Origin of the sequence: Planomonospora sp. ID67723, from assembly GCF_015711605.1 — a bacterium.
Classification (GTDB): Bacteria; Actinomycetota; Actinomycetes; order Streptosporangiales; family Streptosporangiaceae; genus Planomonospora_A.
The window spans coordinates 568,841-679,185 of the sequence record NZ_JABTEZ010000001.1 but is presented as its reverse complement, the minus strand read 5'-3'; the positions used below and the strand labels follow the sequence as shown (position 1 = coordinate 679,185).

At 71.4% G+C, this 110,345-nt stretch carries 112 protein-coding genes, 2 pseudogenes and 2 riboswitches (2 of these 116 running past the window's edge); of the genes and pseudogenes, 67 read left to right on the top strand and 47 right to left on the bottom strand.

The genetic code is table 11. From position 1 onward, the window contains the following. Positions 1-604, bottom strand: partial view of an aminotransferase class V-fold PLP-dependent enzyme gene (locus HS041_RS03125; RefSeq protein ID WP_196439009.1) — the start only. 833 nt of this gene lie to the left of the window's left edge; only the first 604 of its 1,437 coding nucleotides appear in the window; it begins with the start codon at positions 602-604; the stop codon falls past the left edge of the window. Between the two features lie 52 nt (positions 605-656). After that, positions 657-773: riboswitch (SAM riboswitch) on the bottom strand. 131 nt (positions 774-904) lie between these two features. Between HS041_RS03125 and HS041_RS03120 the strand changes: the two genes are divergently transcribed. Continuing rightward, entirely contained in the window at positions 905-1,669 is a 765-nt protein-coding gene (locus HS041_RS03120; RefSeq protein ID WP_196439008.1) for a TerC family protein, read from the top strand. A gap of 160 nt (positions 1,670-1,829) precedes the next feature. On the opposite strand, the gene HS041_RS03115 is transcribed toward HS041_RS03120, so the two are convergent. Next, entirely contained in the window at positions 1,830-2,633 is an 804-nt protein-coding gene (locus tag HS041_RS03115; protein ID WP_196439007.1) for an SCO6745 family protein, read from the bottom strand. A 79-nt stretch (positions 2,634-2,712) separates the two neighbouring features. Here HS041_RS03115 and HS041_RS03110 point away from each other — a divergent pair, with 79 nt between their 5' ends. Beyond that, complete coding sequence (locus HS041_RS03110) at positions 2,713-3,615, top strand: LysR family transcriptional regulator (RefSeq protein ID WP_196439006.1); 903 nt, start codon at positions 2,713-2,715, stop codon at positions 3,613-3,615. A gap of 160 nt (positions 3,616-3,775) precedes the next feature. Continuing rightward, positions 3,776-4,975: a cytochrome P450 gene (locus tag HS041_RS03105; RefSeq protein ID WP_196439005.1), complete on the top strand. Its 1,200-nt coding sequence runs from the start codon at positions 3,776-3,778 to the stop codon at positions 4,973-4,975. A 16-nt stretch (positions 4,976-4,991) separates the two neighbouring features. On the opposite strand, the gene HS041_RS03100 is transcribed toward HS041_RS03105, so the two are convergent. Further along, positions 4,992-5,957: an SAM-dependent methyltransferase gene (locus tag HS041_RS03100; RefSeq protein ID WP_196439004.1), complete on the bottom strand. Its 966-nt coding sequence runs from the start codon at positions 5,955-5,957 to the stop codon at positions 4,992-4,994. Positions 5,958-6,539: 582 nt separating this feature from the next. On the opposite strand from HS041_RS03100, the gene HS041_RS03095 reads away from it, so the two are divergent. The 7 genes from HS041_RS03095 (at position 6,540) to HS041_RS03065 (ending at position 14,418) form a co-directional block, all read left to right on the top strand. Then, positions 6,540-7,430, top strand: coding sequence for a Rossmann-like and DUF2520 domain-containing protein (locus HS041_RS03095; RefSeq protein WP_196439003.1), 891 nt, complete (start codon positions 6,540-6,542; stop codon positions 7,428-7,430). After that, complete coding sequence (panC, locus tag HS041_RS03090; protein WP_196439002.1) at positions 7,421-8,266, top strand: pantoate--beta-alanine ligase; 846 nt, start codon at positions 7,421-7,423, stop codon at positions 8,264-8,266. The genes HS041_RS03095 and panC overlap by 10 nt, the downstream gene beginning before the upstream one ends. A 104-nt stretch (positions 8,267-8,370) precedes the next feature. Next, complete coding sequence (gene panD, locus HS041_RS03085; RefSeq protein WP_196439001.1) at positions 8,371-8,787, top strand: aspartate 1-decarboxylase; 417 nt, start codon at positions 8,371-8,373, stop codon at positions 8,785-8,787. A 129-nt stretch (positions 8,788-8,916) separates the two neighbouring features. Continuing rightward, positions 8,917-11,469: an L-aspartate oxidase gene (locus tag HS041_RS03080; protein WP_196439000.1), complete on the top strand. Its 2,553-nt coding sequence runs from the start codon at positions 8,917-8,919 to the stop codon at positions 11,467-11,469. Next, entirely contained in the window at positions 11,469-12,251 is a 783-nt protein-coding gene (locus HS041_RS03075; RefSeq protein ID WP_196438999.1) for a type III pantothenate kinase, read from the top strand. The genes HS041_RS03080 and HS041_RS03075 overlap by 1 nt, the downstream gene beginning before the upstream one ends. 77 nt (positions 12,252-12,328) lie before the next feature. Further along, on the top strand, positions 12,329-13,834 hold the full coding sequence (lysX, locus tag HS041_RS03070) for a bifunctional lysylphosphatidylglycerol synthetase/lysine--tRNA ligase LysX (protein ID WP_196438998.1): 1,506 nt from the start codon (positions 12,329-12,331) through the stop codon (positions 13,832-13,834). A gap of 398 nt (positions 13,835-14,232) precedes the next feature. After that, complete coding sequence (locus HS041_RS03065) at positions 14,233-14,418, top strand: helix-turn-helix domain-containing protein (protein ID WP_230878395.1); 186 nt, start codon at positions 14,233-14,235, stop codon at positions 14,416-14,418. Positions 14,419-14,470: 52 nt separating this feature from the next. On the opposite strand, the gene HS041_RS38040 is transcribed toward HS041_RS03065, so the two are convergent. After that, positions 14,471-15,523 (bottom strand): C40 family peptidase, encoded by a 1,053-nt coding sequence (locus HS041_RS38040; RefSeq protein WP_307845150.1) that lies wholly within the window; start codon positions 15,521-15,523, stop codon positions 14,471-14,473. 5 nt (positions 15,524-15,528) lie between these two features. Then, positions 15,529-15,683: riboswitch (cyclic di-AMP (ydaO/yuaA leader) on the bottom strand. Between the two features lie 332 nt (positions 15,684-16,015). On the opposite strand from HS041_RS38040, the gene HS041_RS03055 reads away from it, so the two are divergent. The 6 genes from HS041_RS03055 (at position 16,016) to HS041_RS03030 (ending at position 23,599) form a co-directional block, all read left to right on the top strand. After that, a complete protein-coding gene (locus HS041_RS03055) occupies positions 16,016-16,600 on the top strand; it encodes an amino-acid N-acetyltransferase (RefSeq protein WP_196438997.1) in 585 nt (194 codons plus the stop codon). Between the two features lie 85 nt (positions 16,601-16,685). After that, the gene (locus HS041_RS39905; protein WP_307845149.1) at positions 16,686-17,807 is read left to right on the top strand and encodes an RDD family protein; all 1,122 of its coding nucleotides are present in this window, start codon (positions 16,686-16,688) and stop codon (positions 17,805-17,807) included. A 133-nt stretch (positions 17,808-17,940) separates the two neighbouring features. Then, positions 17,941-18,525: an RDD family protein gene (locus HS041_RS03045; RefSeq protein ID WP_255529538.1), complete on the top strand. Its 585-nt coding sequence runs from the start codon at positions 17,941-17,943 to the stop codon at positions 18,523-18,525. A gap of 547 nt (positions 18,526-19,072) precedes the next feature. Continuing rightward, positions 19,073-19,405, top strand: coding sequence for a histone-like nucleoid-structuring protein Lsr2 (locus tag HS041_RS03040; RefSeq protein ID WP_196438995.1), 333 nt, complete (start codon positions 19,073-19,075; stop codon positions 19,403-19,405). Between the two features lie 289 nt (positions 19,406-19,694). Next, on the top strand, positions 19,695-22,202 hold the full coding sequence (locus HS041_RS03035) for an ATP-dependent Clp protease ATP-binding subunit (RefSeq protein ID WP_196438994.1): 2,508 nt from the start codon (positions 19,695-19,697) through the stop codon (positions 22,200-22,202). 446 nt (positions 22,203-22,648) lie between these two features. Continuing rightward, entirely contained in the window at positions 22,649-23,599 is a 951-nt protein-coding gene (locus tag HS041_RS03030) for a TIM barrel protein (RefSeq protein WP_196438993.1), read from the top strand. A gap of 25 nt (positions 23,600-23,624) precedes the next feature. Here the strand turns inward: HS041_RS03030 and HS041_RS03025 are convergent, their stop codons facing one another. Continuing rightward, complete coding sequence (locus HS041_RS03025; RefSeq protein WP_307845148.1) at positions 23,625-24,500, bottom strand: HhH-GPD family protein; 876 nt, start codon at positions 24,498-24,500, stop codon at positions 23,625-23,627. Positions 24,501-24,603: 103 nt separating this feature from the next. On the opposite strand from HS041_RS03025, the gene HS041_RS03020 reads away from it, so the two are divergent. Beyond that, positions 24,604-25,296, top strand: coding sequence for a hypothetical protein (locus HS041_RS03020; RefSeq protein WP_196438991.1), 693 nt, complete (start codon positions 24,604-24,606; stop codon positions 25,294-25,296). Between the two features lie 48 nt (positions 25,297-25,344). On the opposite strand, the gene HS041_RS03015 is transcribed toward HS041_RS03020, so the two are convergent. The 3 genes from HS041_RS03015 to HS041_RS03005 all read right to left on the bottom strand — a co-directional run bounded on the left by HS041_RS03015 (position 25,345) and on the right by HS041_RS03005 (position 28,557). Next, the gene (locus HS041_RS03015; RefSeq protein ID WP_196438990.1) at positions 25,345-25,989 is read right to left on the bottom strand and encodes a DUF305 domain-containing protein; all 645 of its coding nucleotides are present in this window, start codon (positions 25,987-25,989) and stop codon (positions 25,345-25,347) included. Positions 25,990-26,075: 86 nt separating this feature from the next. After that, positions 26,076-26,834: a lytic polysaccharide monooxygenase gene (locus HS041_RS03010; RefSeq protein ID WP_196438989.1), complete on the bottom strand. Its 759-nt coding sequence runs from the start codon at positions 26,832-26,834 to the stop codon at positions 26,076-26,078. 484 nt (positions 26,835-27,318) lie between these two features. Then, positions 27,319-28,557: an FAD-dependent monooxygenase gene (locus HS041_RS03005; RefSeq protein WP_196438988.1), complete on the bottom strand. Its 1,239-nt coding sequence runs from the start codon at positions 28,555-28,557 to the stop codon at positions 27,319-27,321. Positions 28,558-28,670: 113 nt separating this feature from the next. Here HS041_RS03005 and HS041_RS03000 point away from each other — a divergent pair, with 113 nt between their 5' ends. Further along, a complete protein-coding gene (locus tag HS041_RS03000; protein WP_196438987.1) occupies positions 28,671-29,195 on the top strand; it encodes a TetR/AcrR family transcriptional regulator in 525 nt (174 codons plus the stop codon). Between the two features lie 44 nt (positions 29,196-29,239). Here the strand turns inward: HS041_RS03000 and disA are convergent, their stop codons facing one another. The 4 genes from disA to HS041_RS02980 form a co-directional block, all read right to left on the bottom strand. Continuing rightward, positions 29,240-30,325 (bottom strand): DNA integrity scanning diadenylate cyclase DisA, encoded by a 1,086-nt coding sequence (gene disA, locus HS041_RS02995; protein ID WP_196438986.1) that lies wholly within the window; start codon positions 30,323-30,325, stop codon positions 29,240-29,242. A 139-nt stretch (positions 30,326-30,464) separates the two neighbouring features. Then, positions 30,465-31,862, bottom strand: a complete 1,398-nt coding sequence (radA, locus tag HS041_RS02990; RefSeq protein ID WP_196438985.1) for a DNA repair protein RadA — start codon at positions 31,860-31,862, stop codon at positions 30,465-30,467. Between the two features lie 85 nt (positions 31,863-31,947). Continuing rightward, positions 31,948-32,262: a thioredoxin gene (gene trxA / locus HS041_RS02985; protein ID WP_196438984.1), complete on the bottom strand. Its 315-nt coding sequence runs from the start codon at positions 32,260-32,262 to the stop codon at positions 31,948-31,950. Further along, complete coding sequence (locus tag HS041_RS02980) at positions 32,259-32,639, bottom strand: MerR family transcriptional regulator (protein WP_196438983.1); 381 nt, start codon at positions 32,637-32,639, stop codon at positions 32,259-32,261. The genes trxA and HS041_RS02980 overlap by 4 nt, the downstream gene beginning before the upstream one ends. Positions 32,640-32,884: 245 nt before the next feature. Between HS041_RS02980 and HS041_RS02975 the strand changes: the two genes are divergently transcribed. Beyond that, entirely contained in the window at positions 32,885-33,427 is a 543-nt protein-coding gene (locus HS041_RS02975; protein WP_196438982.1) for a phosphatase PAP2 family protein, read from the top strand. Positions 33,428-33,448: 21 nt separating this feature from the next. Here HS041_RS02975 and HS041_RS02970 read toward each other — a convergent pair whose 3' ends face one another. Then, positions 33,449-34,147, bottom strand: a complete 699-nt coding sequence (locus tag HS041_RS02970; RefSeq protein ID WP_196438981.1) for a class I SAM-dependent methyltransferase — start codon at positions 34,145-34,147, stop codon at positions 33,449-33,451. Between the two features lie 178 nt (positions 34,148-34,325). Here HS041_RS02970 and HS041_RS02965 point away from each other — a divergent pair, with 178 nt between their 5' ends. The 6 genes from HS041_RS02965 (at position 34,326) to HS041_RS02940 (ending at position 40,401) form a co-directional block, all read left to right on the top strand. Continuing rightward, a complete protein-coding gene (locus HS041_RS02965) occupies positions 34,326-35,138 on the top strand; it encodes a sugar phosphate isomerase/epimerase family protein (RefSeq protein WP_196438980.1) in 813 nt (270 codons plus the stop codon). A 62-nt stretch (positions 35,139-35,200) separates the two neighbouring features. Beyond that, positions 35,201-35,725 carry a TetR/AcrR family transcriptional regulator gene (locus HS041_RS02960; protein WP_196438979.1) on the top strand — a complete coding sequence of 175 codons (525 nt, stop codon included), beginning with the start codon at positions 35,201-35,203 and terminating at the stop codon, positions 35,723-35,725. Between the two features lie 201 nt (positions 35,726-35,926). Continuing rightward, positions 35,927-38,044: a (Fe-S)-binding protein gene (locus tag HS041_RS02955; protein ID WP_196438978.1), complete on the top strand. Its 2,118-nt coding sequence runs from the start codon at positions 35,927-35,929 to the stop codon at positions 38,042-38,044. A 177-nt stretch (positions 38,045-38,221) separates the two neighbouring features. Then, positions 38,222-39,028 (top strand): hypothetical protein, encoded by an 807-nt coding sequence (locus HS041_RS02950; protein ID WP_196438977.1) that lies wholly within the window; start codon positions 38,222-38,224, stop codon positions 39,026-39,028. Then, positions 39,025-40,101, top strand: a complete 1,077-nt coding sequence (locus HS041_RS02945) for a glycosyltransferase (RefSeq protein WP_196438976.1) — start codon at positions 39,025-39,027, stop codon at positions 40,099-40,101. Before HS041_RS02950 ends, HS041_RS02945 begins: the two co-directional genes overlap by 4 nt. A gap of 18 nt (positions 40,102-40,119) precedes the next feature. Beyond that, a complete protein-coding gene (locus tag HS041_RS02940) occupies positions 40,120-40,401 on the top strand; it encodes a metal-sensitive transcriptional regulator (RefSeq protein ID WP_089210077.1) in 282 nt (93 codons plus the stop codon). Positions 40,402-40,904: 503 nt separating this feature from the next. Here the strand turns inward: HS041_RS02940 and HS041_RS02935 are convergent. Both HS041_RS02935 and HS041_RS02930 read right to left on the bottom strand, forming a co-directional pair. Further along, positions 40,905-42,314, bottom strand: coding sequence for a hypothetical protein (locus HS041_RS02935; RefSeq protein WP_196440738.1), 1,410 nt, complete (start codon positions 42,312-42,314; stop codon positions 40,905-40,907). A gap of 134 nt (positions 42,315-42,448) precedes the next feature. Continuing rightward, the gene (locus HS041_RS02930) at positions 42,449-42,991 is read right to left on the bottom strand and encodes a gamma carbonic anhydrase family protein (protein ID WP_196438975.1); all 543 of its coding nucleotides are present in this window, start codon (positions 42,989-42,991) and stop codon (positions 42,449-42,451) included. Between the two features lie 140 nt (positions 42,992-43,131). Between HS041_RS02930 and HS041_RS02925 the strand changes: the two genes are divergently transcribed. Further along, positions 43,132-44,223 carry a coiled-coil domain-containing protein gene (locus HS041_RS02925; protein WP_196438974.1) on the top strand — a complete coding sequence of 364 codons (1,092 nt, stop codon included), beginning with the start codon at positions 43,132-43,134 and terminating at the stop codon, positions 44,221-44,223. Positions 44,224-44,375: 152 nt separating this feature from the next. Here the strand turns inward: HS041_RS02925 and HS041_RS02920 are convergent, their stop codons facing one another. The 4 genes from HS041_RS02920 to HS041_RS02905 form a co-directional block, all read right to left on the bottom strand. After that, positions 44,376-44,594 carry a hypothetical protein gene (locus HS041_RS02920; RefSeq protein WP_196438973.1) on the bottom strand — a complete coding sequence of 73 codons (219 nt, stop codon included), beginning with the start codon at positions 44,592-44,594 and terminating at the stop codon, positions 44,376-44,378. A gap of 126 nt (positions 44,595-44,720) precedes the next feature. Beyond that, positions 44,721-45,473, bottom strand: coding sequence for a GntR family transcriptional regulator (locus HS041_RS02915; RefSeq protein WP_196438972.1), 753 nt, complete (start codon positions 45,471-45,473; stop codon positions 44,721-44,723). A gap of 173 nt (positions 45,474-45,646) precedes the next feature. Continuing rightward, positions 45,647-46,165: a VanZ family protein gene (locus tag HS041_RS02910; protein ID WP_196438971.1), complete on the bottom strand. Its 519-nt coding sequence runs from the start codon at positions 46,163-46,165 to the stop codon at positions 45,647-45,649. A gap of 173 nt (positions 46,166-46,338) precedes the next feature. After that, positions 46,339-47,112: an IclR family transcriptional regulator gene (locus tag HS041_RS02905; RefSeq protein WP_196438970.1), complete on the bottom strand. Its 774-nt coding sequence runs from the start codon at positions 47,110-47,112 to the stop codon at positions 46,339-46,341. A 73-nt stretch (positions 47,113-47,185) separates the two neighbouring features. Between HS041_RS02905 and HS041_RS02900 the strand changes: the two genes are divergently transcribed. From HS041_RS02900 to kynU, 9 genes are all read left to right on the top strand, one after another. Further along, the gene (locus HS041_RS02900) at positions 47,186-48,640 is read left to right on the top strand and encodes a 2-hydroxymuconic semialdehyde dehydrogenase (protein ID WP_196438969.1); all 1,455 of its coding nucleotides are present in this window, start codon (positions 47,186-47,188) and stop codon (positions 48,638-48,640) included. After that, positions 48,633-49,430 carry a 2-keto-4-pentenoate hydratase gene (locus HS041_RS02895; protein WP_196438968.1) on the top strand — a complete coding sequence of 266 codons (798 nt, stop codon included), beginning with the start codon at positions 48,633-48,635 and terminating at the stop codon, positions 49,428-49,430. Before HS041_RS02900 ends, HS041_RS02895 begins: the two co-directional genes overlap by 8 nt. Positions 49,431-49,494: 64 nt before the next feature. Next, positions 49,495-50,427: an acetaldehyde dehydrogenase (acetylating) gene (locus tag HS041_RS02890; RefSeq protein ID WP_196438967.1), complete on the top strand. Its 933-nt coding sequence runs from the start codon at positions 49,495-49,497 to the stop codon at positions 50,425-50,427. Next, on the top strand, positions 50,424-51,455 hold the full coding sequence (dmpG, locus tag HS041_RS02885) for a 4-hydroxy-2-oxovalerate aldolase (protein WP_196438966.1): 1,032 nt from the start codon (positions 50,424-50,426) through the stop codon (positions 51,453-51,455). The genes HS041_RS02890 and dmpG overlap by 4 nt, the downstream gene beginning before the upstream one ends. After that, positions 51,452-52,276, top strand: coding sequence for a 2-keto-4-pentenoate hydratase (locus HS041_RS02880; protein WP_196438965.1), 825 nt, complete (start codon positions 51,452-51,454; stop codon positions 52,274-52,276). Before dmpG ends, HS041_RS02880 begins: the two co-directional genes overlap by 4 nt. Then, positions 52,273-52,701: a RidA family protein gene (locus HS041_RS02875; protein WP_196438964.1), complete on the top strand. Its 429-nt coding sequence runs from the start codon at positions 52,273-52,275 to the stop codon at positions 52,699-52,701. The genes HS041_RS02880 and HS041_RS02875 overlap by 4 nt, the downstream gene beginning before the upstream one ends. After that, a complete protein-coding gene (locus HS041_RS02870; RefSeq protein ID WP_196438963.1) occupies positions 52,698-53,213 on the top strand; it encodes a 3-hydroxyanthranilate 3,4-dioxygenase in 516 nt (171 codons plus the stop codon). Before HS041_RS02875 ends, HS041_RS02870 begins: the two co-directional genes overlap by 4 nt. Before the next feature lie 3 nt (positions 53,214-53,216). Further along, on the top strand, positions 53,217-54,224 hold the full coding sequence (locus HS041_RS02865) for an amidohydrolase family protein (protein ID WP_196438962.1): 1,008 nt from the start codon (positions 53,217-53,219) through the stop codon (positions 54,222-54,224). Between the two features lie 37 nt (positions 54,225-54,261). Further along, positions 54,262-55,506, top strand: coding sequence for a kynureninase (gene kynU, locus HS041_RS02860; protein ID WP_196438961.1), 1,245 nt, complete (start codon positions 54,262-54,264; stop codon positions 55,504-55,506). Positions 55,507-55,555: 49 nt separating this feature from the next. Here the strand turns inward: kynU and HS041_RS02855 are convergent, their stop codons facing one another. Both HS041_RS02855 and HS041_RS02850 read right to left on the bottom strand, forming a co-directional pair. After that, positions 55,556-56,152: a hypothetical protein gene (locus HS041_RS02855; RefSeq protein ID WP_196438960.1), complete on the bottom strand. Its 597-nt coding sequence runs from the start codon at positions 56,150-56,152 to the stop codon at positions 55,556-55,558. A 99-nt stretch (positions 56,153-56,251) separates the two neighbouring features. Next, positions 56,252-56,977, bottom strand: coding sequence for a helix-turn-helix transcriptional regulator (locus tag HS041_RS02850; protein WP_230878392.1), 726 nt, complete (start codon positions 56,975-56,977; stop codon positions 56,252-56,254). 134 nt (positions 56,978-57,111) lie between these two features. Between HS041_RS02850 and HS041_RS02845 the strand changes: the two genes are divergently transcribed. Further along, on the top strand, positions 57,112-57,732 hold the full coding sequence (locus tag HS041_RS02845; protein ID WP_196438959.1) for a LysE family translocator: 621 nt from the start codon (positions 57,112-57,114) through the stop codon (positions 57,730-57,732). Between the two features lie 45 nt (positions 57,733-57,777). Here the strand turns inward: HS041_RS02845 and HS041_RS02840 are convergent, their stop codons facing one another. From HS041_RS02840 to HS041_RS02830, 3 genes are all read right to left on the bottom strand, one after another. Next, a complete protein-coding gene (locus HS041_RS02840) occupies positions 57,778-59,385 on the bottom strand; it encodes a CocE/NonD family hydrolase (protein WP_196438958.1) in 1,608 nt (535 codons plus the stop codon). Between the two features lie 74 nt (positions 59,386-59,459). Continuing rightward, entirely contained in the window at positions 59,460-59,909 is a 450-nt protein-coding gene (locus HS041_RS02835; protein WP_307845147.1) for a DUF3237 domain-containing protein, read from the bottom strand. Positions 59,910-59,962: 53 nt separating this feature from the next. Beyond that, on the bottom strand, positions 59,963-61,132 hold the full coding sequence (locus HS041_RS02830; RefSeq protein ID WP_196438956.1) for a flavin-dependent oxidoreductase: 1,170 nt from the start codon (positions 61,130-61,132) through the stop codon (positions 59,963-59,965). 72 nt (positions 61,133-61,204) lie between these two features. On the opposite strand from HS041_RS02830, the gene HS041_RS02825 reads away from it, so the two are divergent. Then, positions 61,205-61,858: a MarR family winged helix-turn-helix transcriptional regulator gene (locus tag HS041_RS02825; RefSeq protein ID WP_307845146.1), complete on the top strand. Its 654-nt coding sequence runs from the start codon at positions 61,205-61,207 to the stop codon at positions 61,856-61,858. Positions 61,859-62,059: 201 nt separating this feature from the next. Here HS041_RS02825 and HS041_RS02820 read toward each other — a convergent pair whose 3' ends face one another. Continuing rightward, positions 62,060-62,476: a VOC family protein gene (locus HS041_RS02820; RefSeq protein WP_196438955.1), complete on the bottom strand. Its 417-nt coding sequence runs from the start codon at positions 62,474-62,476 to the stop codon at positions 62,060-62,062. Between the two features lie 81 nt (positions 62,477-62,557). On the opposite strand from HS041_RS02820, the gene HS041_RS02815 reads away from it, so the two are divergent. Then, positions 62,558-63,154, top strand: a complete 597-nt coding sequence (locus HS041_RS02815) for a TetR/AcrR family transcriptional regulator (protein ID WP_196438954.1) — start codon at positions 62,558-62,560, stop codon at positions 63,152-63,154. A 31-nt stretch (positions 63,155-63,185) separates the two neighbouring features. Here HS041_RS02815 and HS041_RS02810 read toward each other — a convergent pair whose 3' ends face one another. The 6 genes from HS041_RS02810 to HS041_RS02785 all read right to left on the bottom strand — a co-directional run bounded on the left by HS041_RS02810 (position 63,186) and on the right by HS041_RS02785 (position 68,637). Next, the gene (locus tag HS041_RS02810; RefSeq protein WP_196438953.1) at positions 63,186-63,560 is read right to left on the bottom strand and encodes an MmcQ/YjbR family DNA-binding protein; all 375 of its coding nucleotides are present in this window, start codon (positions 63,558-63,560) and stop codon (positions 63,186-63,188) included. A gap of 133 nt (positions 63,561-63,693) precedes the next feature. Continuing rightward, positions 63,694-64,731, bottom strand: a complete 1,038-nt coding sequence (locus tag HS041_RS02805) for a DUF2293 domain-containing protein (RefSeq protein ID WP_307845145.1) — start codon at positions 64,729-64,731, stop codon at positions 63,694-63,696. A gap of 91 nt (positions 64,732-64,822) precedes the next feature. Beyond that, the gene (locus HS041_RS02800) at positions 64,823-65,722 is read right to left on the bottom strand and encodes a 1,4-dihydroxy-2-naphthoyl-CoA synthase (RefSeq protein ID WP_230878645.1); all 900 of its coding nucleotides are present in this window, start codon (positions 65,720-65,722) and stop codon (positions 64,823-64,825) included. Between the two features lie 19 nt (positions 65,723-65,741). Next, a complete protein-coding gene (locus tag HS041_RS02795) occupies positions 65,742-66,803 on the bottom strand; it encodes a polysaccharide deacetylase family protein (RefSeq protein WP_230878391.1) in 1,062 nt (353 codons plus the stop codon). Positions 66,804-66,953: 150 nt separating this feature from the next. Next, positions 66,954-67,349, bottom strand: coding sequence for an isoamylase early set domain-containing protein (locus HS041_RS02790; RefSeq protein ID WP_196438950.1), 396 nt, complete (start codon positions 67,347-67,349; stop codon positions 66,954-66,956). 295 nt (positions 67,350-67,644) lie between these two features. Further along, positions 67,645-68,637 carry a phosphotriesterase family protein gene (locus HS041_RS02785; protein ID WP_196438949.1) on the bottom strand — a complete coding sequence of 331 codons (993 nt, stop codon included), beginning with the start codon at positions 68,635-68,637 and terminating at the stop codon, positions 67,645-67,647. Positions 68,638-68,779: 142 nt separating this feature from the next. Here HS041_RS02785 and HS041_RS02780 point away from each other — a divergent pair, with 142 nt between their 5' ends. The 4 genes from HS041_RS02780 to HS041_RS02765 all read left to right on the top strand — a co-directional run bounded on the left by HS041_RS02780 (position 68,780) and on the right by HS041_RS02765 (position 72,241). After that, on the top strand, positions 68,780-69,865 hold the full coding sequence (locus tag HS041_RS02780; RefSeq protein ID WP_196438948.1) for a phosphotransferase family protein: 1,086 nt from the start codon (positions 68,780-68,782) through the stop codon (positions 69,863-69,865). Between the two features lie 10 nt (positions 69,866-69,875). After that, positions 69,876-71,111 (top strand): acyl-CoA dehydrogenase family protein, encoded by a 1,236-nt coding sequence (locus HS041_RS02775; protein WP_196438947.1) that lies wholly within the window; start codon positions 69,876-69,878, stop codon positions 71,109-71,111. After that, positions 71,108-71,947 (top strand): SDR family oxidoreductase, encoded by an 840-nt coding sequence (locus HS041_RS02770; RefSeq protein WP_307845144.1) that lies wholly within the window; start codon positions 71,108-71,110, stop codon positions 71,945-71,947. The genes HS041_RS02775 and HS041_RS02770 overlap by 4 nt, the downstream gene beginning before the upstream one ends. Positions 71,948-72,049: 102 nt before the next feature. After that, entirely contained in the window at positions 72,050-72,241 is a 192-nt protein-coding gene (locus HS041_RS02765; protein WP_196438946.1) for a zinc finger domain-containing protein, read from the top strand. 79 nt (positions 72,242-72,320) lie between these two features. Here the strand turns inward: HS041_RS02765 and HS041_RS02760 are convergent, their stop codons facing one another. Further along, positions 72,321-72,743 carry a DUF6157 family protein gene (locus tag HS041_RS02760; RefSeq protein ID WP_196438945.1) on the bottom strand — a complete coding sequence of 141 codons (423 nt, stop codon included), beginning with the start codon at positions 72,741-72,743 and terminating at the stop codon, positions 72,321-72,323. A 130-nt stretch (positions 72,744-72,873) separates the two neighbouring features. Between HS041_RS02760 and HS041_RS02755 the strand changes: the two genes are divergently transcribed. Next, entirely contained in the window at positions 72,874-73,089 is a 216-nt protein-coding gene (locus HS041_RS02755; protein WP_196438944.1) for a hypothetical protein, read from the top strand. A 10-nt stretch (positions 73,090-73,099) separates the two neighbouring features. Here HS041_RS02755 and HS041_RS02750 read toward each other — a convergent pair whose 3' ends face one another. Beyond that, a complete protein-coding gene (locus tag HS041_RS02750; RefSeq protein ID WP_196438943.1) occupies positions 73,100-73,396 on the bottom strand; it encodes a DUF6343 family protein in 297 nt (98 codons plus the stop codon). 107 nt (positions 73,397-73,503) lie between these two features. On the opposite strand from HS041_RS02750, the gene HS041_RS02745 reads away from it, so the two are divergent. Next, on the top strand, positions 73,504-74,196 hold the full coding sequence (locus HS041_RS02745; protein ID WP_196438942.1) for a rhodanese-like domain-containing protein: 693 nt from the start codon (positions 73,504-73,506) through the stop codon (positions 74,194-74,196). 294 nt (positions 74,197-74,490) lie between these two features. Here HS041_RS02745 and HS041_RS02740 read toward each other — a convergent pair whose 3' ends face one another. Both HS041_RS02740 and HS041_RS02735 read right to left on the bottom strand, forming a co-directional pair. Further along, complete coding sequence (locus HS041_RS02740) at positions 74,491-74,694, bottom strand: cold-shock protein (protein WP_196438941.1); 204 nt, start codon at positions 74,692-74,694, stop codon at positions 74,491-74,493. A 340-nt stretch (positions 74,695-75,034) separates the two neighbouring features. After that, on the bottom strand, positions 75,035-76,333 hold the full coding sequence (locus HS041_RS02735; RefSeq protein ID WP_196438940.1) for an endonuclease Q family protein: 1,299 nt from the start codon (positions 76,331-76,333) through the stop codon (positions 75,035-75,037). A gap of 157 nt (positions 76,334-76,490) precedes the next feature. On the opposite strand from HS041_RS02735, the gene HS041_RS02730 reads away from it, so the two are divergent. After that, entirely contained in the window at positions 76,491-77,078 is a 588-nt protein-coding gene (locus HS041_RS02730) for a DinB family protein (protein WP_230878390.1), read from the top strand. 96 nt (positions 77,079-77,174) lie between these two features. Beyond that, positions 77,175-77,918 (top strand): hypothetical protein, encoded by a 744-nt coding sequence (locus HS041_RS02725; protein ID WP_196438938.1) that lies wholly within the window; start codon positions 77,175-77,177, stop codon positions 77,916-77,918. A 93-nt stretch (positions 77,919-78,011) separates the two neighbouring features. Here the strand turns inward: HS041_RS02725 and HS041_RS02720 are convergent, their stop codons facing one another. Next, positions 78,012-78,446, bottom strand: coding sequence for a hypothetical protein (locus HS041_RS02720; RefSeq protein WP_196438937.1), 435 nt, complete (start codon positions 78,444-78,446; stop codon positions 78,012-78,014). 97 nt (positions 78,447-78,543) lie between these two features. Between HS041_RS02720 and HS041_RS02715 the strand changes: the two genes are divergently transcribed. Further along, the gene (locus HS041_RS02715; RefSeq protein WP_196438936.1) at positions 78,544-79,506 is read left to right on the top strand and encodes a GlxA family transcriptional regulator; all 963 of its coding nucleotides are present in this window, start codon (positions 78,544-78,546) and stop codon (positions 79,504-79,506) included. Between the two features lie 29 nt (positions 79,507-79,535). Here the strand turns inward: HS041_RS02715 and HS041_RS02710 are convergent, their stop codons facing one another. Together HS041_RS02710 and HS041_RS02705 are read right to left on the bottom strand one after the other, a co-directional pair. Continuing rightward, positions 79,536-80,198, bottom strand: coding sequence for a response regulator (locus tag HS041_RS02710; RefSeq protein WP_196438935.1), 663 nt, complete (start codon positions 80,196-80,198; stop codon positions 79,536-79,538). Next, positions 80,195-81,424, bottom strand: coding sequence for a sensor histidine kinase (locus HS041_RS02705; RefSeq protein WP_196438934.1), 1,230 nt, complete (start codon positions 81,422-81,424; stop codon positions 80,195-80,197). The genes HS041_RS02710 and HS041_RS02705 overlap by 4 nt, the downstream gene beginning before the upstream one ends. Positions 81,425-81,676: 252 nt before the next feature. Between HS041_RS02705 and HS041_RS02700 the strand changes: the two genes are divergently transcribed. From HS041_RS02700 to HS041_RS02670, 7 genes are all read left to right on the top strand, one after another. Then, positions 81,677-82,063 carry a hypothetical protein gene (locus HS041_RS02700; RefSeq protein WP_196438933.1) on the top strand — a complete coding sequence of 129 codons (387 nt, stop codon included), beginning with the start codon at positions 81,677-81,679 and terminating at the stop codon, positions 82,061-82,063. Beyond that, positions 82,060-83,529: a multicopper oxidase family protein gene (locus tag HS041_RS02695; RefSeq protein WP_196438932.1), complete on the top strand. Its 1,470-nt coding sequence runs from the start codon at positions 82,060-82,062 to the stop codon at positions 83,527-83,529. Before HS041_RS02700 ends, HS041_RS02695 begins: the two co-directional genes overlap by 4 nt. 56 nt (positions 83,530-83,585) lie before the next feature. Further along, on the top strand, positions 83,586-83,978 hold the full coding sequence (locus tag HS041_RS02690) for a nuclear transport factor 2 family protein (protein ID WP_196438931.1): 393 nt from the start codon (positions 83,586-83,588) through the stop codon (positions 83,976-83,978). A gap of 531 nt (positions 83,979-84,509) precedes the next feature. Continuing rightward, the gene (locus HS041_RS02685) at positions 84,510-85,835 is read left to right on the top strand and encodes an extracellular solute-binding protein (protein WP_196438930.1); all 1,326 of its coding nucleotides are present in this window, start codon (positions 84,510-84,512) and stop codon (positions 85,833-85,835) included. Between the two features lie 294 nt (positions 85,836-86,129). After that, positions 86,130-87,143: a carbohydrate ABC transporter permease gene (locus HS041_RS02680; protein ID WP_307845143.1), complete on the top strand. Its 1,014-nt coding sequence runs from the start codon at positions 86,130-86,132 to the stop codon at positions 87,141-87,143. After that, a complete protein-coding gene (locus HS041_RS02675; RefSeq protein WP_196438928.1) occupies positions 87,136-87,975 on the top strand; it encodes a carbohydrate ABC transporter permease in 840 nt (279 codons plus the stop codon). The genes HS041_RS02680 and HS041_RS02675 overlap by 8 nt, the downstream gene beginning before the upstream one ends. Before the next feature lie 17 nt (positions 87,976-87,992). Beyond that, entirely contained in the window at positions 87,993-89,336 is a 1,344-nt protein-coding gene (locus HS041_RS02670; protein WP_196438927.1) for a GH1 family beta-glucosidase, read from the top strand. A gap of 45 nt (positions 89,337-89,381) precedes the next feature. On the opposite strand, the gene HS041_RS02665 is transcribed toward HS041_RS02670, so the two are convergent. Next, positions 89,382-90,431 (bottom strand): LacI family DNA-binding transcriptional regulator, encoded by a 1,050-nt coding sequence (locus tag HS041_RS02665; RefSeq protein ID WP_196438926.1) that lies wholly within the window; start codon positions 90,429-90,431, stop codon positions 89,382-89,384. Between the two features lie 135 nt (positions 90,432-90,566). Here HS041_RS02665 and HS041_RS02660 point away from each other — a divergent pair. Then, positions 90,567-90,989, top strand: a pseudogene (locus HS041_RS02660) (pectate lyase-like domain-containing protein); the annotation flags it as partial. Between the two features lie 40 nt (positions 90,990-91,029). Here the strand turns inward: HS041_RS02660 and HS041_RS02655 are convergent. Next, the gene (locus HS041_RS02655) at positions 91,030-92,628 is read right to left on the bottom strand and encodes a histidine kinase N-terminal 7TM domain-containing diguanylate cyclase (RefSeq protein ID WP_230878639.1); all 1,599 of its coding nucleotides are present in this window, start codon (positions 92,626-92,628) and stop codon (positions 91,030-91,032) included. Positions 92,629-92,924: 296 nt separating this feature from the next. Here HS041_RS02655 and HS041_RS02650 point away from each other — a divergent pair, with 296 nt between their 5' ends. After that, positions 92,925-93,761 (top strand): SDR family NAD(P)-dependent oxidoreductase, encoded by an 837-nt coding sequence (locus HS041_RS02650; protein WP_196438923.1) that lies wholly within the window; start codon positions 92,925-92,927, stop codon positions 93,759-93,761. Positions 93,762-93,798: 37 nt separating this feature from the next. On the opposite strand, the gene HS041_RS02645 is transcribed toward HS041_RS02650, so the two are convergent. Further along, complete coding sequence (locus tag HS041_RS02645; protein ID WP_196438922.1) at positions 93,799-94,566, bottom strand: LamG domain-containing protein; 768 nt, start codon at positions 94,564-94,566, stop codon at positions 93,799-93,801. Between the two features lie 52 nt (positions 94,567-94,618). Next, the gene (locus HS041_RS02640) at positions 94,619-95,089 is read right to left on the bottom strand and encodes a VOC family protein (RefSeq protein WP_196438921.1); all 471 of its coding nucleotides are present in this window, start codon (positions 95,087-95,089) and stop codon (positions 94,619-94,621) included. Positions 95,090-95,195: 106 nt separating this feature from the next. On the opposite strand from HS041_RS02640, the gene HS041_RS02635 reads away from it, so the two are divergent. After that, positions 95,196-95,801 carry a response regulator transcription factor gene (locus HS041_RS02635; protein ID WP_196438920.1) on the top strand — a complete coding sequence of 202 codons (606 nt, stop codon included), beginning with the start codon at positions 95,196-95,198 and terminating at the stop codon, positions 95,799-95,801. On the opposite strand, the gene HS041_RS02630 is transcribed toward HS041_RS02635, so the two are convergent. Then, positions 95,727-97,664 (bottom strand): histidine kinase, encoded by a 1,938-nt coding sequence (locus HS041_RS02630; protein ID WP_196438919.1) that lies wholly within the window; start codon positions 97,662-97,664, stop codon positions 95,727-95,729. The two genes, HS041_RS02635 and HS041_RS02630, sit on opposite strands and share 75 nt — an antisense overlap. A 247-nt stretch (positions 97,665-97,911) precedes the next feature. Here HS041_RS02630 and HS041_RS02625 point away from each other — a divergent pair, with 247 nt between their 5' ends. The 4 genes from HS041_RS02625 (at position 97,912) to HS041_RS02610 (ending at position 101,099) form a co-directional block, all read left to right on the top strand. Continuing rightward, complete coding sequence (locus HS041_RS02625) at positions 97,912-98,322, top strand: TOBE domain-containing protein (protein WP_196438918.1); 411 nt, start codon at positions 97,912-97,914, stop codon at positions 98,320-98,322. Continuing rightward, a complete protein-coding gene (modA, locus tag HS041_RS02620; RefSeq protein WP_196438917.1) occupies positions 98,300-99,136 on the top strand; it encodes a molybdate ABC transporter substrate-binding protein in 837 nt (278 codons plus the stop codon). The genes HS041_RS02625 and modA overlap by 23 nt, the downstream gene beginning before the upstream one ends. Before the next feature lie 3 nt (positions 99,137-99,139). Continuing rightward, a complete protein-coding gene (locus HS041_RS02615; protein ID WP_196438916.1) occupies positions 99,140-99,985 on the top strand; it encodes an ABC transporter permease in 846 nt (281 codons plus the stop codon). Between the two features lie 82 nt (positions 99,986-100,067). After that, a complete protein-coding gene (locus HS041_RS02610) occupies positions 100,068-101,099 on the top strand; it encodes an ABC transporter ATP-binding protein (RefSeq protein WP_196438915.1) in 1,032 nt (343 codons plus the stop codon). A gap of 4 nt (positions 101,100-101,103) precedes the next feature. On the opposite strand, the gene HS041_RS02605 is transcribed toward HS041_RS02610, so the two are convergent. After that, on the bottom strand, positions 101,104-102,144 hold the full coding sequence (locus HS041_RS02605; protein WP_196438914.1) for a hypothetical protein: 1,041 nt from the start codon (positions 102,142-102,144) through the stop codon (positions 101,104-101,106). 66 nt (positions 102,145-102,210) lie between these two features. Between HS041_RS02605 and HS041_RS39900 the strand changes: the two genes are divergently transcribed. The 3 genes from HS041_RS39900 (at position 102,211) to HS041_RS02590 (ending at position 105,851) form a co-directional block, all read left to right on the top strand. After that, on the top strand, positions 102,211-102,669 hold the full coding sequence (locus HS041_RS39900; RefSeq protein ID WP_307845141.1) for a MarR family winged helix-turn-helix transcriptional regulator: 459 nt from the start codon (positions 102,211-102,213) through the stop codon (positions 102,667-102,669). 65 nt (positions 102,670-102,734) lie between these two features. Beyond that, positions 102,735-103,511, top strand: coding sequence for an SDR family oxidoreductase (locus tag HS041_RS02595; RefSeq protein ID WP_307845140.1), 777 nt, complete (start codon positions 102,735-102,737; stop codon positions 103,509-103,511). A 354-nt stretch (positions 103,512-103,865) separates the two neighbouring features. Further along, entirely contained in the window at positions 103,866-105,851 is a 1,986-nt protein-coding gene (locus HS041_RS02590; RefSeq protein WP_196438913.1) for a DNA/RNA non-specific endonuclease, read from the top strand. An 82-nt stretch (positions 105,852-105,933) separates the two neighbouring features. On the opposite strand, the gene HS041_RS02585 is transcribed toward HS041_RS02590, so the two are convergent. Further along, entirely contained in the window at positions 105,934-107,184 is a 1,251-nt protein-coding gene (locus tag HS041_RS02585) for an epoxide hydrolase family protein (RefSeq protein WP_196438912.1), read from the bottom strand. A 63-nt stretch (positions 107,185-107,247) separates the two neighbouring features. Here HS041_RS02585 and HS041_RS02580 point away from each other — a divergent pair, with 63 nt between their 5' ends. Continuing rightward, a complete protein-coding gene (locus HS041_RS02580) occupies positions 107,248-108,207 on the top strand; it encodes a helix-turn-helix transcriptional regulator (RefSeq protein ID WP_196438911.1) in 960 nt (319 codons plus the stop codon). 35 nt (positions 108,208-108,242) lie between these two features. Here the strand turns inward: HS041_RS02580 and HS041_RS02575 are convergent. After that, positions 108,243-108,434, bottom strand: a pseudogene (locus HS041_RS02575) (methyl-accepting chemotaxis protein); the annotation flags it as partial. Between the two features lie 216 nt (positions 108,435-108,650). Between HS041_RS02575 and HS041_RS02570 the strand changes: the two are divergent. Further along, a complete protein-coding gene (locus tag HS041_RS02570; RefSeq protein ID WP_196438910.1) occupies positions 108,651-109,043 on the top strand; it encodes a DUF1622 domain-containing protein in 393 nt (130 codons plus the stop codon). Between the two features lie 68 nt (positions 109,044-109,111). On the opposite strand, the gene HS041_RS02565 is transcribed toward HS041_RS02570, so the two are convergent. Next, positions 109,112-109,537, bottom strand: coding sequence for a rhodanese-like domain-containing protein (locus tag HS041_RS02565; protein WP_196438909.1), 426 nt, complete (start codon positions 109,535-109,537; stop codon positions 109,112-109,114). A 393-nt stretch (positions 109,538-109,930) separates the two neighbouring features. Here HS041_RS02565 and selA point away from each other — a divergent pair, with 393 nt between their 5' ends. Continuing rightward, positions 109,931-110,345 carry the 5' end (the start) of an L-seryl-tRNA(Sec) selenium transferase gene (selA, locus tag HS041_RS02560; protein WP_196438908.1) on the top strand. Its footprint extends 929 nt past the window's final position, so the window shows 415 of its 1,344 coding nt (coding positions 1-415); its start codon is at positions 109,931-109,933; its stop codon lies beyond the right edge, outside the window.

Below are 110,345 nucleotides of genomic sequence, written 5' to 3'. Positions count from 1 at the left end.
AGGCGGCGGTCACCACGAGCAGCGCGGGGCCGTCGATCCCGGCCAGGGCCTCGTCGGCCGCGCGGACGGCCTCGCCGGGGAAGGCGGGGGGCGCGAGCCGTACGGCGTCGGTCCAGGGCAGCAGCGAGGCGTGGTGCTCGGTGTCGAAGACCACGACGGTGGTCCCCTCGGGCAGCGCCCGGGCCAGCAGGTTGGTCGCGTCCGTGGTGTTGCGGGTGAAGATCACCACGTCGTCCGGGCGGGAGCCGACGAAGGCTCGGACCGTGTGCCGGGCCTGCTCGTAGCGGGCCGTGGTGAGCTGGGAGGCGTAGCCGGCGCCGCGGTGGACGCTGGAGTAGGCCGGGAGCGCGGCGGCGACGGCGGCGCTCACCGGCTCCAGACACGGCGCGCTGGCCGCGTAGTCGAGGTTGGCGTAGGGGAGGAGCCTGCCGCCCCTGACCGGGACCTCCAGGTCGGAGCCGAGCACCGCGGGGATCCGGCGGTCCGCGGCAGGGCGGGCGGCCGGGACGGCGGGCAGGGGCTCGCCGGAGTCGGAGCAGGCCGCGGCGGGCGGGGCGCCGGCGGCGGAAGAGGGGGAGGCGGTGAAGATGCTGAGTGCGGACACGCCAGGACTCCTTCGAGGTCATCGGACCCCAAGCCGTGGCGTTGGTGCGTGGAGCCCGCGCTTGCCCGGCACGTTTTCGCGCCGGACCAGGTCCTCACCCGGGGCACCCCGCCGCGGACGCGAGGGTTGCCGGCCAGCGAGCCGGGGCTTGTCACTGGCACTCATGACCTACGGCCGAACTATAACCATCTCCCGGTGTGCTTTTGCAAGTCCGGTCGGGGAAAGTCCCGTCGATCACGGGCAGGAACTCACCGCGCCTTCCGATCGTCTACGCGGTGTGAACCCGCGAAGGAGGCAGGGATGGACTGGGTGACCGACCCGGAGATCTGGATAGGGTTCCTCACCCTCGTCGGCCTGGAGATCGTCCTGGGCATCGACAACGTCATCTTCATTTCGATCCTGGCGGGCAAGCTCCCGCCCGAGCAGCGGGACAGGGCACGCAGGCTGGGCCTGCTCGCCGCGCTGCTCAGCCGCCTGGCGCTGCTGCTCGCGCTGGCATGGGTGGTACGGCTCACCGCCCCGCTCTTCGAGGTCGCCGGGCAGCAGATCTCGGGCCGCGACCTGATCCTGATCCTGGGCGGCCTGTTCCTGCTGGGCAAGAGCGTCTTCGAGATGCACGACAGCCTGGAGGGCAAGTCCGGCCACGCCAGCGGCAAGGTCGCCGCCTCCTTCACCGCCGTGATCATCCAGATCATGATCCTGGACATCGTGTTCTCGCTCGACTCGGTGATCACCGCGGTCGGCATGGTGGACGAGATCGGCGTCATGGTCGCGGCCGTCATCGTCTCGGTCATCGTGATGCTGGTCGCCTCCGGGCCGATCAGCCGCTTCGTGGAGCAGCACCCGAGCATCAAGATGCTCGCCCTGGCCTTCCTGGTGCTGATCGGGGTGGTGCTCCTGGCCGAGGGCTTCGAGCAGCACATCCCCAAGGGCTACGTCTACTTCGCGATGGTCTTCTCGCTGGCGGTGGAGCTGCTCAACATCCGCATGCGGACCAAGGCGGGCCATGCGGAGCCGGTGGAGCTGCACCACCGCTACGAGGGGGACGAGCGCTCCGCGTCCTGACGCGCCGACGGCGCGGCCCTCTCCCGGAGCGCGCTGAGGGGCGGGGCCGGGGCGTCGGCAAAGGGGCGTTGGCGATCACGGTGTCCGGTTCAGGGCATGAGCCCGCGTCCGGCGCGGCACGGCGCCCCTCCGGGTGAACGAACGGCCGCGACCTCCGAGATCATGAGGTTCTCGACGCCACATGATCGGGGAAGACCGTGCCTGCCCCCACGTCGTCGCCGATCGGCCACGCCCTGGACCGGGAAGCGGTTATCCCGCCGACGAGCTCTGCGAAAGCGGTGCGCTGACGCGGCGTCAGGGTGGCGTAGAGCGGGGCCTGCATTGCCGTGGTCAGGTCCTCGGCGCGCGTCCACCGCGCGACGAGACCGGCTGTTCTGTCGTGCGGCGGGTCCCAGCCGTAGTGCGCGGCCTGCTCGGCGCCGAGGTTGATGACCATCGCCTGGTGGGCGGTGAGGCCGCACGCGCGCACCGCGGTGAGGTGGCAGGCGCCGCGGTGCTCGCGCAGCACGTGGATGCGCTGCATCGCCGCCGCGACCGGGTCAGCCGGCAGGGGCCGCGCTCGCCAGCCGGCGAACAGGGGCAAGGCGTCGGCGTCGGCGGCGTCGATCAGCCGCTGCGCGAGCTGGTTGAAGTGCTCCACGTCGACGCTGGTGCGCAGGTGGGCGCCGGCCCACCGCTCCATGGCGTGTGAGTAGCAGGCGACGGCATCGTCGACCGGCATCACGCGGCGCCCCGCGGACCAGCCCGTGGCGACCAGCGCCGGCCCGAGGAAGCCCTGCGCCGCCTGCACCACCGCCACCGGCGCCTCGCCCAGCACACCGAAACGGCCACGGCAGTAGAAGCCGCGCCCCGGTTGGAAACCGGCCTCCACGCCGACGGCTGCGGTCTCCGCGTCGGCCATGAACTCGTCGCCGAAGTCGTGAATCGGCCGGGCAACGGCCGCGATGCAATCGAGGATCTCCATGCGCCGACGGTCGCGCACCACCATCCGATAGGTCAAGACGGATATTGCTGCACCGACCTTTTAGATAACCTAACGAGTCATGCTGGATGTCCGCCGTCTCCACCTCCTCGCGACCGTCGCCGCCCGCGGCTCCATCACCGCGGCTGCCCGATCCCTGTCGCTGTCCGCCGGCGCCGTGTCCCAACAACTGGCGGCGCTGCGACGCGAGGTCGGAGCCGACCTGCTTCGCCCCGACGGCCGTACCGTGGCACTGACCGAGCTCGGCGCGCTGCTCGTCGACCACGGTGAGCGCATCTTCACCGCCATCCGCGACGCCGAACACGCCGTCGCCGCCCACAAGGGCACGGTCGGCGCCACCGCCACCCTGGCCGCCCTGCCCTCGACCGTCCAACGCGTCGTGACTCCCGCACTGACCGCCCTGCGCGACCGCCACCCCCAACTCGCCGTCACCTGCCTCATCAGCGACCAGGCGCAATTACGCGAGCTGGTCCTCGGCGCCGTCGACGTGATCGTCGGGCAGCGCTACCACCACCTGCCCCCGATCACCGTCAGCGGCGTCGAGACACATCCGCTGCTCGACGATCCACTGCTCGTCGTCACCGCTGCCCACCGCCGCGGTCCCGCATCCATGTCACTACCCGAGTTGAGCGAGCACAGCCTCGCCCTGCCGCCGCCGGGCACCGAGTGCGGCCAAGCCATCCTGCACGCCTGTCACCAGGCGGGATTCACGCCCACCGCCCGATACGCCACCGCGGACATCACCGCGCAACTCACCCTCGCCCGCGCCGGTCTCGCCACCGCCCTCATCCCGGCGATGGCTATCGACCCCGCCGCGCCGGGCATCCGCACCGCGGCCATCACCGGCAACCCCATCCACCGCCAGCTGTTCGCCGCAGTCCGCCGCACCGACGTCCCGAACCCCACCACCGCCGCCATCACCGCCGCCATCCGCCAGGCCACCCGCTCCAAGCCCACCTGGTGAGCGGCTACGCCGTTTCTCGCCCAGGCCGGCGGGATCCGACTCACATGGTCAAAAGATGCTCGGCCGGCTTTGCCGGGGCCCTGGGGGCGGGGTGTTCCAGGAAAGGGTCACGCCGTGCCGGAACGGCTGTCGGATTACAAAGCCGGATTACCATGAATTCGTGCACTTTGATCCGTGGAATCCGGAATTCGTCGCCCATCCCTACGACGTCTACGCCGAACTGAGGCGGGAGCGGCCGGTCAGCTTCTTCGAGCCGACCGGCCAGTGGCTGGTCGCCCGGCACGCCGACGTCAACACCCTGCTGCGCGACCGCAGGCTCGGCCGCTCCTACCTGCACGTGGCCGGCCACGCGGAGTTCGGCAGACCGGACGACCCGGAGTTCCAGGACCCGTTCTGGCGGGTGATCCGGGCCGGCATGCTCGACGTCGAGCCACCGGTCCACACACGGCTGCGGCGGCTGGTCTCCAAGGCGTTCACCCCCCGGATGGTCGAGGCGCTGCGCCCCAAGGTCGCCCGGCTCGCCGGGGACCTCGTGGACCGGTTCGCCGAGCGCGGCGGAGGCGACCTGATCTCCGAGGTGGCCGAGCCGCTCCCGGTGACCGTGATCGCCGAGATGCTCGGCGTGCCCGAGGCCGACCGTCACCTGCTGCGGCCGTGGTCGGCCGACATCTGCGGGATGTACGAGCTCAACCCGTCGGTCGAGGCCCAGCACACGGCCGTGCGCGCCGCCTCCGAGTTCTCGGACTACCTCGTCGGACTGGCCCGCGCCCGGCGGGCCGACCCGGGCGACGACCTGATCAGCGCGCTCGCGCAGGTCACCGACGACGGCGACACGCTCACCGAGGAGGAACTGGTCGGCACCTGCGTGCTGCTGCTCAACGCCGGGCACGAGGCCACCGTCAACGTCACCGGGAACGGCTGGTGGTCGCTGCTGCGCAACCCCGGCGAACTGGAGCGGCTCCGGGCCGACCACGGCCTGCTGCCGACCGCGATCGAGGAGCTGATGCGCTGGGACACCCCGCTGCAGATGTTCGAGCGCTGGGTGCTGGAGGACATCTCGGTCGGCGGGGTGGACATCCCGCGCGGCAGCGAGGTGGCGCTGCTGTTCGGCTCGGCCAACCGCGATCCCGAGGTGTTCGACGACCCCGACCGCCTCGACGTGGGACGCCGGGACAACCCGCACATCTCCTTCGGCGCCGGAATCCACTTCTGCCTGGGCGCGCCGCTGGCGCGGGTCGAGCTCGCCGAGTCGTTCGGCGCGCTGCTGCGCCGGGCCCCGAAGATGGAGCTCGCCGCCGAGCCGGAGTGGGGCCCGGGCTACGTCATCCGCGGCCTGGAGTCCCTGCAGGTCCGGATCTGACCGGCGCGGACACGGGTCAGGGGCGTGACTGGGCGAGCCAGCCGAAACCGCCGAGGCCCTCGGCGGCGATCAGCTCACCCTCCTCCGAGGCCCTCGCGAGCACCTGGAGGTAGCCGCGCGGATCGGTGCGGGCGAGGTCGGCCGGGGGCCGGGTCCCGGTGATGCCGAGGGAGCGCAGGGCCTCGCGCTGCGTGGTCAGGAGCGTCTCCGCGGCTCCGGCTCGCTCCCCGGCCACCGCGCAGGCGTCCAGGGCGACGTGCGCGGTGATGTCGCAGGAGCCGTCGGGAACGGGCGTGACGATCGCGCCGTCGCGGTAACCGGTCAGCGTGCCGTACGGCGGGCGGCCGTCCGCCGGATGGGAGTAGTCGATCGCGATCGCCCGCCCCCGCGCCAGCCGTACGATCACCGAGGCCCAGACCTCGTCACGGGGCCTGCCGATCTCCGCCCGCTCGCCCGACGCGCGCATCGGCCACCAGCGGGCCAGCCAGCCGAGGTCGGCCGCGTCCGGGCGGTCCCCGAGCCGCTCGTCGCCGGTCACGGGGTCGACCAGCACGAGCCGTGGTCCGTCCGGAGTCTGCTCGGCGACGTCCACGGGGATGTTGTCCAGCCACTCGTTGGCGACCGCCAGGCCGCAGATCTTCTCCGGCAGGGTCTCCGCCCACACGATCTCCTCGGGCAGCCGGGCGGGCCGGGGCGCCAGATCCACGGCCGTCACCCGCAGCCTGGCCCTGAGCTCCGGCGGCGCGACGGCCAGCACCCCGGCCGCGAGCCTGCCCTCACCGGCGCCGATGTCCACCAGGTCGAGGTGGCAGGGGTGGCCGAGCGCGCCGTCCACCGCGAGGAGTTCGCCCAGCACGGCCTCGGCGAAGACGGGGGAGGCGCTGACGGAGGTGCGGAAGTGCCGGGAGGGGCGCTCCCGCAGATAGAAGCCGTTCGTGCCGTAGAGCGCCTGCCGCATCGCGGCGCGCCAGGTGAGCCACACGCCTGCGACGTTACCGGTCCCCGAGTGGGGTGGACATGGGCTTGCGATGACACGCGGAGAGAACGGGTGACTGCATATTGTCATCGCTTTGCGTTAACGTTGCCCTATCGGCGGCGATCATCGTCCCGGCCCGCTCCCCCAGCGGGCACGGTCCGTGTCGTCTCCGGCTCGGTGGGATTCCCCGGCGGGGCCGGGCCCGAGTGAGGGCCCGGTCCCCGCCCCCGCCTCTCCGGCACGCGCCACCGCCTGCCGCAGCACGCCGCGACGGGGCTGCGGCCTTCCGACCCATTACGCTGGTCAACTGGGCACGGGGCCGTTCAGAGAACCTCGGTGATTCTCTTTTCCCGTTCCTGCTTCACTGATCTGCGCCCTCGGTCTCCCGCGGGTCTTACCTGATCTCCACAGGCGTTTTTCGTCTCCGTAGGGGGGAACTTCCGGGCGACGTCACACCGATTCGCTCTCTCACTCCACCGGTTCCCGCCGAGGTGATCGATCGCAACCGATGGTAGGCGATGAACGCTGGTCAACGCTGATGAACTCAAGAACGGTTTTTAATCCCAGGTGGTCGAAGGACGGGACGTCATGCACACAGATGATCGTCCGGCGCGGCTGGCAGTCGGAGTGCTCGGAGCCGGACGGGTCGGTTCGGTGCTCGGCGGCGCGCTGGCGCGGGCGGGGCATCGGATCGTGGCCGCCAGCGGCGTCTCCGACGCCTCCCGCAACCGGGCGGTGGAACGGCTCGGCCTCGCTCCCAGCAGCCCGGAGGACGTGGTGGCCAAGGCGGACCTCGTCCTGCTCACGGTCCCCGACGACGTGCTGCCCGGCCTGGTCACCGGCCTGGCCGAGACCGGCGCCGACCTGCGGGGCAAGCTGGTGGTCCACACCAGCGGCGCGTACGGCCTGGCGGTCCTCAACCCCGCGACGAGGGCGGGGGCGCTCCCGCTGGCCCTGCACCCGGTGATGACCTTCACCGGCGGCGACGACGACCTGAACCGCCTCATCGGCATCTCGTTCGGCGTCACCGCGCCCGACGAGCTCCGCATGGTGGCCGAGGCGCTGGTCATCGAGATGGAGGGCGAGCCGGTCTGGATCGAGGAGAAGGACCGGGCGCTCTACCACGCGGCCCTGGCGGGCGCGGCCAACCACATGGTCACGCTCGTCGCGGAGTCCTCCGACCTGCTGGGGAAGATCGGCGTGGCGGAGCCGGGCCGGATGCTCGGGCCGCTGCTCGGCGCGGCCCTGGACAACGTGCTCAGGCTCGGCATCGCCGGGCTGACCGGTCCCGTGGTCCGCGGCGACGCGGGGACGGTCCGCAGGCATGTGGACGCGCTGATCCTGGCCGCCCCCGAGGCGGCGGACGCCTATGTGGCCCTCGCTAGGCTCACGGCGGACCGGGCGCTCGCGGCGGGGCTGCTCAAGCCCGAGGCCGCCGAACGCCTCCTGGACGCCCTGGGAGGGAACATATGGACGTGATCGTGGCGAACGACCGCGCCGAGCTGGTCGAGGCCCGGCGGGTGCTGGGCGTGGGCGCGGGTGCCACGCTGGCGCTGGTGCCGACGATGGGGGCGCTGCACGAGGGGCACCGCTCGCTCATGCGCCTGGCCCGGGAACGGGCCGACCACGTCGCGGTGAGCATCTTCGTCAACCCCCTGCAGTTCGGTCCGGGCGAGGACTTCTCCCGCTACCCCCGGACGTTCGACGCCGACCTGGAGATCTGCGCCGCCGAGGGGGCGGGCGTCGTCTTCGCTCCCTCGGCCGAGGACATGTACCTGCCGGACCGCCAGGTCGGCGTCTCGGCGGGGGAGATGGGCACGATCGCCGAGGGGGCGTTCCGGCCGGGGCACTTCGACGGCATGCTGACCGTGGTGCTCAAGCTGTTCAACCTGGTCCGGCCGGACGTGGCGGTGTTCGGGCGCAAGGACGCCCAGCAGCTGGCGCTGATCCGCCGGATGGTCACCGACCTCGACCTGCCGATCGACATCGTGGGCGCCCCCACCGTCCGGGAGCCGGACGGTCTGGCCCTGTCCAGCAGGAACCGCTACCTGTCGGCGCAGGACCGGGTCGCGGCCCTGGCGCTCTCCCGGGCGCTGTTCGCGGGGGCGGAGCGGAGCACGCCGGCGGAGATCCGCCGGGCGGCGCGCGCCGTGCTCGACGCCGAGCCCGCGGTGGACGTCGACTATCTGATCCTGGCGGACCCGGCGACCTTCGCCGAGGTGGGCGACGGCCACACCGGGGAGGCGATCCTCGCGGTCGCGGCCAGGGTCGGGACTACCCGGCTGATCGACAACGTTGTTCTCACGCTGGGTTGATCAACGGCGTTGTTCTCGCGCAGGGTTGGTCTATAGCCTGGCATACCTCCCCATCCGGCGTGCACGCCCCGTGGCAGCGCGACCCTGAGAAAGGCGAACAGCGCATGCTCCGCACCATGCTCACCTCCAAGATCCACCGTGCCACCGTGACCCAGGCCGACCTGCACTATGTGGGATCGATCACCATCGACGAGGATCTCCTCGACGCGGCCGGGCTGCTCTCCGGAGAGCAGGTCCACGTGGTGGACATCGACAACGGCGCCCGGCTGGTCACCTACACGATCGCCGGCCCGCGCGGTTCCGGGGTCATCGGCATCAACGGCGCCGCCGCCCGCCTCGTCCACGAGGGCGATCTGGTGATCATCATCGCCTACGGCCAGATGGACGACGCCGAGGCCAGGTCCTTCCGGCCGCGCGTCGTCCACGTCGACCGGGGGAACCGGATCGTCGACCTCGGCGACGACCCGGCCGAGCCCGCACCCGGCTCCGGCGACCTGCGCGGTGACCTCGTCGCGGGGTGACGGCACCGGGCTCGGGGCGACCCGGGGAAGACCCGTCTCCTGCGGGGCGTTATCGTCATATTGACGAAATAGGCGGCCGCCCCGAGCCGCCGTGCGCAGCACGGCCATAGACACAGACAGGAGACGGCGATGAGCATTCCCGCCATCCCCCAGAGGCTGACCGCACCCGAGCCGGGCTGGACGGTCGAGGCGGACGTGGTCGTGGTCGGCTCGGGGATCGCGGGCCTGACCCTGGCGCTGCGCCACGCCGCGCTCGATCCGGGGGCGAAGGTCCTGGTCGTCACCAAGGACGTGCTCTCGGCCGGCTCCACGCGCTGGGCGCAGGGGGGCATCGCCGCCGTGCTCGACCCCGAGGACACGCCGGAGGAGCACCTGTCCGACACGCTCATCGCCGGGGTCGGCCTCTGCGACGCCGAGGCGGTCCGGGTGCTGGTGACCGAGGGGCCGGACGCGCTGCGCCGCCTCATCGCGGCGGGTGCCCGCTTCGACACCGACGCCTCCGGCGAGCTCCAGCTCACCCGGGAGGGCGGTCACCGGCGCGACCGCATCGTGCACGCGGGCGGCGACGCCACCGGGGCCGAGGTGCAGCGGGCCCTGGTCACGGCGGTCCGGTCGTCGCCGGGGATCGAGGTGATCGAGCACGCGCTCGTCCTCGACCTGCTCAAGGACGACGCCGGCCGTACGGCGGGCGTGACCCTCCACGTGATGGGCGAGGGCAGCCGCGACGGCGTGGGCGCGGTCCGCTCCCCGGCGGTGGTACTCGCCACCGGCGGCATGGGCCAGGTCTACGCCGCCACCACCAACCCGCTGGTCTCCACCGGGGACGGCGTCGCGCTCGCGCTGCGGGCCGGGGCCGTGGTGCGGGACCTGGAGTTCGTGCAGTTCCACCCGACCGTGCTCTGGCTCGGGGAGGAGGCCACCGGCCAGCAGCCCTTGATCTCCGAGGCGGTCCGCGGAGAGGGCGCGGTGCTCGTCGACGCCGACGGCGTGCGGTTCATGAAGGACGTGCACGAGCTCGCCGACCTCGCGCCCCGCGACGTCGTGGCCAAGGCGATCATGCGGCGGATGCGCGAGACGGGCGCCGACCACGTGTACCTCGACGCCCGCCACTTCGGCGAGGAGAAGTGGCGCACCCGCTTCCCGACCATCCACGCGGTCTGCCTGGAACACGGCATCGACCCGGTGACCCGGCCCATCCCGGTCGCCCCGGCCGCCCACTACGCCAGCGGCGGCGTCCGCGTCGACCTGTACGGCCGCAGCAGCGTGCCGGGCCTGTACGCCTGCGGCGAGGTGGCCTGCACCGGCGTGCACGGCGCCAACCGGCTGGCCTCCAACTCGCTGCTGGAGGGCCTGGTCTTCGCCGAGCGGATCGCCGCCGACATCCACGCGCGGCGGACGGAGGCGGGCGGGGCCGTACGGCTCTCGCCCGGCGAGCCGGCGGCCGACGGGCGCCCGACCGGCCTGGTCGACCCCCGGGCGCGGGCCAGGATCCAGGGGCACATGAGCCGGGGCGCGAGCGTGCTGCGCAGCGGCGAGAGCCTCGACGAGGTCAGCCGGGCGCTGCTCAACTCCCGCTGGACCCCGGTGGCGGTCGAGCCGTGCACCGAGGCGTGGGAGGCCACCAACCTGCTGACCGTCGCCTCGGCGCTGGTGGAGGCCGCCCGCACCCGGGAGGAGACCCGGGGGTCACACTGGCGGGAGGACTTCCCCGAGCGCGACGACACCCGGTGGCTGAGCCACCTCGACATGACCCTGACCGGAGAGGGACTGACCATGAGCTACCGCCCGCACGCCGCCGGCCCCGCCGGCCTGCCCGCGCACGTGGCCGAGGAACTGGTCGCGACGGGACTCGACCCCGCCGAGGTGACCGCCGTGATCGAGACCGCGCTCCGGGAGGACCTGCAGGAGGCGGGGGACGTGACGAGCCTGGCCACGATCCCGGCAGGGCAGACCGCGACCGCCGACGTGGTGGCGCGGGCGGACGGCGTGGTGGCGGGCCTCGCGGTCGCGGAGGCGGTGTTCGCCCGGCTCGGCGTCAGCCGTACCGAGCGGCACGTCAAGGACGGCGAGCGGGTGGGCAGGGGGGACGTGCTGATGACCGTCACCGGCGCGACCCGGGACCTGCTGACGGCCGAGCGGACCGCGCTGAACCTGCTCACCCACCTGTCCGGCGTCGCCTCGCTCACCGGCCGGTGGGTCCGGGCGGTCGAGGGGACCGGGGCCCGGATCAGGGACAGCCGCAAGACCCTGCCGGGCCTGCGCGCGCTGGAGAAGTACGCCGTCCGCGCGGGCGGCGGGGTCAACCACCGCATGTCCCTTTCGGACGCCGCGCTGATCAAGGACAATCACGTTGTGGCCGCCGGCGGGGTGGCCGAGGCGTTCCGGGCGGTCCGGGACGCCTATCCCGGCCTGCCGATCGAGGTCGAGGTCGACCGGATCGACCAGATCGAGCCGGTGCTTGCGGAGGGGGCGGAGGAGATCCTGCTGGACAACTTCACCGTGGCCGAGCTGGCGGAGGCCGTACGGCTCGTGGCCGGCAGGGCCCGGTTGGAGTCCAGCGGAGGGTTGACCTTGGAATCGGCCCGTGATGTGGCCGAAACTGGCGTTGACTACCTTGCCGTGGGCGCGCTCACACACTCGGCGCCGGCCCTTGACATCGCATTGGACCTTCGGGGGAATTGATGCTGCTCGCCATCGACGTCGGCAACACGCACACCGTTCTCGGCCTGTTCGAGGGCGAGGAGGTCATCGAGCACTGGAGGATCGCGACCGACGCCCGGCGCACCGCCGACGAGATCGCCGTCGTGCTGCAGGGCCTGCTCGCGCAGTCGCCGCTGCTCAAGGGGGCCGACGTCGACGGCATCGCGCTCTGTTCCACGGTGCCGTCGGTGCTCAACGAGATGCGTGAGATGTGCCGGCGTTACTACGGCGACGTCACCGCGGTGATCGTGGAGCCGGGCATCCGCACCGGGGTGCCGGTCCGGATGGACAACCCGAAGGAGGTCGGCAGCGACCGGATCGTCAACGCGCTCGCCGCCATCCAGTTGTACGGCGGGCCGTGCATCATCGTCGACTTCGGCACCGCCACCTCCTTCGACGCCGTCTCCGCCAAGGGGGAGTACGTCGGGGCGGTCACCGCGCCCGGGATCGAGATCTCGGTGGACGCGCTGGCCGCGGCCGGGGCGCAGTTGCACAAGGTGGAGCTGATCCGGCCCCGGTCGGTGATCGCCAAGAACACGGTCGAGGCGCTGCAGTCGGGGATCATCTACGGCTTCGCCGGCCAGGTGGACGGGATCGTGGAGCGGATGGCCGCCGAGCTGGCCGACGACCCCGACGACGTGACCGTGGTCGCGACCGGTAGCGCGGCCCCCCTCGTGACCGGTGAGGCCGCCACGGTCGACGTGCACGAGCCGTGGCTGACGCTGATCGGGCTCCGGCTCATCTACCACCGCAACACCATGTGACCGCGAGGTTCCACCGGGGCGGGAAAACCGTCACGGCGGGACAACGCCGGTTCTGCGGTATCGGTACCCTTGGCTGCGTGACCGACCATGTGACTGCAGCCGAGGATCTGCCCGAGCAGATGCGCGTGCGCCGGGAGAAGCTCGAGCGCCTCCGTTCCGAGGGCGTCGACCCCTATCCGGTGTCCTTTCCGCGCACCGCGACCAACGCCGGGATCCGCGAGAAATACGCTGATCTCGACGCTGACACCGCGACCGGCGACAAAGTGGGCGTCACGGGCCGCGTCATGCTCTCCAGGACCGGCGGCAAGCTCTGCTTCGCCACGATCCGGGACGGCTCCGGCGACCTGCAGATCATGATCTCGCTGGACAAGGTGGGCGAGGAGTCCCTCGCCGCCTGGAAGCGCGACGTCGACCTCGGCGACCACATCGGAGTCGAGGGCGAGGTCATCACCTCCAAGCGCGGTGAGCTGTCCATCCTGGCCGACCGCTGGGCGATCACCTCCAAGTGCCTGCGCCCGCTGCCGGAGAAGCACGCCGGGCTCACCGACCCGGAGGCCCGGGTACGGCTGCGCTACGTGGACCTCATCGTCAACGACGAGGCCCGCAAGATGGCCTACACCCGCAGCGCCGTGGTCCGCGCGATGCGCGACTTCTGGCACGGTGAGGGCTACCTCGAGGTCGAGACGCCGATGTTGCAGCCGATCCACGGCGGCGCGGCGGCCCGGCCCTTCAAGACCCACATCAACGCCTACGATATGGAGCTCTACCTTCGCATCGCGATCGAGCTCTACCTCAAGCGGCTCGTCGTCGGCGGCATCGAGAAGGTCTTCGAGATCAGCCGCAACTTCCGCAACGAGGGAGCGGACGCCACCCACAACCCCGAGTTCACCATGCTCGAGGCCTACGGGACGTATCTCGACTACAACGACATGGCCGACCTGACCCAGCGGATGATCCAGCAGGCGGTCGTGGCCGCGCTCGGCCACTCCGTGGTGACCCACGAGGGCCAGGAGGTCGACCTGGGCATCGCCGAGTGGCCGCGGGTGACGCTGTACGGCTCCGTCTCTGCGGCGATCGGCGAGGAGATCACCACCGAGACCCCGCTGGAGCAGGTCCGCAAGCTGGCCGACGCGCGGGAGATCCACTGGGACCCCAAGTGGGGTCAGGGCAAGCTGGTCCAGGAGCTCTTCGAGGAACTGGTCGAGCACACGCTCGTCCAGCCCACGTTCGTGATGGACTACCCGCTGGAGACCTCCCCGCTGACCCGCCAGCACCGCGACAACCCGCTGCTGACGGAGAAGTGGGACCTGATCGGGTTCGGCACCGAGCTGGGCACCGCCTACTCGGAGCTGGTCGACCCGGTCGAGCAGCGCCGCCGTCTGACCGAGCAGTCACTTCTTGCAGCGGGCGGAGATCTCGAGGCGATGCAACTTGACGAGGACTTCCTCGCAGCCCTGGAATACGCGATGCCTCCCACCGGAGGCGTCGGGGTCGGCGTGGACCGTCTCATCATGGCCTTCACGGGCAGGAACATCCGGGAGACCATCCTGTTCCCGCTGGTCAAGCCGGCCGGCGGGGCCTGAGGATCACCTTCTGCGAGGCGGCCGTCCCCGTGGCGGCCGCCTTTTTCTTTGCCTTGTCCCGGAAGTCGGATTACCGCCCGGACGAGGCCTTTCGGTCGTCGGGGAGCGATCCATCGGCACGCGGGCCCTGGTTCCGGACCGACTTAACCATAAAGGCACTGACATATCGTGAGTAGTTCATGTATTAAGCACTATGTCAATCATGCGAAGCGAGTCTATGGAGGCTGGAACTTGACGAGCTTTGAAGAAGACGTTTACCGTTCCTGACGGGTTACATTGCTTCCGATCACACTCACGGCTGGGTTCCGGTCCGGGGGGAGGACCTCTAGATGGCATATCCAGAAGTTGTAGTGGATTTCCGTCGTGACGACAGTCTTCCGGGCGCGCGCGAGGTTGATTTGAGTGAGGATGACCTTGTTCTCCTGTCGGAGCTGGCCAAAGGGGTCACCGTGGACCGCGTGGGGCGGCGCCTCGACATCAGCGGGCGCACCGTGCGGCGCAGGCTCCGTGGCATCTGCGACCGCATCGGCGTGGCCACCGCGATCGAGGCCGTGGCCTGGGCCGCGCGCCGCCGCCTGATCTAGCGCGCCCGGCCCGCGGGGCCGGTTCGGCGCCTCCCCGGATCCCCGGCCCGGCTCAGTCCGCGATCCGCACGCCGCCGGCGTACGGCCGGCCCTCGATCGAGGCGATGTGGACGACGTCGCCGGTCCGCGGCGCGTGGACCATCATGCCCCCGCCGATGTAGATCCCGACGTGGTGCAGGTCGTTGTAGAAGAAGACCAGGTCGCCGGGGCGAAGCTCGCTCTTGGAGATGTGGGTGCCCGCGGTCCACTGGTTGCCGGTGTAGTGCGGGAGGCTGATGCCGACCTTCTGGTAGGCCCACATGACCAGGCCGGAGCAGTCGAAGCCGTGAGGTCCCTCGGCGCCCCACACATAGGGCTTCAACTGCTGGGTGAGCGCCCAGCGGGCGGCCTCCGCGGCCTTCCCGCTGCCCACGATGGGTGCGTCGATCTTCACTCGGCGGCCGCGGCCGGTCCTCTCCCGCACCCCCCGGAACAGGTCGCTCTCGACCCGGGCGACCAGCCGCTCGATCTTCGTGCGCTTGGTCTCGATCTCGTCGAGAAGCTTGTTGACCTCGGCGGTCCGGGCCTTGGCGCCCGCCTTAGCCCGTTCGGCGGCCTTGATCGCCCGGCTGACCTGGGCGACCTCCTCGCTCTGCTGCTGCTGGATGGTGTAGACCGTGGCGGCCTGGTCGAGGAAGGCGTCGGGGTCGCTGGAGCCGGCGAAGGCCAGCCCGGAGGCCAGGCCGCCGGACATGTAGCTGCTCTGCGCCAGCAGGCTCGCCTTGTAGCGCCGCGCCTCGAGCTCGGCCTCGCTGCCCGAGAGGGTCTTCTTCGCGGCCGCTGCGGCCCGTTCGGCCTGCTTGAGCTTGACCCGCTCGCCGTTGAACTGCTCGGTGAGCCGGCCGATCTCGTTGTGGAGCTTCTCGGCCTGTTTGGCGAGCTCCTGGAGGCTCGGCTCAGGTTCGGCGGTGGCCGCGACCAGAGGGGTGCCGAGGGTGAGGGCGGTGAAGGCGACCGCGATGACGGAGATCCGGCGGGAGATCCCTCGCGGGGCGCGCAGGGTGCGTTCTCGACCGCGGGCGCGCTCGCCCGCGTGTCGTCCTCCGCGATCGCGCGTGCGCTTCACCAACAGGCTCCTCTCCTCTGCCGCCTACCGGGTTAGCTGACGGGTTCGGGCCAGGAGAGCGCCCTACCGGGGCGCGGGGGCGCCACGGATTCACCCCGGGGGACTTCAAGGAGGGTGGGTCCCCGGCTCTCCGTATTCGGAGACTCGGCGGGCCGGCTCTCGGGGTGAGCCGACATCGGGCTGGACACTAGTGCAAAGGGAGGTTCAAGCTCAACCGGAACTGCAAAATCGGTAAGGGTTCACCAACGACACAATCACGGAAAGGTTACGAGAAATCCTATCCAACGGGACATTGCGCTCCGGCTGGCCGTCATGGACCTCCTCGGGGAAGGTCCTTGCAGGTCTGCGGGGGTGTGTCCCGGGGGAGCCGAGTGCGGCCGAGGTGCCGGTGGGTCGCAGCGGGCATCCCCTTGCGTGTCGTCTGATGCTTTTGGGGGCCGAGTTAAGGGCGAGCCGTAACCGCGGACCGAAGAGGACGTACTCTGATCGGTTATGAAGCAGGTTGCCGAGCACTTCCCCCCGCGGGCCGTACAGGGCGCCGAGGTGATCACGGTCCGCCGCGCGCGCACCCCGGACGTGCGCGCCATCCGGCGGCTCGTCGACACCTACGCGGGGGCGGGCCCGCGCCTGCTGGAGAAGGCAACCGTCACGCTGTACGAGGACGTGCAGGAGTTCTGGGTCGCCGAACGGGCGGGCGCGGTGGTCGGCTGTGGAGCCCTCCACGTGCTCTGGGAGGACCTTGCGGAGATCCGCACCGTCGCCGTCGACCCCTCCTGCCGGCGGATGGGGATCGGTCACATGATCGTCTCTGCCCTCATACGCACGGCCCGCGAGCTCGGCCTGCGCCGTGTCTTCTGCCTGACCTTCGAGGTGGGTTTCTTCGCCGGGTACGGGTTCAGGGAGATCCAGGGCGCGCCCGTCTCGCCGGAGGTCTACGCCGAGCTGCTCGCCTCCTACGACGAGGGCGTGGCGGAGTTCCTCGACCTGGAGCGTGTCAAGCCGAATACCTTGGGAAACACCCGAATGCTGCTCCATCTGGGCCAAAATGACCTTGGTGACGACCCATCGGAAAGGTGACTGTCGTTACCTATGTCGATACCTTGTGCAGCAGCAAGCATGTGTCTGACATAAGCCACATGCCCAGTCGAAGTGAGGTGACGCGGTGAGTACCGGACAGCCGCCGTATCCGCAGGATGAGCCCGACCGCGATCGCACACCGTCGGGGCAGCCGGAATACGGACAGCAGAACGCAGGCCGGGGCGGGCTCGACCCGGATGTGACGATCGTGGGATACCGGTCGGAGAACACCGGTCCCGGCCAGGCTCAGCCCGGCTACGGTCAGCAGGGCTACGACCAGCAGCAGGGGTACGGCCAGCAGGGCGGGACGGGCGCCTACGGCCAGCAGGCCTCCCAGCCGGGCTACGGCCAGCAGCCGGGTTACGGGCAGCAGCCCGCACAGCCCGGCTACGGCCAGCAGGCGTCCCAGCCGGGCTACGGCCAGCAGCCGGGCTACGGGCAGCAGCCCGCACAGCCCGGCTACGGCCAGCAGGCGTCCCAGCCGGGCTACGGCCAGCAGCCCGGCTACGGCCAGCAGCCGGGTTACGGGCAGCAGGCGTCCCAGCCGGGCTACGGGCAGCAGCCCGGCTACGGCCAGCAGCCCGCGCAGCCGGGCTACGGGCAGCAGCAGCCGGGCTACGGCCAGCCGTCCGCCTACGGGCAGCAGGCTCCGTCCTACAGCCAGGGGTACGGCCCTCAGGGCGCGACGCCCCCGGGCGTGCCCGCTCCGCTCGCGGAGTGGTGGCAGCGTCTGGTGGCCCGCATCATCGACGGCGTCATCCTGGCCATCCCTCTGGCCATCCTGACCTTCGCGATAACCGCCGCGCTGGTCACCCCGCCGTCGTTCGACGCCACGACCGGTGCGCTCGAGGCGGGCGGCGGGGTCGTCCTCGCCTCCATAATCACCGGCATCATCGCGGGCCTGATCTTCATCGCCTACGAGTTCCTGATGCTCAAGCAGAACGGCCAGACCGTCGGCAAGATGGTCATGGGCATCAAGGTGGTCCCGGTCGGGAGCTCCTCGACCGCCGGCGGCCTGCCCGCCGACTTCGCCGTGAAGCGGGCGGGTGTGCTCTACGGCCCGTACCTGGTGAACGGGGTGCCCTTCCTGGGGCTGATCGTGAGCATCTTCAGCCTGGTGAACGTGCTCTGGCTGCTGTGGGACAAGCCGCTCCAGCAGGCTCTGCACGACAAGGTCGCCGCGACGGTGGTCGTCAAGGTCAAGTAGTCCTCTGATTGTCGGGGCCGGCGGGGAACCGCCGGCCCCGCTTTCATATGCGGGCGGGAAAAGGTGTGGAGTAACACCTGGCGGGCAGGTCGCCGTCATGGCCTGAAGCGATTCACCCCGGAAGGGGGACACCATGGCCGTTCCATCGCGACCTGGTGCGGACAATCGTCCCGGACCGGTGTCTCCGGAGGCCGCCGGTTCCCCCGCGGTTCCCGTAGAAGGGCCTCCGCCTTCCGAGGCTCCGGCGCCGCTGGCCGATTGGTGGGAGCGATTGGCCGCCCGCGCCATCGACGGAGTGGTCTTCGCGGTGCTCTACTGGATTCTCTCGCTCGCGTTCTACCTCATCTTCGTTCAGGCGGGCGGGGAGCGCGTGGCGGACCCCCGGACGCTCCCGGCGTCGTTCGCCGGGCTGATCGCTTTTGGTGCTTATACGCTCTATGACTATGCGTCGCACGCCCGGAGCGGCCGTACGGCGGGCAAGAAAGCGATGGGGATCCGCGTGGTCCCGTACGGCGCCGCCGCGCCGGCGCCTTCCGCGCTGATGAAGCGGGCGGTTCTCTGCCCCGGCGTTCTCCTGGCCTCGGGCATTCCCCTGCTGAACCTGCCGGCGGCGGTCCTCGGCTTCGCGGCGGGCCTGTTCATCCTCCTGGACCGGCCTCTCCAACAGGGCCTTCATGACAAGTTGGCCGGTACCGTCGTGGTCAAGGACCTGCCCTGACATTGGCCTCCGCGACTTGGTGATCAGTAAGTCATCGCTCTGCCCGCCTTTTCCGCACCGCTTTCCGGAGCCGTCTGGTAAGGAGCCTGCCCAGAAGCATTAAGCTGGCCCGGGAAGGGTATGGCGCACCCCGCCAGGCACATCGTGCCTGCGGGCCGCTATGGTCTTCTCCGAGCCGATCCGCTCGTTGCGGACGGATCCCGGCGGCTTCGGGATCCCGCCGCCGGAATTTCAGATCCCGAATGTCGGCCCGTGCGGAGCGAGGACATGTACGAGGTAATAGCCGCGCTGACGCCGCCCCTGGTGGTGGGCGGGGTTTTTGTGTATGCAGTTTTCAAGCTCTTCCGCAGTGAGGCGGCCGGTCGTCGCGCCCCGAAACCAATCGACAAGGCCGAGTCCGGGAAGGGCTGAGAGCCCCTTCCTTCCTTCCGCCTCTCTTGCCCCCGAGTTCGCTGAGAATCGCCCGGCTTCTTGGAATTGCTGCCCGGTCACGGCGGGTATATGTTTAGCTGGCAATGAAACAATGCTCCGCGAAAGGGTTGCATACATGGCCAAGCAGATCCAGGAGATTCTCATCGACGACCTCGATGGGGGCGAGGCCAATGAGACCGTCGCCTTCGCGATTGACGGCACCAGCTATGAGATTGACCTGAGTGACGTAAACGCGAAGAAGCTCCGTGACTCTCTGGAGCCTTTCGTCGCCAGCGCCCGCCGCTCCGGGGCCGCGGCCCCCCGCCGCCGGCGCGCCGGCGGCACGCGGGCACTGACTCGGGAGAAGAGCGCCGACATCCGGGCATGGGCCAAGTCCCACGGTCTCAACGTCAGCGAGCGCGGTCGAATCGCCTCCAAGATCGTCGAGCAGTACGAGGCGGCTCACTGACCGGTGGTCGGCGATGCGGTTCGCCGATCGGAATCATGCGGTTATGGCGGCCACGGTGGGGTCCGGTGGCGGCCATGACCGCATGATGCGTTTCAAGGTCGATAAACGTCGTTCGCTTGCGGCGTATCGGGAACATCGCACCCCCGACAAGTAGTTGGATGGAGCGTGAACGCCCTGCTCTCGGGGAACGTCCTATGGCATAGAGCGGTCTCCGGGTCGGGGCTACCATGCGGGAGGACAGGGCCCGGATATCCCGGACCTGCCTGACCGCTCTGTGAGGAGCGACGAGATGTTCGAGAGGTTCACCGACCGCGCACGGCGGGTTGTCGTCCTGGCCCAAGAAGAGGCCCGGATGCTCAACCACAACTACATCGGTACGGAGCACATTCTTCTTGGTCTGATCCATGAAGGTGAAGGCGTTGCCGCCAAGGCTCTGGAGAGCCTCGGCATCAGTCTTGAGGGTGTGCGGCAGCAGGTCGAGGAGATCATCGGCCAGGGCCAGTCGGCGCCGTCGGGGCACATTCCCTTCACCCCGCGCGCCAAGAAGGTCCTTGAGCTGTCGCTCCGCGAGGCCCTGCAACTGGGGCACAACTACATCGGCACCGAGCACATCCTGCTCGGCCTCATCCGTGAGGGCGAGGGCGTCGCGGCCCAGGTGCTGGTGAAGCTGGGCGCCGACCTCAACAGGGTGCGGCAGCAGGTCATCCAGTTGCTTCACGGCTACCAGGGCAAGGAGCCGGCCGCCTCGGGCGGGCCGCAGGAGGCCGCACCGTCGACCTCGCTCGTGCTCGACCAGTTCGGCCGCAACCTGACCCAGGCCGCCCGTGAGGGCAAGCTGGACCCGGTGATCGGCCGCGACAAGGAGATCGAGCGGGTCATGCAGGTCCTCTCCCGGAGGACCAAGAACAACCCGGTCCTGGTGGGCGAGCCCGGCGTGGGCAAGACCGCCGTCGTGGAGGGGCTGTCCCAGAAGATCGTCAAGGGTGAGGTCCCCGAGACGCTCAAGGACAAGCAGCTCTACACCCTGGACCTGGGCGCCCTGGTGGCGGGTTCGCGTTACCGCGGTGACTTCGAAGAGCGCCTGAAGAAGGTCCTCAAGGAGATCCGCACCCGCGGCGACATCATCCTGTTCATCGACGAGCTCCACACGCTCGTCGGCGCGGGTGCCGCGGAGGGCGCGATCGACGCCGCCAGCATCCTCAAGCCGATGCTGGCCCGTGGCGAGCTGCAGACCATCGGTGCCACCACCCTGGACGAATACCGCAAGCACCTGGAGAAGGACGCCGCCCTGGAGCGGCGCTTCCAGCCGATCCAGGTGGCCGAGCCCAGCCTCAGCCACACGATCGAGATCCTCAAGGGCCTGCGCGACCGCTACGAGGCCCACCACCGGGTCTCCATCACGGACGGCGCCCTCGTGGCCGCCGCGCAGCTGGCCGACCGCTACATCAGCGACCGGTTCCTGCCGGACAAGGCGATCGACCTCATCGACGAGGCCGGCTCGCGCATGCGCATCCGCCGCATGACCGCGCCGCCGGACCTGCGCGAGTACGACGAGAAGATCGCCAATGTGCGGCGCGAGAAGGAGTCCGCGATCGACGCGCAGGACTTCGAGAAGGCCGCAGCCCTGCGCGACCAGGAGAAGCAGCTCCAGCTCAAGCGCGAGCGCCGGGAGAAGGAGTGGAAGGCCGGCGACATGGACGTCGTGGCCGAGGTGACCGAGGAGCTCATCGCCGAGGTCCTCGCCACCGCCACCGGCATCCCGGTCTTCAAGCTGACCGAGGAGGAGTCCCAGCGGCTGCTCCGCATGGAAGACGAGCTGCACAAGCGGATCATCGGCCAGGACGACGCCATCAAGGGTCTGTCCCGCTCGATCCGCCGCACCCGCGCCGGGTTGAAGGACCCGCGTCGCCCGGGCGGCTCGTTCATCTTCGCCGGCCCGTCCGGCGTCGGCAAGACCGAGCTGTCCAAGGCGCTGGCCGAGTTCCTGTTCGGGGACGAGGACGCGCTGATCATGCTGGACATGTCCGAGTTCATGGAGAAGCACACCGTCTCCAGGCTGTTCGGCTCCCCGCCCGGCTACGTCGGGTACGAAGAGGGCGGCCAGCTCACCGAGAAGGTGCGGCGCAAGCCGTTCTCCGTGGTCCTCTTCGACGAGATCGAGAAGGCCCACCCGGACATCTTCAACTCGCTGCTGCAGATCCTGGAGGACGGTCGCCTGACCGACGCCCAGGGTCGCGTGGTGGACTTCAAGAACACCGTCATCATCATGACGACCAACCTCGGCACCCGGGACATCTCCAAGGGCATCGGGGTGGGCTTCGCGAAGTCCAACGACACCGAGTCGAACTACGACCGGATGAAGGGCAAGGTGCAGGAGGAGCTCAAGCAGCACTTCCGGCCCGAGTTCCTCAACCGTGTCGACGACATCGTGGTCTTCCACCAGCTGACGCCGAAGGAGATCATCAAGATCGTGGACCTCATGCTCGCGCAGGTCGCCGAGCGCCTGAAGGACCGCGACATGGGTCTGGAGGTCTCGCAGGAGGCCAAGCAGCTGCTGGCCGACCGCGGCTACGACCCGGTGATGGGCGCCCGCCCGCTCCGCCGTACGATCCAGCGCGAGCTGGAGGACTCCCTCTCGGAGAAGATCCTGTACGGCGAGCTCCGCCCCGGCCAGGTCGTGAAGATCGCGATCGAGGGCGAGGGGGAGAACGCCAAGTTCACCTTCAACGGCGAGAGCATGCCCGGCAACAAGGTCCCGGACTCGGCCGCGTCCATCGTGGAGCCGATCCAGAACTGACCTCCGGCGCGCCGGGCGGACGCGGGTCCCCCGGCGCGAGGGAGGGCGGCCGGCCCCCGGTCCGCCGGACGGCGCCGGCTCCCGGTCCGCCGGGTGGAGGCGAAGCAGGCCCCGTGGTGAGGATGCTCACCACGGGGTCTGCCTTTTTGTTATCCAAGGGAGTCCTTTCGCCACCAAAGGTAGTACTACACTCTGTAGAGCGAACTGGACCACTTCCCGCCGCCGGCTCACCGGCCGACGCACGCGACGGGGCCGGTCCCGAGATCAGCCCAGCGGCGTACTGACGAATCAGCTCCGGGAGTGACGCGGAGACCGGTGCCCGTACGGCAGGCTCTCGGCGGACCGGGTCGAGTTCCCAGCAGACAAGGGACTCCCGGCTCATGAGGCCGGGACCACGGGTGTGGGGCAATCGGGTCTCTTACACGGAGCACGCCTGGAGGCATCGGATGCGTTTGCGGCACGAGGACGGGACGCTCGTTCACCTGGCCTACAACGCGGGTGTGCACCCCGCGGAGGACCTGGAGAACCTGATCGCGCACCTGACCCGCTACGCGGTCCCGGTGCGCAAGCGGCTGGGCGTGGAGCGGATGGGGGTCGGCCTCTGGCTCTCCCCGAGCGTCGCCGACCATCTCACCGCCGACCGGATCGAGCTGGTACGGCTCCGCCGCTCCCTGGAGGAGCGCGGCCTGGAGGTCGTCAGCCTCAACGGCACCGGAGGCCGCAACCAGGACGCCCCCGGTCCCGACTGGGCCAAGCCCGAGCGCTACCGCTACACGATGGCCCTCGCCAAGATCCTGGCCTTCCTCCTCCCGGAGGACGTCCGCTTCGGCAGCATCTCCACCATCCCCATCGGCTGGCGCCGTGACTGGCCCGCCGACCTGCACACCATCGCCTCACGCAGGCTGGAGCGGCTCTCCCGCGAACTGCGCGGCCTGTACAGCGTGACCGGCAAGACCATCAGGGTCGGGTTCGAGCCCTGGCCCGGCTGCGTGCTGGAGACCACCGAGCAGGCCCTGGAGCGGGTCTGCGGCATCGACTCCGAGCACCTGGGGGTCTGCCTGGACGCCTGCCACCTCGCCGGCGGCGCCGAGGAGCCCGGACAGGCCCTGCGCGGCCTGGCGGCGGCCGGGGCCCCGGTGGTCAAGCTCAGCCACGTCCACAACCATGTGGGGGACGCCTGCAGGGAGCTGCCGAGCACCAGGTCGGTCCTGGAGGACACCCTGACGGCGATGCTCTCCGGCGCCGTGAGCGGCACCGCCCACATCGAGGTCGAGGCCCACGACCTGGCCGCGCCCATGCGGGCCAAGGGGCCCGGCGCGCTGGTCAACGCGCTGGCCGAGGAGCTCGACTGGGCCCGCAGCAACCTCACCGCCTTCGGCCTGCGCCTGGCCGCGTAGGCATGCGCCGGGAGCGCCTGGGCCGTCACAGCGGGAGGCGGTAGGTGCCGTCCTCCAGGACCTCGGCCAGCCCGTCGGCGACCAGGCCGTCAAGGGCGCGTTCGCGCTGCGGGGCGTCGCCCCAGACGGCGTCGAGGGCCGCCTTGGGGACCGGGCCGTGCGCCTGGCGTAGGACGGCCAGGAGCCGGCCGCGGCACTGGCGATCGGTGCCGGCGTAGCTCTGGCCCTTGCGCGCGGGTCCGTCGTAGGCGGGCTTGCCCGCCAGCCGCCAGGCGCACAGGTCGCTGATCGGGCATTCGGCGCAGCGGGCGGTGCGGGCCGTGCAGACCAGGGCGCCGAGTTCCATCACCGCGACGGCCCAGACGGGGGCGTCCTCGGGTCCGGGCAGGAGCGAGGCGGCGAGCGCGCGCTCGGCGGCGGTGGTGGCCTTCGGCGGGTACTCCTCGCCGGAGACGGCACGGGCCAGGACCCTGCGCACGTTGGTGTCGAGCACGGCATGGCGGCCCTTGAAGGCGAAGCTGGCCACCGCGGCCGCGGTGTACTCGCCGACGCCGGGGAGGGCCAGCAGGGCGGCGTGGTCGGAGGGCACCTCGCCGCCGTGGCGGTCGACGATCGCCCGGGCGCAGGCGTGCAGGTTGAGCGCGCGGCGCGGGTAGCCGAGCCGGCCCCAGTGGCGTACGGCCTCGCCGGGCGGCTCGGCGGCCAGCGCGGCGGGCGTGGGCCAGCGTTCCATCCACTCGGCCCAGACGGGAAGCACCCGGGCCACCGGCGTCTGCTGCAGCATGATCTCGCTCACCAGGATCGACCAGGCGGTGGCGCCGGAGGCGCGCCACGGGAGGTCGCGGGCGTTTGCGGCATACCAGGTGAGGATGGGGTCGAGGAGAGGATTGGCCTTGGGCACCTCTTGACGATAGTGCGGGATACCCCCAGCTTCGCCCTCCGAAACGGTATAGGGCGCGGCGGGTCGTCCCTTGTGGCGGAACATGAATCTCCATACTGTGCGCATGGATCCGGACACGTTCCGCAGCGATATCGGAGTGGACGTCTACTGGCGGCGACGGCTGACCGCGCTCATCGCCGTTCTCGTCGTGGTCGCCGTCGTGGCGTGGGCCTGCTCGTCGTCGAGCGGGCCGCAGAACTCCTCCACGCCGCAGGCGGCGGGCGAATCGCCTGCACCGGGAGGGTTGCTGGCCGGGCTGCCCACGGTCACCGTCACCCCGGCGGTTCCACCGGCCGCCGCCCCGGCGTCGCACTCCCCGACGCCCACGCCCAAGCCGGCCAAGCCCACTCCCCGGCCCAAACGGCCGGGCGACGCCTGCGACACCGCCGACCTCGTGCTGAGCCTGCAGGGGGAGGGAGAGGTCTACGGTGCCCCCGACCGGCCCCGCTTCGTCCTCACGCTGGTGAACACCGGCAAGGTGATGTGCACGACCGACGTGGGCCCCCGGACGCTCGAGATCCGCATCACCTCCGGTGACGACCGGGTCTGGTCGTCCGCCGACTGCGTGAGCGGCGAGACCGACGACCTGCACAGGCTCGAACGCGGCATCCCGTACGTCCAGGTGACCGAGTGGGACCGTCACCGATCCGGATCCGACTGCCGGGCCAAGCGCGCCGCGGCCCGGCCCGGCACCTACGTGGCCGTGGTCCAGGCGCCGGGCATGAAGAGCAGGAAAGTGGTCTTCCACCTCCGCTGACCGCGCCACCGGGTCGTCCCCGGAACCCGGACCCGCCCGGAACCGGGCTCAGGAGGCCAGCTCCCCGAGCATCTCCCTGATCTGCGCGGAGCGGGACTGGTCGATCATGCGGGCAAGCTGCTTGACCCTGGGGTGCCTGCCCGTGCGGATCTCGGTGCGGGCCATCTCGACGGCGTTGTGCTGGTGGGCGACCAGCACGTTGAGGAACCTGGCGTCGAACTCGGCGCCGGTCAGCTTCGCCAGCTCGGTGATCTCCTCCGGGCGCGTGGCGTGCAGGCCGCCGTGGGCGTCGTGGGCGCCCGCCTCCGCGGTCAGGGGCTGCTTCCAGCCCTCCAGCCAGCGGGTCATGACCGCGGCCTCGTCTCCCTGGGTGGCCCCGACCGCCGCGGCCAGCGTCCGCACCGAGTCCCGCGCGGAGCGGGTCCCGGCGAGGGCGGCCATCTCCATGCCCTGGCGGTGGTGCGGGATCATCATCTGCAGGAACATCACGTCGGCGTCGTTGAAGGCGCCGGACGAGGCGGATGCGGGCGCGGCGGAGCCCTCCGGGACGGGTTCGGAGGCTCGCGCGGCGGAGCCTTCCGCCGTGCGCGCGGTGTGCCCGCCGTGTGAGCCGTGCGAGGTGGCTCCGGCGGCTCCGCAGGCGGGGAGCGCCAGCACGCTCACGGCGGCGAGGGCGAGGGCGAGGCGTTTCATGGAGGTCGCTTTTCTCGGTCGGCGTGCGTGGACCCGGAGGGGGATCGCGGGCGCCGCGCCGCTCGGGCGCGGCGCCCGTCAGCGGGTCAGGCCTTCTGCCAGAGGGCGGGGACCTTCGGCGGCTCCCAGCCCGGGTAGGCGGTGTGCGCCTGGATGCACCGGTAGCGCACGCCGTTGTAGGTGACGGTCGAGCCGATCGCGTACTTGGTGTACAGCTTCCAGGTCCCCGCCGGGGCGGTCGGGGCCGTCGGAGCCGGGGTGGGGGTCTTGGTGGGCGCGGGAGCCGGGGTCTTGGTGGGGGCGGGCGTGGGAGTGGGGGCCGGAGCCCCGCCGCCGGCGCCGACCTGGAGGTCGATGCAGTTGTAGAAGGCCATGGGGGTGTCGGCGATGTTCCAGACGGCCAGGACCTTCTGCCGTCCGCTGTAGCCGGCCAGGTTCACGTTGTGCGTCACCGTCGCGCCGGGCCGGCGGCCCTGGTCGTTGAAGGTCGCGATGAGCTTGTTGCCGATGTAGTACTCCCAGGTGCTGGTGGAGTGGCGCGCGGTCAGCACCCAGTTGAAGTTGACGCTGGTGCCGACGGAGGTGGCGGGCCAGTTCCTGCTCTCGTCGCTGAGCTGGGCGAACTGGGACAGGCCCGCGTGGCAGTTGCGCTGACCCTTGGGGCCTTCCACGCTCTGAGGCTCGTACTGGACGGGGCCGCAGTTGGCGACCTTCCCCTGGGCGCACAGGGCCTGGCGGCTCGGCGGCGACGACACGTAGCCGTGCGCCATGGCGGGGGACGCGGAGAACACCGTGGCACCGAAAGTGACCGACGCCATCGCGGTGAGCGTGACTGTCCTTCTCATGCGCTGTTCCTTGCTGTGGATTATTTGAGGGGAAATGCTCTTCCCGTTTATTCGAATGGCTTCGGATTCTTTTTCCGTGGCCTTTTCGGGTGTGCGGCCCTCCGGGGCGGCGGGCCGGGAGGGCCACAGATCCGTAAGAGGAGCCGCCTGTGCGGGACCCCGCTGGCGTCACCGCAGGACGAGAGGCATTCCTGCGGCTGGGCGGGCGGTCCCGACGAGTCGCCGGCGGCAGGCTGCGAACGGGCTCGGCACGGTCTTCCTCTCGGGGCGGACGGCTGCCGGGGCGTTCGGCGGTACGGCGAGGCGGTGGGGGCGGCTCACGGTCGGGGCGACTCCTTCATGCTGCGGGAAGCTGAAATTTTTATATCAGCGATAAGCGCACGAGAGCCTTATGGGAAACTTAAACCTTGTTTAGAGTCGTCATAACGGAAATGGCGGTGGTGGTGTGTTCCGCCATTGCCGGTCCGGTCCTCCGGCAGGGTTCTCAGGGGGTGTCCGCCGTCACGACGGGTTCCTGCGGGTAGTCCTTCAGGGTGATCTCGTTGTGCAGTCGCAGGCCCCTGCCGCCGAGACCGGCGAGAGCCCGGGCGGCCGGTGCGGGGATACGGGTGATCATCCGGGTCCCCTGGATCAGGCCCCACAGGTTCAGGCGGGTGGCGGGGATGAGCTGCCTGGCGGCACTGACGGCGAAGGCGCGGTTGCGCCGTACGTACTCGCCGATCCGGTGCTCGTAGGCGGGGAACGCGCGGGCGTGGTCACCGCCGGCCTCGGCCAGCTCGCCGGCCAGGACGTAGGCGCCGAAGACGGCCAGACTGGTGCTGCCGCCGACGGCGGGTCCCGGGCAGTAGCCGGCATCGCCGACCAGGCTCACCCGCCCCCGGGACCAGGTGTCCATGCGCAGCTGGGTGATCGAGTCGAAGTAGAACGCCGATGCGCCATCCATCTCCCGGTCCAGCAGGCGGGGCACCTCCCAGCCCAGCCCGGCGAAGTGCCGGCGGAGCAGTTCCTTCTGCCGGTCGACGTCGCGGTGGTGGTAGTCGAGTTCGGCGGCGGGCCGGAACATGAAGACCGCACGGGCGTCGTCCATGTGCGCCCCGCCGTAGACGCCCACCACCCTGTTCACCCCCACGATCCCGTCCATGCGGTCGCGCAGGCCCAGGTAGTTGGGGATCGACATGACCGCCAGGTAGGCGCCGATCCAGGTGGCGTACCGCGACTCGGGACCGAAGGCGAGGCGCCGGACGGTGGAGTGCAGTCCGTCGGCCCCGATCACCAGGTCGAACCTGCGGTCGGGCGACTGCTCGAAGGCGACGTCGACGCCTCCGGCGTCCTCGGCCATGGCGGTGATGGAGTCGCCGAAGAGGTACTCCACGTCGTGGCGGGTGGCGTCGTAGAAGATCTCGCTCAGGTCGTCGCGCATGATCTCGACGTGTCGGTCGGACACGGCGCGCATCAGCCTGCTGACCCGCACCCGGTGGATGCGGTCGCTGTTCTCGGGGCGGATCGTGAGCCACTCGGTGCCGGTCTTCCCGGCCTGGACCGGTTCGATCAGGCCCATCCTGTCGACGACGTCCATGGCCGGGCGGAACAGGTCGACCGCGTGGCCGCCGGCTTTGCGCAGGGCCGGCGCCCGCTCGACCACGGTGACGGTGAAGCCGTACCGGTTGAGCCAGTAGGCCAGGACGGGTCCGGCGACGCTGGCGCCGGAAATGAGGATGCGCACGGGCGGCCTCCTTACTTAACGGAAGGTCGGCTACTTACTGAACGATAGGTAAGCATGATTCGCGACCGGGCGCAACGGCCTACTTAACGATAGGTAAGGGCTACTCTTGTCCCATGGCGAGGCCTTCGGACACCAAGACGCGCATCCAGGCGGTGGCCCGCGAGCTCTTCCTGGAGCAGGGGGTGCACAACACCAGCCTGAAGCACATCGCCGACCGGCTCGGCATCACCAAACCGGCCCTCTACTACCACTTCGAGTCGAGAGACGACCTGCTCAAAAGCATCGTCCAGCCGTTCCTCGACGAGTTGGAGTCGTTCCTGACCGAGTGCGAGTCCACCGACCGGCGGCAACTCCTCGAGGACTACCTCGGCCTCATCTGGCGTCACCGCGAGGTGTTCATGGTCTTCCTGCAGGCCTCCGCCGCGCTGGTCGAGCTCAACCTGATCGGCCGGATGCTGGAGGGGCGCAAGCGGCTGACCGAGCTCCTGCTCGGCCCCGCCCCCTCCGCCGCCGAGCGGATCCGTGCGACCGTGGCGCTCGGCGGCCTGTCGGACTGCGCGATGGAGTATGCAGCCCTCCCGTTCGACGAGGTCAGGGCCGTCGCGGTGGAAGCCGCGCTGAACGCGCTCAACGACTGAGGACGCGTCCGGGAGGCGGTCACGGAGCTCGGCGGGCCCGGTCGTCAGACGTAGCGCTCCAGGATGGACGACTCGGCCATCCGGGAGAGCCCTTCGCGGATGTGGCGGGCCCGGGTCTCACCGACCCCGCCCACCTCCTGGAGGTCGTGGGTGCTGGCGGCCAGGAGCTTCTGGAGCCCGGAGAACTGCTCCACCAGGCGGTCGACGACGGTGGCGGGCAGGCGTGGAACCTTGGCCAGCAGGCGGTAGCCCCGGGGGCTCACCTGGGCGTCCAGCGCGTCGGGACCCGAGTGGCCCAAGACCTGGGCCACCTGGGACAGGTCGAGCAGCCCGGCGGGGGAGAGCTGGTCGAGCTCGTGCAGGGCCTCGGAGAGCCTGCGCACGCGGCGGCCGGCCGTGGGGAGGTAGTCGCGCACGACGAGCTCGCGGTCGGTCTCCGTCCCGGCGACCAGCTCGTCCAGCTGGAGGGAGAGCAGGCGGCCGTCGGTGCCGAGCTCGATGACGTAGCCCGCGATCTCGTCGGCGATGCGGCGGACCATCTCCAGCCGCTGGACGACCACCGCGACGTCGCGGACCGTCACGAGGTCCTCGATCTCCAGCGTCGACAGCGTGCCGGAGACCTCGTCCAGGCGCAGCTTGTAGCGCTCCAGGGTGGCCAGCGCCTGGTTGGCCTTGGACAGGATCGCCGCCGACTCCTCCAGGACGTAGCGGATGCCGTCGAGGTAGAGGGCGATGATCCGCATGGACTTGCTGAGGGAGATGACGGGGAAGGACGTCTGCACCGCGACCCGCTGGGCGGTGCGGTGCCGGGTCCCGGACTCGTCGGTCGGGATGGATGGGTCGGGCATCAGGTGCACGGCCGCCCGCACGATCCTGTGGTCGTCGCAGCTCAGCACGATGGCGCCGTCCATCTTCGCCAGCTCGCGCAGCCGCGTCGCGGAGAACTCGACGTCCAGCTCGAAACCGCCGCTGCAGATCTTCTCGACCGTGCTGTCGTAGCCCAGCACGATCAGGCCGCCGGTGTGCCCGCGAAGGATGCGCTCCAGCCCGTCGCGGAGCGCGGTTCCCGGTGCGACCGAGGCCAGAACGGCTCTTCGACGCTCGTCAAGCCCCTTGTAAATCGTTGCCACATGACCCCCGTGGTCTGCGTCGGAGTCCGTTCGCGAACAGGGGCGCACGACCGGACTCTGGGCCCAGCTTACCGGTGGCGGCCCCGCGGGGCCCGGGACCGAGGGAAGATCGCCCCGAGGCGCACCGCCGTACGGAGCCTCAGGTGACGTGGGTCAGCGCGTCCCAGACGTTCTCCGCCTCGACGACGTCGAAGCCGGGGGCGAAACTCGCCGCGTGGCCGTTGACCCGGACCAGGGAGCCCCCGCCCCGGCCCTTGCCGACGTCGAGGGAGCCCATCGGCACCAGGGCGCGGGTGAAGCCCAGCCGGGCCGCCTCCGAGAGGCGGCGGCGCACGTCGCGCACCGGGCGGAGCTCCCCTGCCAGGCCGACCTCGCCCAGCACGACCAGCCCGGGCGGGAGCGCCCGGTCGCCGGCCGCGCTGGCCACCGCGAGCATCACCGACAGGTCGATCGCCGGGTCGCTGAGCTTGATGCCGCCCACGGTCGCGGTGAACACGTCGCAGCCGCCGAGCTTGGCGTTGAGCCGCCGCTCCAGCACCGCCAGAACCATCGTCACCCGGTAGGGGTCGAGCCCGGAGGAGGAGCGCCGGGGCTGCTGGGCCTCGGTCCGCGCGACCAGCGCCTGGACCTCGGCGGGGAGCGGGCGGGTGCCCTCCATGGTGACCGTGACGCAGGTGCCGGGGACCGGCTCGGTGCGGTGGGAGACGAACAGGCCGCTGGCGTCCGTGATGCCCTCGATGCCGCCCTCGTGCAGGTCGAAGCAGCCGACCTCGTCGACCGGGCCGTACCGGTTCTTGACCGCGCGGACCATGCGGAGCCGGGAGTGGCGGTCACCCTCGAAGTGGAGCACCACGTCGACGAGGTGCTCCAGCGTCCGGGGGCCGGCGATCGAGCCCTCCTTGGTGACGTGGCCGACCAGGACGGTGGACATGCCGCGCTCCTTGGCCATCCGGACGAGGTTGCCGGCGACCTCCCTGACCTGGGTGACCCCGCCTGGCACGCCGGTCGCCTGGGCGGAGCCGATCGTCTGCACCGAGTCGACGACGAGCAGGCCGGGCTGGACCTTCTCCACGTGGGTCACCAGCGCGCTCAGGTCGGTCTCCGCCGCGAGGTAGAGGGCGTCGTGGATCGCGCCAATCCGGTCGGCCCTGACCCGGACCTGGGCGGCCGATTCCTCGCCCGTCACGTAGAGCACGGTCTGCTGGTTGGCGATCTTGGAGGCCGCCTCCAGGAGGAGCGTGGACTTGCCGATGCCGGGCTCCCCGGCCAGCAGCACGACCGCGCCGGGCACCAGGCCGCCGCCGAGCACCCGGTCGAGCTCGGGCACCCCGGTGCTGCGCGCGTGCGCGACCTCGGCCTTGACCTGACCGATCGGGACCGCCGGAGCCGAGACCGCCCCGCCGGTGGCCACGGTCACGCCGGAGCGGGCCGATTCCTCCTCGACCGTTCCCCACGCCTGGCACTCGCCGCAGCGTCCCACCCACTTGGCGGTCTGCCAACCGCACTCACCGCAGCGATAGCCGACCTTCTTCGCCATGGCCGCACGCTACAGGCCCGCACCGACAACTTTCACCCGCCCGCGGCATGCCGCGGGCGGGCGGCCGGTCCCGGCGGGGACGCTCCTAGATGTGGCCTTCGAGGTCGGCCAGGAGCAGGCGCTTGGGCTTGGCGCCCTTGATCTGCTGGACGACCTCGCCGTTCTTGTAGAGGTTGAGCGTCGGCAGGCCGAGGACCCCGTACCGGCTGGAGATCTCCGGGTAGTCGTCGGCGTTCAGCTTGGCGATCGTGAGACGGTCGCCGTACTCGGCCTCGATCTCCTCCAGGACCGGCGCGATCATCCGGCACGGGCCGCACCACTCGGCCCAGAAGTCCACCAGGACGGGCTTGTCGCTGCCGAGCACCTGCTCGGCGAAGTTGTCGGCGGTCAGTGTGATCATTCGTCTTCCTGCTCTCTCGGTAGGCATCCGGGGCAGGCCGTGGTGAGCTGCGCGGCCACCTCGGCCCGGCGGGCCAGCAGGGTGCGGATCTCGTCGTCGATCTCGGTCAGCTTCCGCCGGTAGACCGCGACCGACTCCGGGCACGAGCCGCCCGACGCGTGCCCGGCCCGCAGGCAGGCCACGAACGGCCTGGCGTCCTCCAGGGTGAACCCCACCGTGAGCAGCGAGCGGATCTCGGCGACGAGCCTGAGGTCCTCCTCGCCGTACTCCCGGTAGCCGTTGGCCGCCCGCCGCGCGGTGATCAGCCCCTGCTGCTCGTAGTAGCGCAGCGCCCTGGTGCTGATTCCCGCCCGCCGCGCGAGCTCGCCGATTCGCATCCGGCCCTCCTTACGCGGTCACCGTAATCGTTGACGTCAACGTCAAGGTCAAGCCCGGACCGGATGTTCCGCGCCGGGGCGGGCCGTCCGGAGCCGGAGGACCGGGCCGTGCACCGGGAGGCCGTGCACCGGGAGGCCGTCATCCGCCGGGGACGCCGCCCTGCGGCGGATGCGGGGCGCGGCGCGGCGTGATGATCTAGGATCGTTCGTTCATCTGTTGTTCATCATTGTTCAGGGGGCCGGACGTGTACCGCGACATCGTCGAGTTCGCCCGGGACACGCCCGCGTGGCTGCACGCCTTCGCCGAGACCGGCACCGACGCGGGGCTGCTCGTCTTCGCGGGGCTGTTCGTCCTGGCCTGGTGGCGGGCCCGGCGGCGGTCGCCGCGCGAAACGGCGCTGGCCCTGCTCGGCCCGGTGGCCGTGGTCCTCGTCTACCTGCTCAGCGAGGTCGTCAAGATCCTCGTCCGGGAGGACCGGCCGTGCCGGGGACTGGAGACCATCGCGGCCTGTCCGGAGGTCGGGGACTGGTCCTTCCCGAGCAACCACTCGGTGATCGCCGCGGCGGCGGCCGGCACCCTCGTCCTCGCCTGGCGCGCGCTGGCCCCCTTCGTGCTGCCGCTGGCCGTGCTGATGGCCTTCTCCCGCGTGTTCGTCGGCGTGCACTACCCGCACGACGTCGCGGCCGGTTTCCTGATGGGCGCGACCCTGGCTCCGCTGGTCGTCCTGCTCCTGATCGGAGCGGTCACGCCGTTGGTCCGCCGGTTGGGCCTCTCCCGGGCGTCCTGACCGCGGAGCCGGAGGCGGTCGTCAGAAGAGCCTCCAGCGCAGGAGGTTGGGATAGGCGATCTCCAGGCCGGGGGTCTCGGCGATGGCGCGCTCGGCGACGGCGGGGGCGAACTCGATGCGCAGGACGGCCTCCAGGTCGGCGCGGCGGTCGAAGGACATGCGCAGGTCGAGTCGCTGGGTGCTCCAGCCCTGGCGGGACCAGAAGCTCTCCACGGACCTGGTGGAGTAGGCCGGGAGGGACTGGCTGAACCAGCGGCCGAAGGCGCCGCGGGTGGGGTCGATGTCGATGACGAAGGCCGCGCCGCCGTGCCGCAGGAGCCGGGAGAGCTCGGCCAGGCCGGGCTCGCAGCCGGGGCCGAAGAAGTAGGCCCAGCGGGCGACGGCGACGTCCACCGAGGCGTCGGGGAGCGGTACGGCCTGCGCGGTGGCGGCGTGGACCTCCACGTTGGGCAGGGCGCGGCAGCGGCGCCTGGCGAGCTCGACCAGGTCGTTGTGCGGCTCGACGCCGATCACCCGGGCCGCCGTGGCGGACATCGGGGGGAGGTGGTAGCCGGTGCCGCAGCCGATGTCGAGGACCGTCGCGCCGGTCCACGGGCGGATGGCGGCCATCGCGGCCTCGGCCCGGCCTTCGGGGTCGACCGCCCGGTTCTCCAGTTCGTAGACGTGGGGGGCGTTCCAGATGTTGGGGCTGGGGATGGCCCCTTTCACGAACCGCGGCATCCTTCCACCGTAGCCAGGGAATCCGGGTGGGCGGACGGGTGTGATGTCTGACGCACGGGGGTGGCCGCAAGCCATTCCGTTCCGGACACGCTTAGTCTGACACTGTGAGGGATCGAAGCGAGCGAGCCGGCGGGCACCGAGGCGGTCGCGGTCGCGGAGGCGAATGCGGGGAGTGGCGATGAGCGTCATCCGGGTGCCCAGCGCGAAGATCGCGCTGTCCACTGCGTCGGTCTATCCGGAGCGCACTCCGGACGCCTTCGAGCTGGCGGCGCGCCTGGGCTACGACGGCGTGGAGATCATGGTGGGCGCCGACCCCGTCAGCCAGGACATCGACGTGCTCGAGCGGCTGGTGGACCACTACCAGCTCCCGATTCTGGCCATCCACGCGCCCTGCCTGCTGGTCACGCAGCGGGTGTGGGGCAAGGACCCGTGGGCGAAGCTGAAGCGCGCCCAGGCCGCCGCCGAGCGGGTCGGCGCGAAGACGGTGGTGGTGCATCCGCCGTTCCGCTGGCAGCGCGACTACGCCCGCGACTTCGAGGTCGGTCTGGCCAGGATGCGCGAGGAGACCGATGTGATCTTCGCGGTGGAGAACATGTTCCCGTTGCGGGCCCGGGGCAACAAGGTCGTGCCCTACTCCCCCGACTGGAATCCCGTCGACTACGACTTCCCGCAGGTCACCCTGGACCTGTCGCACACGGCGGTCTCGGGGTCCGACGCCTGGGAGATGTTCACCAAGCTCGGCGACCGCCTCGCCCACCTGCACCTGGCCGACGGGGTGGGCATCCCCAACCGCGACGAGCACCTGGTCCCCGGGCGGGGCAACCAGCCGTGCGCGCCGATCCTGGAGCGGATGGCGGCCAACGGCTTCGGCGGGCTGGTCGTGCTGGAGATCAACACGCGCAAGGCGGCCAGCCGCACCGAGCGGGTCGACGACCTGGCCGAGGCCCTGGCCTTCGCCCGCCTGCACCTCGCGGCCTCGGCCAACGCGTGACCGCGGCGGGGCGGCGGCGGCCGGGGCGCAGGCCGGGGTCGGCTGACACGCGCGGGGAGATCATGGCGGCGGCGCGCAAGACGTTCGCCGAGCGGGGGTTCGACAAGGCGACGATCCGGGGCATCGCCGGGGAGGCGGGAGTGGACCCGGCGCTGGTCCACCACTACTTCGCCAGCAAGGAGGGCCTGTTCGTCGCGGCGATGGAGCTGCCGGTCGACCCGGAGGCGGTCGTCTCCCTGCTCCTGGCGGGACCGCGCGAGGAGGCGGGCGAGCGGCTGGTCCGGTTGATCCTCACGATCACCTCCGACGCCCAGGCCCGGCAGCCGGTGCTGGCGCTGGTGCGCACGGCGATGACCAACGAGCGGGTCGTCGGCATGATGCGGGAGTTCATGACGCACGCGCTGCTGGGGAAGGTGGCCCAGGCGCTGGGGGTCTCACCGCTCCGGATGGAGGCGGCGTTCGCGCAGATGTTCGGCGTGGTCCTGGTGCGCTACGTGATCCGGCTCGAACCGCTCGCCTCGGCCGAGCTGGAGGAGCTGGTCGCGCTGCTCGCCCCCACGATCCAGCGCTACGTGGACGGGTCCTGACGACCGCCTGACCGGGTCTCCGGCGATTCGAAGCGTCTAGAGCATTGTTCCGGAGCATTACTTAACCATATGGTGACCACGGTCACCGCGGGTCCCCTCCCGGGCAGAAGTTACCCATGGGTAGGATTCGGGGCGACCCCTTGTCACCGTGGATGACCGGCGGTCGTACGCTGGCAGCCAACGCCGTCTGTGGGAGGACCCGTGCTCTGGGTAGCCATCATCGGGCTCGTCATGACAGTCGTCGCGCTCGCGCTCGCCGCGCGCCGCGTCCTGTTCCTGTACAAGCTCGCCGTCATCGGCCCGCCAGCCCCCGAGCGGATCGAGTACGCCAGGAACAACATCGGTGCCGAGGTCAAGGCCCAGCTCGTCGAGGTCTTCGGGCAGAAGAAGCTGCTGAAGTGGACGCCCTCCGGCGTCGCGCACTTCTTCGTCATGTGGGCGTTCTTCATCCTCATCACGGTCTACGTGGAGGCGTACGGCGCGCTGATCCAGGGCGCGATCACCGGCAAGCCGGACTTCCACATCCCGATCATCGGCACCTGGCCGGTCCTGGGCTTCCTGCAGGACTTCATCGCCGTCGCCTGCCTCCTGGGCCTGGTCGCCTTCACGGTCATCCGGATCAAGAACTCCCCGAAGAAGCTCGGCCGCGGCTCCCGCTTCTCCGGCTCGCACCTGGGCGGCGCCTGGCTCGTCCTGTTCATGATCTTCAATGTGATCTGGACGCTGTTCCTCGCCCGCGCCGCGGCGGTCAACACCGGCAACTTCCCCTACGAGTCGGGGGCCTTCGCCTCCGAGGCGGTCGCCTCGATCCTGCCGACCAGCACCCTGCTGGAGGAGATCGGCCTGCTCCTGCACATCGGCGTCATGCTGGTGTTCTCGGTCATCGTGGTGAACTCCAAGCACCTGCACATCTTCACCGCGCCGCTGAACGTGCTCTTCTCCCGCCGCCCCGACGCCCTCGGCGCGGCGCAGGAGATGCGGATCGACGGCAAGGTCGTCGACTTCGAGGACGAGGACCTCGACGGCGACAGGCTGGGCCGCGGCAAGATCGAGGAGACCACCTGGAAGGGCTTCCTCGACTTCTACACCTGCACCGAGTGCGGCCGCTGCCAGTCGCAGTGCCCGGCGTGGAACACCGACAAGCCGCTCTCGCCGAAGATGCTCATCCTGGACCAGCGCGACCACGCCTTCGCGGTCGCGCCGTACCTGATGATGAGCGAGGAGCAGCGCGCCCACGCCGGTCAGGACGTGCTGGCCCTGCTGGAGAAGCCGCTGGTCGGCGAGGACGGCGTCATCCACCCGGACGTGCTGTGGTCCTGCACCAACTGCGGCGCCTGCGTCGAGCAGTGCCCGGTGGACATCGAGCACATCGACCACATCCTCGACATGCGCCGCTACCAGGTGATGGTGGAGTCGAACTTCCCGTCCGAGGCCGGCGTCATGGTCAAGAACCTGGAGAACAAGGGCAACCCGTGGGGCATGTCCGAGATGAAGCGGGCCGACTGGATCGAGGAGCTCGACTTCGAGGTCCAGCTCATCGACGAGAAGATGCCCGAGGACACCGAGTACCTGTTCTGGGTGGGCTGCGCCGGCGCGCTGGAGGACCGGGCCAAGAAGACCACCAAGGCCGTCGCCGAGCTGCTGCACATCGCGGACGTGAAGTTCGCGGTGCTCGGCCCGATGGAGGCCTGCACCGGTGACCCGGCCCGCCGCCTGGGCATGGAGTTCCTCTTCAACATGCTGGCCCAGCAGAACATCGAGACGCTGAACGAGGCCGGGGTCAAGAAGATCGTCGCGACCTGCCCGCACTGCTTCAACACCCTCGCCAACGAGTACCCGCAGCTCGGCGGGACCTACGAGGTCGTGCACCACACCCAGCTCCTGGCCAAGCTGGTCGACGAGGGCAGGCTGGTCCCGGTCACGCCGATCGAGGAGAAGATCACCTACCACGACCCGTGCTTCCTCGGCCGCCACAACAAGGTGTACTCCCAGCCCCGCGACATCATGGCCAAGGTGCCCGGCGTCAAGACCCAGGAGATGCACCGCCACAAGGACCGCGGCTTCTGCTGCGGCGCCGGCGGCGCGCGGATGTGGATGGAGGAGCGGCTCGGCAAGCGCATCAACACCGAGCGCGTGGACGAGGCACTGACCACCGACCCGGACACCATCTCCACCGCCTGCCCGTTCTGCCTGGTCATGCTGGGTGACTCGATCAACGAGAAGAAGAACTCGGGCGAGGCCAAGGAGACGCTGGAGGTCGTGGACGTCTCCCAACTCCTGATCAAGTCCATCAAGGGCGAGCCGGTCGAGGCGTCCTGATCCGGCGGCCGGGAGCGCCGGCCGCGCGTCAGGTACGGCCCGCGCTTGCGGGCCGTACCTGACTTTCGTCAGATCTGCTTGAAAAGGACGCCAGGTCCGAAACTCTTCCTTCTGATTACGGAAAAATCACGGTAACCTCAACGTCGCGTAGCTCATTCGACGGGGAGGGGGCTGGCGGTGCGTGTCGTCGTCACTGATGCCGAGGTCACCTTGGCCGACGTCCTGTCCCTTCGGCTGGCAGTCGACGACCCCCTCACCGAGGGCGCGGAGCTGACCCTGCGCCACCGGGCCACCTCCGAGGAGCGCCGGGTGGCGCTGGGAGGCTCGGGCACGCAGGTCCGCGACACGACGCTCGCGATCTCCCTGACCCCGCTGGAACTCGGCCCGGGCCGCTGGGACGCCTACCTGACGCAGGACGGCCGCCGGACCCGGCTGCGCAGCGTCGACCCGGGCTTCTCCCTCGACCGCCTCGACGCCTACGCGCTGAGCCGCCGCGCGCTGGCCTACCGGGCCTACCGGACCCGCAACGGCTTCCTCGCCCTGAAGATCGACGAGGTGGAGCCGGCCGCCGAGGTCCGCGCGGTCTGGTTCAGGGAGGGCCGCTTCGAGGTCACCGGGCTGCTCGCCTTCACCGGACTCGACGACGACGAGTCCCGGCACGAGGCCCGCCTGGCGCTGCGCCGCAGCGGGAACGGGAACGGGAGCCATGCGGAGCTGACCGCCGCGGCCACGGTCCAGGGGGTGCGCTTCCACGCCGCGCTCTCCCTGTGCGACGTGGTGGGCGCCGCCCCCGAGCAGCCGGGCACCTGGGAACCCACGCTGGAGGTGGACGGCCTGGCCGAGCCGCTCCGCCTGGGCTCGCGCCTGGACGACGTGGACGGCAAGCGCCGCCGCCTGCACTACCCGGCCGCCCGGATCGACGGGGTGCCGATCAGGCCCCGCTACACCGCCGACGACGCGCTCATGATCGAGGTGGGTGGGTGAGGATCTGCCTGCTCGTCCCCTCGGCGTACGGCATGCGCGGTGACGTCCGCTCCGCCATCAACCTCGCGGGAGAGCTGGCGCGGCGGCACGAGGTCGAGATCCTCAGCGTCCGCCGGCACAAGGACAGGCCGTTCTTCCCGGTGGACTCGGACGTGCGGCTCTCCTGGGTGGTCGACGCCAGGCCCGGGGTGCGCCACCTGCTGCCCCAGGGGCAGATACGGACCGAGGTCGCCCTGTGGCGGCGGCTGCGCACGCTCCAGGCCGACGCCCTGATCACCACCAGGCCGGGGCTGGGCGTGCAGGCCGCCCGGCACGCCCCGCGCGAGACGGTGCGGATCGCACGCGAATGGGGCCGCCCGCCGGTGCCGGGGCCGATCAGGAGGTTCTACCCGAGGCTGAACGCGGTGGCCGTCGCCACCGAGACCGGCAGGCAGGAGTGGGAGCGCCTGCTCGACGGAGGCGCCCCGGTCCAGTTGATCCCCGACGCCCTGCCCCGGGGGCCGTGGCCGCGCTCCCGGATGGACAACCGCATCGTCGCCGCCGGAGGCCGATGGGTGCCGGTGAAGGCGTACGACCGGCTGATCCGCGCGTTCGCCGTCATCGCCGACAAGCGTCCTGACTGGCGGCTGCGGTTGTACGGCGGCGGCCCCGAGGAGAAGCGCCTGCGGGCCCTGGTGACGGGACTGAATCTGCACAACCACGTCTATTTCATGGGCACGACCCCCGATCTGGCGGGTGAGTTCGCCAAGGCGTCGATCGTGGCGGTGACGTCACGGGCCGAGGTGCTCGGGATGACCGTGATCGAGGCGATGGCCAGCGGGGTGCCGGTGGTCGGATTCGACAGCTCGCGCGGTCCGGGAGAGTTCGTGGCGGACGGCAGCAGCGGGGTTCTCGTCCCCGAGGGGGAGGACGAGATCGAGGCGTACGCCGCGGCGCTGCTCGCGCTCATCGACGACGAGCACCGGCGCCGGAAGCTCGCGGCCGGTGCGCTCGCCGCCGCGGCCGCGTACGAGGCCCCTTCGGTGGCCGAACGATGGGAGAAACTGATCGCGGCCACCTCCGGCCGTCCCTGACGCGGGTACCTTTGGGTCATGCATGGGTACAGCGGAGACAAGCAGGCCTATCTCACCCGTTTGCGGCGGATCGAGGGGCAGATCAGGGGCCTGCAGCGGATGGTCGAAGAGGATGCCTACTGCATCGACGTGCTGACGCAGGTGTCGGCCGCGACGCGGGCGCTCCAGGCGGTGGCGCTCGGCCTGCTGGAGGACCACATCGGGCACTGCGTCGCCGACGCCATCAACACCGGCGGTCCGGAGGCGGAGGAGAAGGTCAAGGAGGCCTCGGCGGCGATCGCCCGGCTCGTCCGTTCGTGATCCTGATCGTCCGTCCGGTCATGACTAGTCACCAACCGGCCTTTTCGAACCACGTCCCGGACCCCTTGGCGGGAGTCCGGGACTAGCTCGTATGGTTTCGCAACCGCTTCAGCAGGTCGCCGAAGCGCTCAATCCGAGCGCGTTGTCGAGCTCCGCCAAGGTCAGAGGCCGTTCGCTGTCGGCGACGGCGGTAAGCACCTCGGCATAGAGCGCGATCTCGTCCAACGCGACACGGTCGTGGACCCTGAGGTCCAACTCATCGTGCCCCACCGCGTCGTCCTTCCTTCCGCAGCCCACACCCACTTCGAGGTTACGGTGGAGGTTCTTTCGTGCCCATGGCCCATCGGGACCATTCGGTACGACCTCGCCGTGCACCCTGAAGGATCATTTCCCGAATGGGAGATCACAATTCAGCTAATTATCCGGCGCTGATGGGGATAGAAGGATATAGGGGTAGTAAGGATGAAATAACTGGATTTGTGGTTTAAGTCTTCTTTGGTGTGTCAGAAGTGGCGCGGATAGGTCTCCGATGAGCCTGGGACGGGGTCGTCCCGCTCGTGGGCCAGGCGGTGCACGAGCGCCGAGGCCGTCGCGAAGCCCCGCTCCGGCACCCCGGTCCCGGTCAGGCGGCACCAGGCGAGCCCGGTGGCGTAGGCGGTGCCCAGCAGCGCGGCCGCCGACGCCCGATCCGGCGGATGCAGGGCCGAGGGCAGCGTGGAGGGCGAGCCGGCGGGCGGCGCGAGGGGTTCCGGGGAAGGCGCCGACGAGGAGGACGCGGAGTCGCGGGAGCGCGGCCAGCAGCGCCGCAACGGGTGCGCGGGATCGGTGAGCACGTCGTGGAAGGCGTGGCGGAGCTCGGGCTCCAGCCACGCGTACAGCCGCTCGGCCGCCCGCGGGGCGTGCGCCGCGACGTCGGCCGCGAGCAGCGAGGCCGCCACCGCCCGGGGATCGGCCCCCTTGGCGGAGAGGAAGCCCAGGGCCTGCACGAAGTCGTAGACGGCGTGCTGGAAGTGCTCTCCGGGAGAGGACTCGGCCAGCGTCACATGAGGCGGGCAGCGCGACAGCCACGCCTGCCGTACCGCCTCGTCGTCCCGGTGGGCGGCGGGGACGTCCTGCCCGGTCCGCTGGAGGACCGGTGCGAGCATCGCGGGCAGCGCGTCGGCCCGTGGCCGGAACCGGGGGTCGTCGCGGACGGCGTGGGCGGTGTCGGCCATCAGCGCGACCAGCCGCCGCCCCGCCTCGGGATGGCCCGCCCTGACCCGCTCGCCGTACAGGGCGGCCAGGTCGTCGAGGGGGACCGGGGGGAGCCAGCGGACCCACTCGTCACCCGGGAGCGGGCGGGCCAGGAACTCCCCGAACATCGACAGCAGCACCTCGTTGCCGTCGAAGGCCGGGGCGTAGGCGCACCACATGAGCGTGCCCCAGATCGCGGCGATCGGGCTGGCGACCTCCCCGGCGAAGACCTCGGCGAACGCGCCGTGCAGCGGGAAGTCCTCCCGGCGCCTGCCGCGCTGGGAGACGACCAGCGCGCGGACCCGTTCGGTGACCTCCTGCGGCACGTCCGGGCCGACGAACCCCTGGACCGACCCGCGGTCCGCGGTGAAGTCGGGGCCGGCCGGCACCAGGTGCGGAAGGACCACGGAGGTGGCGTGTACGACGTGGGCCGCGGCGCGGAGGCCCGTGTCCGCGGGGGGCGGGGAGAGCTGCCAGCGGCCGTCGGCGGGGTCCTGCCGGTACCACCGGGCGTGCGCGCCGAACAGCCACCGCCCGCCGTCCGGCGTGGCCAGCATGCGCAGGGCGACGGCGTGGGCGCGCGCGGACAGCGGAAGAGCCGGCCACCGGGGGTCGGCGACCATGGCGCGCACGTCGCTCTCGATGGCGTCGAAACCGTCCCACTGCCGCACGGCGGTCATGTTACTCACGGCCCCGTCCGCGGGCGGGGAACGACGGACGGCCCCGTCCGGTGCGGACGGGCCCCGCGCCGCCGACGGAGGCGTCCAGGCGGCGCGGGGCCCGGACGACGACGCCTCCCGGCCGGCGGAGGCGCTCAGGCCGGCGGCACGGGCGTCGCGGCGCGGTGGCGGGCGGCCTTGGCCATGTAGTTGTCGGGGGTGCGTGCGAAGGAGGCCCGGTCGTCGTCGGTGAGCTCACGGACGATCTTCCCGGGGACGCCGGCGACGAGCACTCCCGCCGGGATCCGCTTGCCCGGGGCCACCAGGGCGCCGGCGGCGATCAGCGATCCCGCGCCGATGCGCGCCCCGCCCAGCACGATCGCGCCGATGCCCACGAGCGCCCCGGTCTCCACGTGGGCGCCGTGCACCATGGCCTTGTGACCGAGGCTGACCCTGGGCTCCAGGACGGCGGGCTGGCCCGGGTCGGCGTGCAGGCAGCACAGGTCCTGGACGTTGCACTCCTCGCCGACCTCGACGGCCTCGTCGTCGCCGCGCAGGACCGAGCCGTACCAGACGCTGGCCGAGCGGCCCAGCCGTACACGCCCGACGACGACTGCGCCGGGCGCTACGTATGCTTCCGGGTGGATATCTGGAGACGCGCCGTCATCGAGAGCGGCAACGTAGGGGGCGATGCTCATGCGGAGCATGTTACGGGGAGTGAGCCTGCCCGATATTTCCGCAAGCAGGTCGCGCATTCCGGTTGCGGTCTCGGATGGATGGCAGCAAAGTCGTCTCCTGACGTCTCCTTTCCCGCCACACGACCTCACGGGCAGCCGCTATGACGAACCAGCACGAGAGCTTTCCCGACCTGATGCATGAGGACTCGTTCGAGGTCGTCATGCGTGGCTACAGCCGCCGTCAGGTCCACGACTACATGATCCGGACGCGCAACCAGATCCGTGAGCTGGAGGAGCGGGTCGCACGCTCCATCGACCAGGCCGAGCAGGGAAGGCTGGAGCTCGCCGAGGCCCGCCGCAGGCTCTCCGAGGCCCCTCAGGACTACGACGAGCTCGGCCAGCGGCTCAGCCAGATCCTGAAGCTGGGAGAGGAGGAGGCGTCGGCGAAGCGCGAGGTCGCCGAGGCCGAGGCCCACCGGCTCCGGGACGAGGCCGCGGCCGAGGCCGAGCGCCTGGTCACCTCGGCCCGCGAGCGCGCCGAGGGGATCCTGACCGCCGCGCAGCAGGAGGCCGAGCGCAGGGTCGGCGAGGCCACCGCCACCGCCGAGCACATGCTGGCCCAGGCGGGCAACGACGCCGAGGAGAAGCTCAACGCGGCCCGCGCCGAGGCCGAGGAGACCCTGCGGAGCGCCCGCACGGAGGCGGAGCAGACGCTCGCCTCCGCCAGGCACCAGGCCGAGCAGACGATCGAGGGTGCGCGTGCCGAGGCCGAGTCCACGCTGACCTCCGCCCGCGCCGAGGCGGAGTCGACCCTCTCCTCCGCCAACACCGAGGCGCACACCACGCTGACCTCCGCCCAGCAGCGCGCCGCGGTCCTGGACGAGAGCACGGGCCGGCGCGTCGCCTACCTCACCGAGACCCACCGTGAGGTGATGCGCCGCCTCAACGAGATGGGAGCGGTCCTCGGCGACCTGATCCACCGGGAGAACGCCGCCGGAGCCCTGATCGACGAGAACGCGGTCCTGCCCCCCGCGAGCCCCGCCCAGGTTCCCGCCGCGAGCCCCGTCCAGGCGGCCATCGAGCCCGTCCCGCAGAACGGCCCCGACGTCGAGTCCGTCCGGGTGATCGTGGAGGAGGACGAAGACGAGGAGCCGTCCCCCGCCGCCGAGAACCGCGTCGTGGTCTCCGACGGCGCCGAGGCGAACCTCAAGAGGGTCCGCGAGGACGAAGAGGAGCTCGCCGCCCGCAAGTGATCGGTGTCCCGGCGACCGGCGGTGGGTGACGTCACACGAGCGGGCGGTCGCGCGAACGAGCGGAAGCCTCCGCCCCCGATGGGTCGGAGGCCTCCGCGCTTGGAGGCCCGGCGCCGGGGCCGCGTGAACGCGGACCCGGCACCGGGCGGTCCTCAGGAGACCGCTCCGTCGAAACGCTCCCCCTGGTCCCGCAGCTGCTCACGCAGCCCTTCGGGGTCGTCCGCGTCGACGGTCATCGCGCAGCCGGCCTCACGCTGGGTGGAGGTCAGCGGGTGGTGCCGGGTCGCCCACCACCGGCCCGCGTCGCTCCGCCAGATCGTCCAGTCGGGAAACTCCCGGGCTATCTCCGCCAGATGCCGGTCGAAAGACATCCACGCACCTTCCCCGCGCCCAGGGCCGTCGCTGTGACGTTCCACTTCTGAAGGTGAGGCACCTCTCTAGAGAAATCAATGATCTTAAGGGTCAGGTCAACCTATCGGTTGACGAATGCCCTTGATCTATGCGTCGAAGTCGTACTGAAGTACATATGAGGCGGCGTCGAGGATCATCTCGTTGACCTCGACGGGAGCGCCGTTCGCGGTGTAGGCCGTTCGCATGATCGATATGACCGGTGTGCCCGCCGGCAGGTCGAGCAGGACCGTCTCATGGGGATGGGGCATGCGGGCGCGCAGCTCTTCGGTGAAGTGCGCCGGGGCGTGGCCGAGATCGCCCAGGCGTGCGTAGGCGCCGCCCGGGCCGGTGTCCTCCCGTGTGATCGCGGTGCCCTCGACCAGTTCGGCGGGAAAGTGGGAGACTGAGAGCTGAACCGGCCGCCCGTCCACCGAATAGCGCCGCCGCCGCACCCAGACCTCGGCGCTGCCCAGCACCCGGGCGACGTCGTCGTCGGCGGGCTCCCTGCCGATCTGGACCTCGTCCACGGTGTACGGCCGACCGCGGGTGTCGGCGTCCCAGATGGCCTGCCCTCCGCCCCAGTGTCCCTGCGCGAGCCGCCGCGAGCCGTGCCGCCGGATGGGCCGGAACTGCCGGACGTAGACTCCCGAGCCGCGTTTGGGTACGGCCAGCCCTTCGTTGATGAGCACCGAGAGCGCCTGCCTGGCGGTCGCACGGGCCACGCCGTACTGCGCCATGAGGGCGTTCTCGCCCGGAAGCCGATCCCCGTCTCGGAGTTCGCCGGACAGGATCGCTTCGCGGAGCCCGTCGGCGATGCGCCGATAGATCGGGGTCTCGGGAGGTACCGGGGACTGCTGCACGTTTAATCACCCTCTGTCACCAACCGGGTTTGGCGTCTCCAGAGAACTTGCCCCGCCTTGTCCACGATCGCACAGATACAGAGGTTGGTCCCGTGCTTCCTTTGAGAGGATCGTGCCTTTGTGGTGATCTTCGAGAGTTCTCTCGGTCCGTAACTATGGAACGATCCCGGCCGCTATTGACGGGCCCACCAGCGGCGAGTGACGAGTGCCGCGAGGACGGCTCCCGCCGTATTGAGGATCACGTCGTCGACGGAGCTGACCCGGCCCAGGCCGAGGCCGTACTGGAGGACCTCGACGGTGAGCGAGACGGCCGCCGCCGCGCAGGCGACCGCGCCGAGCGAGGCCAGGCGCGGCGAGCGGACCGGAAGCATGGCGCCGAGCGCGGCGAGGACCAGGAGATTGCCTCCGACCTGCACGAACGCTCCCTCGGGTGACATCAGTGCGAGCTGGTCGAACAGGTCGAGCAGGGGGACGAGGTTCACTCCCTGGGTGGTTCCCGGGGTGAGGATCATCCAGATCCAGGGGGCGGTGCCGGCCACGACGGCCACGTCGGCGGCGGCCGTACGGGTCGGGGTGGGGTGGCCGGTGCGGGTGCGGTGGCGGGCCAGGAGGGCGGCGGCCAGTATGGCCGGCGGAACGGCCAGAACAGCCGCTATAACGACATCTCCCCATATGTCCCACGCCTGCTCCATGAGGCAATGATGCCGGTACGGCAGACGGCATGAGAGGCGCGCGGAGCCTTGCGGACCACAAGAACCTAGCTTTCGGGTAAGGTCCCGGCCGGTCGGTGAACACCCGCGCGGGATGCCCGCACCCCGACCGGCGGCGCGCTCCGGGCCCCCGGCGTCCGGCGCGGCCGTCCGGGTCAGACGGGACCGGCCGGGAAGGGGCGGGACAGGGCGCGGGAGATGCCCAGGGCGGCGGCCTTGACGGCGGGGGCCAGGCGGGTGGGGTGGAAGCGGGGCAGGGGGACCGAGACGGACAGGGCCGCCACCGCGGCTCCCTCGTGGAACACCGGGGCCGCGATGCAGGCGCCGCCGATTTGCGCCTCCTCGCGTTCGTAGGCCAGCCCCGCCGCCTGGATCTGGCCGATGGCCTCCTCCAGCCGCCGGGGGTCGACGATCGAGTGCGGGGTCAGGCGGCGCAGCGGCCGGCCGAGGACCTCCTCGATGAGGTCGGGGCCCGCGTAGGCGAGCAGGGCCTTGCCGATCCCGGTGCAGGTGAGGGGAAGCCGGCCGCCGACCCGGGAGGGCAGGGCGAAGGCCTCCTGGCCGCGGATCTTCTCCACGTAGACGACGTCGAGGCCGTCACGCACGCCGAGGTGCACGGTCTCGTGGGTCGCCTCGTACAGGTCGTGCATGAACGGCAGCGCGGCATGGCGGAGATCGCGCTCCAGGGGGACGATGCAACCGAGCTCGAAGAGCCTGCGGCCGAGGTAGTAGCCGTCCTGGCGGCGGGCGACCGCGCCGATCGCGGTGAGCTCGGTGAGCAGGCGGAAGGCGGTGGTCTTGGGAAGATGACAGCGCTCGGCGACGTCGGCCAGGCGGAGCGGTCCTCCCGTGGGGCGGAACGCGTCCAGCACGAGCCAGGACTTCTCCAGCATCGAGAGACGGTCGGGGTTCCGTGGCACGGAACGCATTGTTGCCCATCGGCGGCTTGCGGCTCTATACCCGTATGTAACGAGCCGGAGCGGTTCTTTTCGAGGAGAAGCCTTGCCTGACCAGGTCACCCACTTCATCGGTGGGGTGCCGGTCGCCGAGGGCGCGACGTTCGCCGCCTGCGACCCGGTGACCGGGCGCCAGATCTACCGGGTTCACGAGGCGGACCGGGACGTCGTGGACCGGGCGGTCGCCGCCGCCCGCGCGGCCCTGCCCGGCTGGGCGGCGCTGCCGGCGGCCGAGCGGGCCGCCTGGACGCGCCGGCTCGGCGACGCGATCGAGGAGCGGTTCGAGGACCTGGTCGCCGCGGAAATCGCGGACACCGGGAAGTCGGTCACGCAGACCCGCACCCTGGACATCCCCCGCGGCGCGGCCAACTTCCGCTCCTTCGCCGAGATCGCCGCGCAGCGCCCGGACAGCGCGTTCCACCTGGCGGACGTGCTCAGCTACACCGTGCGCAGGCCGCTCGGCGTGGTCGCGGTCATCGTCCCCTGGAACCTGCCGTTCCTGCTGGCCACCTGGAAGATCGGTCCCGCGCTCGCCGCGGGCAACACCGTCGTGGTCAAGCCCTCCGAGCACACACCGGGCTCGATGGCCGTGCTGGCCGGGATCGCCGCCTCGATCGGACTCCCGCCGGGCGTGCTCAACGTCGTCAACGGCTTCGGCCCCGGCTCCACCGGCCAGTTCCTGGTCGAGCACCCGGGCGTGGACGCGGTCACCTTCACCGGCGAGAGCCGTACCGGGTCGTCGATCATGAAGTCGGTGGCGGACCGGGTCAAGCCGGTCTCGTTCGAGCTGGGCGGGAAGAACGCCGGGCTGGTCTTCGCCGACGCCGACCTGGACGCGGCCGTGGAGGGCTGCGTGCGGTCGGTGTTCACCAACGGCGGCCAGGTCTGCCTGTGCACCGAGCGGCTCTACGTGGAGCGGCCGGTCTTCGCGGAGTTCGTCGCGCGGCTGGCCGGGCGCGCACGCGAGCTGGCCTTCGGCCGCCCCGAGGACGAGGACACCGTGATGATGCCGATGATCTCGGCGGAGCACCGGGACAAGGTGCTGTCCTACTACGCGCTGGCCGGGGACGAGGGCGCCGAGATCCACGCGGGAGGCGGGGCGCCGCGCTTCGGGGACGAGCGCGACGGCGGCTACTACGTCGAACCGACCGTGCTCACCGGCCTGCCGCACGACTCCCGGGTGAACCGGGAGGAGATCTTCGGCCCGGTCTGCCACGTCGCGCCGTTCGACACCGAGGCCGAGGCGGTCGCCCTGGCCAACGACAGCGAGTACGGCCTGGCCGCGACGGTCTGGACGTCCTCGCTCGGCCGCGCCCACCGGGTCGCCCAGTCCCTGGAGACGGGCCTGGTCTGGGTCAACACCTGGTACCTGCGGGACCTGCGCACCCCGTTCGGCGGGGTGAAGCTCTCCGGCATCGGGCGCGAGGGCGGCACCCACTCGCTGGACTTCTACTCCGAGCCGACCACCATCACGATCAAGCTGGAGCCGGGACATGACTGAGTGGAGCGAGGCCGTCGACGTGTTCGCCGAAGCGGCGGACCGGCTACTGGAGGCGGCACGGAGCGGGAAGCCCTGCCCGCCGGTCCGGGAGATGCTCCCGAGCCCGACCGCGGAGGCCGGCTACGCCGTACAGGAGATCAACACGCGCAGGGCGCTGGCCGAGGGGCGGCGGCCGGTCGGCCGGAAGATCGGCCTGACCTCGCAGGCGGTTCGGGACCAGCTCGGCGTGGACCGGCCGGACTTCGGCATGCTGTTCGCGGACATGGCCTACCTCGACGGGCTGCCCGTGCCGACCGGGCGCTTCCTCCAGCCCAGGGCCGAGGCGGAGATCGCGCTGGTGCTCCGGAGCGACCTGACGGACGGGCCGTTCACGGTGGCCGACGTCATCCGGGCGGTGGATTTCGTGCTGCCGGCGATCGAGATCGTGGACAGCCGGATCGCCGGATGGGACATCACGCTCGTGGACACGATCGCGGACAACGCCTCCAGCGGCGCCTTCGTGCTCGGCAACACGCCGGTCCCGCTGACCGGCCTCGACCTCAGGCTGGCCGGGATGACCATGAGCCGGCGCGGTCAGGAGGTCTCCACCGGCGCGGGCGCGGCCTGCCTGGGCCATCCGCTGAACGCCGCCGTCTGGCTGGCGGACACGCTGGCCGGTACGGACTTCCCGCTTCGGGCCGGGGACATCGTGCTCACCGGAGCGCTCGGCCCGGTGGTGGAGGTCGAGCCCGGTGACGTGTTCGAGGCGCACGTGGACGGGGTCGGCTCGGTGCGGGCGGTGTTCGAGTGAGCGGCTCGCGCGGTCCGGGTACCGTCCGACGGCCTGCGGACGAGCGGCGAGCGGTGAGCGGCGAATGAGAATCGCGATCCTCGGGTCCGGGAACATCGGGACCGACCTGATGTTCAAGGCCCTGCTCTCCGGAACGGTCGAGCTCGTCGCCGTGGCGGGCGTCGATCCCGGCTCCGACGGCCTGGCCCGCGCCCGGCGGCGCGGGCTGGCCACGACCTCCGGGGGCGTCGAGGGACTGGTGAGGCTGGCGGAGTTCGCGGGCGTGGACGTCGTGCTCGACGCGACCTCGGCCGCGGCGCACCGGCACAACGACCGGGTGCTGCGGGAGCACGGCAAGCGGGTGATCGATCTGACCCCGGCCGCGCTCGGGCCGTACGTCGTGCCCCCGGTCAACCTGGAGGCCCACCTCGGCGCGCCCAACCTCAACATGGTCACCTGCGGCGGGCAGGCGACGATCCCGATCGTCGCGGCGGTGGCCTCCCGGGTCCCGGTCCGGTACGCCGAGATCGTGGCCTCGATCGCCTCGCGGTCCGCCGGGCCCGGCACCCGGGCCAACATCGACGAGTTCACCGAGACGACCTCCCGGGCGATCGAGCGGGTCGGCGGGGCGGCCCGGGGAAAGGCGATCATCGTCCTGAACCCGGCCGAGCCGCCGCTGATCATGCGGGACACCGTCTACTGCCTGGTGGACGCGTGCGACGAGGCCGCGGTGGCGGAAGCCGTACGGGAGATGGTGGAGAAGGTGCAGGCGTACGTGCCCGGCTACCGGCTCAAGCAGGACGTGCAGTTCGATGCGATCCCTGCGGGGGAGCCGCTGCCCACCGGGGAGCGGACCGGCGGGGTCAAGGTGAGCGTCTTCCTGGAGGTCGAGGGCGCCGCCCACTACCTGCCCTCCTACGCCGGGAACCTGGACATCATGACCTCGGCCGCGCTGCGCACCGCCGAGCGGCTCGCCGAGGCGGCCGCACCGGTCACGGAGGGGAGGACGACCGCGTGAGGATCTACGTCCAGGACGTGACCCTGCGGGACGGCATGCACGCCGTCCGGCACCGCTACACCACCGCCCAGGCCGCCGCGATCGCGACGGCGCTGGACGCGGCCGGGGTCGCGGCCGTCGAGATCGCCCACGGGGACGGGCTCGCCGGGGGCAGCTTCACCTACGGTGCGGGCGAGCACACCGACGACGAGTGGATCGAGGCGGTCGCGGGAGCCGTACGGCGGGCGAGGCTGACGACGCTGCTGCTGCCGGGCATCGGCACCGTCTCGGACCTGCGGCGCGCCCACGCGCTCGGCGTCACCTCGGTCCGCGTCGCCACGCACTGCACCGAGGCCGACATCTCCGCCCAGCACATCGCGACCGCGCGCGAGCTCGGCATGGACGTGGCCGGGTTCCTGATGATGTCGCACATGGCCGAGCCCGCCGAGCTGGCGAAGCAGGCCGGGCTGATGGAGTCGTACGGCGCGCACTGCGTCTACGTGACCGACTCCGGCGGGAGGCTGACCATGGACGGGGTCCGGGACCGGGTCCGGGCCTACCGGGAGGTCCTCGGCGAGGACACGGAGATCGGCATCCACGCCCACCACAACCTGGGGCTGGGCGTGGCCAACTCGGTGGTGGCGGTGGAGGCCGGCGCCTCCCGGGTGGACGCCTCGCTGGCCGGGATGGGCGCGGGTGCGGGCAACTGCCCGCTGGAGGCGTTCGCGGCGGTGGCCGACCTGATGGGCTGGGAGCACGGCTGCGACGTGCACGCCCTGATGGACGCGGCCGACGACCTGGTCAGGCCGTTGCAGGACCGGCCGGTCCGGGTGGACAGGGAGACCCTGACACTGGGCTACGCGGGGGTCTACTCCAGCTTCCTGCGGCACGCCGAGGCCGCCTCGGCGAGGTACGGGGTGGACACCCGGGACATCCTGGGCGAGGCGGGCCGCCGCCGGATGGTGGGCGGCCAGGAGGACATGATCGTGGACATCGCACTGGACCTGGCCCGCGCCGGGGACGGCGCTCGCGCGGAGGGGGGCCGGTGAGCGCCGGCGTCCGGAAGCTCGCCGAGATCCTGGACGAGGCGGCCCGTACGGCCCGCGCCGTGCCGCAGCCGGAGCAGGACTACGACGTGGCCACCGCCTACCGGGTCCAGGAGGAGCTGCTGCGGCTGCGGCTGGGGCGGGGGGACCGGCTTTCCGGGGTGAAGCTGGGCTTCACCAGCGAGGGCAAGCGCCGCCAGATGGGCGTGCACGACCTCATCTTCGGCCGGGTCACCGCCTCCACCGCCGTTCCCGACGGCGCCACGATCCCGGTCACCGGGTACATCCACCCCCGGGTCGAGCCGGAGGTCGTCTACCTGATCGGCCGGCGGATCGCCTCGGTCGCCGACGCGCTCGCGCCGGACGCCGTCGCGGCCGTCGCCCCGGGCATCGAGATTATCGACTCGCGCTACGAGCGTTTCCGGTTCTCGCTCCCGGACGTGGTCGCCGACAACACCTCGGCCGCAGGGTACGCCGTCGGCCCCTGGCGACCGTACGACCCCACCCGGTGGAACCTCGGCGTCGTCTTCGAGATCGACGGGCGTCCCGTGCGGACCGGGTCCACGGCCGCCATCCTGGGCGATCCCCGCAGGGCGGTCGCCGAAGCCGCGCGCCTCGCCGTACGGAACGGCGTGGTCCTCGAACCCGGGTGGGTGCTGCTGGCCGGGGCCGCCACGCCCGCCGAGCCGCTGGCCCCGGGGGCGCACGTCAGCGTCGAGATCCAGCACCTGGGCCGGGTCTCCTTCGGCACGGAGCCGGCAGGCGGGGAGACAGGGCCGGCAGGCGGGGGGACAGGGCCGGCAGGCGGGGAGGCGGCGTCATGACCGACGGGATCGTGGTGGGGGGCAAGGCCGTGCCGCGGGGGAGGTTCCCGCACGCCAAACGGGCCGGGGACCTCGTCTACGTCTCCGGCACCAGCGCCCGCCGTCCGGACAACACGATCGCCGGGGCGGAGGCCGACGCGTTCGGCACCGTCACCCTCGACATCGCCGAGCAGACCCGGGCGGTGATCGAGAACATCGGCGACATCCTCGAGGCCGCCGGGGCCTCCTTGCGCGACCTCGTCCAGGTCACCACCTATCTGGTGAACATGAACGACTTCGGCGGGTACAACAAGGTCTACGCCGAGTACTTCGACGAGACGGGCCCCGCCCGCACCACCGTGGCGGTTCACCAGTTGCCCCACCCGCACCTGCTCATCGAGATCCAGGCCGTGGCCTACCGGCCTCTCCGAGAGGAAAGTCCATGATCGCTCCCATCGACCTGACCGCGTGGATCGACGAGCACGCCCACCTGCTCAAGCCGCCGGTGGCCAACAAGGTCCTCTTCGAGGAGGCCGGCGACTTCATCGTGATGATCGTCGGTGGGCCGAACGCGCGGACCGACTTCCACATCGACCCCTACGAGGAGCTCTTCTACCAGATCCGGGGGAACATGCACGTCGACATCATGACCCCCGACGGGCCGGAGACCGTGCACGTCCGCGAGGGACAGATGTGGCTGCTCCCTGCGAACACGCCGCACTCGCCGCAGCGCCCGGAGGAGGGCTCGATCGGCCTGGTGGTGGAGCGCATCCGGCCGGAGGGGGTGCTGGAGAGGTTCCGCTGGTACTGCCAGGAGTGCGACTCCGTGGTCCACGACGTCGAACTCCAGGTCAGCGACATCGTGACCGACCTGCCCCCGATCTTCCAGGCGTTCTACGACGACGAGAAGGCCCGCACCTGCGAGAAGTGCGGCGCGCTCCACCCGGGCAAGGGATAGCACTTGATCGTCGACGTGCACACCCACCACGTCCCGAAGGGCTGGCCGGAGCTCGGGTGGGCGGGTGCCCCCCGGCTCCGGGTGGAGTCCGAGCGCGAGGCCATGATCCTCCTCGGCGACCGGGAGTTCCGCCGGATCCAGGACGGCTGCTGGAACCCGGCCCGCCGCATCGAGGCCATGGACGCCGACGGGGTGGACGTGCAGGTGGTCTCGCCGACCCCGGTGTTCTTCTCCTACGAGCGCCCGGCGGCGCAGGCCGTACAGGTGTCGAAGATCTTCAACGACCTGGCCCTGGAGATCTGCGCGGACGAGCGGCTGGTCCCGTTCTGCCAGGTGCCGCTCCAGGATCCCGATCTGGCCTGCGCCGAGCTGGACCGCTGCCTGGCCTCCGGGCATGCGGGCGTCGAGATCGGCAACCACGTCGGGGACCGCGACCTCGACGACGCGGGCGTCGTGCAGTTCCTCCAGCACTGCGCCGCCGTGGGCGCGCCCGTCTTCGTCCATCCGTGGGACATGCCGGGCGGTCCCCGCCTGGAGCGCTGGATGGCGCAGTGGCTGGTCGGCATGCCCGCCGAGACCCACCTGTCGGTGCTGGCGATGATCCTCGGCGGCGTCTTCGACCGGGTGCCGGAGTCGCTGCGGATCTGCTTCGCGCACGGCGGCGGCTCGTTCGCCTTCTGGCTGGGCCGGTTCGAGAACGCCTGGCACCGCAGGAGCGACCTGGTCGGCGTCTCCGAGCTGCCGCCGTCGCGCTACGTGGAGCGGTTCGGCGTCGACTCGGTGGTGTTCGACGAGCGGGCGCTGCGGCTGCTGGTGGAGACGATGGGTGAGGACCGGGTCATGCTCGGCTCCGACTTCCCCTACCCGCTGGGCGAGTCACCGGTCGGCGCGCTGGTCAGGGGGGCGGGGTTCCTCTCCGGTACGGCCCGCGCCAAGCTGCTCGGCGGCAACGCCGCGCGGTTCCTCGGCCGCACACCCGGTGAGGCCCCGCCCGTCGCCCATGCCCGATGATTGAGTCATCGGTAAGGACCTACTCCGGAGACGACTCGTGACAATCAGCCGTGCGGACTGCGTCGCGCTCGACGCCGCCGACCCTCTCAAGCACTTCAGGGACGAGTTCGTCCTCCCCGAAGGGACGATCTACCTCGTCGGCAACTCGCTGGGCGCCCCGCCCAAGGCCGCCTCGGCCGCGCTCGCCAGGGTCGTCGAGGAGGAGTGGGCCGGACGCCTGGTCGGCGGATGGAACACCGCGGGCTGGTTCGACCTGCCGGAGACCACGGGCGACCGGGTCGCCCCGCTGATCGGCGCGGGGCCGGGCCAGGTCGTGGTGGGCGAGAGCACCTCCATCGCGATCGTCAAGGCGGTCTCGGCGGCGCTGAACCTGCGCCCCGGCCGCCGGGTGATCATCTCCGACCTGGCGAACTTCCCGACCGACCGCTACATGGTCCAGGGGCTGGTCAAGGCGCTGGGCGACTACGAGATCCGCGACGTGAACGGCACCGACGGCCTCGACGAGGCGCTGGGAGACGGCGCTGACGGCGATGTCGCCTGCGTGCTGCTGTCCGAGGTCGACTACCGCACCGGCGACCGCCATGACACCGCCGGGGTGACCGCGCGGGTGCAGGCGGCCGGGGCCCTGATGATCTGGGACCTCTGCCACAGCGCGGGCGCCTACCAGGTCGACATGTCCCCGGCGGACTTCGCGGTCGGCTGCACCTACAAGTACCTCAACGGCGGCCCCGGCTCCCCGGCGTTCATCTACGTCCATCCGCGCCACCAGAACGCGACCGAGCACCTGCTGACCGGCTGGCACGGTCACGCCGCGCCGTTCGCGTTCGAGCCCGGCTACCGCCCGGCCGACGGCATCCGGCGCTTCACCGTGAGCACCCCGCACGTCCTCTCCTTCGCCGCGCTCAACGCCTCGCTGGACATCTGGGAGCGGGTGGACCTGTCGGTGCTGCGGGCCAAGAGCGTGGCGCTGACCTCTCTCTTCATCGACCTGGCCGAGGAGCTCTGCGCGCCGTACGGCCTCACGCTCGCCTCCTCCCGTGACCCCGAGCGGCGCGGGAGCCAGGTCAGCTTCACCCACCCCGACGGCTACCCGGTGATGCGCGCCCTGATCGACCGGGGCGTGCACGGCGACTTCCGCGCCCCGGACATCCTGCGCTTCGGCTTCGCCCCGCTCTACATCCGCTTCGCCGACGTCTACGACGCGGCGGTCACGCTGGCGGAGGTGCTGGAGAAGGAGCACTGGCGCGAAGAGCGGTACCGGCAGCGCCTCACCGTCACCTGAGGGCGGCTGCGGGTGCTCTCAGGTGACGGTGAGGGCCGGGGCCCCGGGCTCAGGCCGTCTGGGCGGCCTGAGCCCGGGTGGCCGTCATGACGCGCCAGCCGAAGGTGACGCACCCGGCCAGGAGCACCACCCCGGAGAGCACTCCGCTGACGAACGGCACCCAGTCCAGGGCGCCGGTGGACACCATGACGAGCCCGGCGACGCCGAGCAGGGACAGGACCGTGCCGGGCACGGCGATCATCCAGTCCTTCCACACGGGCGCCAGCGCGATGAAGTGCACGCCGACCACGAGGGCGATCCAGGCGACGTTGGCCTGCTCGGGACGTTCCCAGGCGGCCAGCACCTGGAGTCCGCCGTAGAGCAGGATCACCTCGGCGACGAGGATGATCAGGTAGCCGCGGCCGTACATGCCCGGCGTGCCGGGCTGGGCGGTCGTGGCGGGCTGGGCGGTCTCAGTGGGTATCGCGGCGGGCTTTCCGGCGGATCGTTCCCTCCGGACGGCGAGGAACCACATGGCGAGGACGCTCGCGGCCGCCAGGCAGGCGGTCACCCGCAGGAAGTCGGCGGTCAGGGTGTTCAGCGGGCTCTGCGCGTTGATGACGACGAAGACCGCGCCGAAGACCGCGCCGACCAGTAATCCAGTCATGCGTTGCATGGCGTCCATTGAAGTCCGTACCGGATCCCGTCCGCATGGAGGCTGGGGCGAGGATGGGGTAGGCCTACCCCTACCCCTACCCCCGCGCCGCTACTGCACCGAGCCGCGCAGATAGGCCAGTACCGCGAGCACCCGCCGGTTGTCGTCCTCGGTGCTGGGGAGTCCGAGTTTGGTGAACACGCCGGCGACGTGTTTGCCGACGGCCGCCTCCGTGATGGACAGGGCACGGGCGACGGCGCTGTTGGAACGCCCCTCGGCGATCAGGGCGAGGACCTCGCGCTCGCGCGGGGTCAGCCGGTACGCGGTTTCGGTGGCCTCCCTGCTCCTGGCCCAGGTCTTCTCGAACAGGTCGATGAAGGCGGCTATCAGACTCTGCTGCCTGATGACGAGGGCGCCCGGTGTGTGGGCGACGGGGGTGATCTGAGTGAACACCACGGAGCGGTCGAAGACGAGCATCTGCTGGACCGGCTCGTCGGTGACCCGGTACAGGGCGCCAGCGGCCTGCATCTCCCTGATCCGGCCCGCCTTGAGCGGGTCGTCCATCATGCTCGTGTGGACGATCAGTCGCATCCGCATGCCGCGTCGCAGGGCGCCGAGGAGGTCGGGCATGTTTCTCCGGCCCTCCTGGCCCACCTCCGGCGTGCTCACCGGGTACATGGCGCACAGTTCGACGGAGGTGCGGAGGGCGTGGGCGACCTGCCGCAGGATGAGTTCGCCGTCCTCCAGTCGCTCGATGTCGACGGGGATGCCGCGTAGCTCGCCCACCACCTCCTCCAGACGGTGGGTAAGCCGGGCCAGTGACACGTTCTCGTCCATACGCCTCCTTCGTGGCCGGAGAACATTCCCGTTGATTTTCCTAGGCCGGGTGAATTCCTGGGTATTCGGATGAATAGGATGAACGCGCCCACAAGGCACATGTTTCACCACGCGTTCAGGGAGACCCCCGTTCCATGCTGACGACCTTCGCGGTCACGGCGTTTGTAATGATCATGATTCCCGGGCCCGACCAGGCCCTGATCACCCGCAACGCCCTCGCCTTCGGCCGTACCGCCGGCCTGCTGACCATGCTCGGCGGCCTGATCGGCCTCGCCGTGCACGCCACCGCCGCCGCCGTCGGGCTCTCGGCCCTGCTGCTGACCTCCGCGACCGCCTTCACCGCGCTGAAGGTCGCGGGTGTGGTCTACCTCCTCTGGCTCGGCGTGCAGTCGTTGCGGGCCAGCCGCCGTACGGCCGCCGCCGTCGCGGCCCCCGACGTCCCGCCGGAGCGGCGCTCCCCGCTCCAGCACATCCGCAACGGCCTGCTGTCGAACGTGCTCAACCCCAAGGTCGCGCTCTTCTTCGTGACGTTCCTGCCGCAGTTCCTGCCCACCCACGGCAACACCCTGGGCCGGGCACTCCTGCTGTCGGCGATCTTCGCGGGGCTGTACGTCCTCTGGTTCAGCTTCTACAACGTGGTCGTGGCCCGGATCGGCGCGCTGCTCCGCACGCCCCGGATCCGGGCCCGGATCGAGCAGGTCACCGGGCTGCTCCTGGTCGGCTTCGCCGTCCGCCTGGCCTGGCAGCAGCCCTGATCCGCGGGACCTGCCCGCCCCGGCGGGTCCCGCGCGTCCGCCCTCTCAGCGGGGGATGACCGGAAGGGTGATGAAGGAGCCGGGGAAGACGGTCTGGTGCTGCACCACCAGGTCCGCCTCGGTCGCCCCGGCGCAGGGGCCGCCGGTGCCGGGGTTGCGGTCGAAGCGGGGGAAGTTGGAGCTGGAGATCTCGACGCGGATGCGGTGACCGGCCTTGAAGACCTGACTGGTGGCGACGAGGTCGATCTCGTGGACCCCGGACGGCGCCGAGGCCCGGACGATGCCGTCGATCACGCTCATGGCCCGGCCGTCGGGATACACGTCGACCAGCTTCGCGGTCCAGTCGGTGCCCGCCGCCGAGGTGGAGGCGTGCAGTGTCACGGCCACCGGCCCGGTGACCTCGATGTCCTCGGTGAGGACGTCGGTGGTGAAGCAGAGCACGTCCGAGCGGAGCTCGACGTCACGCTGGTCCTGGGGCCCGACGTTGGTGGGGTCGGGCAGCAGGAGCGGGCCGCCGACCGTCGGGACGGGGTCGCGGGGATCGAAGGTGAACGTGCACGGAGCCGTGGCCGCGGGGGCGGCGGGCGACAGCAGGCCGTCGGAGTGGAAGTGGTAGCGGGTCTCCACCGCGCGGGCCGGCGGCCAGGCCTCCTCGTCCCGCCAGACGTTGTCGCCCATCACGAAGATCTTCACGGCGGGGCCGGTGTCCTCACCCTTCAGGAAGGCCAGCTGCCGGTTCTCCAGCCGGATCGCCTGCGCCGAGGCGGAGAACCCGAAGTCCAGCCGCCCGGTGCCCGAGGCGCCCGGTGCCAGGTGGGACCAGGGGCCGATGACCAGCGGGCCGCCCAGGCGGCGGTGGTTCTCCAGCGTCCCGGCCAGGAACAGGTCGAACCAGCCCGCGACGTGCATGACCGGTACCTCGATCCGGTCGTGCCGCAGGGTCTCGGCGAGTTCCTGCCAGTACGCGTCGCGCTCCGGGTGCGAGGTCCAGTCGCGCCACCACGGGATGCCGGGGATGTCGCCCGTCGGGAGGGTGCGGGCCGCGGTGGCCTGGTCGCCCAGCACGGGCAGGAGCGCGCCGAACCCTGCGCCCGTCTTCGCGGCGTCCTCACCGGCCTCCATGCCGTGCAGCAGCCCGAGCAGCGCCTGCGCCGCGCCCCAGCCCAGGGCCGAGCCCAGCGCGAACGCCCCGCCGTGGTACTTCAGGCCGTCGTGGAAGTCGTGCGGGGTCATCGAGGCGACCACCGCCTTCAGCCCCGGCGGGCGCGTCGCCGCCGCCTGGAGCGCGCATCCCGCCAGGTAGGACATGCCGCTCATCACGACCTCGCCGTTCGACCACGGCTGCGCGGTGATCCAGGCGATGGTGTCGTGGCCGTCGGGGCCCTCGTCCAGCCACGGCCGGAACTCGCCGTCACTGCTGCCGCGTCCCCGGCAGTGCTGGAGCACGACCGCGAACCCGGCCTCCAGCGCGGGGATCTTCGGGATCATCCGGAACGTGGGTTCGCCGTACGGCGTGCGGACCAGCAGTGTGGGGAACGGCCCGCCCTCCGCCGGTCGGTAGAGATCACCGCGCAGGACCGTGCCGTCCCGCATGGTCATGGGGGCGTCGTGCTCGGCGGTGAGGGGCAGCGGGGAGCGGTTCAGCTTCGGCATCGCGGGTTCCTCAGGGGGAGGGGGGCGGAACGAGGGCGCTGGGATGCGGGGTCGGTCGGACGGGTGTGGGCTGATCAGGTGAGGGTGTAGGCGTCGTAGCGGACGGCGTCGGCGGTGCGGGCCCCGGAGGCCACGGCGAGGGTCCGGTTGAGCCACAGGTAGCGGTCGTCGCCGGTCTCGAAGCGGCAGAACAGCCGGAAGTAGTACTCCGCCGGGTCCACCGGTTCCCCCCGGGCCAGGCGGTCGAGGACCTCCCGGGAGCCGTGCCGTACCCCGGTGGTGGAGATGTAGAGGTGGGCGCCGTCGTGGGTGCGCAGCGTGTAGCGGGTGTCGATGCTGGCCATGCCGTCGGGGTGCACGACCTGCCAGTCGGCCCCGCCGGGCAGGACGGCGCCGGACAGCCGGGGGCCCTCGAACGAACCGCCCACGATGTTGATCACCCGGCGGCGGCCCCACTGCGAGTCCCCCAGGTCGAGGATCGGGTCGAGTTCCACGTGGAAGGTGGCGAGCGGTTCGAGGTTCACGGGGGCGGCGCTCCGGCCCGATCCGGGGGACGGTTCCGGGGACGGATCGGGTCTCATCGCGTGACGCTCCAGGACGGGTGCTCGTTGAGCGAGGCCGGGTCGAACCCCGCGGTGCGCTTGTAGGAGGCGGCGATCTCGGCGCGCTCCGCGTGGGGGATGACCTGCTCGATGTCGTCGAACCCGTCCGGCGCGCGCTCGTGGGCGAGCTTCATCACGACCTCCGGTCCCATCTGCCGGTTCGCCAGTTGCAGGGCGGTCGTGGCCGGACGCCGCAGCGCCTCGTAGGCCGCCAGGTCGCCGCGGGCGAGCGCGTGGGCCAGCACGCGGGCGTCGATGATCGCCTGGGAGGCGCCGTTGGAGCCGATCGGGTACATCGCGTGGGCCGCGTCGCCCAGCAGCGTGACATCGCCGAAGGTCCAGCGCGGCAGGGGGTCGCGGTCGACCATGGGGTATTCGTAGGCGGTCTCGGCTCCGGCGATGATCCGGGGCACGTCCAGCCAGTCGAAGCGCCAGTCCGCGAAGTGCCGGCCGATTTCGGCCAGATCCGCCGGGCGGTTCCAGTCGCCCCGGTCCGGGGCCTCGCGGTCCAGGGGACGCTCGGCGATCCAGTTGATCAGCGTGCGCCCGCCCGTCTCGATCGGGTAGGCCACGAACTTCTGCGTGCCGTCCCCGGCCATGATCATGGATCGCCCGGTCAGGAAGGGCTCGCCGTAGGTCATGCCGCGCCACAGGACCAGTCCGTTCCACGGCGGCGGCCCCTCTCCGGGGAACAGGCGGGCCCGGACCGCCGAGTGGATCCCGTCCGCGCCGATCAGCAGGTCCTCGTCCCCCGGGCCGGTGATCCTGCTCCCGGTCCGTACGGCCTGCGGGCCGAGCCGCTCGGCCACGGCCTCCAGCAGCAGCATCTGCAGCCGTCCCCGGTGCACGGAGTACTGCGGCCAGGCGTAACCCGCGTCCAAGCCCCGGGGTTCGGACCAGATGGCCGCGCCGTACCGGTTGAAGTAGGCCAGCTCGGCCGTGGCCACGCCGATCCCCGCCAGCCGGTCGGCGAGGCCGAGCTCGGTCAGCTCCCGCACCGCGTGGGGCAGCAGGTTGATGCCCACGCCCAGCGGGCGGATCTCCTGCGCGGCCTCGTGGACGGTCACATCCCCGAACCCGGCGGCGTGCAGGCTGAGCGCGGCGGCCAGTCCGCCGATGCCGCCACCTGCGATGACGATGCGCACGGAGGCCTCCTTCGGATTGTTATGGCCATAACAATATCCACGCGGCGAGGTCCTCTGCGCAAGACTTGCCCGGTGGAATCAGCGGAAGCGGTGGAGCCGCCGGACGGAGGCCCGCACGCACGGGCCGGGGGTGGGCCGTCGGGCCCGGCGGCCGTGGGCGCGGGGGGCACGCGGACGGAGAGGGCGGGGGCAGGGGAGACGCGGACGGGGGAGGCGCGGACGGGGGACAGGCCGGACCTCCGGTACGCCGCGTACGCCCGGGAGCGGCTGGCCGCCATGCCGCCGCCGGCCGACCCGGAGGCCTTCGAGCTGGCCTACAGCCTGCTCCAGCTGGCCTACCTGCTCGTCACGGACCTGGAGACGCGCATCCACCGCCCGCGCGGCTGGACGCTCGCCGGCTTCCGCCTGATGTTCAAGCTCTGGCTGCTCGGCCCGACCCAGCCGGCCAGGCTCGCCGAGATCTCCACCATGTCCCGCTCGGCGATGACCAACGCGGTCAACACCCTGGAACGTGACGGCCTCGTCGAGCGGCGTCCCGTGCCCGACGACAGGCGCGCGGTGGAGATCGCGCTGACCGCCAGGGGCGAGACGGCCGTCCGTGAGGCGTTCGCCGAGCAGACTCGCAGGGAACGGGAGTGGTTCTCACCGCTGGAGGCGGAGGAACGGGCCGGCCTCACGGGCCTGCTCACCCGCATCCTCGCCGCCCGCCCGGACGACGCCCCCTGATGCCGCGGTCCTCATAGCCGTTTGGATTGTCACCGGTCCGCGGTCTCCGACCGGCGCGGTGGTGATGTGCGCCGGCGCGCCGGGGCCCGTCACCTCGCGCGCCTTCCCCCGCGCCCGCACGGTCATGCGACGGCCGCCGGGTCAAAGCACCCTAGGACTGCTGGCGCGGGCCGGACTCCTCACGAAAGGCGGCGATCGGCGTCACCGGCCGACGTACTGCCCGGCGTACTCCTCGGCGGGGGCGATGGGCGTGATGACGTCGATCAGGACTCCGCCGGGGTCGGCCACGATGAAGTGCCGCTGCCCGAAGTCCTCGCTGCGCAGTCCGAGGACGGGGCGCAGCCCTTCGCCGACGACGAGCCGGTCCCATTCCGCGTCCACGTCCTCCACCTCGAAGTTGAGCAGCAGGCCCTGCGCGGGAGTCCCGCGGCCCTCCGGAACCGTCGGGTGGGTGGGGTCGAGGAGGGCGAGCTCGTAGCCGGGATTCCCCTGCCGCCGCAGGCTGACGTACCAGTCGGCCTCGAACGTCGTCTCGAAACCCAGCAGCCGAGTGTAGAAGTCGTGGGACTCCTGCAGCCTCGCCGTGCAGATCACCGGATAGAAGCCGGTCAACTTCATGCCTGAACTCCATTTCACATACCATTGGTATGCGAAGGACGTTATTCACGTACCACTGGTATGTCAATGGGAAGGGACGCGATGCGGGAAGACGGAGTCCGCGCACAGCGGCGGGAGCGGACCCGGCATACTCTGCTGCGGGAGGGCAGGCGCCTGTTCGCGGAGCGCGGTTACGGTGCGGTGGGCCTGGCGGAGATCGTCCGGGCCGCGGGGGTGACCAAGGGCGCGCTGTACCACCACTTCACCGGCAAGGCCGACCTGTTCCGCGCCGTCCTGGAGGAGTCGCAGCAGGAGGTGGGCCGGCGCGTGGCCGCGGCCGCCGACGCCCACGACGATCCTTGGGTCCGGCTGACCGCCGGTTGCCAGGAATTCCTCACCGCGACGGCCGATCCGGAGATCCAGCGGATCATGCTCGTCGAAGGGCCCGCCGTACTGGGATGGAGCCAGTGGCGGGCGATGGACGAGGCCAACTCGACCCGGCACCTCGCCGACGAGCTGGCCGCCCTCGTCGACGCGGGGATCGTAGCCCCGCAGCCGGTCGCACCGCTGGTCCACCTGCTGTCGGGGGCGATGAACGAGGCGGCTCTCTGGCTGGCGTCCTCCGTGACCGGCCCCGAGGACCTGGCCTCCACCAGAGCCGCGCTGGGCCGGATGCTGGAGGCGCTCCGAACCGGCTGACCTGCGCGACTCCGAAGACCGGCCGGGCGGGTCAGCCCTCGGAGAGGTCGAGCTTGGCGACGAGCTTCTTCGGGGCCACCGCCCGGTAACTCTCCTCGACCCAGTCGAGCAGCACCTCGGTCTCCGGCAGCGCGCCCGTCAGCGGGATCGTCACCCACCCCGCCTTGCCGAGGCCGTATCCCGAGGGCGTGACACCTTCCACGGCCAGCGCGTGACCGGACGACTCCGGGAGCTTCACCCCGACCGTGGGACTCCACTTCTCGGTCGGCTCCTCGACTCCGAGGAAGACGAAGATCTTCTTGTTGACCTTGACGACCGTCTCGCCCCAGGGGTGGTCCTCGTAGGCCTCGGGGAACCGCAGGGCGAACTCCCGCAGCGTCTCGCGAATCTCACGCCACTTCTCCATGGGCCCATTGTGGGGACGGGGTCCGACAGTTTCCCGGATCCTCGCAGAACCCCGCGGATCCCGGTGAGCTCCCCGCGTCCTCCACGGATCCGGAGCCCGGCGTCATCGCGGCCGGTCGACCGGGCGGTCTGGGTCAGCCGGAGCGCCGCCAGCCGGCGAGCACCCGGTCGACGGCGGACCGGATCCGGTCCCGGGCCTCGGCCCGGGGCACGCCCGCCATCAGCAGCCGGTCGTAGTCGGTGTCGAGGTGCCGCACCGAGGCGATCACGGCGAGTGTGACGGCGTTCTCGTCGAGGACCCGGGCGGCGGCCGTACGCCCCACCCGGCCGCTGCCCCGCTCCCCGGCATGCCGGGCGATCTCCCCGGCCCGCTCGGGCGGGCAGCCGGGGAACATCCGGAGGATCTCCCCGGCCATCCCGGCCTGGAACCGCACATCCTCATCGGCCCGCCGTTCCCGGTCGCGCTCGCGGCGGCGCAGCCGTACCTCCTCGTCGGCCAGGCACTGCTCCTCGGCCAGCGCCAGCGCGGCCTCCTCCACCAGGATCCCCAGGCGTTCGTACCGCTTGCGCCGGGGGTTGAAGCGGACCACCACGGCGGCCAGCCCGCTCTCCTTCTTCGCCCGGCGGCTGAGCGCCGCGTTGCCCGCGGGGAGGAGGACCAGGTGGTCCAGGTCCGCGCAGGTCAGGCAGCGGGGATCACCGTCCTCCATGATCAGGTAGGGGCCGGTCCCGCGGCAGTCCGCGCACTCCCACGCCGTGAGCGGCTCGACCACCGTCAGGTCGGGCGCCTTGCTCTGCCGTTCGGCGAGCCGCCTGCGCCGCGCCTCGCTCATCTCCGGGGAGATCCAGTGCACCCGGAAGGCGGTGTCGTCTCCCTGCGAGAGGAAGCGGAGCGGGCCCCGGTCGCGGGCAGCCGAGAGGTAGGGGGTCTCGCTGGGCGTGAGCCCCCGCTCCTCGGCCCACCGCCGCAGGATCGCCACCGCGTCGGTCATCTTTGCGCCGTCCACGGCCGCGAGCTGCTCCAGCGCGGCCGCCCGGCCCTGCCGCCAGGTGTCCACGTGCCGGGCGTGCAGCCAGCGCACGCCGGTGAGCACGTCGATCGCGGTCACGAACTTCCGCTGCGCGAGGGCGGCCTCCGCCGCCTCCACGACCCGCCGGTCAAGCTTCGCCACCGCCCCAGCTTGCCGCATCCTCGCGGCGGGCGAGGACGGCATGCGCCGAAGGGACGCTGCCAGGCTGCTGTGGCGGGTCAGCCGCGGCAGGTCAGAAGTACCACGGGAAGGGGCTCCAGTCGGGATCCCGCTTCTCCAGGAACGAGTCGCGGCCCTCGACCGCCTCGTCGGTCATGTAGGCCAGGCGGGTGGTCTCACCCGCGAAGAGCTGCTGGCCGACGAGGCCGTCGTCGACCAGGTTGAAGGAGTACTTCAGCATGCGCTGGGCCATCGGGCTCTTGCCGTTGACCTTCCTGGCCCACTCCAGCGCGGTCTTCTCCAGCTCCGCGTGCGGCACCACGGCGTTGACCATGCCCATCCGGTGGGCGTCCTCGGCGCTGTAGGTGTCGCCGAGGAAGAAGATCTCGCGGGCGAACTTCTGGCCCACCTGGCGGGCGAGGTAGGCGGAGCCGTACCCGCCGTCGAAGCTGGCCACGTCGGCGTCGGTCTGCTTGAACCGGGCGTGCTCGCGGCTGGCGAGCGTCAGGTCGGCCACCACGTGCAGGCTGTGCCCGCCGCCCGCCGCCCAGCCCGGCACCACGCAGATCACGACCTTCGGCATGAACCGGATGAGCCGCTGGACCTCCAGGATGTGCAGGCGGCCCGCGCGCGCCGGGTCGACGCTCTCGGCGGTCTCCCCGGCGGCGTACCTGTAGCCGTCGCGCCCCCGGATGCGCTGGTCGCCGCCGGAGCAGAACGCCCACCCGCCGTCCTTCGGCGAGGGACCGTTGCCGGTGAGGAGCACGCAGCCCACGTCGCTGCTCATCCGGGCGTGGTCGAGCGCGCGGTAGAGCTCGTCCACCGTCGACGGCCGGAACGCGTTGCGGACCTCGGGCCGGTTGAACGCGATGCGCACCGTCCCGTGGTCCACTGCGCGGTGGTAGGTGATGTCGGTGAAGTCGAATCCCTCGACCTCACGCCACGCCGCCGGGTCGAACAGCTCAGAGATCATGCCTGTCATCCGGGACAGATTAGTAGGCGACGGCGTAGCCGGTGAAACGCTTGGCCATGAAGGGGGCCTTGAACTTCGGGTAGGCGACCGTCCTGACGTCGCCGTCCGAGGTGAAGCGCTCGCCGGGGTTCTTCTCCAGCCAGTCGAGCCAGGCGGTGGAGCAGAACTTGACGCAGTCGCCCTTCTTGTCCATCGACCGGATCCGCGGGATGCCGAGCGGGTCGAAGTCCTTGTTGAACGGCGAGGCCCCGGGCGTGTACCCGGCGAGGAACACCCCGCCGTAGTCGTAGGAGACCTTCCCCGACGCGCCCTTGCGGCCCCACTCCTTGGTGCTCGGCTGGTTGCCGTACGGCAGCGCCAGCGTCACCGGCTTGGCGGGGATCAGGTCGGTGATGAGCCGGTGCCCCGCGGCGATCTCGTCGTGCACCTGCTTCTTCGGCTTGCCGAGCAGGTTCTCGTGGTTCTTGGTGTGGTTGCCGATGTCGAAGCCGTTCTCGTGGAGCCACATCAGCATCTGCGTCTGCTCCTCGGGCGTGGCCTTGCCGAACATGTCGCGCGTCACGTAGAAGGTGGCCACCGGGCGGAACCCCGGGTTGTTCTTGGCGACGTCCTGCAGGATGCCGATGGCGGTGTCCGGCGCCGGCATGCCCGACCCGTCCAAGGTGAGCTGCGACGGTGACGAGTCGTCGAAGGTGAGGACGACCGGGTGGCGTCCCTCCGGGATACCGATCTTCCCGGTGACGTACTCGGCCGCCGTGATCGGGACGTAGCCCTCCTTGGCCAGCCGCTCCAGCTCCGTGCGGAACTGCTTGGGGGTGCGGTCATCCGTGTTCGTCGGTTTCTCGATCACCCGGTGGTACATCAGGACGGGAATCTGGCCCAGCTCGTTGGCCTTGGCCTTGGCCGCCCTGGCCTTCCTGGCCTTCAGTGCGGTCGCCTTCTCCGCCGCGGCCGCCGACGCCTTGGCGGCGGCCGTGACCTTTTTGTCCTCAGGTTCGCTCTGCCACGGCATGCATGCGGTCAGGGCGGCCCCTGCCGCCACGACCGCCACGCCGGTCCTGCTGATCCTCAGACGGCTCATCGCGTCTCCCCAGCTCACTGACAATACGCAGCTTCTCCCCGGCGGGCCCGCGGGTTCATCTCGGCGTCGGGCAAAGACTTCGTAGGAAACCGCGGGCCCGGGAAGGACGACGTGGCAGGCGAAGAGCGCCGGGCGGAGCCGTACCGGGTGCTACGGCGTGGCGAGGGCGGGGACGGAGGAGACGAGCGGCTGCTTCCCCGGGACGCGCCGGGCGGGCGCCTTGGCGGGGGCTTTGACGGCCTGGGGCCGCGGCGCCTTCGCCTCGGCGGCGTCGAGGTATCCGCCGTGCTGGTCGTGGCGGTCGGCGTCGTCGTCGTCGAACCACAGGCCGCCGTCGGCGAGATAGCGGAAGCAGATGCCCCGATCGGCGGGGAGGGTGACGGTCACCTGGTAGATGCCGTCGTCCTTCGGCTGCATCGGGTGGGCGTAGGGGTCCCAGCCGTTGAAGTCGCCGACCAGGGAGACTCCGCCGGAGACGCGGTCCGCCGGCACGGTGAAGGTGATCTTGACCTGGCCGTTCTTGGTGGGCTTGGCGCGCTTGATCACTGAGGTCCTCCTGAACTCGTTGCCTGATTGCCTCGTGGCCGCCACCTCGGCGAGGGGCGCCTACGGGGTGTCCCTGACCCCGGCTGCGCGCCTTCCCGCCGGTCAGTGGAGAGGACTCCCGCGCCGATCGCGGAAGGCCGGAATCCATGACATCCGAATGCCGGTGCGGACCATGAGAATCTTCAGTCCTGGTCCCCGGCCGGTGACCGGGACACACTGGCCGTTGGACAGGATTTACGTCAGCGTGCCGCTATCCGGACTTCTCGGCGGATCTCTGCTCGACGCGGACCGGAGTTCAGTACGGGCCGGTGGTGTCGAAGTAGCGGCGGGGGACGTCGACGAGCATGGTGGTGATCTGCTGCTCGGTGACTCCGTGCTCGCGGAGGTAGGGCAGCACATCCTGTTCGATGTGCAGATAGTGCCACTGCGGCAGGAAGGCCATGACGGCCGGGTCGACCCAGTCGATGTAGCAGGAGGCGTCCTGCGAGAGCACCATCTGCCCGGCGAAGCCGCGCCGGCACATCTCGACGACGATGTCGGCGCGGGCCTCGAAGGTGGTGTCGAGGTTGATGCCGAAGCGGTCCATGCCGAGGATGAAACCGGCCTCGGCGAGCTCGGTGAGGTGGTCGGCGTCGGTGGTGTCACCGCTGTGCCCGAGCACGACGCGGCCGGGGTCGACGCCCTCCTCCTCGCAGAGCACCCGCCTGACCTCCAGCCCCGTCCGGCTGCCGGGATGGGTGTGCACGGTGACCGGGGCGCCGGTCCGCCGGTGGGCCCTGGCGACCGCCCGCATCACCCGCTCGACGCCTCCGGTCATGCCGGCCCGGTCGATGGCGCACTTCAGGAAGGCGGCCTTCACTCCGGTGCCGGCGATGCCGTCCACGATGTCCCCGACGAACATGTCGACCATGGGGTCGGGGATTTCCGTGCCGAGCGCGGCGTTGAGCGCCGGTCCCCGGTGGTGGAAGAAGAACGGCACGTCGCCGTAGGTGTAGCAGCCGGTGGCGACGACGATGTTGAGCTCCGGGACCTGCTCGGCGATGCGCCGGATGCGTGGGATGTACCTTCCCAGGCCGATGACCGTGGGGTCGACGATCGTGCGCACGCCCTGGGCGGCCAGGGCCCGGAGCCTGCCCACCGCGTCCGCGACGCGTTCGTCCTCGTCGCCCCACTCGCCGGGATGGTTCTGCTGCACGTCGGCGGTGAGGACGAACACGTGCTCGTGCATGTAGGTGCGGCCGAGTTCGGCGGTGTCGACGGGGCCGAGGGCGGTGTGGATCCGGGGCATCGAGGGGCCTTCCTTCCGTCGAACCGGCCGTCCTATGAACGTACCGACCGTTTGGTATGTTGTCACCGTCCTCGACGAAGGAGTTCCCCGTGCACATCGCGACCAGCATCCGCCACGAGCACCGCCGCCGGAGCGTGCGCCCATGAGCTCCACGGTGCACGAGGCCGGAGAGGTCCGGCAGGAGGACGCGTTCGACGTCGCCGCGCTGCACGCCTGGCTCGCGGCCCGGGTTCCGGACCTGGCCGGTCCGCCGGAGGTGCGGCAGTTCGGCGGGGGCGTGTCGAACCTGACCTACCTGCTCCGGTACGGCGGGCGCGACCTGATCATGCGCCGGCCGCCCCGCGGACACAAGGCCGCCTCCGCCCACGACATGCGGCGCGAGTTCACCGTGCAGCAGCGGCTCCGGCCCCACTTCGGCGCGGTGCCGGAGATGGTCGCCTTCTGCGACGACCCGGCGGTCCTGGGGGGCGACTTCTACGTGATGGAGCGCGTCGAGGGCACGATCCTGCGCCGCGAGCTCCCGCCCGGCGTGGTGCTCGACGAGGCGCAGGCCAGGACCCTGGGCCACACCGTGGTCGACACGCTGGCCGACCTGCACGCGGTGGACCCGGACCGGGCGGGCCTCGGCGACCTGGGCCGGGGGCCGGGATACGTCCGCAGGCAGGTGGAGGGCTGGTCGCGGCGCTACCGGGGCGCGCTGACCGACGACGTGCCCGACGGCGAGGACGTGATGGCCTGGCTGGCCGCGCACCAGCCGCAGGACGCCGCGACCCGCCTGATCCACAACGACTGGAAGCTGGACAACCTGGTCCTGGACCTGGACGGCCCGCCGCGCGTCGTGGGCGTCCTGGACTGGGAGATGGCCACCGTCGGCGACCCGCTGATGGAGCTGGGCTCCGCCATGGCCTACTGGATCACGGCGGACGACGACGAGATGTACGCCCTCCTGCGCGGTCAGCCCACCCACCTGCCCGGGATGCCGACGCGCGAGGAGTTCGTCCGGCGCTACCTGACCCGCACCGGCCTTCGGATGGAGCGGTGGGAGTTCTACGAGGTGTTCGGCCTGTTCCGGCTGGCGGTGATCGCCCAGCAGATCTGGTTCCGCTACCGGGCCGGCCAGACCACCAACCCGGCGTTCGCCTCGTTCGGCGGCGCCGTGCGGATTCTGCTCGACCGCGCCTCATCCCTCGCCCGCAGGCCGCCGGCGAGCGCCCGCGGACCGTACTGAAGGAGATCACATGGCCATCGACTTCACACTCGCCCCCGAGCACGAGGAGATTCGCCGGCGTGTACGGGCCTTCATCCAGGAGACCGTCATCCCGGCCGTCAAGGGCTTCGACGACGAGGAGAGGGTCACCAGCCGGGAGGAGTACATCCGGGTCATCCTGGAGCTGCGCGGCAAGGCGCAGGCCGAGGGGCTCTGGCTGCCGCACATGCCCAAGGAGTGGGGCGGCATGGGCCTGGGCCACGTCGAGCTGGCGATGGTGCAGTCAGAGGCGGCCAAGACCCGGCTCGGGCCGTGGATCCTCAACTGCGCGGCCCCCGACGAGGGCAACATGCACACGCTGCTGCACTGGGGCACCGACGAGCAGAAGGAGAAGTACCTCAGGCCGCTGCTCCAGGGCGTCAAGATGTCCTGCTTCGCGATGACCGAGCCCGAGGTCGCCGGCTCCGACCCCACGCTCATCCGCACGCACGCCGTCAAGGACGGCGACGAGTGGGTCATCAACGGTCACAAGTGGTTCATCTCCAACGCCCGCCGCGCGAGCTTCGCCATCCTCATCGCCAAGACCGAGCTCGACATGCCCGAGGGGGCCCGCGGCGCCAACACCGCCTTCCTCGTCGACCTGCCGCAGGAGGGCTGGAAGGACGTCCGCGAGGTCGAGACGATGCACGGCTCGACCGGCCACAGCGAGATCGTCATCACCGACCTGCGAGTGCCGGACAGCCAGATCCTCGGCGGGCGCGGCAACGGCCACCGCCTGGGCCAGTACCGGCTCGGCCCGGCCCGGCTGGCGCACTGCATGCGCTGGATCTCGCAGGCCGAGACGGCGCTCGACATGATGGTCGGGCGGGCCCTCAGCCGCTACAGCCACGGCTCGCTGCTAGCCGAGAAGCAGGGCATCCAGTGGCTCATCGCCGACTCGGCCATGGAGCTCTACCAGTGCAAGCTCATGGTCCTGCACGCCGCCTCGAAGATCGACAAGGGTGAGGACTTCCGTACCGAGGTCTCGATGGCCAAGCACTTCGTGGCCAACAGCCTCAACCGGATCGTCGACCGGGCGATCCAGGTGCACGGCGCGCTGGGCTACTCGACCGACACCCCGCTGGCCCACATGTTCCAGCACGCCCGCTGGGCGCGGTTCGCCGACGGAGCCGACGAGATCCACCAGATGCGCATCGCCGAACGCACGATCGCGGCCTACCGGGCCACGGGTTCGACCAACGCCGCCACCGGAGGGCTGCCACTGTGAGTGAGACGGGAAACCAGTTCGCCGGAGACGGCGCGGGAATGCTCAGCGGGATCGGGGAGAGCCGGCCCGCGGGCGCGTTCAACGCGGTCCGCGGCGACCGCCTGGAGGGCAAGGTCGCGCTCGTCACGGGCGGCGGGAACGGCATCGGCGCCGCGGTGGCCCGCCGGCTCGCGCAGGGCGGGGCGAAGGTCGTCGTCGCCGACGTCGACGACGCGGCGGGGAAGGGCGTCGCCGACGAGGTCGGCGGGTTGTTCACCCACTGCGACGTGACGCGGCTGGAGGACAACGAGGCCGCGGTCGCCACCGCCGTCGAGCGGTACGGCAGGCTCGACCTGGCCTTCCTCAACGCCGGCATCGCCTCGGGCTGCGGACTGCGCGAGGACTTCGACGTCAAGCGCTACCGGCTGGCGATGGGCGTCAACCTCGACGGCGTGGTGTTCGGCGCGCACGCCGCGATCCCGGCGCTGCTGGCCGCGGGCGGCGGCACGATCGTGGCGACCGCGAGCATGGCGGGCATCGTCGGCATCCCGTCCGACCCCATCTACTCCGCCAACAAGCACGCCGTCGTCGGGCTCGTCCGCTCACTCGCCCAGGATCTCGCGCCGCTGGGAGTCAAGGTGCAGGCGCTGTGCCCGTCGTTCGCCGACACGGCGATCCTGGGTGAGGGCAAAGCCCTGCTCGAGCAGATCGGCTTCCCGATCCTGGAGGTCTCGGAAGTGGTCGACACCTTCTTCCGGCTGCTCGACAGCGACGACACCGGCGAGTGCTGGTTCGTGGTCCCGGGCCGGGAGAGTCAGCCTTTCGCCTTCCGCAGGGCCCCCGGCCCCCGCGCCTGATCGCTCTGAGTGATGTTGCCGTCACTTTAAGCTTCCATTGGGCGATGCTGATGCGTAGGATCGGCTTATCCCGAGGCTGAAAGTCGGGAGAGGAGCCGAGAAATGCGTGGACGGCCCGAAGCCGAACGTCATCATCTGTCCTGCCCGGTGTGCGGGGCGCTTCCCGGCACGAGCTGCCTGCAGGACGGCGCGGAGCTGGAGGAGGTCCATCCCTCCCGGCGGATGCCGATCGCCGAGCGCAACTGGCGGTCGGCGTCGGGCTGGATCCCGCCGGAGCTGCAGCGCACCCCCTGAGACGGCCGAACTCCGGCCGGGTCCACCGCCCGCGGCCCGGCCGGAGTCCGGTTCCCCGTCCGACCGGGAAGGACGGCCGTCAGGCGCGGCGCGAGCGCATCGCCTTGAGAACGGTGACGCCGTCCTCGTCCCCCGCGGCGATCCGCCGGTAGGCGTCCGACTCCATGGGACACAGCGAGATCCTGCCCTCCGCGTCGAAGAGCAGTCCCCAGCCGAACTTCTTCGGCAGCGGTGAGGCGCGAAGGCAGGCCTGGGGCTTGGAGAAGAAGGCGTCCCGCAGCCGGGCGACCTCGTTCGCCGATCTCTCCGCGGGCTCCTGCCGCCGCAGCCACGTATGGAACAGCACATCCTCCTGGGTGAGCGTGCCCGGAGCCTCCGCGATCATCCGGTGCTGCAGGCTCGCGACGGTGGGCTTGTCACCCCGCTCCGGCGGCACGACGCTCGCGGAGACCGGGCAGTCCTCCGCGACCACGATCAGGGTCCGGTAGTAGTTCAGATCCACTGAGTTCCTTCCGATCGAGGACCCGGCGGGCCGAGCCTCGCATCCGGCGGTTCGTCCGCTCTGGTCGGCCGAGGGTGATTCTACGGTGAAATGCACTGATCACCGGGAAGGGCGCTGGCACAATGCGGGCATGCGATGCACCCAGTGCGACGGCGAGGACCTCGAACCCGGCTTCATCGAGGACAGCGGTGAGCACTCCAAGGGGTACGCCCGGTGGATCCAGGGCAGTCTGGAACGCGGGCTGTTCGGCGGAGCCAAACGCCTGGGAAAGACACGTTGGATCATCGACGCCTTCCGGTGCGTCCGGTGTTCCCACCTCGAACTGTTCGTCCGGCCGAAAGACTGACCCCGGCCCGTCACCGCGCCCGGCGGCGGATCACCACGACCAGGTCGACGGCGGCGACGAGCGCGAGCAGGGCCATCGCCGCAGCCAGCGGGGGAATCCCGTTGAGGGCGGCCACGACGGCGAAGGCGCCGCAGGTCACCAGGCCGAAGACGGCCAGCACCAGCCGGAGGGTGAGCGCGCTCCGCGGCGGCTCCTCGGTCGGGGACAGATACGACCAGGGGCGTCGCCGGAGCGCCCGCGAGAAGAAATCCTCACCCGGGCCCGGTCGTGCGGGTCCCTGGCGGGGGACGCTCAGGTGCTTTCTCATGACGGCCTCCTCCCCGTATACGACCCCCTACCCGCGCTGCCGCGGGTAAGCGGCGAGAGGGTCAGGCGTCCCGAGTCGAACGCGCCATTGTGGGTACGGCTCCCGCCATGGTTCAGCACATCGACCGCGACGCCGTACGCGACCTACTGGAGACCCGCGATGCCCAGCTCGTTGAGGTGCTGCCCAGGAAGGAATACGACTGGGCCCACCTGCCCGGCGCCCGGAACCTGCCGCTCAAGGAGCTGGACGCCCAGACCGCCGCGGAGCTCGACCGCTCCCGGCCGGTCGTCGTCTACTGTCACGACTCGATATGCGACATGAGCTCGAGGGCCGCCTCCCGGCTGGAGCGCCTGGGGTTCGGCGAGGTCTACGACTACGATGCGAGCAAGATGGACTGGCTCTCGGCGGACCTGCCGTACGAGGGGGAGGCGCTCCTCGTCTCCAGCGTGATGCGACGCGATCCGGTGGTCGCCTTCCCCGACGACCGGGTGGCGGAGCTCGAACCCCGGGTCGTCACCGATCCGGCGGGGATGGCCGTGGTGGCGCTGCGGGAAGGGAAGGTCGTCCAGGGCGTCGTCGGAGCCCGGGAACTGAAGGGCGCCGCGCCGGACGCCACGGCCGAGGAGATCATGCGCTTCGGCGTCACCACCGTCCGTCCCAGCGAGGAGCTGGGCGGGCTGCTGGAGCGGATGGACCAGGCGAAGATCCACACGATGGTCGTGACACGGACGGACGGGACACTCGCCGGCCTGCTCGCGACCGACGTCGTCCGGCCTCCGCAGAACGACTCGGACCTCTGAGCGGGAGTCTGCGTCGTTCCGGCCGGGACGGGCCCGTTCGTCCTGGTCCTGCGCCGGTGATCCGCGGCCGGAGAACCCGCGGGACAGGGTGGGGGCGTTCGCCGGGAGAGCCGCCGGACGGGAATCCCGCTGCCGGAGGAAGCCCGAGGGGCAGGGATTCCGGTGGTGTTTTATCGGTTCTTTGCGAAAAGAATGTGAGCCGATATCCCGGGGGTGCCGTGAAACCAGTCGAGCTCGCACCGCGATGCGGTGCGAGCTCGATCAGGGAATTATCCGATGCGGATTACCGGGCGATCAGATCGCGGTAACCTGCTCCGCCTGCGGGCCCTTGGGGCCGTTGGTCGTCTCGAAGACAACCCGCTGGTTCTCTTCCAGGCTGCGGTAGCCACCGGTAGTGATCGCCGAGAAGTGCACGAACACGTCGGCACTACCGTCGTCGGGCGCGATGAACCCGAAACCCTTTTCGGCGTTGAACCACTTCACGGTACCTTCGGTCACTGCTTCTCCTTCAAGGGAGCCTCGCCGAGCCGCCAAGTCGACGGCACGGGGCTGCGCTGCGGGCTGGTGTGCATCAGCCGACCTTGGTCGGGAGAAGCGAAAGCCCGCTGTCAAAAACTTCCCGCGGGCGCTTCTAAGAAAGACGTTCGAGGAAAACTGCGACTGCAACTTTCAATACGATACCCGCTGGTGTGTGGGCGTGTCAATTCTGCTGAAATTCCGACGGAAAAATCTGGATTTTTCGCAAACGTGAGGATGCTCTGCGCCGCAGGTGCGGGGCCGGGTGGCAGGCGTGACGGTTTCCGGGCGGCGGCCCCCGTCAGGGCCGGGGCACGGGCTCCTAGAAGAGCGCCGGGACGGTGGCGCTGCCCGCCCGCTCCAGCTCACCGGGGGTGAACAGCCGGATCGTGCCGTACTCGCCGTCGTACCCGGCGTCCCGGATCACCTCGCCACGGCGCAGCCGGCCGACGGCCTCCGCGAGCCGCGGGGAGCAGGTCTCGATCTCGCCGACCGGCACGGCCTCCAGGATCGCCAGCTCGGGCCCGAGGGCGGCGACGAGCCGGTCGATCTCCCTGAGGACCCTCTTGCTCTGCGGCCCCACCCCGAGGACCTCGCCCACGATCTCCGGGAGCGGGACGAGGCTGCGGAAGCCCGCGGCGCCGTCCGGCCGGACGCCCTCCACCCGGTCGGCCAGCTCCTCGACCCGGCTCAGCACGCCCACGGTGAGCGGCTTTCCGCACGCCGGGCAGATCCCGCCGCGCGCACGGGTCTCCCTCGGCTCCATCCGGATGCCGCACTTGCGGTGCCCGTCGACGTGGTACCTGCCCTCCTCGGGGAAGAACTCGACCGTCCCCGCGTGCCCGTCGCCGGTCCGCAGCGCGCGCAGGACCGCGAAGTAGTCCAGGTCGGTCTCGAAGACCGTGGTCTCGCGGCCGACCCTGGGCGGCGAGTGCGCGTCGGAGTGGCTGACCAGCCGGTAGCGGTCCAGCCCGGAGACCCGCCAGTTCATGGCCGGGTCGCTGGAGAGCCCGGTCTCCAGGGCGAAGATGTGCCCGGCGAGGTCGCCGTAGCACTCCTCGACCGTGTCGAACCCGGACTTGGAGCCGAACACCCCGAACCAGGGCGTCCAGACGTGGGCGGGCACCAGGTAGGCGCCGTCGCCGCTGGCGAGAGTGATCTCCAGCAGGTCGCGGGAGTCCAGGCCGAGGACGGGCCGGCCGTCCGAGGCCAGGTCCCCGAAGCGCGTGAGCGCGCGGTTGAACGCCTCGGCCGCCTCGAAGCCCGGCATGTACACCAGGTGGTGGAGCTTGCGGGTGCGCCCGCCGCGCCGGTAGATCGTGGCGACCTCCACCGAGAGCATGAACCGCACCCGGCCGGAGTCCGCGCCGGACGGCAGCGTGCCGGGGGCGTCCCCGTCCGGCGCCGCTCCCGGATCCTCGCGCAGCCGGAACAGCCCCGGCTCCGCGGGCACGAGCCTCTCGCGCAGGTGGCCGAACCAGGCCGGATGGGTGAAGTCGCCGGTGCCCATCAGCGTGACGCCCTTGCGCAGAGCCCACCACGTCAGATGCTCCAGATCGCTGTCCCTGCTGCAGGCTCGGGAGTACTTCGAGTGGATGTGCAGGTCGGCATGGAAACGCATCCGTCGCATCTTCCCCGGAACGGGCCGGTTTAGCCCCGCTCTGCCGGAATCTTCGGCCCTCCGGGGTCGGCCGGCGGGGTCCGGGGCCCCGGTGGGGCCGCGGCGAGGTCCCCCCGGCGCCGCCCCCGATCCGATGTCGGGTGAGAGGATGCCCGGCATGATCGGATCGGAAGCGAAGTCGGATCTTCGCCGCTACCTCCAGACAGCACGTGAAGCCCTGCTGTGGAAGCTCGACGGCCTGTCGGAGTACGACATCCGCCGCCCGCTGACGCCCACCGGAACCAACCTGCTGGGGCTGGTCAAGCACATGGCGGGCGTCGAGCTGGGGTACTTCGGAGACACCTTTGCGAGGCCGTTCGCCGATCCTCCCGCCTGGTACGGCGAGGACGCCGAGCCCAACGCGGACATGTGGGCGACCGCCGACGAGTCCCGCGAGGAGATCGTCGGCCTCTACCGGCGGGTGTGGGCGCACGCGGACGCGACGATCGACGCGCTGGAGCTGGACGCGCCCGGCCGGGTGCCGTGGTGGGGCGAGCGGGGCCAGGTGACGCTGCACCTGATCCTGGTGCACGTGATCGCCGAGATCAACCGGCACGCCGGGCACGCCGACATCGTCAGGGAGCTCGTCGACGGGGCCGCCGGGCTGCGGGAGGGCAACGACAACCTGGCGCCGGGCGACCGGACGTGGTGGGAGGCCTACCGGGACCGGCTGGAGCGTGCGGCGAAGGAGGCCGGCCGGAGGTGAGGCGCGGGCCGGTCCGCGGGTGCCCGCGGGGTGTGAACCTTTGCGTGCTCCGGCGAGTCTCACGGGTGTAGGAGATCACGACCCGGGAGACTCCCCATGCCGCGCCCGCTCACCACCGCCGCCCTCACCGCGGCTCTCGCCCTCTGCGCCGCAGGTCCGGCCGTCGCGTCCGCAGCCGCTCCGTCGGTGCTGTACGGCTTCGCCTGGGCCGACGGGACCGGCACCCTGCGCATCACGCCGGCGAAGGCGACGCTCGTCAAGCAGTACGGCGTCCTGCGCTACACGCTCAAGCCCGTCCCGGGGGCCAAGGAGCGGCGCATCGACTACTCCGGCGCCGAGTTCCGCCGGATCACCGCCGAGTGCGACCTGAAGGAAACCGAGGGCGTCGTCAAGCTCGACAGGAAGGGGCTGGGCAGGACCCGATGCCAGGCGGCCGACCTGGCCGCCGCGCTCGGGAACGGTCCCGTGCCGATCCGGATCTCGCTCCTCGGCCAGGAGAAGCGGATCCACGAGTTCCTCGCCACGCCGACCGCCTCGAAGACCGCCTACGGCACGGTCAAGCGCGTCGACGGCACGACGGTCGTCTTCGCGAAGGGCAGGACCTCGGTCAAACTGGGCTACACCCTGCTGGACTTCAAGCGGGTGACCAGGAAGTGCGGCGACGCCTGGCTGGCCGGCCACGTGAACGCCGACCGCGACGGTCTCGGCACCAAGGCGTGCACCACCTCCGCCTTCACCGAAGCGCTGAAGGGCGCCGAGTACCCCGTCCTGGCCAAGGTGGAGTACGACCCGGTCAGGGGCCAGTTGCTCCAGGTCTGGGAGGTGTTCGGGGACGCGTAGCCCGGCCCGTCCGGCGCACCGGGCCGGTGGAGCCCGGTGCGCGGAGGCGGGCCCGGAGCCGTTACGGCTCCGGGCGGGCGGGGACACGCCGGGTCAGCCCGCGCATCCGGCGTACTCGTCGACGCGCCGGAGCATCGCGGCCAGCATGAGCGGGAACATGGCGACGTGCGCGACGAGCATCAGGCCCCCGCTGTCGATGACGCCCAGCCACAGCAGCGGGAAGAGCGGCACGACGGGGACGAACATGGCGGCGCACATCTCCAGCGTGCTCGCCCAGCCGTGGCCGCGGTAGCGCATCCAGGCGGCCATGCCGACGGACATGTTGAACGCCATGAGCAGGTAGGACAACTCGGGCTGGCGGTCGTGGGAGAAGCCGATGCCGACGGCGTCCAGGAGCATGCCGAGGGCGAACATCCCGACGAACATCGAGATGATCATTTCAACGTAGTGGCGGGCGAACCGGGACCAGCGGCGGCGAGGAGGGTGCGGTGCCGTCCGGGCGGGGGTGTGCGGTGCCGTCTGAGTCATGGCCCCACCCTGCTGCCGCGCCGGAGGCGCGCCAAGCCGGGCGCCCCTACAGGTCCGAAAACTTGGGTTCCCTGTCTTTCCGACATAGGGTCGCCGTATGAGGGAACGCCGTGTCGCCGTCGTCGGGTACGAGGCGGCGGAGCTGCTGGACATCGCCTGCGTGACCACGAGCCTGGTGAGCGCGAACTGGTACGGCGCCAAGCCCCCCTACCAGACGCGGCTGCTCACCCCGGGGGGTCTGCCCGTCACCTGCGGCACCGGGCTGACGCTGCAGGCCCAGGAGACGCTCGAACGGTTCACCGGGCCGCTCGACACGCTCATCGTCTCCGGCGGGATCGGGCACGAGGACGCCGCGGCCAACCGGGTGATCGTCGCCCACGTCCGCCGCCTGGCGCGAGAGAGCCGCCGCATCGCCTCGGTGTGCACGGGCACCACCATCCTGGCCGCAGCGGGCCTGCTGGACGGCCGCCGTGCCACCACCCACTGGGAGTGGGCCAAGAGGCTCGCCTCCCGCCACCCCGAGATCGCCGTCGATCCCGACCCGATCTTCATCCGGGACGGGAACATCTCCACGGCGGCCGGCGTCACCAGCGCCCTGGACCTCACCCTCGCCTTCATCGAGGAGGACAACGGCTCCCAGCTCGCGCGGAAGGTGGCACGGAATCTGGTGACCTACCTCCAGCGCCCCGGCAACCAGGCGCAGATGAGCATGTTCACCGCCCCGCCGTCGCCCGAGAACACCCTGGTCAAGCGGGTCGTCGACCATGTCACGGGCAATCTGGGCGCCGACCTGGCCACGGCGGCGCTGGCGGCCGGCGCGGGCGTGAGCGAGCGGCACCTGACCCGGTTGTTCCTCAAGCACCTCGGGCAGACGCCGGGCAGGTTCGTACGGCGGGCCCGCACCGAGGCCGCCGCGCACCTGCTCGTCTCCACCTCCCTGCCCATGGCCGCCGTGGCGGCCCGCTGCGGGTTCGGGACGGCCGAGACCCTGCGTCAGGCGTTCGTCGACCGGTACGGGATCCCGCCCTCCCGGTACCGGCTGGCGCAGGCCTCCGCGTAGCCCGCGGGGGCTCCTCGCCGGGGCCGGGCTCAGCCCCGGCGGCCGGGAACGACCAGGCCGGACTCGTAGGCCAGCACGACGAGCTGCGCGCGGTCGCGGGCGTGCAGCTTGATCATGGACCGGCTGACGTGGGTCTTGGCGGTGGCCGGGCTGATCATCATGTGCGCGGCGATCTCGTCGTTGGACAGGCCGCGGGCGACCAGCGCCGTCACCTCGCGCTCGCGGTTGGTGAGGACCTCCAGTCCGGCGGGCGAGGTCGCGGGGCGGCGGGCGACGTACTCGCCGATCAGGCGGCGGGTGATGGCGGGGGACAGCAGCGCGTCGCCGCGTGCCGCGACCCGGACCCCCTGGAGCAGGTCCGCCGGTTCGGTGTCCTTGACCAGGAACCCGCCCGCGCCCGCGCGCAGGGCGTCGAAGACGTACTCGTCCAGCCCGTAGTTGGTCAGGATCACCACGTGGACGCCGCCCAGGCGGGGGTCGGCCGCGATCCGCCGGGTCGCCTCGATGCCGTCCATCACCGGCATCTGCACATCGAGGAGCACGACGTCCGGCAGGTGCTCGCGGGCCAGCGCGACGCCCCGTTCGCCGTCGGCGGCCTCGGCGACCACCTCGATGTCCTCCTCGGCCTCCAGCAGGGCGCGGAAGCCCGCGCGGATGAGGGCCTGGTCGTCGACGAGCAGGACGCGGATCACGACGCCCCCTCCGCGGAGAGCCCGGCCCGCTCCGCACGCCCGGTCTCCTCCGGAGGGAGCCCGGTCTCCTCCAGGGGGAGTTCGGCGCGGACGGTGAAGCCGCCCTGCGGGCGGGGCCCGGCGTGCAGCCGCCCGCCGAGGGCGGTGACGCGTTCGCGCATGCCGGTCAGCCCGTTGCCGGGCGCCGGGGACGTCCCGGGGCTCGCCCGGCCGTCGTCGTCGACCTGCACGACCAGCCTGTCCAGGTGGTAGCCGATGCGCACCGAGGCCGACGCGCTCGCCGAGTGCCTGGAGACGTTGGTGAGCGCCTCCTGGACGATCCGGTAGGCGGAGTGGTCGACGGCGGCGGGCAGGGTCCGGCGCTCGCCGGTGACCGCCACCGTGGCGGTCAGGCCGGCCGCGCGGGCCCGGTCCACCAGGTCGTCGAGGCGGCCCAGGCCGCTGCCCCGCGCATCGCCGGCCGGGTCGCCGGCAGGGTCGCGCAGAACCTCCAGGGTGGCGCGCAGTTCGCGCATCGCCTCGCCGCTGGCCTCCTGGATGGCCAGCAGGGCCTCCGGCACCTCCTCACCGCGCTTGCGCGCCAGGTGCACGGCGACCCCGGCCTGCACCTTGATGATCGAGATGCTGTGGGTGAGGGAGTCGTGCAGTTCCCTGGCGATGCGCAGCCGCTCCTCGCCGGCCCGGCGCAGCGCGGCCTCCTCCCGGGTGCGCTCGGCCTCGGCCGCCCGCTGCTCGGCCTGCTCCAGGTAGGCCTGCCGGTGCCTGCTGACCGTCCCCGACACTCCGGCCGCGAGGAACCAGCCGAGCAGCAGGATCGTGCCGCGGACGGTGTCCTGAGCGGATCGCCCGCCCGCGGCGGCCGGGTCGGAGACCACGACGAGGGCGGAAGCCAGGGTGCCGCCCAGGAACGCGGCGCCGGCGGCGGCCGCGGGCAGCCGGTGGCCCGCCCGCGCCGCGGTGTGGACGGCGATCAGGACGGGGAAGGCGGCCGGCGGTCCCGGATCGCTCCCCACCGCGTAGACCAGCATGCAGGCGGTGACCGCCGCCAGCACCGCGACCGGGGCCCGGCGGCGCGCGACGAGCGCGAGCGAACCGGCCAGGACGGCCAGATGGTCGAGGGGCCCCGTACCGGGGACGGACAGCGCTCCGGCCTCCTGCAGGGCGGCGATCACCGCCGCGAGCGCCACGTCCGCCGTCCGCGGGCGCCACCCAGGGTCGAACCTCATTCCAGCACCCTAGAGCCCGCATGCGACGTCGATCATCCGTACGGCGCCGTATCTCTGTGCTACTCCCGGCGCCGTACAGCGGCCGTGCCTGCGCCCGGTGAGGTAGTCCAGGAGCCTCCCCCGGTGCGACGACCGCCGAGGCCCCGGAGGGCGACGATTCCGGTCATGGAGAGAGATGACGCACGGCGTGGCGCACGCCGTACCGGAGATCCCCCCACCGCTGTTCCCCCGACCCCTCACGGAGCCGATCCCATGTCGACACCGCGTTTCCTCCCGCTGCTCCGCACCGCGATCGTCCTGCAGGCGGTCGCGTTCCTGGTCCAGGCGATCACCGCCGGGCTGCTGCTGTCCTCGCCGGACGGGCGGATGCTGCACGGCATCTCGGCCGTCGCGGCGGTCCTCACCGGGCTGCTGCACCTGGTCGCCGCGATCCTGGTGTGGCGCCCCGGCGGCGGCCGGCCGGGCCCCATCGCCTCCGCCTCCGCCCTGCTGGTTCTCACGCTCGTGCAGATGGTCCTCGGCATGGCGCACATGAAGGCCCTTCACGTGCCGGTCGGCGTGGTGATGTTCGGGGTGAGCGTCATGCGGCTCACCCAGGTCTGGCCGGTCCGCCGGTCCGACGTGGCCGTCGCGGCATGACGGTGACGAGACGGCAGGCGCTGCGCCTGTTCGGCCTGGGGGCGGCCGTCGCGGTGTCCGGGGCCTCCGGCTGCTCCCTGCTCGGCGGGACCCCGCAGCCCAGGTTGCTGCCCAGCACCGCGCCGCTGCCCGCGCCGTTCACCGTACCGCTCCCGCTGCCGGAGGTGGCCAGGCCGTACCGGAGCGACGGCACGACGGACCACTACGAGCTGGTCCAGCGTGCGGCCGAGCTGGAGATCCTGCCCGGCCTGCGCACCCCGGTCTGGGGGTACGGCGGGAGCTTCCCCGGCCCGACGATCGAGGCGCGGAGCGGGCGCCGGACCGTCGTGCGGGTCTCCAACGGGCTCGGCGTGCCGACGGTGACGCACCTGCACGGCGGCCGGACCCCGCCGGAGTCCGACGGTTACCCGACCGACCTGGTGCGGCCCGGCTCGCGGCGGGACTACGCCTTCCCGCTCGACCAGCGGGCGGCCACGCTGTGGTACCACGACCACCGCATGGACTACACCGGGCAGCAGGTGTGGCGCGGCCTGGCGGGCTTCTTCCTCGTCGGCGACGACGAGGAGGAGGCACTGCCGCTGCCGAGGGGCGAGCGGGACGTCCCGCTGATGATCTGCGACCGCTCGTTCGCCGAGGACGGCTCGATGCCCTACCCCGGGTTCGCCGACCGGCCCGGCGTGCGCGAGCCGTACATGGGAGGGGTGCTGGGCGATGTCATCCTGGTCAACGGGGCGCCCTGGCCGGAGCTGCGGGTCGAGCGGGCGCGCTACCGCCTGCGGCTGCTCAACGGCTCGAACGCCCGGCCGTACGAGCTCTCGCTCTCGACGGGCGGAGCGGTCGTGCAGATCGGCAGCGACGGCGGCCTGCTCACGGCGCCGCGGGAGCTGCGGCGGATACGGCTGGCGCCGGGGGAGCGGGCGGACGTGGTCGTCGACTTCTCCGCCTACCGGGTCGGCGACCTGGTGGAACTGCGCAATCTCGCCGACGAGGGCCCGCAGGGCAGGGTGATGCGCTTCGCCGTCGACCGCGACGCGCGCGACGACTCGGCCATCCCGAAGACGCTCTCGCGGATCGAGCGGCTCGACCCGGCGAAGGCCGCCGCGACGAGGGACTTCGCGTTCACCAGCGGCAGCCTGCACGGCGGCGTCGGGTGGCTGATCAACGGCCATCCCTTCGACGCCGCGCGGACGGAGGCCAGGCCGAAGCTGGGCGACACCGAGATCTGGCGTCTGACCAGCGACGTCGCCCACCCCGTGCACCTGCACCTGGCGCACTTCCAGGTGCTGACAGTCAACGGCGAGCGCCCGGCGGGTCCGCCGGAGTGGAAGGACACCGTCGAGCTGCGCGAGGCACAGATCGTCGAGATCATCACCCGGTTCACCGGCTACCGCGGCCGGTACGTCATGCACTGCCACAACCTGGAGCACGAGGACATGGCCATGATGGCCAATTTCGAGGTCGTGTGAGCCGGTCCCCGGCGCGGCCCCGTCCGGGGCCGCCGATCGTTGCAGAGGAGAGGGACATGTCCGCAGGCGCCGACACGGAGCGCGAGAAGAGGTTCCACGACTTCCTCACCCGGCTCCCCCACGAGCTGGGTCTCGGCCGGGAGGACCCGGCGGAGATCCTGGACCGGTACTACACCTGCGACATCGAGTACCACAACGACGGCATCCGGCTCGACCGCGACCGGCTCATCGCCCACGTCGGTCCCGCGCGCAGGAACGGGCGCGGGCTCGAGATCGAGGTGCACGACGCGATGGTCCGCGGCGACCGGGCCGCCGCCCGCTACACCCTGCGCGCCGTCATGCGGACGGGAAAGCGCGTGGAGATGGAGATCCATCTGTTCGCGCGGTTCGCTTCCGACGGGCGCATCCGCCGCGTCGACTCGATCACCCGGACGGTGCCGCAGGGGTGAGGACCGGGGTCTCCCCGCGCATCGAGGAACGCTCTTCGGAGGTCGTGCCGGCGTCTCACCGCCGCGCCCGGACCTTTGGAGAGCGTTCTCCAATTCAGGGCGGCGACCCCGGGAACAGGGGCGCCGCGTGAGCGTCTGAGGGCCGGGAGGGCCGTCCCGCGGCCGGAGGGCCGCCGATCACGCGATAGCGGGAGCGCCCGGCCGCTTCGTCTCGCCGGGAAGGGGAGCGCTCTCCCGTGCGGGTCACGTCGCTGAGCTGGGCATACGCATCATCGATGCCAATTCGTGACCGTTCTGGCGGCGATTGTTGCGCCGAGGTCGTTGACAGGAAACCGGGTTTTAATCGACTCTCATTGGAGAGCGCTCTCCAATCCATGGAACGGCAGACCCAGGAGGACCCATGGGCGATCCCCGACCTCGGTTCTCGCCCTGATGCTCTCCGCGGTCACGGCCCTCTCCGGCGGAGACAACGCCGGCGGCACCGGCAGCACGACCGCCGACACCCCGTCACCTACCCCCCGAGGAACCACCATGCGTATGCGCAGTCTCGTCAAGGCGGGAGCGCTCCTGCTCGCCGTCTCGACCTCCATCGCCGCCTGCGGCGCCGGCGAGGGCGGAGGCGCGGCGGCCACGGAGGCCGCCGCGCCCAAGACGCTCACCTACTGGGCTTCGAACCAGGGCCCCAGCCTGGAGGCCGACGCGGAGGTGCTCAAGCCCGAGCTCGCCCGGTTCGAGAAGGAGACCGGGATCAAGGTGAACGTCGAGGTCGTGCCCTGGTCCGACCTGCTCAACCGGATCCTCGCCGCCACCACCTCGGGCAAGGGGCCGGACGTGGTCAACATCGGCAACACCTGGTCGGCCTCGCTGCAGGCCACCGGGGCCTTCGTGCCCTTCGACGACGAGCTGCTGGCCAAGCTGGGCGGCAAGGAGCGCTTCCTCGGCCCGAGCCTCGCCGCGACCGGGGCGCAGGGGCAGCCGCCCGCCGCGGTGCCGATCTACGGCATGACCTACGGCCTGATCTACAACAAGAAGATGTTCGCCGAGGCGGGGATCGAGGCCCCGCCGAAGACCTGGGACGAGCTCATCGCCACGGGCAAGAAGCTCACCAAGGACGGCAAGTGGGGCCTGGCCGTCGAGGGCGCCAGCGTCAGCGAGAACGCCCACCACGCCTTCATCTTCGGCCAGCAGCACGGCTCCGAGCTGTTCGACGCCTCCGGCAGGCCGCAGTTCGACTCCGACAAGCAGGTCGCCGCGACCAAGCAGTTCCTCGACCTGATGGCGGTCCACAAGATCGTCAACCCGAGCAACGCGGAGTACGCCAACGGCACCCAGGCCGTCCAGGACTTCACCTCGGGCAAGGCCGGAATGCTGCTGTGGCAGTCCATCACCTCCTCGGCGAAGGCGGCCGGCATGAGTGAGGACGACTACGGCGTCGCCCCGATCCCGCTCCCGGACCCGAGCCAGGGCGGCAAGCAGGTCAACGGCATGGTGGCCGGCATCAACCTGGCGATCTTCAAGCACAGCGAGAACCAGGACGCGGCCGCGGAGTTCGTCAAGTTCATGACGGGCAAGCAGGCGCAGCAGAACCTCAACAAGGCGTACGGCTCGCTGCCCACCGTCACCGACGCCTACGACGACCCGGCGTTCCAGAGCGAGCACATCAAGGCCTTCCAGCAGATCCTCGCCACCACCGCGGCGCCCCTGCCCCAGGTGCCCGAGGAGAGCCAGTTCGAGACGCTGGTCGGCACCGCGATGAACCAGCTCTTCGCGGACGTGGCCAGCGGCAAGCCGGTCACCGAGGAGCACATCAAGGCGAAGCTGACCGAGGCGAACGAGAAGATGCAGGCGGGGAGCTGACCTGCCCGGTCGCGGGGCCGGGCGGTGCCCCGCCCGGCCCCGCGACGGACCTCCTCCGGCCGGGCCCCGGCCGTTCCGCACGCGGTGACCGGACCGGTGACCGCACACGGAGCCGTTCCCGGCGCGGAAACCATGACGCGGAAACCATGACGGCGAAGCGATTCCCCCTGCCGGTCCCCCTGCCGGTCCCCCTGCCGGTCCCCCTGCCGGTCCCCCTGCCGGTCCCCCTGCCGGTCCCCCTGCCGGTCCCCCTGCCGGCGAACCGGCAGCCCCCTCGATAGGAGAACGATGGTCGTGTCCACCACGCCCCGCCCCGGCGCGCGGCGCGGGGCCCGCTCGCCGGGCGGCGGCCCGCCACGGCCCGGCAGGAGGGGCCTGGACCGCGTCACCGCACTGATCCCGGTACGGCTGCGCCGCCTGGGCCTGCCGTACCTGCTGATCCTCCCGGCGATCCTGCTGGAGCTCCTCATCCACCTGGTGCCGATGGTGGTCGGCATCGCGATGAGCTTCCTGAAGCTCACCCAGTTCTTCATCCGCAACTGGAGCGCGGCTCCGGGCGCGGGTCTGGCCAACTACGAGATCGCGGTGGACTTCGACTCCGCGGTGGGCCGCGGGCTGCTCCACTCCTTCACGGTCACCGTCGCCTTCACCCTGCTGGCGATCGGCCTGGCCTGGCTGCTGGGGACCGCCGGGGCCGTGCTGATGCAGGGGAGCTTCCGCGGGCGCGGACTGCTGCGCACGCTGTTCCTGGTCCCCTACGCGCTGCCCGCCTACGCCGCGGTGATCACCTGGAGCTTCATGTTCCAGCGCGACTCCGGCATGGTCAACCACGTCCTGGTCGACCAGCTCGGCCTGGCGGACGACCGCCCGTTCTGGCTCATCGGCGGCAACAGCTTCGTGGCCCTGCTGGTGACCTACGTCTGGCGGACCTGGCCGTTCGCCTTCCTGATGCTCATGGCCGCGCTGCAGAACATCCCGTCAGACCTCTACGAGGCCTCCGCGATCGACGGGGCCGGCTGGTGGAAGCAGCTGCGCTCGATCACGCTGCCCATGCTGCGCCCGGTCAACCAGGTCCTCGTGCTCGTGCTGTTCCTGTGGACCTTCAACGACTTCAACACGCCCTACGTGCTGTTCGGCAAGTCAGCCCCGGAAGAGGCCGACCTGATCTCCATTCACATCTACCAGAGCTCCTTCGTCACCTGGAACTTCGGCTCCGGCTCGGCGATGTCGGTGCTGCTGCTGCTGTTCCTGCTGCTGGTGACCGCGGTGTACCTGGTGGCGACCTCCCGCAGGAGGAGCGATGCGTGAGCCCCGCTGGCTGCCCTGGGCCCGCTGGATCGGCCTCGGCTCCCTGGGCCTGTTCACACTCGTCCCGCTGTACGTGATGGCGACCTCCGCCATCAAACCGCTCGGGGACGTGCAGGGCGACTTCTCCTGGATCCCCACCACGGTCACCCTGCAGCCGTTCTTCGACATGTGGCGGACCGTGCCGCTGGCCCACTACTTCGTCAACAGCCTGATCGTGGCGTCCGCCGCCTCCGTGGCGTCGGTGGTGGTGGCGATCTTCGCCGCGTACGCGATCAGCCGCTACCGCTTCCCCGGCCGGAAGATCTTCTCCATCACCGTGCTGTCCACCCAGATGTTCCCCGGGATCCTGTTCCTGCTCCCGCTGTTCATGATCTTCGCGAATCTGGGCGACCTCATCGGCCTGGAGCTGTCCGCCAGCCGTACCGGACTGATCATCACTTATCTGACCTTCTCCCTGCCGTTCGCCATCTGGATGCTGGTCGGCTATCTCGACTCCATCCCCACGGCGCTGGACGAGGCCGCCCAGGTCGACGGGAGCGGGCCGCTCGGAGCACTGCTCCGGGTGGTCATCCCCGCCGCGATGCCCGGCATCGTGGCGGTCACCATCTACGCCTTCATGACCTCGTGGGGCGAGGTGCTCTTCGCCTCGGTGATGACCGACGAGAGCACCCGCACCCTGGCCGTGGGGCTGCAGGGCTACGCGACCCAGAACGACGTCTACTGGAACCAGGTGATGGCCGCCTCGCTGGTGGTCAGCGTTCCCGTGGTCGCCGGTTTCCTGCTGCTGCAGCGCTATCTCGTACAAGGACTGACCGCGGGCGCGGTCAAGTGAGCAAGGAGACTCCGTTCATGCGCGACTTCGGCCCGGACTTCACCTGGGGCGTGGCCACCTCGGCCTATCAGATCGAGGGCGCGGCTCTGGATGACGGCCGGCTGCCGTCGATCTGGGACACCTTCAGCCGGGTCCCGGGCGCCATCGACAACGGCGACACCGGTGACGTGGCCTGCGACCACTACCACCGCTGGCGCGAGGACGTGGAGCTGCTGAGCGGCCTCGGCGTGGACGCCTACCGCTTCTCCATCGCCTGGCCCCGGGTGTTCCCCACCGGCTCGGGTCCGGTCAACCCCAAGGGCCTGGACTTCTACGACCGCCTGGTGGACCGGCTCCTGGAGGTGGGCGTCCGCCCGTTCGTCACCCTCTACCACTGGGACCTGCCCCAGGCGCTGCAGGACCTCGGCGGCTGGCCGGAGCGGGACACCGCGCTGCGCTTCGCCGAGTACGCCGCCGCGGTCGCGGGCGCGCTCGGCGACCGGGTCGCCGACTGGACCACCCTCAACGAGCCGCTCTGCTCCTCCTGGCTGGGGCACCTCGACGGTGTGATGGCGCCGGGTGTGAAGGACCTGACGGCGGCCGTACGGACCTCCTACCACCTGCACCTGGGGCACGGCCTGGCCACCCAGGCGGTCCGGGCCGCCGCCCGGCTCACCCCGTCGATCGGGATCGTCAACAACCTGAGCCCGGTGGAGAGCGCCACCGGCAGCGACGAGGACGTCGCCGCCGCGCGGCGGGCCGACGGCCACATCAACCGGTGGTGGCTCGACCCCGTCTGCGGGCGCGGCTACCCGGCGGACATGGTCGAGATCTACGGCGTCGACCTGCCCGTCCACCCGGGCGACCTGGAGACGATCGCCACGCCGCTGGACTACCACGGGGTGAACTACTACTTCCGGCAGATCATCGCCGACGACCCGGACGGCGCGGCGCCGTACTGCCGCCAGCTGGAGGTCCCCGGCGCGCCCACGACCGCGATGGGCTGGGAGGTCCACGCCGACGGGCTCCGGCAGATCCTGCACCGGCTGGCCGACGACTACGCCGTCGAGCGGATCTACGTCACCGAGAACGGCTCCGCGTGGCCGGACCGGGTCGGCCCGGACGGCGCGATCGACGACCGGGAGCGCGCCGCCTACCTGGAGGACCACCTGGCGGCCTGCGCCGAGGCGATCCGCGGCGGCGTCCCGCTGAAGGGCTACTTCGCCTGGTCCCTGCTGGACAACTTCGAGTGGGCCTACGGCTACGACAAGCGCTTCGGCCTGGTCCACGTCGACTACGGCACGCAGGAGCGCACGGTCAAGGCCAGCGGGCGCAGGTACGCGGAGCTGATCCGCGAGAGCAGGGCGGTTCCGGTCGTCTGACCCTCCCGGTACGGCGGCCGGCTCCAGGTACGGCGGGCCGCCGGGTCAGGCCGACTCCCGGACCACCAGGGTGGGCTCGAAGATCTTCGAGGTCACCGGGTGGTCCGGCTGTTCGATGTGGACCATCAGCAGCCGCGCCATCTCGGCGGCCATGTCCTCGACGGGATGGCGGACGGTGGTGAGCGGCGGGCGGCAGGCCAGGGCCGCGCTGCTGTCGTCGAAGCCCACCACGGCCACGTCGCCGGGCACCCGGCGCCCGTGCTGGCCCAGCACCACCATGGCGCCCTGGGCCATCACGTCGTTGGCCGCGAAGACGCCGTCGAGGTCGGGGTGCTCGGCCAGCAGCCGCTCCATCGCCGCCTCGCCGCTGGCGAAGGTGAAGTTGCCCTCGGCGTGGGGGATGTAGGGGTGGCCGTGCACGGCCATCGCCTCCTGGAAGCCTGCCAGGCGGTCCTGGGCGGCGGGCAGGTCGAGAGGGCCGGAGATGGTGGCCAGCCGGCGGCAGCCGCGGGCGACGAGATGGTCGGCGGCGAGCTTGCCTCCGGCCCGGTGCGCGACGTCGACGTAGCTGATCGGGATCGGCCGGACCGGCCTGGCGAAGAGCACGGCGGGCAGCGAGGCGTCGGCGAGCAGTTTGGGCAGGGTGTCCTCGGCGCTGATGGAGACCAGGATGGCCCCGTCGGCATTGCCCTGGCGCAGGTAGCCGATGACCTGGTCGCGGCTCTCCAGGGTGTCGGCGAACATCAGGATGGGATGCACGCCCAGCGGGCGCAGGTGGCCGACGACGCCGCCGGCCACGCGCCCGAAGAACGGGTCGGCGAAGACCTGGCCGGGGAACGGGTTCTCCTCGCCGCTGCCCGCCCCGGAGACGATCAGGGCGATCGCGCCCGTCCGCCGGGTGACCAGCGAGCGCGCGGCCTGGTTGGGGGCGTAGCCGGTGAGGGCGATCGCCTGCCTGACCCGCTCCTGGATCGCGGGATCGACGTTGCGGATCCCGTTGATCACCCGGGAGACCGTGGCGCGGGAGACCCCCGCCGCCCGTGCCACGTCCTCCAAGGTGGGGGGTCCCGACACGTGCGGGAGGCCATCGTTCATGGGATCTTTATAGCATGATGGGAGAGCGCTCTCCGACACCTCGTCCGGGAATGTGATCCGTGGGCCCGGCGGTGAGGGGTCACCGGTCGGCCGGGGTCCCCTGGGACGCCCTTCAGCCTCGCGGCTCCGGGGACAAAGGTGGCCGACGTGGACGGGGTGAAGCTGGCCGGGTTCCTGATCGACGCCGGCGCGGTCAACTCGCCGACGCTGCTGGAGATCGGGCGCCAGGGCGCCCACACCGACCACGCCGCCAACCCGATCTCGGTGCAGGCCGCGTTCATGAACGGCTCCGTCAAGGGCTGGGCCGCCTACAAGGTGGCCGACTCGGTGAACGTCCACGAGGGGTGGGGCATGGGCAGCTACTGCGTCTTCACCAGCGACCCGACCATCGAGGTGGACCGCGGCTTCGAGGCCCCGGTGAAGCCGGGCGTGAAGTTCCACAGCCTCCTGGCCGTCTCCCTCGGCGGCAAGGGCCGGTACAACCACGTCGTCAACGACACCGGCGACCCGGCGTACGGCGTCGAGACGATCCCCTCCACGGTCACCTCCTACCCCTGATCCCGCCGGGCGGCGGCCCCGGGGACGCTTCCCGCACCCGTCAGGCCGCCGCGGTGGACGGACCGGACCCCGCGGCCTGCTCGATCCGGTTCCGCCCGGCCCGCTTGGCGGCGTAAAGCGCCTGGTCGGCGATGTGCAGCAGGTCGTCAGCGCTCCGCCCGGAAGTGAGGGCGGCGACGCCCGCGCTGAAGGTGATCGACAGCAGGTGGCCGTCGGCCCGGATGCAGTCGGCCGCCACCTTCCGGCGCAGCTCCTCCAGCCGTGCGGACGCGTGCTCGCCCGTCACGCCGGGAAGCAGGACGACGAACTCCTCGCCGCCGTAACGCGCCACGACCTCGCCGGAGCGGGCCTCGGCGGTGAGGAGCTCGGCGAAGCGGACCAGGACCCGGTCTCCGGCGCGGTGGCCGTGACGGTCGTTGACCTGCTTGAAGTGGTCGATGTCGAGGACGGCGACGCTGAGCGGCGAGCACTCCTCCTCGGCCCGCTGCACTCCCTTGCACAGGGCGTCCATCAGATGGCGGCGGTTGTGCAGCCCGGTCAGGGTGTCCCGGACGGCCTGCTCGGCCAGGTCGGCGCGGAGCGCCTCGATGGTGCGCAGTTGCTCGGACAGCCGGGCGTTGGCCTGCTCCAGCGCGCGCCGGTGGCGGTTGAGCGCGGTGATGTCGCGGGCGACCACGGCCCAGCCGACACGGTCGCCCCGGTCGTCGCGCAGCGGGCTGACGCGCACGTTCAGGTCCAGCCCGCTGCCCCGGTAGTCCGCGTAGATCCGGTCGGTGTCGGTCCCCTCGGTGAGGGTGACGTCGCAGAGCACCTCGCTCATCGCCCGCCCGGCCAGCCGGGCGGGCAGGTCCGGCATCAGCCGGCGCACCATGCGGTCCGCCGCAGGATTGAGGTCGAGGATCCGGGACGACCGGTCCAGGGTCACGATCATGTCGTCGATCATGTCGACGACGTTCTGCCGGGCCACGGGCACCAGCTCGTGCAGGGACCGGCGGACGAAGAGCCAGTAGGACACGACCATCGTGACGCAGAACCCGACGGGGCTCAGGTCCACCCCCTGCACGGTTCCGGTCACGTTGAGGATGTTGCCGACGGTCGGGGGGACGGCGGCGAGCAGGGTGAGGCCGTACAGCACCCGCTGGCCGCGCGGGCCCCGCACCCACGCGCGGAACACCCGTGCCGTGGCGATCGTCAGCAGGACGTAGCTGTAGGCGATGTGCGCCCACGCGAGCGGGGTGTAGCCGGACGGGTCGAGGACCCCTCCGGCCGGGGGGAAGAACGAGCGGTGCCAGGGGTCGGTGGCGACCAGGGCGGTGACGAGCAGCGGTTCGACGGCCAGGAGCAGGGCGGTACGGCGCGGCAGCCGCCACCCCCGGTCGGTCAGGGCCCGGGACAGGCAGAGGAAACCCGGCGGGACGGCGGTTATGCCGAGGAACAGGAGGATCACCAGGGCGCGGGAGAGCGCGCCGTCCCCGAACGGGATCAGGAGCCCGCTCGCCAGGGACCACACCGCGATGGCCGCCGAGACGGCCGCCAGCGTGCCGACGGCGGAGGTCACGCGGCGGCGGCGCCAGGCGGTGACCGCCACCACGGTGGCCACGAGCGCCGACAGCGCGAAGAGCAGGGCCAGAGATTGCATCCCCACGTGTCCGCAGTCCTTTCGCCGTCCAGGGACCGTCACGGGACTGGTCCAACACGTCGGGGTCCCATCGGCACGGCCTGCCCCCGGCTGAGAGGTTTCCCGGCTCCCGCCCGGCGCCGTCCAGAGCCCGGCGGGGACTCCCTGAGGACGTCCTCGGGAGCAGGTCCCTCCATGCCCCGTCCGGATAGGACGAAAAGGACCGGGAAGGAGACGCGGGAGACGGGGCCCGCTGCCGTCCGCGGCATGCGGACCATCCGGCCGGGGCCCGAACGTGACAGTGAGGAAGGAACGCCATGGAAAACTCCGAGACCCGGCCGCTGGCCGTCGTGACCGGCGCCTCCAGCGGCATCGGCTACGAGCTCGCCAGGCAGTTCGCCGAGCACGGGTTCGATCTCGTCGTCGCGGCGGAGGACGAGGGCATCGTCGAGGCCGCCCGGTCGCTGGAGGAGCTCGGCGCGGCGATCTCCACCGTGCGCGTCGACCTGGCTCACCGGGACGGCGTCGAGGAGCTGTACACCCGGGCCACCGCGTCCGGCCGCCCCGTGGACGCGGTGGCGATCAACGCCGGTGTCGGGGTCAGCGGGGACTTCGCCCGCGAGACCGACCTGGACGACGAGCTGAAGCTCATCAAGCTGAACGTCGTCTCCTCGGTCCACCTGGCCAAGCGGGTGCTGCCGGACATGGTCGGCCGCGGACGGGGCCGGGTGCTGTTCACCTCCTCGATCGCCGGCACGATGCCGGGGCCGTTCCACGCGGTGTACGCCGCCTCCAAGGCATTCCTCTACTCCTTCGCCGAGGCGGTCCGCGAGGAGCTCAAGGACACCGGGGTCACCGTCACCGCCCTGCTGCCCGGTCCCACCGACACCGACTTCTTCCGCCGCGCGGGCATGGAGGACACCAAGGTGGGCGCCGGGAAGAAGGACGACCCCGCCGAGGTGGCGCGTCAGGGCTTCGAGGCGCTGATGTCGGGGGACGACCACGTCGTGGCCGGGTCGAAGAAGAACGTTCTGCAGAGCGTCGCCGGCAAGCTCATGCCCGAGACCGCCCAGGCGCGGATGACCCGGGGGATGACGGAGCCGGGTGGCGCGGACCCGTTCGAGGGGCCGGACGGGGAGCCGGGCAGGGAGTAGGACGGGGAGGAGGGCAGGGAGGAGGCGGTGCCGCCGCTCAGTAGGCGGCCCACGACCAGGCGAAGTACACCTCGTCCAGATCGCCGTGGAACTGGTCGGTCTGCTCGTCGTGGTGGCCGGCGTCCACCCGCTTGCCGCCGACCAGCGCCGATCCCTTCGGCAGTATCGGGCCCAGCCGGGTGATCGCGCGGGTGGGCGGGACGATCGCGGCGCCGGTCACCGGGTCGAGCACCCGGATCTCGAACAGCACCGGCGACAGCCGCGCGCACCGCAGCCGGTGCCAGCGCCCGACGGCGAGCCGGTAGCCGTGCGCGGGCAGCAGCACCGTGCCGGTGCCGTCCGACCACCGGCACGAGGGGCGGCCCTGGTCGACCTGGAGCTTCCACTGGCTGTGCCCGGCGCCGGCCAGGCCGAACTGCCACACGTTCATCCCGGCGGTCGGCGGGGGCTCGGCGGTCAACCGCAGGTCGGCGCCGAAGCTGAAGCGTCCCGTGCCGTCCCGCGGCATCAGCGCCTGGGAGGAGCTCGGCCGGACGACCGCCTGGGGGCAGGGCGCCGCCGGGCAGCTCCCGGCGGGAAAACGCAGGAAGAGGTCGCCGGTCCCGCCCGGCAGGGAGAGCACCCGGCCGCCGTTGGCGGTCAGGACGGCGCCGTGCCGGGCGTGGGACGTACGGTCGGCGACCAACGCGGGCGAGATCATGGAGCCGTCGTAGCGCACCTCGTCGATCCGGCGCGGAACGGCCGTGGCCGGGCCGGCGGCCATCGTCATCGCCAGCCCCGTGGCGACGGAGAGGATTCTCGCCATGACGTTCAGTGCAACAGCGATCCGCTCCCCGGTCAACGCTCCGGCGGGCCCGTCACCCGTCGGCGGCGTCCACCAGCCCCTGGACGTCGATCTTCTTCATGCCGAGCATGGCCTTCATCGCCCGGTCGGCCCTGGCCGGGTCGGGGTCGGCGAGCAGCTCGGGCAGCTTGCGCGGGACGACCTGCCAGGACAGGCCGTACCTGTCCTTGAGCCAGCCGCAGGGGCCCTCCTGTCCGCCCTCGGAGAGCTTCGCCCAGTAGTCGTCGACCTCCTCCTGCGTCTCGCAGTCGACGAGCAGCGAGACCGCCTCGGTGAACGTGAACTGCGGGCCGCCGTTCAGCGCGAGGAAGCGCTGCCCGCTGAGCTCGAACTCCACGAGCATGGCCGTGCCGGCCGGACCGGGCCCCGCCTCTCCGTGCCGCTGGACGTTCACGATGCGGGAGCCGGCGAAGACGGAGACGTAGTGTTCGGCCGCTTCCTCTGCCTGGTTGTCGAACCAGAGGTAAGTCGTGATCTTCTGCATGATCTTCTCCCTATTTCGTGTACTCCGGGCTGATGTGTTCTAGATTCGCAGTCGGCCGGAGCCGGAGGCAGTGCCACGCTCATCAGTTGGTTGTGAAGGATTCACAGTGATCAGAGTCTTGATCGCGGAGGACGTCCGCATCCTGCGTGAGACGCTGGCCGCCGTTCTGGGACTCGAGGACGACCTGGTCGTCGTCGCCGCCGTGGAACGCGGTGACCAGGTCGTTCCCGCCGCGCTGGAGTGCGAACCCGACGTGGCCGTGCTCGACATCGAGCTGCCGGGCCTGGACGGCCTGAGCGTGGCCACCCGGCTCCGCGCGGACGTGCCGGGCTGTCGCACGCTGGTTCTCACCGGCCTGGCCAAACCGGGCTACCTGCGCCGCGCGCTGCTCGCGGGCGTCAGCGGATTCCTGCTCAAGCACTCGCCGCCCGGCGAGCTGATCGAGGCCATCAGGAAGGTGGCGGCGGGCGAGCAGGTGGTGGACCAGCAGTTCGCCGTCGCCGCGCTGCGCACGGCGGACAGCCCGCTGGCCGCCCGTGAGGCCGACGTGCTGAGGATGGCGGCCACGGGCGCGGAGCCCGACGAGATCGCGGTACGGCTCTCGCTCAGCAGGGGAACGGTGCGCAACTACCTGTCGTCAGCGGTCACGAAGCTCGACGCCAGGAACCGGGTCGACGCGATCCGCATCGCCACCGACGAGGGCTGGCTGTAGGGGCGCCTCGGCCACCAGGGCGTAGTCGTCCCCCGTCGCCTCGATCCGCAGCCGCCCGCCCAGTTCGCCGAGCCGGTCCGTGAGGTTGCCGATCCCCGCCCCGGACCGGTGACCGGGCGCACCGTCCCCGGCGGCCCGCGACGGTGCGGCCGTCGCCCCGTCATTGGCGAGGCGGAGCCGTACCCCCCGGTCGTCCGCCGTCACCTCCAGCGTGCAGCGGCGCGCGTCGCTGTGCCGCAGCATGTTGGTCACCCCCTCGCGCAGCACCGCCGCGAGCGCGGTGTCCACCGGGCCGGGCAGCGCGGCGTCCGTGACCGTCCCGGTGACCTCGACGCCGGCGGCCCTCAGCACGGCACGGGCGGAGGCCGTCTCGGTGGCGAGGGAGATCTCGCTGTAGCCGGAGGCGACGGAGCCGATGTCGGCCAGCACCCGGCGGGCCGCGTCGAGCCCCTCGGACAGCTCGCGCCCGGCGGCCTCCGCGTCCCTGCCCAGCAGGCGGAAGGCCAATTCCGCCTTGAGCACCACCACGGACAGGCCGTAGCCCAGCAGGTCATGCAGGTCGCGTGCGAACCGCAGCCGTTCGCGCGCCACCCCGGCCCGGGCCAGCTCCGCGCGGGCCGCGCGCAGTTCGGCGGTCAGCCCGGCCATCCGCCACAGCGCGTAGACGATGATCGCCCGCTCGGCGGTGTACACCACGCCGTAGACCACGTCCAGCAGGTTGCCCGCGTGCCCGCTGACCAACAGGTGGAAGGCCGCGTCCCCGGACGTCACCCCCGCCGCCGCGATCCACCGGAGCGGGCCGCGCAGGAGCACGATGACGGCGCCGGCCAGGAAGGTGGCGACGTACCACAGCTCCGGGCCGAGCACCGCCGCCGGTACGTAGGTGAGGGCCGCCAGCGCGGCCAGCGTCCGGAGCCGGCCCCTGCCGCCGCCCAGGCAGGCGTACAGGAGCAGCAGGACGAACGCGGTCAGCGCCGACGCGAACAGCGCGACCTGTCCGGCGGGGAGCTGCAGGCGCAGGACGTGGCGCACCTCGCGCGGCACGATCATGAGCACCGCGGTCGCGGTCACGAGCACCGCCACCGTCCGCGTGGTGAGGTCACCCGCCACCGCCCGCGCGGCCGAGGCCGTCACCGCGCTCTCGCGGTGGGCATGCGAGACCCATCTGACCTCGGACAGCGCCGTACGCGCCGTGGCCAGGCCCTCCTCAAGCTCCTGCCGCGCCCTGCCGGAGCCGGGAGCCTCCAGTACGGCCTCGCCGTGCCGCACGACCCGCTCCAGGCCGGCGCCGATCCGCTGGTTGAGCTGCTCGGCGAAGGCCAGCCGCTCCCCGGCCACGGCGGCGGCGGCCAGAGCGGCCTGCGTGCCGCGCAGGTCGGTGATCAGGTCGGCCAGCCGCACCACGCCGTACAGGGCGACGCCGACGAACGCGGCCTGGCCGACGACGAGGTAGAGCGCCTCGCCCACCGTCGGCCGCACGGTGAGCGCGGACAGGAACTGCGCGGCCAGAACCAGCGCGAACCCGCCCCACCGCGCCCACGGCCGCCGGATCAGCAGCAGGACGGCGGCCGCCAGGAAACCGGTGTTGCCGTACCAGGTGCCCGCGAACCAGGCCAGTCCCGCGGCGGTGAGCACCACCTGGGCCGCGAGCGTCCACGGCCAGCCGCGCGGCCTGCGGCCGTCGGCCCGCCGCACGCAGTTACGCAGGTGCAGGCCGAACAGGGCCGCCAGCATGGCGAAGGCCAGGACCTCGCGCGCGGGACCGTCCTCGGCGTAGACGATGCCGATGACCCCGCCGAAGGCGAAGCCGGCGCTGACGACCACGGCCACGCGCTGCGCCAGCCGTACGGCCTGTTCGTCCATCCCCCGGGCCTCCGCTCTCCCCTGCTGAGCTCACGATGGACTGCGGAGATCACTTTTCATAGACGTTTCCCGACGCGCGTGGGAGGTCCGCCGCCTCGCCGCCGATGGCGGATCCGGTGCCGGAGGCGTGGACGTCGCCGTCGGAGCAGGGAAACTCGCATGTACGATGATTTGCCGGTAATTCAGCTCGCTGATGCCCATAAAAACTGTATCTGCCCCCAGGATCTGCTGAGGTAGAGTGCGGGTCGTGACGACATTCCGGATCAGCGAGGCCGCCACGCTGCTCGGCGTCAGCGCCGACACCGTCCGGCGCTGGGTGGACACCGGCCGGCTCCCGGCGCGGCGCGACGGCCAGAGCCACCGCCGGATCGACGGCGCGGACCTGGCCGCCTTCGCCCGCGCCCAGATCGAGGCCGAGGACGGCAGGGAGCGTTCCTCGGCGCGCAACCGGCTGCGCGGGATCGTGACCGAGGTGGTCCGGGACGCGGTGATGGCGCAGGTCGAGATCGCCGCCGGGCCGTTCCGGGTGGTGTCGCTGATGAGCCGCCAGGCCGCCGACGAGCTGGGCCTGGAGCCGGGGGTGGTGGCGGTCGCCGTGATCAAGTCCACCAACGTCGTCGTGGAGATCCCCGACCATGCGCGCGCCGCGAGTCATTAGGAGTGCCGTGAGGCCGAAACGCCTGTCCCGCTGGACTGCGGCCGTTCCCCTCGCCTTGGCCCTGGCGGTGGGTGCGGCGGCCTGTGGTGCCGCTCCCACCCCCGCGGGCCCGGGTTCCGGCTCCGCTCCTCCCGCGGCCGGCGCCAGGACGCTGACGGTGTTCGCCGCGGCCTCGCTCACCGGCGCCTTCACCGAGCTGGGCAGGACGTTCGAAGCGGCGCACCCGGGCACCACGGTGCGCTTCAACTTCGGCTCCAGCGCCACCCTGGCCCAGCAGATCGTCCAGGGCGCCCCGGCCGACGTGTTCGCCGCGGCCAGCCCGGCCACCATGAAGACCGTCACCGACGCCTCCCTGGCGGGCGAGCCGGCCGTCTTCGCGCGCAACAAGTTGCAGATCGCCGTCCCGGCCGGCAACCCGGCCGGGATCGACGAGCTGAAGGACCTGGCCGACGCCCGGGTCAAGGTCGCGCTGTGCGCCGCGCAGGTGCCCTGCGGCGCCGCGGCCGTCAAGGCCCTCGACGCGGCCGGGCTGACGGTCACCCCCGTCACGCTGGAACAGGACGTCAAGGCCACCCTCACCAAGGCCGCGCTCGGCGAGGTCGACGCCGCCCTGGTCTACGCCACCGACGTGCTGGCCTCCGGCGGCAAGGTCCGGGGCATCGCCTTCCCCGAGGCCGACGAGGCGATCAACGACTATCCCGTCGCCGCGCTGTCCGGGGCCCCGGCCGGCGACCTGGCCCGGCGGTTCGTCGACCTGGTGCTGTCGCAGCGGGGCGGGGACGTGCTGACCAGGGCCGGCTTCGAGGCGCCCTGAGCCGTGACGACCTCCCCCACGCCCGTCCGGGGCCGCGCCCGCGGCCCCGAACCGGCCGGCGTCCCCGGACGCCCGCCGTGGCCGCTGCTGGTGCCCGCGCTGGCGGGCATCGCCTTCCTGGTGCTGCCGCTGGCCGGACTGCTGGTCCGCGCCCCCTGGTCCACGCTGCCGCAGCGGCTGGCCGAGCCGCAGGTCCTGCAGGCGCTGCGGTTGTCGCTGGTGACCGCGACCGTCGCCACCGGGGTCTGCCTGCTGCTCGGGGTGCCGCTGGCCTGGCTGCTGGCCCGCACCGACTTCCCGGGTCGCCGCCTGCTGCGCGCGCTGATCACCGTTCCGCTGGTGCTGCCCCCGGTGGTGGGCGGTGTCGCGCTGCTGCTCGTGCTGGGCCGGCGCGGCCTGGTCGGCCAGTGGCTGGAGTCCGCCTTCGGGATCTCGCTGCCCTTCACCACCGCCGGGGTCGTCGTCGCCGAGGCGTTCGTGGCGATGCCGTTCCTGGTGATCAGCGTCGAGGGCGCGCTGCGCGCCGCCGACCCGCGCTTCGAGGAGGCCGCCGCCACCCTGGGCGCCTCCCGCTGGACGGTCTTCCGCCGGGTCACCCTGCCGCTGATCGCCCCCGGGGTGCTGGCCGGAGCGGTGCTGTGCTGGGCCCGCGCGCTGGGCGAGTTCGGCGCGACCATCACCTTCGCCGGCAACTTCCCCGGCAGCACCCAGACCATGCCGCTGGCGGTCTACCTCGCCCTGGAGACCGACCCCGAGGCGGCCGTCGTGCTCAGCCTCGTGCTGCTGGCCGTCTCCGTGCTCATCCTGGCCGGCCTGCGGGAGCGGTGGGTGAACAGGGTGGGCGGGTGAGCAGAGGACGCCGCCTGCGAATGGCTCGACGCCCGCCGCAGCGGCACCGAGGAGACGTCCGTTCCACGCCCAAGGAGCACCGATGAGCCTCCGCGCCCGCCTGGTCGTCGAGCGGCCCGCCTTCCGGCTCGACGCCGACCTCGACGTGGCGGCGGGGGAGGTGATCGCGCTGCTCGGCCCCAACGGCGCCGGCAAGACCACCGCGCTGCGCGCCCTGGCCGGGCTCACCCCGCTGACCGCGGGGAGCATCGAGCTCGACGGCCGTCCGGTGCACACCCTGCCCGCCGAACGCCGCCCGGTCGGTGTGGTCTTCCAGGACTACCTGCTGTTCCCGCACCTGTCCGCGCTGGAGAACGTCGCCTTCGGCCCCCGCTGCCACGGCGTCCCCAGAGCCGAGGCCCGCCGTACGGCAGCCGCCCTGCTGGAACGCGTCGGCCTGGCCGGGCACGCCTCCGCCAAACCCCGGCAGCTCTCCGGCGGGCAGGCCCAGCGCGTCGCCCTGGCCCGGGCCCTGGCCGTACGGCCGCGCCTGCTGCTGCTGGACGAGCCGCTGGCCGCCCTCGACGCCCACACCCGCCTGGAGATCCGCTCCGGGCTCCGCCGCCACCTGGCCGACTTCGACGGCGCCACCGTCCTGGTCACCCACGACCCGCTGGACGCCATGGTCCTGGCCGACCGGCTGGTCGTCATCGAGGGCGGCGCCGTCGTGCAGCGGGGCACCTCCGCCGAGGTCGCCCGCCGCCCGCGCACCGACTACGTCGCCCGGCTGGTCGGCCTCAACCTGTACCGCGGCACCGCCGACGGACCGGAGGCCAGGGTGGGAGACGTCGTGTTCAGCGTGACCCAGCGCCTGCACGGGCCGGTGTTCGTCGCCTTCTCGCCCGCGGCCGTCGCCCTGTACCGCTCCCGCCCGGACGGCAGCCCGCGCAACCTGTGGCGGGGCCGCATCGACGGCATCGAGCGGTACGGCGACAACATCCGCGTGCACCTGGAGGGGCCGATCACGGCCTCCGCCGACGTCACCCCCGCCGCCGTGGCCGACCTCGACCTGAGTCCCGGGCAGGAGATCTGGGCGGCGGTCAAGGCCGCCGAGACCCACGCCTACCCCGCGTGAGCGGTCACGGTGTCCGGGCCCGCCGCCCGGCGGAGGCCCTCCTCCGCCGGGTCAGGAGCCGGAAGGCCCTCAGCCCGAGCCAGATCAGTGCGGCCGTCACGCCGACCAGGAGATACTCGACCACGGGGATGCGGACGACCTCGTGGACCGAGCCGAGACCGCGGGCGCCGTACACCACCAGGACGGCACCGGCGTAACAGGCGGCGAACAGCCATCTGGTGGCCGTGGACAGCCCGAGGCCGTGCATCTGCGTGATCAGGAAGATGCCGAGGAAGCCGAACAGGAACATCGGCCAGGCGCCGCCGGGACCGCCGGTCATGACGGCCACGAGGGTGCCGTGCACCGCCACCGTGATCTCCAGGGTGAAGGTCCACCGGCGGTCGGTGTGCGCCCGGGTCAGGAAGAGGCTGCCCTGCAGCAGGAGCAGGAACATGTAGAAGAAGCCGATCAGGTGCCCGCTGGTGGCCTCCATGGGGTGGTACCAGAAGGTGTAGACGGCGGCCCAGCTGAACAGGTAGCCGTGGTACGTGCGGGCGAACCCCGTCACCTCGTCGCGGATGGGCGCCGGCCTGCCCAGGAACAGGCCCCGGCGCCGGTTCTCCATCAGCAGGACCACGACCAGCAGCAGGACGACCGAGCCCTGCGAGCTGAAGATCGACACGTCCTGGGCGAGGCCGTCGTAGAACAGGTGGGTCTGCACGGTGTGCAGGAGGACGAAGCCGAAGTTCACGGCCAGCGCCACGACGTTGACGGCGTGCAGGCCGGAGGCGGGGCGGCGGACCCGGGTCTGGGCGTAGTAGATCAGCCCCCAGATCGACGCCTGGTGGGCGGCGTAGCCGAGCCAGGCCGAGGCGCGGGTCCAGGCGGTCGGTTCGGGCAGCTTCCAGTAGTACCAGGACGCGCCCTGATCCGGCAGGAGGCGGATGCCGTGCAGGCGCTGACCGAGCAGCCACACCAGGCCGGTGAGTACGGCGCTGGCCGCTATCCCGATGACCAGGACGCGGTGGGCGTCTCTTCGCCTCGAATCGTTCAGCACGCTGACCATTGTGCAATCAATCAGCTTGCTGAACAATCGGGGGAGGTGAGGGGACGGTTCTGGGACAATGATCCGGTGGCAGCAGGAGACGAGCGGTATGTCGCGCGGCACCCGGACGCGGTGCGCGCCGACATCCGCTCCTGGCCCACCGGCCGCCTGCTCTCGGTGGCCGCCCGCGTGGTGGAAGGGCGCTTCCACGAGTTCCTGGCGGCCCGCGGTCTCACCCACGCGGGCCTGATCGCCCTGCACCACGCGGCCGAGGGGCGGCTGCCCCAGCGCGAGCTCGCCGCGTTGTGCCGGGTGACCGACCAGACGATGAGCCGGACGGTCGAGCACCTGCGGCGGTCCGGCTACGTGGTCAAGGAGACGGACGCGCGCGACCGGCGCCGGACCCTCATCGAGGTCACCGCCGCCGGGCTGCGGGTGCTGGCGGAGGCGCGCCGGCAGGAACGCGACTCCGACGGCCTGTTCGGCGAGCTGGAAGACTACGCCGTCTTCCGTGAGCAGCTGATCAGGCTGATCAGCGCGATCTGAGCCGCCGCGCGGCGGGCGTCCGGCTCCTTCCGTCGGACTCTTCGGATTGCGGAGGTGCGGACCCTGTGAAGACGGTCCCTGTGAAGACGATCGTGGTGACCGGCGGCTCCCGGGGCATCGGCCTCGGGCTGGTCCGGTCCTTCCTGGCACGCGGCCACCGGGTGGCGCTGTGCGGCAGCCGGGCCGGCTCGGTGCGTGAGGCGGCCGCCGAACTCGACGTCCTGGCGATGGTCGCCGACGTCACCGACCGCGCCCAGGTCCAGTCGTTGTGGGACGCCGCCGTCGAGCGCTACGGCCGGGTCGACATCTGGATCAACAACGCCGGCGTCTCCCACAGCCGCGCCCCGCTGTGGCGGCTCCCCGCCGGACAGGCCCGGTCGGTCGTGGAGGTGAACCTCCTCGGCGCTCTCAACGGCTCCGCGGTCGCCCTGGCGGGCATGGTCGCCCAGGGGAGCGGCCACCTGTGGAACATGGAAGGGCTCGGCAGCGACGGCCGTACGGTGCCGGGGCTCAGCGTGTACGGCGCGAGCAAGCGGGCGCTCACCCACCTGACCCGCTCCCTGGCCGAGGAGGTGCCGCCCGGGGTCTCGGTCGGGCTGCTCAGCCCCGGCATGGTGGTCACCGACCTGCTCACCCGCGGCTACAGCCCCGAGGAGCTGGAGAAGGCCAAGAAGGTCTTCAACATCCTGGCCGACCGGGTCGAGACCGTCGCCCCCTGGCTGGCCGAGCGGGCGATCACCCGCGCCCGCAACGGCGCCCACGTGCGCCGGCTCACCCCGGCCGGAGCCGCGGTCCGCTTCGCCCTCGCCCCGTTCCGCAGGCGCGAGCTGTTCACCGACTGAGGAGACCGGCGTACGGCGCCGACCCTCCGGTCCTGTTTCGCCATTCCATTAGCTTTTGTGCTGATAAGGAAGCTATTGCAGGATTAAGGGATTTTTGTGAATCCAGTGCTGGTATGAGCGATATAGGTGTCGTTCGGGCATTGGAGTGAACAGCCCGTCGTGTCCGAGGAGCTCGGCAAGCTTCCGGACGCGGCCCATCGACCCCGCGCCGTCGGTGCAGACGCCACGGGAGATCTCGCGGGTGGGCGCCGCCGGCATGAGATCCACGATTCCTCGGCAGCCGTGCGCAGGAGGCGTGATGCCCCGGACGGGGCCGTCGGCGGCGTGCGGGGACGAGAAGAGGGGGGCGGCGCGATGAAGTCCATCGAGCTGTTGGAGGAGCGGCAGACCGAGACGGCTGCGCGGCGGGTGGCGGAGCGTGCCGCGAAACGGCACGAGCACGAGTCGATGCTCGCGTTGCCGGGTGGTCTGGCCGCCGCGGACACCCAGGAGCGGATCGGCAAACGCATCGACCGGCTCAGCCGGTTCTACGGCGACAGCGACCTGATCGAACGCGACGCGCCCGGAGCGGACGCGCAGCTCGAGAAGATCATCAACACCGCGGACTTCGTGGGTGTGCGCTACCTCGATGCCGGAGTGGCCGCGGCACGTGCCGTGGGGCGGGTGAACATCCGCGACGGCCATGGACGGCTGGCGGGCTTCGGCACCGGGTCGCTGGTGTCCCCGGTGCTGCTGCTGACCAACCACCACGTGCTGCCCGACGCCGACACGGCCCGCAACAGCCTGATCGAGTTCAACTACCAGGACGGGATCGACGGCAGGCCGCTGAGCACCATGGTGCACCCGCTCGATCCGGACCGGTTCTTCCTGGCCGACGACGAGCTCGACTTCGCCCTGGTCGCCGTCCGCGCACCGGTCGCCGAGCTGGCGGTGCTCGGGTTCAACCGGCTGATCGAGTCCGAGGGCAAGGCGATCGTCGGCGAGTTCGTCACGATCGTGCAGCACCCGCGCGGGGAGAAGAAGCAGGTGGCTCTCCGCGAGAACCGGGTCGTCGACATCCTCGACCGGTTCCTGCACTACGTGGCCGACACCGAACCGGGATCGTCCGGCTCGCCGGTGTTCAACGACCAGTGGGAGATCGTCGCGCTCCATCACGCGGCCGTGCCGGTGGCCGACGACGGCTTCGGGAAGTTCGTCAACGAGGGGATCCGGATCAGCCGGATCTGCCTGTTCGTGCGCGGGGCGTCCCTGCCGCCGGCGCAGCGCGCGCTCGCCGACCAGCTCTTCGTCTCCGGGCGGACCGAGCTCGTGACCCCCGCCCTGCCCCCGTCGGTGTCCCCGGTGACGTCCCCGCTGGTGTCCCCGGTGGCGCCCCCGTCCCCGGACGGCGCGGCGCCGGCGGCCTTCGCCGTGACGGGCTCCCGGCCCGCGCGGGACGGCGAGATCACGATCTCGGTCCCGCTGGAGGTCACGGTCCGGCTCGAAAGCCCGGCCCCGGTGACGACCGAGGCGGCCGCGATCGACCCCGACTACGCCGGGCGCGGAGGCTACGACCCGGCGTTCCTGGCCCATCCGCTTCCGTTGCCCGTCCCGTCACCCGAACTGGCCGCGGTCGCCTCCGCCGAACTGCGCTACCACCACTTCAGCGTCGTCATGCACCGTCAGCGGCGGCTCGCGCTGTTCACCGCCTGCAACATCGACGGGAAGCTCTCCCAGCGCCCGAGGCGGGAGAGCGACCGCTGGATCTTCGACCCGCGGATACCGGCCGAGGAGCAGACCGGCGAGGCCGTCTACCGCGACAACGACCTGGACCGCGGGCACCTGGTGCGCCGCCTCGACCCCGCCTGGGGCACGACCGACGTCCAGGCCAGGGCGGCCAACGACGACACCTTCCACTTCACCAACTCCACGCCCCAGCACCACGCCTTCAACGCGGGCCAGACCTTGTGGCTCGGGCTGGAGGACTACGTGCTGAACAACGCCGACACCCACGACCTGGCCGTCAGCGTGTTCACCGGGCCGGTTCTGGCCGACGACGACGACACCTATCGCGGTGTCCAGCTGCCGCGCCAGTTCTGGAAGATCATCGCGATGGTCAAGGAGTCCGGCGCCCTGTCCGTGACCGGCTACCTCCTCAGCCAGGCCGCCCTGATCGACGAACTGCCCACCGAGGAGTCGTTCTCCTACGGCGCCTACCGGACGTTCCAGGTCCCCGTACGGAGCATCGCCAACCTCACCGGCCTGCGCCTCGATCCGCACATCGAGGCCGACCCGCTCGAACGGCTGGAGATCGCATCCTCGCCCCGCGAGCTCGCCCGTCCCGAAGACCTGCTGCTCTGACCGGGACCGGGACACCGCTCTGCTTCAGGGTCGAGGACGCCGGCGGCTCCGGGGGCCGGCGCGCCGGTCCGCGGGCCCCGTCTCAGCGCAGCTTGCCGAAGAACTCGCGAACGTCGCCGACCAGCAGGTCCGGCGCCTCCATCGAGAGGAAGTGCCCGCCCTCGCCGAGTTCGGTCCAGTGCACGATGTTGTGGTCGCGCTCGGCCCATCGGCGGATGGTCACGTCGTGGGCGGAGACCAGCGCACCGGTCGGCACCGTCCCGCGCTGAGCCACCGCCCAGTCGCCCGTCCAGTCGCCCGCGCCGCCGTCTGTGCCCCCGCCCCAGCCGGCGCCGTCACCGGAGCCGTCGCTCCACTGGTCGGCGGTCCCGCTCCAGGCGCTGGCGGAGATCTCCTCGTAGTACACCTGCGCCGCCGATCCGGCCGTGCCGGTGAGCCAGTAGATCGAGACGTCGGTGAGGATGCGGTCGCGGTCGACGCTGTCCTCGGGGAGACCGTCTTCGGGGTCGGTGAGCTCCTTGAACTTCTCGACGATCCAGGCGAGCTGGCCGACCGGGGAGTCGTGCAGGCCGTACGCCACCGTCTGCGGGCGTTTGGAGTTGCACTGCAGGTAGCCGTCGTTGAAGTTCTGCATCGCCTGCCAGCGCCGCTGCTCGGTCTCGGTGAGGCCGTCCATCTCGCCTTCCGCGCCGACAGGGAAGGTGATCATGCCGTTCATGTGGACGCCGATGACATGGTCGGGGGCCTGCCTGCCGATTTCGGGGGCGACCCATGAGCCGGTGTCATAGCCCTGCACGCCGTACCTGCCGTAGCCGAGCCGGGCCATCAGCCGTGCGAACAGCCCGGCCATGCGGGCGGGGCCCATGCCCGGCCCGGCCAGCGGGGTGGAGAACCCGAATCCCGGCAACGACGGGATCACCAGGTGGAAGGCGGTGGCCGGGTCCCCGCCGTGCGCGCGGGGATCCGACAGCGGCCCGATGACGTCGAGGAAGTCCACGACCCCGCCCGGCCAGCCGTGCAACAGCAGCAGCGCGACGGCGTCGGGCTCGGGTGAGCGCACGTGCAGGAAGTGGATGTCCTGCCCGTCGACGGCGGCGACGTACTGCGGATGCTCGTTGATCGCCGCCTCGTGGGTCCGCCAGTCGTAGCCGGTGCGCCAGTATTCGGCGAGCTCCTTCAGGTATCCCACCGGCACACCCCGGCTCCAGCCGACCCCCGGAAGCTCGTCCGGCCAGCGGGTGTTCGCCAGCCGAGCGCTCAGGTCGTCGAGCTGGGCCTGGGGGATGTCGATGCGGAACGGGCGGATCTCCACGCCCTGCTGCGGGTTCGTCATGTCGGCAACGCTATGGACCGGTTAGGACAGTTGCGGTCCTAAGGATCGGGCAATCTTGACGGCATGGTGGACACCTCCGCACGGCTGCTGAAACTGCTGTCGCTCCTGCAGACGCACCGCGACTGGTCGGGCGCCGAACTCGCCGAGCGGCTGGGCGTCACCTCGCGTACGGTCCGCCGCGACGTGGAACGGCTGCGCGGGCTCGGTTACCCCGTGAACGCCACCCGGGGCTCCGCCGGCTACCGGCTGGGCGCCGGTGCGTCGTTGCCGCCGCTGCTGCTCGACGACGACGAGGCGGTCGCGGTGGCGGTCGGGCTGCGCACTGCGGCGGGTGGCTCGGTCTCCGGGATCGAGGAGACCTCGCTTCGGGCGCTCACGAAACTCGAGCAGGTGCTGCCGTCCCGGCTGCGTCACCGGGTCGGCACCCTGCACGCCGCGACCGTCCGGGTCGGCGGCGTCGGCCCCACGGTGAGCCCGGACACGCTGATGGCGATCGCGGACGCCTGCCGCCGCCACGAGCGGCTGCGTTTCGACTACGCCGGCCCACGGGACGCGGCCACGATCCGGTCGGTCGAACCGCACAGCCTGGTCAGCTTCGGCCGGCACTGGTATCTCGTGGCCTGGGACACCGACCGCGAGGACTGGCGCACCTTCCGGGTGGACCGGCTGACTCCCCGCGCCCCCACCGGCCCGCGGTTCGCCCCCAGGCAACCGCCCGACGGCGACGTCGCGGCCTACCTGGCACGCCGGCTGTCCTCGCGGACCTGGCCCTTCCAGGCGACCGTCACCCTGCACGAGTCCGCCGAGGCCGTCGCCGACCGGGTCTGGCCCGGCATGGGCGTCGTCGAGGCCGTCGACGACCACAGGTGCCTGCTGCACGTCGGCGCCGAAACCCCGTCCGCCCTGGTCTGGATGATCACCTCGGTGGACGTCGGCTTCACCCTCACCAGCGGCCCGCCGGAGCTCGCGGACGCCCTCCGCGCCCAGGCCGCCCGCTGTCTGCACGCCGTACGGGCGAGGTGATCGTTCTCTCGAGGCCGTCGCCGGGCGATGTCCTCAGTCGCCTTGGCCGTCTCCTGCGCCAGGTCCTTGACCTCGCCGGCCACCACTGCGAAGCCCTTGCCCGCCTCCCCGGCACGCGCCGCCTCGATGGTGGCGTTCAGTGCCAGGAGGTTGGTCTGCTCGGCGATCGAAGTGATCGCCTTCACCACGCTGCCGATCTCGGCAGAGGAGTCGCCCAGCTCGGCCATCAGCGCATTGGTGCGCCCGGCCGTCGCGACCGCCTCGCCCGCCACGTCCGCGGCGGCGAGGCCCAGCAGGGCGATGCCGACGACCAGGGTGAGCGAGGATTCGGAGCACGCTCCCGAGCGGACTGCCGCGCGTCCGCCTTATCCGGGATCGACCGCTGGATCTCCGGCGATCGGCGGTGTGACGTTAGACGCCGGATGTGCGGGTAACAGCACCGCATGCCGGACATCCTGCCCGAGGAGGCGCTGCGCCACGCCGTGGACCTGCTGGTCCGCCTGGTCGAAGCGGCTGGGGTGATCATCATCTTCGCCGGTGCGGCGGTGGCCTTCGTCCGGTTCGTCGTGGCCGCGGTGAGGCGCTCCGCCGACGACGGGTTCATCTCCGTCCGCCTGTTCCTGGGGCGCTTCCTGGCACTGGGCCTGGAGTTCCAGCTAGCCGGGGACGTACTCCGCACGGCCATCGCGCCGAGCTTCACGCAGATCGGGCAACTGGCGGCGATCGCGGCGATCCGGACCGCGCTGAACTTCTTCCTGAGCCGGGAGATCGAACAGGAGGGCCGCTCGGTGGAGCAGGCCCGTCGCCGTCGCACGCCCGACGCCGCGGACGGCTGAGATCCTCGGGTGCGCGGGCAGGCGCCCGAGGACGGCGGGATCGCGGATCCCGCCCTGCCGTTCCCGGATCAGATCCTGCGGTCGGCGAGTGCCAGGCGCGGCCGGGCGGGGGACCCCGGCCTGGCCACGGGCAGCCCCGCTTCGCGCCACTGCTGGAAGCCGCCGATGACGTCGGTGGCGGCGGTGAGCCCGATGTCGTGGAGCGCCGCGGCCGCCAGCGACGAGGAGTAGCCCTCGTCGCAGATGATGATCCATCGCAGGTCGGCCGAGACCGCCTCGGCGATGCGGGCCGGGCAGGCCGGGTCGAGCCGCCATTCGAGATGGTTGCGTTCGATGACGATCGCACCGGTGATCTCCCCGTCGGCCGCCCGCTGGTACGCCGGCCGGATGTCCACGATCAGCCCGCGGTCCCGGGCCGCCCACCAGGCCTCCTGCGGGGACAACCGCTTCAGCCTGCCGCGCGCCCTGTCGAGGAAGTCGTCGATTCCGCTCATGACACTCCAGGACGGGCCGGGGGCCGGCTCCCGGCGACGATGGGACGGGGGCCGCGGGGATCGGCTCGCCGATGACGGGGACGCCGGGGGCTCATCCCGCGGACGCGCGCGGTGAAATCGGCAACGCGTCAACCCCTCCATAAAGAGAATCGCGATCCGGCTGATTATCGAATGAAAACGAGAGTCGTGGGGTGTGGAAAAACGGGAATGTTCGGGTCCGCCGGAGAACCTACACGAGAGCCCATGTTCGATCAAGGGTTGGTTCGGCGCCGCTCATTTGCTGTTTTCGCCGGGACTGCTTCCGCCGGCCGCCCGTTGATTTGCGAAGGCGCGTCCGGCCGGTGACGGTCCCCGTGTGAGGCGCCGTGGCGGGGGACGGGTAGGTTCCAGGGCATGACGGATCATCGCCGTTCGATCCCGCGCACGGACGTCCTGCTCGCCGATCCACGGCTGGGCGAGGCGCGGCTGCGGCTGGGGACGGAACGGGTCAAGGGCATGATCATCGCCGCGCAGCGGCGCGCCAGGGAGGGGGAGATCACCCCTGGGGAGATCATGACGGCCGTGCTGGCCGCGTTGCCGGCGAGCGCCGCCGGGCTGCGGCCGGTGATCAATGCCACGGGCGTGCTGCTCCACACCAACCTGGGGCGGGCCCCGCTGTCGGCCGCGGCCCGCCAGGCGATGGAGCTGGCCGCCGGGGTCACCGACATCGAGTTCGACCTCGCCACGGGTTCCCGCGGCAGGCGGGGGCGTACGGCTCTCGCCGCGCTGGCCGCCGCCGTACCCGAGGCCGAGGGCGTGCACGTGGTGA

Excerpts from the sequence above, each read along its gene's own strand:
- HS041_RS02775 (WP_196438947.1), top strand. The coding sequence starts at position 69,876 with ATGGCCATCGACTTCACACTCGCCCCCGAGCACGAGGAGATTCGCCGG.
- HS041_RS02570 (WP_196438910.1), top strand. The coding sequence starts at position 108,651 with ATGCCGGACATCCTGCCCGAGGAGGCGCTGCGCCACGCCGTGGACCTG.
- HS041_RS02870 (WP_196438963.1), top strand. The coding sequence starts at position 52,698 with ATGATCGCTCCCATCGACCTGACCGCGTGGATCGACGAGCACGCCCAC.
- HS041_RS02820 (WP_196438955.1), bottom strand. The coding sequence starts at position 62,476 with ATGAAGTTGACCGGCTTCTATCCGGTGATCTGCACGGCGAGGCTGCAG.
- HS041_RS03030 (WP_196438993.1), top strand. The coding sequence starts at position 22,649 with ATGCGTTTGCGGCACGAGGACGGGACGCTCGTTCACCTGGCCTACAAC.
- HS041_RS02750 (WP_196438943.1), bottom strand. The coding sequence starts at position 73,396 with ATGAGAAAGCACCTGAGCGTCCCCCGCCAGGGACCCGCACGACCGGGC.
- HS041_RS02655 (WP_230878639.1), bottom strand. The coding sequence starts at position 92,628 with ATGCAATCTCTGGCCCTGCTCTTCGCGCTGTCGGCGCTCGTGGCCACC.
- HS041_RS02965 (WP_196438980.1), top strand. The coding sequence starts at position 34,326 with ATGAGCGTCATCCGGGTGCCCAGCGCGAAGATCGCGCTGTCCACTGCG.
- radA (WP_196438985.1), bottom strand. The coding sequence starts at position 31,862 with ATGGCGAAGAAGGTCGGCTATCGCTGCGGTGAGTGCGGTTGGCAGACC.
- HS041_RS03095 (WP_196439003.1), top strand. The coding sequence starts at position 6,540 with ATGCACACAGATGATCGTCCGGCGCGGCTGGCAGTCGGAGTGCTCGGA.
- HS041_RS02875 (WP_196438964.1), top strand. The coding sequence starts at position 52,273 with ATGACCGACGGGATCGTGGTGGGGGGCAAGGCCGTGCCGCGGGGGAGG.
- HS041_RS02720 (WP_196438937.1), bottom strand. The coding sequence starts at position 78,446 with ATGACTCAGACGGCACCGCACACCCCCGCCCGGACGGCACCGCACCCT.
- HS041_RS02735 (WP_196438940.1), bottom strand. The coding sequence starts at position 76,333 with ATGCGTTTCCATGCCGACCTGCACATCCACTCGAAGTACTCCCGAGCC.
- HS041_RS02605 (WP_196438914.1), bottom strand. The coding sequence starts at position 102,144 with ATGGTCAGCGTGCTGAACGATTCGAGGCGAAGAGACGCCCACCGCGTC.
- HS041_RS02845 (WP_196438959.1), top strand. The coding sequence starts at position 57,112 with ATGCTGACGACCTTCGCGGTCACGGCGTTTGTAATGATCATGATTCCC.
- panC (WP_196439002.1), top strand. The coding sequence starts at position 7,421 with ATGGACGTGATCGTGGCGAACGACCGCGCCGAGCTGGTCGAGGCCCGG.
- HS041_RS02695 (WP_196438932.1), top strand. The coding sequence starts at position 82,060 with ATGACGGTGACGAGACGGCAGGCGCTGCGCCTGTTCGGCCTGGGGGCG.
- HS041_RS03075 (WP_196438999.1), top strand. The coding sequence starts at position 11,469 with ATGCTGCTCGCCATCGACGTCGGCAACACGCACACCGTTCTCGGCCTG.
- HS041_RS02645 (WP_196438922.1), bottom strand. The coding sequence starts at position 94,566 with ATGGCGAGAATCCTCTCCGTCGCCACGGGGCTGGCGATGACGATGGCC.
- HS041_RS02800 (WP_230878645.1), bottom strand. The coding sequence starts at position 65,722 with ATGATCTCTGAGCTGTTCGACCCGGCGGCGTGGCGTGAGGTCGAGGGA.
- HS041_RS02920 (WP_196438973.1), bottom strand. The coding sequence starts at position 44,594 with ATGTCTTTCGACCGGCATCTGGCGGAGATAGCCCGGGAGTTTCCCGAC.
- HS041_RS03010 (WP_196438989.1), bottom strand. The coding sequence starts at position 26,834 with ATGAGAAGGACAGTCACGCTCACCGCGATGGCGTCGGTCACTTTCGGT.
- HS041_RS03015 (WP_196438990.1), bottom strand. The coding sequence starts at position 25,989 with ATGAAACGCCTCGCCCTCGCCCTCGCCGCCGTGAGCGTGCTGGCGCTC.
- HS041_RS02960 (WP_196438979.1), top strand. The coding sequence starts at position 35,201 with ATGGCGGCGGCGCGCAAGACGTTCGCCGAGCGGGGGTTCGACAAGGCG.
- HS041_RS02855 (WP_196438960.1), bottom strand. The coding sequence starts at position 56,152 with ATGACTGGATTACTGGTCGGCGCGGTCTTCGGCGCGGTCTTCGTCGTC.
- HS041_RS02690 (WP_196438931.1), top strand. The coding sequence starts at position 83,586 with ATGTCCGCAGGCGCCGACACGGAGCGCGAGAAGAGGTTCCACGACTTC.
- HS041_RS02675 (WP_196438928.1), top strand. The coding sequence starts at position 87,136 with ATGCGTGAGCCCCGCTGGCTGCCCTGGGCCCGCTGGATCGGCCTCGGC.
- panD (WP_196439001.1), top strand. The coding sequence starts at position 8,371 with ATGCTCCGCACCATGCTCACCTCCAAGATCCACCGTGCCACCGTGACC.
- HS041_RS02810 (WP_196438953.1), bottom strand. The coding sequence starts at position 63,560 with ATGGAGAAGTGGCGTGAGATTCGCGAGACGCTGCGGGAGTTCGCCCTG.
- HS041_RS02970 (WP_196438981.1), bottom strand. The coding sequence starts at position 34,147 with ATGCCGCGGTTCGTGAAAGGGGCCATCCCCAGCCCCAACATCTGGAAC.
- HS041_RS02815 (WP_196438954.1), top strand. The coding sequence starts at position 62,558 with ATGCGGGAAGACGGAGTCCGCGCACAGCGGCGGGAGCGGACCCGGCAT.
- HS041_RS02935 (WP_196440738.1), bottom strand. The coding sequence starts at position 42,314 with ATGACCGCCGTGCGGCAGTGGGACGGTTTCGACGCCATCGAGAGCGAC.
- modA (WP_196438917.1), top strand. The coding sequence starts at position 98,300 with ATGCGCGCGCCGCGAGTCATTAGGAGTGCCGTGAGGCCGAAACGCCTG.
- HS041_RS03120 (WP_196439008.1), top strand. The coding sequence starts at position 905 with ATGGACTGGGTGACCGACCCGGAGATCTGGATAGGGTTCCTCACCCTC.
- HS041_RS03080 (WP_196439000.1), top strand. The coding sequence starts at position 8,917 with ATGAGCATTCCCGCCATCCCCCAGAGGCTGACCGCACCCGAGCCGGGC.
- HS041_RS02840 (WP_196438958.1), bottom strand. The coding sequence starts at position 59,385 with ATGCCGAAGCTGAACCGCTCCCCGCTGCCCCTCACCGCCGAGCACGAC.
- HS041_RS03020 (WP_196438991.1), top strand. The coding sequence starts at position 24,604 with ATGGATCCGGACACGTTCCGCAGCGATATCGGAGTGGACGTCTACTGG.
- HS041_RS03040 (WP_196438995.1), top strand. The coding sequence starts at position 19,073 with ATGGCCAAGCAGATCCAGGAGATTCTCATCGACGACCTCGATGGGGGC.
- HS041_RS02610 (WP_196438915.1), top strand. The coding sequence starts at position 100,068 with ATGAGCCTCCGCGCCCGCCTGGTCGTCGAGCGGCCCGCCTTCCGGCTC.
- HS041_RS02585 (WP_196438912.1), bottom strand. The coding sequence starts at position 107,184 with ATGACGAACCCGCAGCAGGGCGTGGAGATCCGCCCGTTCCGCATCGAC.
- HS041_RS02730 (WP_230878390.1), top strand. The coding sequence starts at position 76,491 with ATGATCGGATCGGAAGCGAAGTCGGATCTTCGCCGCTACCTCCAGACA.
- HS041_RS02890 (WP_196438967.1), top strand. The coding sequence starts at position 49,495 with ATGAGAATCGCGATCCTCGGGTCCGGGAACATCGGGACCGACCTGATG.
- HS041_RS02705 (WP_196438934.1), bottom strand. The coding sequence starts at position 81,424 with ATGAGGTTCGACCCTGGGTGGCGCCCGCGGACGGCGGACGTGGCGCTC.
- HS041_RS02725 (WP_196438938.1), top strand. The coding sequence starts at position 77,175 with ATGCCGCGCCCGCTCACCACCGCCGCCCTCACCGCGGCTCTCGCCCTC.
- HS041_RS02905 (WP_196438970.1), bottom strand. The coding sequence starts at position 47,112 with ATGCGTTCCGTGCCACGGAACCCCGACCGTCTCTCGATGCTGGAGAAG.
- HS041_RS03035 (WP_196438994.1), top strand. The coding sequence starts at position 19,695 with ATGTTCGAGAGGTTCACCGACCGCGCACGGCGGGTTGTCGTCCTGGCC.
- HS041_RS02665 (WP_196438926.1), bottom strand. The coding sequence starts at position 90,431 with ATGAACGATGGCCTCCCGCACGTGTCGGGACCCCCCACCTTGGAGGAC.
- HS041_RS02850 (WP_230878392.1), bottom strand. The coding sequence starts at position 56,977 with ATGGACGAGAACGTGTCACTGGCCCGGCTTACCCACCGTCTGGAGGAG.
- HS041_RS02925 (WP_196438974.1), top strand. The coding sequence starts at position 43,132 with ATGACGAACCAGCACGAGAGCTTTCCCGACCTGATGCATGAGGACTCG.
- trxA (WP_196438984.1), bottom strand. The coding sequence starts at position 32,262 with ATGATCACACTGACCGCCGACAACTTCGCCGAGCAGGTGCTCGGCAGC.
- HS041_RS03110 (WP_196439006.1), top strand. The coding sequence starts at position 2,713 with ATGCTGGATGTCCGCCGTCTCCACCTCCTCGCGACCGTCGCCGCCCGC.
- HS041_RS02745 (WP_196438942.1), top strand. The coding sequence starts at position 73,504 with ATGGTTCAGCACATCGACCGCGACGCCGTACGCGACCTACTGGAGACC.
- HS041_RS02795 (WP_230878391.1), bottom strand. The coding sequence starts at position 66,803 with ATGAGCCGTCTGAGGATCAGCAGGACCGGCGTGGCGGTCGTGGCGGCA.
- HS041_RS02590 (WP_196438913.1), top strand. The coding sequence starts at position 103,866 with ATGAAGTCCATCGAGCTGTTGGAGGAGCGGCAGACCGAGACGGCTGCG.
- HS041_RS02785 (WP_196438949.1), bottom strand. The coding sequence starts at position 68,637 with ATGCCCCGGATCCACACCGCCCTCGGCCCCGTCGACACCGCCGAACTC.
- HS041_RS02780 (WP_196438948.1), top strand. The coding sequence starts at position 68,780 with ATGAGCTCCACGGTGCACGAGGCCGGAGAGGTCCGGCAGGAGGACGCG.
- HS041_RS03000 (WP_196438987.1), top strand. The coding sequence starts at position 28,671 with ATGGCGAGGCCTTCGGACACCAAGACGCGCATCCAGGCGGTGGCCCGC.
- HS041_RS02640 (WP_196438921.1), bottom strand. The coding sequence starts at position 95,089 with ATGCAGAAGATCACGACTTACCTCTGGTTCGACAACCAGGCAGAGGAA.
- HS041_RS02910 (WP_196438971.1), bottom strand. The coding sequence starts at position 46,165 with ATGGAGCAGGCGTGGGACATATGGGGAGATGTCGTTATAGCGGCTGTT.
- HS041_RS02765 (WP_196438946.1), top strand. The coding sequence starts at position 72,050 with ATGCGTGGACGGCCCGAAGCCGAACGTCATCATCTGTCCTGCCCGGTG.
- HS041_RS02700 (WP_196438933.1), top strand. The coding sequence starts at position 81,677 with ATGTCGACACCGCGTTTCCTCCCGCTGCTCCGCACCGCGATCGTCCTG.
- HS041_RS02565 (WP_196438909.1), bottom strand. The coding sequence starts at position 109,537 with ATGAGCGGAATCGACGACTTCCTCGACAGGGCGCGCGGCAGGCTGAAG.
- HS041_RS02670 (WP_196438927.1), top strand. The coding sequence starts at position 87,993 with ATGCGCGACTTCGGCCCGGACTTCACCTGGGGCGTGGCCACCTCGGCC.
- HS041_RS03055 (WP_196438997.1), top strand. The coding sequence starts at position 16,016 with ATGAAGCAGGTTGCCGAGCACTTCCCCCCGCGGGCCGTACAGGGCGCC.
- HS041_RS02650 (WP_196438923.1), top strand. The coding sequence starts at position 92,925 with ATGGAAAACTCCGAGACCCGGCCGCTGGCCGTCGTGACCGGCGCCTCC.
- HS041_RS02895 (WP_196438968.1), top strand. The coding sequence starts at position 48,633 with ATGACTGAGTGGAGCGAGGCCGTCGACGTGTTCGCCGAAGCGGCGGAC.
- HS041_RS02715 (WP_196438936.1), top strand. The coding sequence starts at position 78,544 with ATGAGGGAACGCCGTGTCGCCGTCGTCGGGTACGAGGCGGCGGAGCTG.
- HS041_RS02940 (WP_089210077.1), top strand. The coding sequence starts at position 40,120 with ATGCATGGGTACAGCGGAGACAAGCAGGCCTATCTCACCCGTTTGCGG.
- HS041_RS02580 (WP_196438911.1), top strand. The coding sequence starts at position 107,248 with ATGGTGGACACCTCCGCACGGCTGCTGAAACTGCTGTCGCTCCTGCAG.
- HS041_RS02630 (WP_196438919.1), bottom strand. The coding sequence starts at position 97,664 with ATGGACGAACAGGCCGTACGGCTGGCGCAGCGCGTGGCCGTGGTCGTC.
- HS041_RS02685 (WP_196438930.1), top strand. The coding sequence starts at position 84,510 with ATGCGTATGCGCAGTCTCGTCAAGGCGGGAGCGCTCCTGCTCGCCGTC.
- HS041_RS02930 (WP_196438975.1), bottom strand. The coding sequence starts at position 42,991 with ATGAGCATCGCCCCCTACGTTGCCGCTCTCGATGACGGCGCGTCTCCA.
- HS041_RS02755 (WP_196438944.1), top strand. The coding sequence starts at position 72,874 with ATGCGATGCACCCAGTGCGACGGCGAGGACCTCGAACCCGGCTTCATC.
- HS041_RS02980 (WP_196438983.1), bottom strand. The coding sequence starts at position 32,639 with ATGCGAATCGGCGAGCTCGCGCGGCGGGCGGGAATCAGCACCAGGGCG.
- HS041_RS03115 (WP_196439007.1), bottom strand. The coding sequence starts at position 2,633 with ATGGAGATCCTCGATTGCATCGCGGCCGTTGCCCGGCCGATTCACGAC.
- HS041_RS03045 (WP_255529538.1), top strand. The coding sequence starts at position 17,941 with ATGGCCGTTCCATCGCGACCTGGTGCGGACAATCGTCCCGGACCGGTG.